General features: G+C 67.5%; 101 protein-coding genes and 2 pseudogenes (2 of these 103 cut by a window edge). 56 read left to right on the forward strand and 47 right to left on the reverse strand.

The genetic code is table 11. The features are described 5' to 3' along the window. On the forward strand, positions 1-1675 hold the 3' portion of the coding sequence (locus tag RTW82_RS01295) for a DEAD/DEAH box helicase (protein ID WP_316924032.1). Its footprint begins 194 nt before the window's first position; 1675 of the gene's 1869 nt are visible here — the last part of the coding sequence; its start codon lies beyond the left edge, outside the window; the stop codon is at positions 1673-1675. A gap of 160 nt (positions 1676-1835) precedes the next feature. Here RTW82_RS01295 and RTW82_RS01300 read toward each other — a convergent pair whose 3' ends face one another. The 3 genes and pseudogenes from RTW82_RS01300 to RTW82_RS01310 all read right to left on the reverse strand — a co-directional run. Continuing rightward, complete coding sequence (locus RTW82_RS01300) at positions 1836-2411, reverse strand: YceI family protein (protein WP_263401663.1); 576 nt, start codon at positions 2409-2411, stop codon at positions 1836-1838. 27 nt (positions 2412-2438) lie between these two features. Next, the gene (locus RTW82_RS01305) at positions 2439-2993 is read right to left on the reverse strand and encodes a cytochrome b (protein WP_316924033.1); all 555 of its coding nucleotides are present in this window, start codon (positions 2991-2993) and stop codon (positions 2439-2441) included. A 224-nt stretch (positions 2994-3217) separates the two neighbouring features. Next, positions 3218-4687, reverse strand: a pseudogene (locus tag RTW82_RS01310) (FAD-dependent oxidoreductase); the annotation flags it as partial. A gap of 169 nt (positions 4688-4856) precedes the next feature. On the opposite strand from RTW82_RS01310, the gene RTW82_RS01315 reads away from it, so the two are divergent. Next, positions 4857-6263, forward strand: a complete 1407-nt coding sequence (locus RTW82_RS01315) for an adenosylmethionine--8-amino-7-oxononanoate transaminase (RefSeq protein WP_184488423.1) — start codon at positions 4857-4859, stop codon at positions 6261-6263. A 77-nt stretch (positions 6264-6340) separates the two neighbouring features. Then, the gene (locus RTW82_RS01320; protein ID WP_316924034.1) at positions 6341-7060 is read left to right on the forward strand and encodes a 16S rRNA (uracil(1498)-N(3))-methyltransferase; all 720 of its coding nucleotides are present in this window, start codon (positions 6341-6343) and stop codon (positions 7058-7060) included. 96 nt (positions 7061-7156) lie between these two features. On the opposite strand, the gene RTW82_RS01325 is transcribed toward RTW82_RS01320, so the two are convergent. The 8 genes from RTW82_RS01325 to pilG all read right to left on the reverse strand — a co-directional run bounded on the left by RTW82_RS01325 (position 7157) and on the right by pilG (position 21214). After that, on the reverse strand, positions 7157-7627 hold the full coding sequence (locus RTW82_RS01325; protein WP_316924035.1) for a chemotaxis protein CheW: 471 nt from the start codon (positions 7625-7627) through the stop codon (positions 7157-7159). A gap of 56 nt (positions 7628-7683) precedes the next feature. Beyond that, the gene (locus RTW82_RS01330; protein WP_021218378.1) at positions 7684-8703 is read right to left on the reverse strand and encodes a chemotaxis protein CheB; all 1020 of its coding nucleotides are present in this window, start codon (positions 8701-8703) and stop codon (positions 7684-7686) included. After that, complete coding sequence (locus tag RTW82_RS01335) at positions 8696-16633, reverse strand: Hpt domain-containing protein (protein WP_316924036.1); 7938 nt, start codon at positions 16631-16633, stop codon at positions 8696-8698. Before RTW82_RS01335 ends, RTW82_RS01330 begins: the two co-directional genes overlap by 8 nt. Positions 16634-16642: 9 nt before the next feature. Next, positions 16643-17503 (reverse strand): CheR family methyltransferase, encoded by an 861-nt coding sequence (locus RTW82_RS01340; RefSeq protein WP_031287350.1) that lies wholly within the window; start codon positions 17501-17503, stop codon positions 16643-16645. A gap of 62 nt (positions 17504-17565) precedes the next feature. Further along, positions 17566-19614 (reverse strand): methyl-accepting chemotaxis protein, encoded by a 2049-nt coding sequence (locus RTW82_RS01345; protein ID WP_031287349.1) that lies wholly within the window; start codon positions 19612-19614, stop codon positions 17566-17568. A 193-nt stretch (positions 19615-19807) separates the two neighbouring features. Beyond that, on the reverse strand, positions 19808-20344 hold the full coding sequence (locus tag RTW82_RS01350) for a chemotaxis protein CheW (RefSeq protein WP_021218374.1): 537 nt from the start codon (positions 20342-20344) through the stop codon (positions 19808-19810). A 48-nt stretch (positions 20345-20392) separates the two neighbouring features. Next, positions 20393-20758, reverse strand: a complete 366-nt coding sequence (pilH, locus tag RTW82_RS01355) for a twitching motility response regulator PilH (protein ID WP_003458790.1) — start codon at positions 20756-20758, stop codon at positions 20393-20395. 48 nt (positions 20759-20806) lie between these two features. Continuing rightward, a complete protein-coding gene (gene pilG, locus RTW82_RS01360) occupies positions 20807-21214 on the reverse strand; it encodes a twitching motility response regulator PilG (protein ID WP_021218373.1) in 408 nt (135 codons plus the stop codon). A 270-nt stretch (positions 21215-21484) separates the two neighbouring features. Here pilG and gshB point away from each other — a divergent pair, with 270 nt between their 5' ends. The 7 genes from gshB (at position 21485) to RTW82_RS01395 (ending at position 27335) form a co-directional block, all read left to right on the forward strand. Then, positions 21485-22456: a glutathione synthase gene (gene gshB, locus RTW82_RS01365; RefSeq protein WP_316924037.1), complete on the forward strand. Its 972-nt coding sequence runs from the start codon at positions 21485-21487 to the stop codon at positions 22454-22456. 87 nt (positions 22457-22543) lie between these two features. Further along, on the forward strand, positions 22544-23437 hold the full coding sequence (locus RTW82_RS01370) for an energy transducer TonB (RefSeq protein WP_316924038.1): 894 nt from the start codon (positions 22544-22546) through the stop codon (positions 23435-23437). 61 nt (positions 23438-23498) lie between these two features. Further along, a complete protein-coding gene (locus RTW82_RS01375) occupies positions 23499-24068 on the forward strand; it encodes a YqgE/AlgH family protein (protein WP_316924039.1) in 570 nt (189 codons plus the stop codon). Then, on the forward strand, positions 24065-24505 hold the full coding sequence (ruvX, locus tag RTW82_RS01380) for a Holliday junction resolvase RuvX (protein ID WP_031287348.1): 441 nt from the start codon (positions 24065-24067) through the stop codon (positions 24503-24505). The genes RTW82_RS01375 and ruvX overlap by 4 nt, the downstream gene beginning before the upstream one ends. A 12-nt stretch (positions 24506-24517) precedes the next feature. Continuing rightward, positions 24518-25030 carry a bifunctional pyr operon transcriptional regulator/uracil phosphoribosyltransferase PyrR gene (gene pyrR, locus RTW82_RS01385; protein ID WP_021218368.1) on the forward strand — a complete coding sequence of 171 codons (513 nt, stop codon included), beginning with the start codon at positions 24518-24520 and terminating at the stop codon, positions 25028-25030. Positions 25031-25056: 26 nt separating this feature from the next. Beyond that, positions 25057-26064, forward strand: coding sequence for an aspartate carbamoyltransferase catalytic subunit (locus tag RTW82_RS01390; RefSeq protein WP_021218367.1), 1008 nt, complete (start codon positions 25057-25059; stop codon positions 26062-26064). Then, complete coding sequence (locus tag RTW82_RS01395) at positions 26064-27335, forward strand: dihydroorotase (RefSeq protein ID WP_316924040.1); 1272 nt, start codon at positions 26064-26066, stop codon at positions 27333-27335. Before RTW82_RS01390 ends, RTW82_RS01395 begins: the two co-directional genes overlap by 1 nt. 59 nt (positions 27336-27394) lie before the next feature. Here the strand turns inward: RTW82_RS01395 and RTW82_RS01400 are convergent, their stop codons facing one another. Next, a complete protein-coding gene (locus tag RTW82_RS01400; protein WP_263401654.1) occupies positions 27395-27790 on the reverse strand; it encodes an NINE protein in 396 nt (131 codons plus the stop codon). 101 nt (positions 27791-27891) lie between these two features. Here RTW82_RS01400 and RTW82_RS01405 point away from each other — a divergent pair, with 101 nt between their 5' ends. Beyond that, the gene (locus tag RTW82_RS01405; protein WP_316924041.1) at positions 27892-29106 is read left to right on the forward strand and encodes a putative DNA modification/repair radical SAM protein; all 1215 of its coding nucleotides are present in this window, start codon (positions 27892-27894) and stop codon (positions 29104-29106) included. Continuing rightward, entirely contained in the window at positions 29106-30599 is a 1494-nt protein-coding gene (locus RTW82_RS01410; RefSeq protein ID WP_316924042.1) for a UdgX family uracil-DNA binding protein, read from the forward strand. Before RTW82_RS01405 ends, RTW82_RS01410 begins: the two co-directional genes overlap by 1 nt. On the opposite strand, the gene RTW82_RS01415 is transcribed toward RTW82_RS01410, so the two are convergent. Then, positions 30532-31677: a PilT/PilU family type 4a pilus ATPase gene (locus RTW82_RS01415; protein WP_316924043.1), complete on the reverse strand. Its 1146-nt coding sequence runs from the start codon at positions 31675-31677 to the stop codon at positions 30532-30534. The two genes, RTW82_RS01410 and RTW82_RS01415, sit on opposite strands and share 68 nt — an antisense overlap. 129 nt (positions 31678-31806) lie before the next feature. Next, the gene (locus RTW82_RS01420; protein ID WP_021218361.1) at positions 31807-32841 is read right to left on the reverse strand and encodes a type IV pilus twitching motility protein PilT; all 1035 of its coding nucleotides are present in this window, start codon (positions 32839-32841) and stop codon (positions 31807-31809) included. A 68-nt stretch (positions 32842-32909) separates the two neighbouring features. On the opposite strand from RTW82_RS01420, the gene RTW82_RS01425 reads away from it, so the two are divergent. From RTW82_RS01425 to RTW82_RS01485, 13 genes are all read left to right on the forward strand, one after another. Continuing rightward, positions 32910-33605 (forward strand): YggS family pyridoxal phosphate-dependent enzyme, encoded by a 696-nt coding sequence (locus RTW82_RS01425; RefSeq protein ID WP_263401651.1) that lies wholly within the window; start codon positions 32910-32912, stop codon positions 33603-33605. A gap of 13 nt (positions 33606-33618) precedes the next feature. After that, positions 33619-34437: a pyrroline-5-carboxylate reductase gene (proC, locus tag RTW82_RS01430; protein WP_021218359.1), complete on the forward strand. Its 819-nt coding sequence runs from the start codon at positions 33619-33621 to the stop codon at positions 34435-34437. Between the two features lie 5 nt (positions 34438-34442). After that, the gene (locus RTW82_RS01435) at positions 34443-35657 is read left to right on the forward strand and encodes a hypothetical protein (RefSeq protein WP_316924044.1); all 1215 of its coding nucleotides are present in this window, start codon (positions 34443-34445) and stop codon (positions 35655-35657) included. A 162-nt stretch (positions 35658-35819) separates the two neighbouring features. Further along, on the forward strand, positions 35820-36413 hold the full coding sequence (locus tag RTW82_RS01440; protein WP_265170282.1) for a YggT family protein: 594 nt from the start codon (positions 35820-35822) through the stop codon (positions 36411-36413). Further along, positions 36413-36709 carry a DUF167 domain-containing protein gene (locus tag RTW82_RS01445; protein WP_021218356.1) on the forward strand — a complete coding sequence of 99 codons (297 nt, stop codon included), beginning with the start codon at positions 36413-36415 and terminating at the stop codon, positions 36707-36709. The genes RTW82_RS01440 and RTW82_RS01445 overlap by 1 nt, the downstream gene beginning before the upstream one ends. Positions 36710-36911: 202 nt before the next feature. Continuing rightward, positions 36912-38891 carry a dynamin-like GTPase family protein gene (locus RTW82_RS01450; protein ID WP_021218355.1) on the forward strand — a complete coding sequence of 660 codons (1980 nt, stop codon included), beginning with the start codon at positions 36912-36914 and terminating at the stop codon, positions 38889-38891. Between the two features lie 99 nt (positions 38892-38990). Further along, complete coding sequence (locus tag RTW82_RS01455; RefSeq protein ID WP_263401647.1) at positions 38991-40130, forward strand: homoserine O-succinyltransferase MetX; 1140 nt, start codon at positions 38991-38993, stop codon at positions 40128-40130. A gap of 10 nt (positions 40131-40140) precedes the next feature. Then, complete coding sequence (gene metW / locus RTW82_RS01460) at positions 40141-40761, forward strand: methionine biosynthesis protein MetW (RefSeq protein WP_263401646.1); 621 nt, start codon at positions 40141-40143, stop codon at positions 40759-40761. 17 nt (positions 40762-40778) lie between these two features. Then, on the forward strand, positions 40779-41198 hold the full coding sequence (locus RTW82_RS01465; protein ID WP_316924045.1) for a DUF4426 domain-containing protein: 420 nt from the start codon (positions 40779-40781) through the stop codon (positions 41196-41198). Next, positions 41195-41788 (forward strand): RdgB/HAM1 family non-canonical purine NTP pyrophosphatase, encoded by a 594-nt coding sequence (gene rdgB / locus RTW82_RS01470; protein ID WP_316924046.1) that lies wholly within the window; start codon positions 41195-41197, stop codon positions 41786-41788. Before RTW82_RS01465 ends, rdgB begins: the two co-directional genes overlap by 4 nt. Continuing rightward, positions 41785-42999, forward strand: coding sequence for a radical SAM family heme chaperone HemW (gene hemW, locus RTW82_RS01475; protein WP_316924047.1), 1215 nt, complete (start codon positions 41785-41787; stop codon positions 42997-42999). Before rdgB ends, hemW begins: the two co-directional genes overlap by 4 nt. 16 nt (positions 43000-43015) lie before the next feature. After that, positions 43016-43339: a DUF3392 domain-containing protein gene (locus RTW82_RS01480; protein ID WP_021218349.1), complete on the forward strand. Its 324-nt coding sequence runs from the start codon at positions 43016-43018 to the stop codon at positions 43337-43339. A 57-nt stretch (positions 43340-43396) separates the two neighbouring features. Continuing rightward, positions 43397-43651 carry a hypothetical protein gene (locus RTW82_RS01485; RefSeq protein ID WP_021218348.1) on the forward strand — a complete coding sequence of 85 codons (255 nt, stop codon included), beginning with the start codon at positions 43397-43399 and terminating at the stop codon, positions 43649-43651. A 126-nt stretch (positions 43652-43777) separates the two neighbouring features. Here the strand turns inward: RTW82_RS01485 and RTW82_RS01490 are convergent, their stop codons facing one another. The 5 genes from RTW82_RS01490 to RTW82_RS01510 form a co-directional block, all read right to left on the reverse strand. Then, positions 43778-45121 carry a DUF1329 domain-containing protein gene (locus RTW82_RS01490; RefSeq protein WP_316924048.1) on the reverse strand — a complete coding sequence of 448 codons (1344 nt, stop codon included), beginning with the start codon at positions 45119-45121 and terminating at the stop codon, positions 43778-43780. Positions 45122-45298: 177 nt separating this feature from the next. Then, a complete protein-coding gene (gene trmB, locus RTW82_RS01495; protein ID WP_316924049.1) occupies positions 45299-46015 on the reverse strand; it encodes a tRNA (guanosine(46)-N7)-methyltransferase TrmB in 717 nt (238 codons plus the stop codon). Positions 46016-46023: 8 nt separating this feature from the next. Then, positions 46024-46818, reverse strand: a complete 795-nt coding sequence (locus tag RTW82_RS01500; protein WP_043240872.1) for a thiazole synthase — start codon at positions 46816-46818, stop codon at positions 46024-46026. Positions 46819-46838: 20 nt separating this feature from the next. Continuing rightward, positions 46839-47039 carry a sulfur carrier protein ThiS gene (gene thiS, locus RTW82_RS01505; RefSeq protein WP_043240875.1) on the reverse strand — a complete coding sequence of 67 codons (201 nt, stop codon included), beginning with the start codon at positions 47037-47039 and terminating at the stop codon, positions 46839-46841. A gap of 114 nt (positions 47040-47153) precedes the next feature. Further along, the gene (locus tag RTW82_RS01510; RefSeq protein ID WP_316924050.1) at positions 47154-47531 is read right to left on the reverse strand and encodes a DUF423 domain-containing protein; all 378 of its coding nucleotides are present in this window, start codon (positions 47529-47531) and stop codon (positions 47154-47156) included. A 69-nt stretch (positions 47532-47600) separates the two neighbouring features. Here RTW82_RS01510 and mtgA point away from each other — a divergent pair, with 69 nt between their 5' ends. After that, on the forward strand, positions 47601-48311 hold the full coding sequence (gene mtgA / locus RTW82_RS01515; RefSeq protein ID WP_043240881.1) for a monofunctional biosynthetic peptidoglycan transglycosylase: 711 nt from the start codon (positions 47601-47603) through the stop codon (positions 48309-48311). 1 nt (position 48312) lies between these two features. On the opposite strand, the gene RTW82_RS01520 is transcribed toward mtgA, so the two are convergent. The 5 genes from RTW82_RS01520 to ftsY form a co-directional block, all read right to left on the reverse strand. After that, positions 48313-48918 carry a hypothetical protein gene (locus RTW82_RS01520; RefSeq protein ID WP_316924051.1) on the reverse strand — a complete coding sequence of 202 codons (606 nt, stop codon included), beginning with the start codon at positions 48916-48918 and terminating at the stop codon, positions 48313-48315. Between the two features lie 58 nt (positions 48919-48976). Continuing rightward, positions 48977-49831 (reverse strand): RNA polymerase sigma factor RpoH, encoded by an 855-nt coding sequence (rpoH, locus tag RTW82_RS01525; protein ID WP_021218340.1) that lies wholly within the window; start codon positions 49829-49831, stop codon positions 48977-48979. 112 nt (positions 49832-49943) lie between these two features. Then, on the reverse strand, positions 49944-50963 hold the full coding sequence (gene ftsX / locus RTW82_RS01530) for a permease-like cell division protein FtsX (protein ID WP_021218339.1): 1020 nt from the start codon (positions 50961-50963) through the stop codon (positions 49944-49946). Next, positions 50963-51631 (reverse strand): cell division ATP-binding protein FtsE, encoded by a 669-nt coding sequence (gene ftsE, locus RTW82_RS01535; RefSeq protein WP_021218338.1) that lies wholly within the window; start codon positions 51629-51631, stop codon positions 50963-50965. Before ftsE ends, ftsX begins: the two co-directional genes overlap by 1 nt. Next, the gene (gene ftsY, locus RTW82_RS01540; RefSeq protein WP_316924052.1) at positions 51628-53103 is read right to left on the reverse strand and encodes a signal recognition particle-docking protein FtsY; all 1476 of its coding nucleotides are present in this window, start codon (positions 53101-53103) and stop codon (positions 51628-51630) included. Before ftsY ends, ftsE begins: the two co-directional genes overlap by 4 nt. Before the next feature lie 68 nt (positions 53104-53171). Between ftsY and RTW82_RS01545 the strand changes: the two are divergent. The 4 genes and pseudogenes from RTW82_RS01545 (at position 53172) to RTW82_RS01560 (ending at position 57653) form a co-directional block, all read left to right on the forward strand. Continuing rightward, positions 53172-54600, forward strand: a pseudogene (locus RTW82_RS01545) (M16 family metallopeptidase). Then, a complete protein-coding gene (locus RTW82_RS01550) occupies positions 54593-56074 on the forward strand; it encodes a pitrilysin family protein (protein WP_316924053.1) in 1482 nt (493 codons plus the stop codon). Before RTW82_RS01545 ends, RTW82_RS01550 begins: the two are co-directional and overlap by 8 nt. Further along, complete coding sequence (gene rsmD / locus RTW82_RS01555) at positions 56074-56673, forward strand: 16S rRNA (guanine(966)-N(2))-methyltransferase RsmD (protein ID WP_021218334.1); 600 nt, start codon at positions 56074-56076, stop codon at positions 56671-56673. Before RTW82_RS01550 ends, rsmD begins: the two co-directional genes overlap by 1 nt. After that, entirely contained in the window at positions 56670-57653 is a 984-nt protein-coding gene (locus tag RTW82_RS01560; protein ID WP_316924054.1) for a hydrolase, read from the forward strand. Before rsmD ends, RTW82_RS01560 begins: the two co-directional genes overlap by 4 nt. On the opposite strand, the gene RTW82_RS01565 is transcribed toward RTW82_RS01560, so the two are convergent. Beyond that, positions 57650-58315 (reverse strand): TetR/AcrR family transcriptional regulator, encoded by a 666-nt coding sequence (locus RTW82_RS01565; RefSeq protein WP_021218332.1) that lies wholly within the window; start codon positions 58313-58315, stop codon positions 57650-57652. The two genes, RTW82_RS01560 and RTW82_RS01565, sit on opposite strands and share 4 nt — an antisense overlap. Positions 58316-58587: 272 nt before the next feature. Here RTW82_RS01565 and RTW82_RS01570 point away from each other — a divergent pair, with 272 nt between their 5' ends. From RTW82_RS01570 to ggt, 6 genes are all read left to right on the forward strand, one after another. Further along, positions 58588-60018: a coniferyl aldehyde dehydrogenase gene (locus RTW82_RS01570; protein WP_021218331.1), complete on the forward strand. Its 1431-nt coding sequence runs from the start codon at positions 58588-58590 to the stop codon at positions 60016-60018. A 35-nt stretch (positions 60019-60053) separates the two neighbouring features. After that, positions 60054-60599 (forward strand): hypothetical protein, encoded by a 546-nt coding sequence (locus RTW82_RS01575; RefSeq protein WP_021218330.1) that lies wholly within the window; start codon positions 60054-60056, stop codon positions 60597-60599. 86 nt (positions 60600-60685) lie between these two features. Further along, positions 60686-62281, forward strand: a complete 1596-nt coding sequence (locus tag RTW82_RS01580; RefSeq protein ID WP_316924055.1) for a GMC family oxidoreductase — start codon at positions 60686-60688, stop codon at positions 62279-62281. A gap of 92 nt (positions 62282-62373) precedes the next feature. Further along, positions 62374-62853 carry a pantetheine-phosphate adenylyltransferase gene (gene coaD, locus RTW82_RS01585; RefSeq protein WP_173175121.1) on the forward strand — a complete coding sequence of 160 codons (480 nt, stop codon included), beginning with the start codon at positions 62374-62376 and terminating at the stop codon, positions 62851-62853. Positions 62854-62969: 116 nt separating this feature from the next. Continuing rightward, the gene (locus RTW82_RS01590) at positions 62970-63221 is read left to right on the forward strand and encodes a YfhL family 4Fe-4S dicluster ferredoxin (protein WP_111264445.1); all 252 of its coding nucleotides are present in this window, start codon (positions 62970-62972) and stop codon (positions 63219-63221) included. Positions 63222-63225: 4 nt separating this feature from the next. Further along, positions 63226-64929: a gamma-glutamyltransferase gene (gene ggt, locus RTW82_RS01595; protein WP_316924056.1), complete on the forward strand. Its 1704-nt coding sequence runs from the start codon at positions 63226-63228 to the stop codon at positions 64927-64929. Between the two features lie 13 nt (positions 64930-64942). Here the strand turns inward: ggt and RTW82_RS01600 are convergent, their stop codons facing one another. From RTW82_RS01600 to RTW82_RS01620, 5 genes are all read right to left on the reverse strand, one after another. Further along, complete coding sequence (locus RTW82_RS01600; protein WP_316924057.1) at positions 64943-66769, reverse strand: Na/Pi symporter; 1827 nt, start codon at positions 66767-66769, stop codon at positions 64943-64945. 112 nt (positions 66770-66881) lie between these two features. Beyond that, positions 66882-67220, reverse strand: a complete 339-nt coding sequence (locus RTW82_RS01605; protein WP_271659685.1) for a multidrug transporter — start codon at positions 67218-67220, stop codon at positions 66882-66884. A gap of 77 nt (positions 67221-67297) precedes the next feature. After that, positions 67298-67876 carry a lysophospholipid acyltransferase family protein gene (locus tag RTW82_RS01610; RefSeq protein ID WP_043240895.1) on the reverse strand — a complete coding sequence of 193 codons (579 nt, stop codon included), beginning with the start codon at positions 67874-67876 and terminating at the stop codon, positions 67298-67300. Positions 67877-67947: 71 nt separating this feature from the next. Continuing rightward, positions 67948-68760, reverse strand: a complete 813-nt coding sequence (mutM, locus tag RTW82_RS01615) for a bifunctional DNA-formamidopyrimidine glycosylase/DNA-(apurinic or apyrimidinic site) lyase (protein WP_316924058.1) — start codon at positions 68758-68760, stop codon at positions 67948-67950. A gap of 30 nt (positions 68761-68790) precedes the next feature. Further along, a complete protein-coding gene (locus RTW82_RS01620; RefSeq protein ID WP_162164706.1) occupies positions 68791-69603 on the reverse strand; it encodes an HDOD domain-containing protein in 813 nt (270 codons plus the stop codon). Between the two features lie 299 nt (positions 69604-69902). On the opposite strand from RTW82_RS01620, the gene RTW82_RS01625 reads away from it, so the two are divergent. The 7 genes from RTW82_RS01625 (at position 69903) to RTW82_RS01655 (ending at position 82189) form a co-directional block, all read left to right on the forward strand. Next, positions 69903-71099, forward strand: coding sequence for a class I SAM-dependent rRNA methyltransferase (locus tag RTW82_RS01625; RefSeq protein ID WP_021218320.1), 1197 nt, complete (start codon positions 69903-69905; stop codon positions 71097-71099). Between the two features lie 188 nt (positions 71100-71287). After that, positions 71288-73318: a hemopexin repeat-containing protein gene (locus tag RTW82_RS01630; protein ID WP_316924059.1), complete on the forward strand. Its 2031-nt coding sequence runs from the start codon at positions 71288-71290 to the stop codon at positions 73316-73318. A gap of 245 nt (positions 73319-73563) precedes the next feature. Next, positions 73564-75405: a dihydroxy-acid dehydratase gene (gene ilvD, locus RTW82_RS01635; protein WP_316924060.1), complete on the forward strand. Its 1842-nt coding sequence runs from the start codon at positions 73564-73566 to the stop codon at positions 75403-75405. A 194-nt stretch (positions 75406-75599) separates the two neighbouring features. Beyond that, a complete protein-coding gene (locus tag RTW82_RS01640; RefSeq protein WP_316924061.1) occupies positions 75600-75938 on the forward strand; it encodes a hypothetical protein in 339 nt (112 codons plus the stop codon). 224 nt (positions 75939-76162) lie between these two features. Continuing rightward, positions 76163-77542, forward strand: a complete 1380-nt coding sequence (locus RTW82_RS01645; protein WP_316924062.1) for a uracil-xanthine permease family protein — start codon at positions 76163-76165, stop codon at positions 77540-77542. 37 nt (positions 77543-77579) lie between these two features. Then, positions 77580-78044, forward strand: a complete 465-nt coding sequence (locus tag RTW82_RS01650; RefSeq protein ID WP_271659679.1) for a metallophosphoesterase family protein — start codon at positions 77580-77582, stop codon at positions 78042-78044. Positions 78045-78100: 56 nt separating this feature from the next. After that, complete coding sequence (locus RTW82_RS01655; protein WP_316924063.1) at positions 78101-82189, forward strand: DEAD/DEAH box helicase; 4089 nt, start codon at positions 78101-78103, stop codon at positions 82187-82189. Between the two features lie 7 nt (positions 82190-82196). Here the strand turns inward: RTW82_RS01655 and RTW82_RS01660 are convergent, their stop codons facing one another. After that, positions 82197-82709 (reverse strand): dihydrofolate reductase, encoded by a 513-nt coding sequence (locus RTW82_RS01660; RefSeq protein WP_316924064.1) that lies wholly within the window; start codon positions 82707-82709, stop codon positions 82197-82199. A gap of 157 nt (positions 82710-82866) precedes the next feature. Here RTW82_RS01660 and RTW82_RS01665 point away from each other — a divergent pair, with 157 nt between their 5' ends. The 3 genes from RTW82_RS01665 to RTW82_RS01675 all read left to right on the forward strand — a co-directional run bounded on the left by RTW82_RS01665 (position 82867) and on the right by RTW82_RS01675 (position 86865). Continuing rightward, positions 82867-84018, forward strand: coding sequence for a glycerophosphodiester phosphodiesterase (locus tag RTW82_RS01665; protein ID WP_316924065.1), 1152 nt, complete (start codon positions 82867-82869; stop codon positions 84016-84018). A 98-nt stretch (positions 84019-84116) separates the two neighbouring features. After that, positions 84117-85505, forward strand: a complete 1389-nt coding sequence (locus RTW82_RS01670; protein ID WP_316924066.1) for a DUF2868 domain-containing protein — start codon at positions 84117-84119, stop codon at positions 85503-85505. Then, entirely contained in the window at positions 85498-86865 is a 1368-nt protein-coding gene (locus RTW82_RS01675) for a GTPase/DUF3482 domain-containing protein (protein ID WP_316924067.1), read from the forward strand. Before RTW82_RS01670 ends, RTW82_RS01675 begins: the two co-directional genes overlap by 8 nt. Positions 86866-87071: 206 nt before the next feature. Here the strand turns inward: RTW82_RS01675 and RTW82_RS01680 are convergent, their stop codons facing one another. From RTW82_RS01680 to RTW82_RS01690, 3 genes are read right to left on the reverse strand one after another with little or no spacing between them, the layout of a single operon-like run. After that, complete coding sequence (locus RTW82_RS01680) at positions 87072-87866, reverse strand: thymidylate synthase (RefSeq protein ID WP_316924068.1); 795 nt, start codon at positions 87864-87866, stop codon at positions 87072-87074. Continuing rightward, positions 87863-88663, reverse strand: a complete 801-nt coding sequence (gene lgt, locus RTW82_RS01685) for a prolipoprotein diacylglyceryl transferase (RefSeq protein ID WP_021218309.1) — start codon at positions 88661-88663, stop codon at positions 87863-87865. The genes RTW82_RS01680 and lgt overlap by 4 nt, the downstream gene beginning before the upstream one ends. Positions 88664-88672: 9 nt before the next feature. Then, a complete protein-coding gene (locus RTW82_RS01690; RefSeq protein WP_021218308.1) occupies positions 88673-89455 on the reverse strand; it encodes a sulfite exporter TauE/SafE family protein in 783 nt (260 codons plus the stop codon). Positions 89456-89573: 118 nt separating this feature from the next. On the opposite strand from RTW82_RS01690, the gene RTW82_RS01695 reads away from it, so the two are divergent. Continuing rightward, a complete protein-coding gene (locus RTW82_RS01695; RefSeq protein ID WP_271659673.1) occupies positions 89574-90320 on the forward strand; it encodes an NRDE family protein in 747 nt (248 codons plus the stop codon). Positions 90321-90443: 123 nt separating this feature from the next. Here RTW82_RS01695 and ptsP read toward each other — a convergent pair whose 3' ends face one another. Both ptsP and RTW82_RS01705 read right to left on the reverse strand, forming a co-directional pair. Beyond that, a complete protein-coding gene (ptsP, locus tag RTW82_RS01700) occupies positions 90444-92723 on the reverse strand; it encodes a phosphoenolpyruvate--protein phosphotransferase (protein ID WP_263401620.1) in 2280 nt (759 codons plus the stop codon). Positions 92724-92745: 22 nt separating this feature from the next. Beyond that, the gene (locus RTW82_RS01705; protein ID WP_081672122.1) at positions 92746-93225 is read right to left on the reverse strand and encodes an RNA pyrophosphohydrolase; all 480 of its coding nucleotides are present in this window, start codon (positions 93223-93225) and stop codon (positions 92746-92748) included. 144 nt (positions 93226-93369) lie between these two features. Between RTW82_RS01705 and RTW82_RS01710 the strand changes: the two genes are divergently transcribed. Then, positions 93370-94023 carry an HAD family hydrolase gene (locus RTW82_RS01710; RefSeq protein ID WP_316924069.1) on the forward strand — a complete coding sequence of 218 codons (654 nt, stop codon included), beginning with the start codon at positions 93370-93372 and terminating at the stop codon, positions 94021-94023. A gap of 6 nt (positions 94024-94029) precedes the next feature. Here the strand turns inward: RTW82_RS01710 and RTW82_RS01715 are convergent, their stop codons facing one another. The 4 genes from RTW82_RS01715 to ilvA form a co-directional block, all read right to left on the reverse strand. After that, on the reverse strand, positions 94030-94503 hold the full coding sequence (locus RTW82_RS01715; RefSeq protein WP_021218303.1) for a DUF2269 family protein: 474 nt from the start codon (positions 94501-94503) through the stop codon (positions 94030-94032). After that, a complete protein-coding gene (locus RTW82_RS01720) occupies positions 94500-95759 on the reverse strand; it encodes an SDR family oxidoreductase (protein WP_316924070.1) in 1260 nt (419 codons plus the stop codon). Before RTW82_RS01720 ends, RTW82_RS01715 begins: the two co-directional genes overlap by 4 nt. A gap of 2 nt (positions 95760-95761) precedes the next feature. Further along, positions 95762-96205, reverse strand: coding sequence for a DUF2269 family protein (locus RTW82_RS01725; RefSeq protein ID WP_316924071.1), 444 nt, complete (start codon positions 96203-96205; stop codon positions 95762-95764). Between the two features lie 66 nt (positions 96206-96271). Continuing rightward, the gene (gene ilvA / locus RTW82_RS01730; protein ID WP_316924337.1) at positions 96272-97816 is read right to left on the reverse strand and encodes a threonine ammonia-lyase, biosynthetic; all 1545 of its coding nucleotides are present in this window, start codon (positions 97814-97816) and stop codon (positions 96272-96274) included. Positions 97817-97929: 113 nt separating this feature from the next. Here ilvA and rpiA point away from each other — a divergent pair, with 113 nt between their 5' ends. Both rpiA and RTW82_RS01740 read left to right on the forward strand, forming a co-directional pair. Continuing rightward, complete coding sequence (gene rpiA, locus RTW82_RS01735) at positions 97930-98601, forward strand: ribose-5-phosphate isomerase RpiA (RefSeq protein WP_043245808.1); 672 nt, start codon at positions 97930-97932, stop codon at positions 98599-98601. Between the two features lie 145 nt (positions 98602-98746). Continuing rightward, positions 98747-99988, forward strand: a complete 1242-nt coding sequence (locus tag RTW82_RS01740) for a tetratricopeptide repeat protein (RefSeq protein ID WP_316924072.1) — start codon at positions 98747-98749, stop codon at positions 99986-99988. 52 nt (positions 99989-100040) lie between these two features. On the opposite strand, the gene RTW82_RS01745 is transcribed toward RTW82_RS01740, so the two are convergent. Continuing rightward, on the reverse strand, positions 100041-100964 hold the full coding sequence (locus RTW82_RS01745; RefSeq protein WP_316924073.1) for an SdiA-regulated domain-containing protein: 924 nt from the start codon (positions 100962-100964) through the stop codon (positions 100041-100043). 160 nt (positions 100965-101124) lie between these two features. On the opposite strand from RTW82_RS01745, the gene RTW82_RS01750 reads away from it, so the two are divergent. Next, a complete protein-coding gene (locus tag RTW82_RS01750; protein WP_021218297.1) occupies positions 101125-102105 on the forward strand; it encodes an AraC family transcriptional regulator in 981 nt (326 codons plus the stop codon). 10 nt (positions 102106-102115) lie between these two features. Here the strand turns inward: RTW82_RS01750 and RTW82_RS01755 are convergent, their stop codons facing one another. After that, the gene (locus tag RTW82_RS01755) at positions 102116-103492 is read right to left on the reverse strand and encodes an FAD-binding oxidoreductase (protein WP_316924074.1); all 1377 of its coding nucleotides are present in this window, start codon (positions 103490-103492) and stop codon (positions 102116-102118) included. Positions 103493-103554: 62 nt separating this feature from the next. Beyond that, positions 103555-105936 (reverse strand): penicillin acylase family protein, encoded by a 2382-nt coding sequence (locus tag RTW82_RS01760; protein WP_316924075.1) that lies wholly within the window; start codon positions 105934-105936, stop codon positions 103555-103557. A 111-nt stretch (positions 105937-106047) separates the two neighbouring features. Here RTW82_RS01760 and RTW82_RS01765 point away from each other — a divergent pair, with 111 nt between their 5' ends. Both RTW82_RS01765 and RTW82_RS01770 read left to right on the forward strand, forming a co-directional pair. Next, complete coding sequence (locus tag RTW82_RS01765) at positions 106048-107121, forward strand: AraC family transcriptional regulator (protein WP_316924076.1); 1074 nt, start codon at positions 106048-106050, stop codon at positions 107119-107121. A 29-nt stretch (positions 107122-107150) separates the two neighbouring features. Further along, positions 107151-107960 carry a transporter substrate-binding domain-containing protein gene (locus RTW82_RS01770; RefSeq protein ID WP_316924077.1) on the forward strand — a complete coding sequence of 270 codons (810 nt, stop codon included), beginning with the start codon at positions 107151-107153 and terminating at the stop codon, positions 107958-107960. Here the strand turns inward: RTW82_RS01770 and RTW82_RS01775 are convergent. Then, positions 107933-108508: a DUF6436 domain-containing protein gene (locus RTW82_RS01775; RefSeq protein WP_271659664.1), complete on the reverse strand. Its 576-nt coding sequence runs from the start codon at positions 108506-108508 to the stop codon at positions 107933-107935. The two genes, RTW82_RS01770 and RTW82_RS01775, sit on opposite strands and share 28 nt — an antisense overlap. A 121-nt stretch (positions 108509-108629) precedes the next feature. Here RTW82_RS01775 and RTW82_RS01780 point away from each other — a divergent pair, with 121 nt between their 5' ends. Further along, a complete protein-coding gene (locus tag RTW82_RS01780) occupies positions 108630-109574 on the forward strand; it encodes an alpha/beta hydrolase (protein ID WP_316924078.1) in 945 nt (314 codons plus the stop codon). Positions 109575-109594: 20 nt separating this feature from the next. Here the strand turns inward: RTW82_RS01780 and RTW82_RS01785 are convergent, their stop codons facing one another. Next, positions 109595-110362 carry a hypothetical protein gene (locus RTW82_RS01785; protein ID WP_263401608.1) on the reverse strand — a complete coding sequence of 256 codons (768 nt, stop codon included), beginning with the start codon at positions 110360-110362 and terminating at the stop codon, positions 109595-109597. Positions 110363-110599: 237 nt separating this feature from the next. Here RTW82_RS01785 and RTW82_RS01790 point away from each other — a divergent pair, with 237 nt between their 5' ends. Beyond that, positions 110600-111223 (forward strand): 2OG-Fe(II) oxygenase, encoded by a 624-nt coding sequence (locus tag RTW82_RS01790; RefSeq protein ID WP_263401607.1) that lies wholly within the window; start codon positions 110600-110602, stop codon positions 111221-111223. Positions 111224-111236: 13 nt separating this feature from the next. Here the strand turns inward: RTW82_RS01790 and RTW82_RS01795 are convergent, their stop codons facing one another. After that, positions 111237-111788: a DUF6160 family protein gene (locus RTW82_RS01795; protein WP_316924079.1), complete on the reverse strand. Its 552-nt coding sequence runs from the start codon at positions 111786-111788 to the stop codon at positions 111237-111239. 191 nt (positions 111789-111979) lie between these two features. Here RTW82_RS01795 and RTW82_RS01800 point away from each other — a divergent pair, with 191 nt between their 5' ends. Continuing rightward, a complete protein-coding gene (locus tag RTW82_RS01800) occupies positions 111980-112480 on the forward strand; it encodes a DUF523 domain-containing protein (protein ID WP_316924080.1) in 501 nt (166 codons plus the stop codon). On the opposite strand, the gene RTW82_RS01805 is transcribed toward RTW82_RS01800, so the two are convergent. After that, positions 112477-112582 carry the 3' end of a substrate-binding periplasmic protein gene (locus RTW82_RS01805; RefSeq protein ID WP_316924081.1) on the reverse strand. The gene runs 563 nt beyond the window's last position, so the window shows 106 of its 669 coding nt (coding positions 564-669); the start codon falls outside the window, past its right edge; the stop codon is at positions 112477-112479. The two genes, RTW82_RS01800 and RTW82_RS01805, sit on opposite strands and share 4 nt — an antisense overlap.

A 112582-nucleotide genomic window follows, 5' to 3' on the forward strand; every position in this document is an offset into this window, starting at 1 on the left:
CAATGGTCACCCGGACAAGTCGCATCGCCATGGCCCACGCCAAGCCCGCGTCCTGGTCCTGACCCCGACCCGCGAGCTCGCCGCCCAGGTCCACGACAGCTTCAAGGTCTATGCCCGTGACCTGCCGCTGGCCAGCGCCTGCATCTTCGGCGGTGTCGGCATGAACCCGCAGGTCCAGGCCATGTCCAAGGGCGTCGACGTCCTGGTCGCCTGCCCCGGTCGCCTGCTGGACCTGATAGGCCAGGGCAGCATCGACCTCTCCCACGTGGAGATCCTGGTACTCGACGAAGCCGACCGCATGCTCGACATGGGCTTCATCCACGATGTGAAGAAGGTCCTCGCCCGCCTCCCGGCGAAACGCCAGAACCTGCTGTTCTCGGCAACCTTCTCCAAAGACATCACCGACCTCGCCGGCAAGCTGCTGCACAACCCCGAACGCATCGAAGTGACGCCGCCGAACACCACGGTCGAGCGCATCGAGCAGCGGGTGTTCCGCCTCCCGGCCAACCACAAGCGCGCGCTGCTGGCCCACCTGGTCACCGTCGGCGCCTGGGAACAGGTCCTGGTGTTCACCCGCACCAAGCACGGCGCCAACCGCCTTGCCGAATACCTCGACAAGCATGGCCTGCCGGCCGCCGCGATCCACGGCAACAAGAGCCAGAACGCGCGCACCAAGGCCCTGGCCGACTTCAAGGCCAACAGCGTGCGCATCCTGGTCGCCACCGACATCGCCGCCCGCGGCCTGGACATCGACCAGTTGCCCCACGTGGTCAACTACGAGCTGCCCAACGTCGAGGAAGACTACGTGCACCGCATCGGCCGTACCGGTCGTGCCGGTCGTAGCGGCGAAGCCATCTCCCTGGTCGCCCCGGACGAAGAGAAGCTGCTCAAGGCCATCGAGCGCCTGACCAAGCAGCGCATTCCCGATGGCGACATGCAGGGCTTCGACGCCTCCGCCGTCGAGGCCGAGCGCCCCGAAGTACGCCCGCCGCAGCCGGCCCGCCAGCCCCGCGCCGACCGTCCGAAGCGCGAAGCGGCCACCCCGGCCGCCGCCGATGGCGAAGGCAAGCCGCGCAAGAGCCGCAACCGTCGCGGCAAGGGCAAAGGCAAGGACGGCGAGAACGCCCAAGCCACCGCCTCCGCCAATAACAACCAGCAGCAGGCTCGCCCGCAGCGTCCGCCGCAGCCCGCGCGTGATCGCGACCCGGAAGAGTTCCTCGACGACGACGTGGACAACTTCGGCAACCGCGCCGATTACGTCAGCCCCTACCCGGACAAGACCCAGAGCCGCAACCGCCGTGGCGGTCAGGGCCAAGGTCAAGGCCAGAACCAGGGCAGAAGCCAGGGCCAGGGCGCCGGTGCGCGTGGCCAGGGCGCCGGCCAGGGCAAGGCCCGCAGCGGTGGCGGTGGTTCCGGCCAGGGCGCCGGCAACGGCCAGCGCCGCAATGGCCAGGGCCAAGGCCGTGGTAACGGTGGCGGCCAGGGTCGTCGCGACGAGCAGCGCAGCTCCCGCTCCCGTGAAGAACCCGCCGTGCAGGAGCCGCGCAAGCCGCAGCCGAAGATCATCCACAAGGAATCCAAGGGTGATCGCTTCCCCACCGCGGAGCAGTTGGACCAGTTGTCCAACAGCCGCCCCCGTGGCGAGAAGCCGGCGCTGCTGACCCGCAACCGCTGATCTGCAACGCCATTGGAAACGCCGGCCCCAGGGCCGGCGTTTTCATTTGTGCCCCTGCCGCCCCGACTTCCGGGGCCTGGGCGGGTCCGACGCGGCGGGGCCTTGGGCCGGAAATGAAAAACGCCGGCATCAGCCGGCGTTCTTCGTCATCCGCGCACTCTTACTTGCGCACACCCTCGAAGGAGATGATCAGCTCGACTTCCTGGGAAGCCGGGCCGAGGTCCTTCTGGATGTCGAAGTCCTTCAGCTTCAGGGTGGTGGTGCCTTCGAAGCCGGCACGGTAGCCGCCCCACGGGTCGTCGCCTTCACCGATGAACTTGGCCTTGACCACGACCGGCTTGGTCACGCCGTTCAGGGTCAGGTTGCCGGTCACGTCGGCGGTACCGGTACCGGTGGATTTGACGCCGGTGGACTCGAAGGTCGCGGTGGGGTTCTTGCTCACGTTGAGGAAGTCGCCGCTCTTGATGTGCTTGTCGCGCTCGGCGTGGTTGGTGTCGACACTGGCGGTCTGCAGGGTGACCTTGATCTTGCTCGCTTCCGGCGCCTTGGCGTCGAAGCTGAAGGAGCCGTCGAAGTCCTTGAAGGTGCCGTACAGCCAGCTGTAGCCCAGGTGGCTGATCTTGAAGTTGACGAAGGCGTGCTGGCCTTCTTTGTCGATGGCGTAGTCGGCGGCCATGGCCTGGCCGGCGAACAGGGCGGCACCGAGGGTCAGCGCGGCGAGGGATTTCTTCAGCATCGGTATTTCTCCTTGTGAGGGTGCAGCTTATTTGGCGGCGCGCCCGAACATGCGGGACAGGGTGGCGTCGCGATCGATGAAGTGGTGTTTGAGCGCAGCGAGCGCATGGACGCCCGCGAAGATCACCAGGCCCCAGGCGAGGTATTCGTGAATGACGCCGGCAACGTCTTCCTGGTCGGGAATGCTGGTCAGGGTCGCCGGCACTTCGAACAGGCCAAACACGGCGATGCCGCGACCGTCGGCGGTGGAAATCAGGTAACCGGACACCATGATGGCGAACAGGCCCAGGTAGAGCGCCAGGTGACCCAGCTTGGAGCCCAGGCGGGTGAGCTGGCCGTGGTTGGGCAGGGCCGGCGGCGGCGGGCTGACGAATCGCCAGAGCACGCGGGCGAGCATCACTAGGAACAGCAGGATGCCGATGCCCTTGTGGATGTCAGGGGCGGTCTTGTACCAGCCGCTGTAGTAGTCGAGGCCGACCATCCACAGCCCCAGCCCGAACAGGCCGAAGACGACCAGGGCAACACCCCAGTGCAGGACGATGCTGACGAGGCCGAAGCGGTTGGGAGTATTGCGCCACTGCATCAGGAGGATTCCTTGAAAAACGGATGGGCCAAGCCTAGCGGCAAAAATATCGAAGAAAAGTAGAAAATGTCGCTTTGAAATATCGGGCAATACGATAGGTAGGACGAACTGGCCCGAGCGGGAATTAGGCGTGGGAAGGGGCTTTAAGTTCTGTCCGAGGTGCACGAACGGCACCCCGGAGGCGACTGGAGGTCACGGGCATTGCGCCCGTGGCGCCATCAGTTGAACAGGCGGGAGAAGAAGCCCTTCTTTTCTTCCTTGGCATCGGCCTTGGCCGGAGCCGGGGCGGCGGCAGCAACCTGCTCGACCGGTTCCAGGCTCTTGCCGGCGAACAGGTCACGGGCCTGGCTGGCTGCGCGCTGGCCACTGCGCAGGGCACCTTCCAGGGTGCCCGGGTAGAGTGCGTCGGTGTGCTCGCCGGCGAAGATCACCCGGCCCAGGGGCTTCTCCCACATGCGCCAGTAGAGGCTGATTTCGCCTGGGCCATAGGCCAGGTAGGCGCCGCCCACCAGGGAGTCCTTGCCGTAGCGGCGCAGCTCGTAGCCGGTGAACTGCTCGCGGGCGCCGGGGAACAGCTTGTCGAAGCGGATCAGCACCTGGTCGACCATCTGCCGGTCACCGAAGGCCTGAAGCAGGCGCGCGTTGTCGCCGGAGATATTCACCAGCAGGTTGGCACCGCCCTTGAGCGCGGGCTCGACCCACATCATGCCCAGGCCCTGGTCGCTGTAGACCTCGCCGGAGAGGCGCGACTTGCCCCACACGGGCTTCTTGAACTTGAGCAGCATCTGGTCGCGCCAACCGTAGTTGATGTCCTTCAGCGAGCGCAGCTGCAGGGCAGACAGCGACGGGGTGAGGCTGATCTTGTCCAGCGCCGGCAGCGGCACGGCGAGCACCACGTAGTCGGCGCTGTAGCCGGCGCCGCCCACTTTCACGGTGACGCTGTCCTTGTCCTGGACGATGGCGGAGACCCGCGCGTTGGTCTTGATGGTCTTGATCTTCTTGGCGAAGGCCTGGGCCAGCGCCGCGCTGCCACCTGGCAGGCGGGCGGCACGCAGGTCGCCTTCCGGCAGGCCGCGATAGACCCGGCCCTGCTGGGCGAGGTAGAGCAGCGACAGGCGCGAGGGCTCGTCGTAGCGCGAACGGATGCGCTGGTCCACCAGGGCGCGGGAGGTGGGCGGCAGCGCCAGCTTGTCGAGCCAGCGCGCCACGCTGATGGAATCCAGGGTCTGCAGGGTGTGGTTGACCAGCGGCTGCAGCGGATCCTCGATGGAGGCGGCGAGATCATCCAGGCTCTTGTCGAAGCGCTTCAGGCCTTCGACGGTGCTGGGCGCTTCCTTGAGCAGGTCCGCCTCGTTGAAGTAGCGCCCGGCGATCAGGTAGCCCGGGGTGCGCACGTACTCGGGCGCGGCCACGGTCGCCAGCTTGAACCCCTTGAGGTAGGCATTCAGGGTCGGCTGCAGCTTGTCGGAGCCGATCCACTCGGTGCTGGCCAGGCCGGAGCGCCCGCCGATGCTCGGCTTGGCCTCCAGCAGGGTCACCTGCCAGCCTTGTTGCTGCAGCTCATAGGCCGCCGTGAGGCCGGCCATGCCGCCGCCGACCACGATGGCGGCCGGTTGCTTTTCCTTGCCCTGCGCAACGGCACTGAGCACTCCCAACACAACAAACGCACAGGTGCGCAGCCAGGCAGCAGACATTGGATTCCCCCGAGGAACGGTCGTATTTCTTGAATGGCGCGCAGGATACGCCAGGCACCCGGCAGCCACCAGAGATGCCCGTCGGCGCCGGCCATTGTGCCGGCGCGGCGCGCTTGTCCATCTCACCCCTATTGCATAGTCTTCCCCGACCCTTTCCGGAGACCACCCCATGGGCCTCAACGCCGACTGGATGAAGCGCGATCTCGACGTGCTCTGGCATCCCTGCACCCAGATGAAAGACCACGAACGCCTGCCGGTGGTGCCCATCCGCCGTGGCGAAGGCGTCTGGCTGGAGGATTTCGAAGGCAAGCGCTACCTGGATGCCGTCAGCTCCTGGTGGGTCAACGTCTTCGGCCACGCCAACCCGCGCATCAACCAGCGCATCAAGGACCAGGTCGACCAGCTCGAGCACGTGATCCTCGCGGGCTTCAGCCACCAGCCGGTGATCGAACTCTCCGAGCGCCTGGTGAAGCTCACCCCCGCGGGGCTGGACCGCGTGTTCTACGCCGACAACGGCTCCTCGGGCATCGAGGTGGCGCTGAAGATGAGCTACCACTTCTGGCGCAACCAGGGCCGCGAGGGCAAGACCCGCTTCGTCACCCTGACCAACAGTTACCACGGCGAAACCATCGCGGCGATGTCGGTGGGCGACGTGGCGCTGTTCACCGAAACCTACAAGTCCCTGCTGATGGACACCCTCAAGGTGCCCAGCCCCGACTGCTACCTGCGCCCCGAAGGCATGTGCTGGGAGGAACACTCGCGCACCATGTTCGCCCACATGGAGCGCACCCTTGCCGAGCACCACAAGGAAGTCGCCGCCGTCATCGTCGAGCCGCTGATCCAGGGTGCCGGCGGCATGCGCATGTACCACCCGGTGTACCTCAAGCTGCTGCGCGAGGCCTGCGACCGCTACGGCGTGCACCTGATCCACGACGAGATCGCCGTCGGCTTCGGCCGCACCGGCACGATGTTCGCCTGCGAACAGGCCGGCATCGCACCGGACTTCCTCTGCCTGTCCAAGGCCCTCACCGGCGGCTACCTGCCGATGGCCGCGGTACTCACCAGCGAAGCTGTCTACCAGGGCTTCTACGACGACTACCAGACCCTGCGCGCCTTCCTCCACTCGCACACCTACACCGGCAACCCGCTGGCTTGCGCTGCCGCCCTGGCGACCCTGGACATCTTCGAGCAGGACAAGGTGATCGAGGCCAACCGCGCGCTGTCGGTGCGCATGGCGCAATCCACCGCCCACCTGGTGGATCACCCCCATGTCGCCGAAGTGCGCCAGACCGGCATGGTGCTGGCCATCGAGATGGTTCAGGACAAGGCCAGCCGCGCGCCCTACCCCTGGCAGGAGCGCCGTGGCCTCAAGGTCTTCCAGCACGCCCTGGAACGCGGCGCGCTGCTGCGCCCGCTGGGCAACGTGGTGTACTTCCTGCCGCCCTACGTGATCACCCCGGAGCAGATCGACTTCCTCGCCGAAGTGGCCAGCGAAGGCATCGACATCGCCACCCGCGACTCGGTGAGCGTCAGCGTCGCCAGCGACCTGCATCCCAATCACAGGGATCCGGGCTAGAGGAGCAGCCGGAAGCTGGAAGCTGGAAGCGCCGCACGGGTAGACTTCAGGCTTTCAGCTTCAGGCTTCCAGCTCCCATGCGCCTTTCCCGCTTCTTCATCGACGCCCTCCTTTCCATCGGCCAGCACGAGCTGCCGGAAACCCAGGCCCATTACATCGGTCGCGTGCTGCGCCTGGCCGTGGGCGATGCCGTGCAGCTGTTCGACGGCTCCGGCCAGGAGTACCTCGGCGAGCTGGTGGAGGTGGGCAAGAAGAACGTGCGCGTCGAGCTGCGCGAAGCTTTCGCCGGCCAGGCCGAGTCGCCGCTGCGGGTGCACCTGGGCCAGGGGCTGTCTCGGGGCGAGCGCATGGACTGGGCGATCCAGAAAGCCACCGAACTGGGTGCCGCCGAGATCACCCCCATCGTCAGCGAGCGCTGCGAAGTGCGGCTGAAGGACGAGCGCGCCGACAAGCGCCTGGCCCACTGGCGCCAGGTGGCGATCAGCGCCTGCGAGCAATGCGGCCGCTCGGTGCTGCCGGTGATCCACGCCCCCATCAGCCTCACCGACTGGCTGAAGGAAACTCAGGCCGACCTCAAGCTGGTGCTGCACCCGGTGGCCGAACCCCTGGCCAGCCACGCCAAGCCCGGCACCCTGGCCTTCCTCATCGGCCCTGAAGGCGGCCTCAGCGACGCCGAAGTCGCCCAGGCGCAAACCGCCGGCTTCCATTCGGCACGCCTGGGACCCAGGGTGTTGAGGACGGAGACAGCGCCGGTGGTGGCGCTCAGCGTGGCGCAGCAGTTATGGGGGGACTTCTAGCTGGAAGTGTTTTTAGCTTGAAGCTGGAAGCAAAAGCCAAGGCACCGGCCACCGCTTCCAGCTTCCAGCTTCCAGCTTCCAGCTTCCAGCTTCCAGCTAGATGATCCCCGCATCCTCGAGCATCTGCTCGAGTGCGATGAGGTCGGGGATGCGCGCGATGTCGTTGCCCAACTGTACGGCGTCCAGCTCCAGGGGAGCCAGTGGGACGGCGGCGCGGGGGAGGTCTGAGTCGACCTTGAGCGAGCGCGGGATGCCCTGCACCAGCAGGGCGATAAACTTGACGTGACCACGACCGCCCAGCGCGTTGAGCACCACCACGCGGGCGCCAGCGCCGGTCTGGGGCTGGCCGTCGGAGGCGGCTTCGAAAGACAGCAACGGCAGGCGCAGGTCACGCCAGGCCACCTGGCCGAGGAACCAGGCCGGCATGCCCGCCGATACCTGCGGCGCGCGATAGGGGATCAGCTCGGCCACCGCCACGTTGGGCACCAGCAGGGTGCGGTCGGACAGCGGCACCAGCAGGCCGGTGAGGCTGTTGGCGCTGTTCTGGTTGGCGACGGCTTGGCTCATGGTTCTTCCTTCAACGATTCTTCATTCCCGGCGTTGCCGCCCTGGGCACTCGGGCCTCAGGCGCACTGCTCCGCCAGGTGGTTCACCAGCGCCTGGGCCAGCTCGCGGGGATCGGCGCTGAAGGTGCTGTAGCCACCCTCGCGCAGGCTGTCGGGCATGCTGGCGCAGGCGCAGCTGTCGCCACGCTGGGTCCAGATCGGCGCGCCCTGGCGGCGTACATAGGCGGCGGCTGCACTGCCGTCGCTGCCCATGCCGCTGAAGGCGATGACCCCGCACTGGGCACCATAGTGCTGGGCGAGGTTGAGCATCACCTGGTCGATGGACGGGCTGTAGGGTTCCGGCCACGGGCGTTCGCCCACCAGCATGGCGCCGTCTTCGGCGAAGCTGAGTTCGTGGCTGATGGGCACCACCACCACTTCACCGGCACGCACCGCATCACCAGGGCGGGCCAGGTTGACCGGCCACTGGCTGTGACGGCCGACGGCCTGGGGCAGCGCCGTTTCGAAGGTCGGGTCGATGTGCTGGGCGTAGATGAAGCCGACGGGCAGGCCGCCGGGCAAGGCGTCGAGGAAGGCCTTGACCGCAGCCGGGCCACCCAGGGACGCCGCCAGCAGCCACACCTGGCGTGCCGGCTCACCGGCTACCAGCGGCGTGTCGGCCAGGGCGCGGGGCAGGTCCAGGCGCGCCGGGCGCTGCGCATCGCTGAGCAGGGCTTCGAGGCTGGGGCCGACGGCCACGGCCGGGTCGCCCACCAGGCGCTTGAGCTTGCCGAACAGGCGGCGCTCCCAACGCGGGTAATTCTCCGAATGCCGCTCGGGGGCATGGCCCTCGCCGAACAGCACCGGTGCGCTGGCGCGTTCCATCAGGTTGTCGACCAGGGGCGAGTCGTCCGACTGCGCCAGGTCCACCAACCACAGGTCCACTTCGCAGGCGCTCAGGGTTTCTTCATCCAGCCGTGCCGGATCGCTGTTGAGCACCACCTGGTAGCCGTTGCCCGCCAGCGCCTGCTGCAGCACATGGCGCTGCAGCGAGGTGTCGGCGATGACGGCGATACGCGCAGAGGTTTTCTCAGTCATTTCCCTTGACCAGTCGCTGGATGGTTTCAAGCAGCAGGGACTCCTGGTACGGCTTGCCCAGGTAGTCGTTGACGCCGATGGTCATGGCCCGCTCACGGTGTTTCTCACCGGTACGCGAGGTGATCATGATGATCGGCAGGTCTTTCAGTCGCTCATCGTGGCGCACCAGGGTTGCCACTTCGAAACCGTCCATGCGCGGCATCTCGATGTCCAGCAGCATGATGTCCGGGCGGTGTTCCTGCAGTTGCGAGATCGCGTCCACACCGTCCTTGGCGGTGAGCACGTTCATGCCGTTGCGTTCCAGCAGGCGGCTGGTGACCTTGCGCACGGTGACCGAGTCGTCCACCACCATCACCAGCGGCGGACGGTCGTGGTCGAGTTCCGCCGGCAGCGCGGCCTGGGTCGCGGAGCGCGGCAGCATCTGCACCAGATGCGCGTGCATGGCGCGGATGGTCGCCAGCAGGTCGAGAATCACCACCACGCGGCCGTCACCGAGGATGGTGGCGCCGGAGATGCCGTGCACCCCGGAGAACTGCGGGCCGAGGCTCTTCACCACGATCTCGCGGGAGCCCGCCAGGGAGTCCACCTGGACCGCCACGGCGTGCTCGGTGGAGCGCACCAGGATCACCGGCAGCGGCAGGCTCTGGCCCACCAGCTTGGGTTGCTGGCCGTTGTTCAGCAGGTCGCCCAGGTACTTCAGTTCGTAGGCCTGGCCGGCGTACTCGAAGCGCGGAGCGTCCGGCTGGTAGTAGGCCTCCAGCTCGTACGGGGAGACCCGCACGATACCTTCGATGGTGTTCAGCGGGATGGCGTAGAGGTCTTCGCCGGAGAGCACCATCAGCGCACGGTTCACCGATACGGTGAACGGCAGGCGGATGAGGAAGCGGGTGCCCTCGCCCGGCGTCGAGTCGATGCTCATGGAGCCGCCGAGCTGTTTCACCTCGGAGTGCACCACGTCCATGCCCACGCCACGGCCGGAGATCTGCGTGACCTTCTCGGCAGTGGAGAAGCCGGCTTCGAGGATGAACTGCAGCACCTCGTAGTCGGAGAGGTCGGATTCGCTGTCCATCATCCCGCGCTCGATGGCCTTGCGGCGCACGGCGTCGAGACGGATGCCACCGCCGTCGTCGGCCAGGGCGAGGACGATATCGCCCCCCTCGCGGCCCAGGGTCAGGCGGATGGTGCCGGTTTCCGACTTGCCGGCGGCGCGGCGTGCGTCGACGGATTCGATGCCATGGTCCACGGCGTTGCGCAGCATGTGCTCCAGCGGCGCGACGATGCGTTCGAGGACGGTACGGTCCATCTCGCCTTCGGCGTTGCCGACGACGAATTCCACCTGCTTGCCCAGCTCGCTCGCCACCTGGCGGACGATCCGGCGCAGGCGCGGCACCAGGCGGTCGAAGGGCACCATGCGCGTACGCATCAGGCCTTCCTGCAGCTCGGTGTTGACCCGTGCCTGTTGCAGCAGCAGGGTTTCGGCGTCGCGGTTACGCGCCGCCAGGGTTTCCTTGAGGTCCAGCAAGTCGGACGCGGACTCGAACAGCGCACGGGACAGCTGCTGCAGTTGCGAGTGGCGGTCCATTTCCAGCGGGTCGAAGTCCTCGTAGCCGGCACGCTCGGCCTCGGCCTGGTAGCGGCTGAGGATCTGCGCCTGGGTTTCGGTGTCGAGGCGGCGCAGCTGGTCGCGGACCCGTTCGATGGTGGCTTCCATCTCGCTCAGGGTGAAGCTGAAGTCGCTCACCTGCTGCTCGACGCGGCCACGGAAGATCGAGGTTTCACCGGCCAGGTTGACCAGGCCTTCGAGCAGGTCCGCCGGTACCTTGACCAGCTCCTGGGGTGCACGGCGGGAGGCGGCGTCCAGTGCGGCTTCCTGGGCCTTGCGGACGAAGGGCAGGACCTTGTTCTCGGCCACCACCTGCGGCACGGCGCTGGCAGCGACCATGGGCGCGGCCAGGGTGGGCACGGGGGCAGGGGCTGCCGGGGCCGGTTCGTGGGCTTCCGGTTCCTGGGTTTCTTCGGCGAGCACCGCGTTCAGGCGCTCGCGCAGCTGGTCGAGCTCGGCCTGCAGGCCCTCGAAACCGGATTGCACGTCGAGGAACAGGCTGTCCGGCCAGGGCGCGCCTTGTTGTTGCGCTTCGGTCAGGTGCTGCTCGAGGTCATGGCTGAGGTCGCCCAGGCGTTTCTGCCCGGCCAGGCGCGCACCACCCTTGAGGGTGTGCAGCAGGCGCAGCAGTTCGTCGATCTGGGCACCGTCCTCGCGCTGTTCTTCCCAACGACCGATGGTGCGCTCCATGGCTTCGAGCAGGTCGTCGGCCTCTTCGAGGAAGATGTCGAGGATGTCGTCGCTCTCGCTGGCATCGTCCTCGACCAGGTCGGCGGCGGGCTGCAGGTGCACGCTGGAGGGCATGCTCAGCTGCTCGTCCGGGTTGGCCCGGAAGCGCTTGATGGCATCGATCAGGGCGTCGCCGCTGGGCACGCCACGCTTGTCGCGCACCGCTTCAAGCATCTCGGCGAGGCGGTCATGGCAGGCTTGGAGCAGGGCGAACAAGCCCGGGCTGGCGCGCAGGCGCCCGCCGCAGAGGCCTTCATAAAGGAATTCAAGCTCGTGGGCGAGGTCGCCGATCTCACGGATCTCGGCCATGCGCGCACCACCCTTGAGGGTGTGCAGGTCACGTTGCAAGGCTTCGACTTCGAGGATGTTGTTGACGTCGTCCATCCAGCGCTGCAGCGAGGCGCCGGCGCTGTCGATGATGTCGAAACCTTCCTCGAGGAAGATTTCCACCAGTTCCGGATCACGGTCATCGAAAGCGCTGGAGACGGGCTCGGCGGCGCGGGGCGCGTCGATCACCGGTGCCGGCACGAACTCGGGCTCGGGCTCGGGCTCGGGCTCGGGCTCGATGGCAGCAGGCGCTTCGACCTCAGACAGGTCCAGCGCTTCCGGCTCGGCGTGCTGTTCGATCACGGGCTCAGCTTCAAGCTCGGCTTCGGCTTCGGCTTCGGCTTCGGCTTCGGCGACAGCCGGCGCGCTTTCCTGGGCCTCGTCAACCAGCCACTGGTCGAGCTCGGGCTCGTCGTCGCTCACCGGTTCGGCGTGCAGCACGTGCAGTTCGGGGTCGACGTCCGCAGGGGCATCAGGCAGCAGCTCGGCCACGGCTTCCGCCGGCAGCTCCTCTACCACCGCGTCGATGGTTTCGATGGCCACCTGGGTGTCCAGCGGGTCGGCTTCGTCGATCAGCGCCAGAGGCGGCTGTTCTTCGTCGATGACGATGCTCTCACCAAGCTCGGCGCTGGGGGCGTCGTCGGCCAGCTCGATCGCTTCGACCTCGGCGAGGTCTTCGATGTCGTCAAGCGGTAGCGCCACCGCTGCTGCGGAAAGGCTCAGCCCACCGTTCTGGCGAAAGGTGCGGATGGCATGGATCAGCGCCTGCGGGTCGTTCAGCGGCAGGCGTGCCTGCAGCTGGTCGAGCAGCACGGCAAGGCTGTCGTGGCTCTGCTGCAGCAGGCCACCGAGGGCCGGCGAGTAGCTGAAGCGGCGATCCACCAGGCCTTCGTAAAGGGATTCGAGCTCATGGGCGAGATCACCGATGGGGGCGATCTCGGCCATGCGCGCACCACCCTTGAGGGTGTGCAGGTCACGCTGCAGCGACAGCAGCGAGCCATGGTTGTCGGGCTCACCCAGCCAACGGTCGAGGGATTGCCCGGCGCTTTCCAGGATATCCACCGCCTCTTCGAGGAAGATGGCGACCATTTCCTCGTCGAGGGATTCATAGACGCTGGGCGTGTGGGCCACAGGGGCCTCGACCACCGGCTCCGGCTCGACGGTCGGCGAGGACAGGTCCTCCTCCAGGCCGGCAGCGGTCAGCTCGGGCAGGGTCACCTCGTCGAACTGCGCAGGCTCTTCCATCAGCTCCGCCAGGGGCGGCAGCTCGGCGTCGGTGGCGTTCCAGTCGATCAGGCCTTCCAGGTCCGTCTCATCGAGCTCCTCGATGGTCAGCCCGGTGGTCAGCTTGGGATCGAGCAGCGCCAGGGCAGCGGGGTCGACCGCTTCCTGCAGCAGCTCGCGCAGGGCCTGCACGCGCTCGGGCTGGGGCGTGACCTGAAGGGCCGCAGCCACCTGGTCCATCATGCCGATCAGCGCTTCGTGGGCACGCTCGGCTTCGGCGAAGAAGCGCTCGCTGACGGCGAGGCTGCCTTCTTCCACGGAACCGTAAGTGTCGAGCAGGGCTTCGCAGAGCTCTTCGATCTGCGGCAGCTCGGCCATCTCGGCACCACGGCCGAGGGTGTTCAGTTCTTCCAGCAGGGCACCCAGTTCCTGGCGCTCGGACGGGTGCTCGCGCCAGCGGCGCAGCAGGTCTTCGGCATCCAGCAGGATGTCCATGCCTTCAGCGAGGAAGATGGAGATCAGCTGCGGGTCGCGTACCGCCTCGCCCCGCTCACCCAGGCGCGCGGCTTCGGCGGCGCCGAGGCGATCCTGATGCAGCTGCTGCACACGCTCGAGGAACTCGGCGGTGCCGGGGATGCCCGCCAGCGGCGTGGTTTCCAGCTGTTCCAGCCCGGCGCGGAACAGGTGTTCGGCGTCGCGCAGCAGCTCGGCCTCGGCCAGGTCCATCTGCACCAGGTTGGTCTTGTATTCCTTGGCCAGCTTTTCCAGGGGCGTGGCGATCTCGGCAATCGGCAGGATGCCCGCCATGTGCGCACTGCCCTTGAGGGTGTGCAGGGCACGCTGGAGGCTGTCGGTGACCGGCTGCGGCAGGGACTGGGCGCAGTCGGCGAGGAAGCCCACCAGGCTGTCCAGGTGCGTCTCGGCCTCGTTGCGGAAGATTTCCAGCAACTGCGGGTCGAGCGGCTCCTCGTCGCTTTCGGCAACGCTTGGGGTTTCCGCCACGGACGGTGCTTCCGGCTCGCCCTCGGGCTCGACTGCCTGTGCTGAGTCCGGGGCTTCAGGTTTTGGGAGTCGCTGTCCCTTCGCCAGGGCATGCGCCTCGGCGGCCAGGTGGTCGACATCGTCGCGCTGGCGCTGGGCCTTGGCGGCGAATTCGTCGACCAGCTGCGGCAGCAGGGCGACCACGTCCTGGATCACGCCACGGACATCTTCATCGGGCTGGATGCTGCGATCCAGCACACGGTTGAGCAGGTTCTCGATGGACCAGGAGAGTTCGCCGATGACCAGCGCGCGCACCATGCGACCACTGCCCTTGAGGGTGTGGAAGGCGCGGCGGATTTCGGTCAGGGCCTCTTTGTTCTCGGTGTCGGCCAGCCACTGGGGCAGGAAGTCACCGATGGTTTCCAGGACTTCGCCGGCCTCTTCGATGAAGACTTCCAGCAGTTCGTCATCCACCGGTTCTTCGTCGGCAGGCGGCGGCAGCAGGCTGGGCGGCACGTCGCCGGCAGGCGGGTTGATGGCCTGGGTGGGCGCGGCCATGACATCGGCCATGGACAGCGGTTTGTGCTCTTCGACAACAGGTGCCTGCGGCTCGACGGGGGCAGCGGGCAGCTCGACCTCGGGGAGGTCGAGGCCGGTGAGCTCCATGTCGTCCCAGCTCATCGTGGACTCGGGTAGCGGTTCCAGGCTGAGGACTTCGCCTTCGAGCGGTTCGAGGCTTTCCAGCGGCGTGGCGTCCGCCAGCGGCTCCAAGTCGTCCAGATCGAAGCTCTGCAGAGGCTCCAGGCTCTCCAGGGGTTCCTGGGCGGCGTGCAGGTCCAGCGGCACGTCGAGGCTGAAGTCGATGACTTCGGGCGCTTCGGCCGGCAGTTCGCCGAGGTTCCAGTTGTCGTCGGAGACCAGCAGCTCGGCGCTGTCGGCAGCGGACGCTTCGAGGCTCAGTTCGTCCAGGGCCGGCAGGGCGTCCAGCTCGCCGAGGGCGGCGGGCTCGGTCAGCGCGTCCAGTTCGGGCAGCGGGTCGAGATTCGGCAGTTCGTCGAGGTTGGCGACGGGTTCGGCAACCCGCTCGGGCTCGGCGTCGATGGCCGGCTCCAGCTCGGCGAGGGGCTCGAACTCGGGCAGCGGTTCGAGTTCCGGCAGTGCGTCGAGGGCGGCCGGCGGTGTTTCCTCGGTGCTCTCGGCGGCGACCGGCTCGGCGAATTCGGCGGCGACCAGCAGGTCGTCACCCTCGCCCAGGGGCTCCAGGTCCAGCGGCTCGACCAGCTCCGATTCCTCGGCGGCCAGCACTTCGATTTCCTGTAGCGGGTCGGCCAGGGGCAGCGGTTCTTCTTCCGGCTCGATGCGGTCGAGGATCGAGGGCTTTTCCTTCAGCGGATAGCCCAGCGCTTCCAGGCTTTCCTCGGCCACGTCGAGAATCAGGTCGCCCTGGGTCGCGTGGTCTTCGGAGAGACGCTCGAGGTAGTACTCGACGCTGGTGATGGCGTCGGCGAGGGTGTCCAGGCTCTGCCAGTTGGGCACGGCCTTGCGCGCCAGGAGCTGCTCCTGGATATAACGGTTGCAGGCTTCCAGCAGGGTCGCGGCACGGCTCAGCGGGATCATCGCCAGGCCACCACGGACCTGGGTCAGCAGCTCGGGGACGCGAGCCAGGTGCTCGTGGTTCCACTGCGAGGCGATGAACTCGATGATCGCGTCCTTGGCCTGCTCCAGGCCATTGCGCGCTTCCTTGATCACCAGCTGGTGGATCTGCGCCACGTCGGTGGTGGGCAGGTGGCTTTCTTCGGCGCGGCGGTCATCGGCCGGGCCGACCATGCCATTGAGGGTGGCTTCGACATAGAGCAGCGCACCGGCGACGTCCATCAGCACGGCGTCATTGGGTTCGCGCTGGCCGAGGGACAGGCTGTGGACCACGTCGATCTGGTCGAGGATGACCCGACGCGGCTGGCCGAAGCCCAGCACGGCGAGGGTGTCGGCGATCTGCTTGAGGGGTGCCAGCAGGGAATCCAGCTCGGCGACGCCACGGCGATCGCTGCGTACGAAGATGTCCAGGCTGTCCTTGACCCGTACCAGCTCCTCGCAGAGGGCAGTGACCACCGAGCGCATGGCGTCGCGGTCGGGGCCGGCGAGGCGGGCACGCTCCTCGTCCACCACTTCGGTGTCGGGCAGTGCTTCGTCGAGGCGGTACTGTTCCTTCAGCGCGCGGATACGCGGCGACTGGGCAGGGGCCTTGGCGATGTAGAACAGCAGGTTCTTGACCAGCTCCTCGGGAGCCGGCTGGTTGATGCCGTCGGCGCCCTGGTCGAGCAGGCGCTTGAGTTCCTTGTCGATCTGTCGCAGCAGGGTGCGCACGGAAGTGCCGTTGACCACGCTGCCGTTGGCCAGGCCTTCGACCATGCCGGAGGCGATCGGCCAGAGCGTGCCGAGGGGCGCTTCCTTGCACAGGGATTCGAGGCGGGCGAAGACGCGCGCCATGTAGCCGAGGTTGGTGGCCAGGTCCTGGTTGCGGATGATCCCCACCAGGGCCAGTTGCAGCATCTGCCGCAGCTTGCGCAGCAGCACCGGCAGTTCGGCGGTGCGCATCTGCGCCAGGGCGTCCATGGACAGCGCAGGCAGGCGGCTGGAGAGGTCCGGGGAGAACAGGCTGGTTTCCGACAGCAGTTTCTCGCCCCGCGCCGCGCGCAGGTCGTTGAGCAGCGGCAGCACCACCATGGGCAGGTCGCGGCGCGCACTCTGGATGCGATCGAGGTAGACCGGCAGCTGCAGGATGGCCTGCATCAGCACTTCCAGGGCTTCGCCCTGGTTGGTCACGCGACCTTCCATCAGCGCCTGGGCAAGCTGTTCCATTTCTTCGGCGAGCAAAGCCGCGCCGTAGAATTCGACCATCTGCAGGGTGCCGTGGACCTGGTGCACGTAGGTCAGGCAGAAACGCATGCGCGTCGGGTCCTGGGTGTTCTCGACGAACGCCTCCAGAGCCTGTCGCGCCTGCTTCAGGGTTTCCGCGATCTCGCCCTTGACCCACTCAAGGGCGACATAATCGTGCCGATCACTCATAGCCGTCTGCTATCCCTTCCGGGTGAATGCCAGAACCTGATCGTTGGCCACCGGAACCAGGTCCGGATGGTGCCAACCCACTACTTCGCCCACGCCCACCACCATCAGGCCTCCCGGCGCCAGGCGCTCGGCCAGGCGGTTGAGGATTTCACGGCGACGCCAGCGGCGAAAATAGATCAACAGGTTCTGACAGAAGATTACGTCCATGCCGGACATTGGCGCCTTCGCCAGTTCCAGCACATTGAGCCGGGCGCAGCAAACGCGCGCGGCCAGGCTCTCAACAACTTTGAAGCGGCCATCGTCCATGACCTGGAAATAACGTTCGCCCTGGTCAGCATCCAGCTGTTCCAGGCGGCGTGCCCCGTACACCCCTTCCCGCGCCTTGTTCAGGGCGCTGAGGCTGATGTCGGTACCGGTCACACCGAAGAATTCCGGCCGGTCGCTGTCCTGCAGCGCCTCGGCGGCGGCGATCGCCAGCGAATAAGGCTCCTCGCCGCTGGAACAGCCGACGCTCCAGAGCGCCAAGGGGCTGTCCAGGCCCGCAGCGACCCGCTCACGCAAGTAGGCGTCGAGCAGGTCGAAGGAGGGGCGATGGCGAAAGAACCGGGTTTCCTGAACGGTGAGGCGGTCCAGCAGCGTGGACCATTCCACAGCACCACGCGGGCCGTCTGTGACCTGGCGGTAGTAGATGCTGTAGTCGTCAACGCCCAGTTCGCGCATCCGTGCAGTGAGATTGGTCTGCAGGAAGGCGCGACGCTGTTCGTTGATCACCACACCCGTGCGTTCCTCGAGCAGCGACTGCCAGTCGTGGAACTGCGCGGGCGTCATGTCGGCCAGGGGTTTCAAGGCCCACACGCCGCTTGGCTGCATGCTGTCGTGCCTCTCGCTCATGGCCGCTGCGCCGCGGCGTCAAGCCGCGGCATCTCCCTTGGTCAGGCCTGTTCCGGAGCGTCCGGCAGGTTGAAGCCGGATACCGATTTGCGCATCTCGCTGGCCATCTTGGCCAGGTTACCAATGCTCTTGGCGGTAGCAGTGGTACCTGCGGAGGTCTGCGAGGTGATCTCCTGGATCACGTTCATGGTGTTGGAGATGTGGCCCGCCGAGGACGCTTGCTGACGAGCGGCGTTGGAGATGTTCTGGATAAGGGCCGCGAGGGTCTTGGATACCTTCTCGATCTCTTCCAGTGCCACACCGGCGTCCTGTGCCAGACGCGCACCACGTACCACCTCGGAGGTGGTCTGTTCCATGGAGATAACCGCTTCGTTGGTGTCGGTCTGAATGGTTTTTACCAGGGCCTCGATCTGCTTGGTCGCGGCGGAGGAACGTTCCGCGAGTCGCTGGACCTCGTCCGCTACCACGGCGAAGCCGCGGCCCGCGTCACCGGCCATGGACGCCTGGATCGCGGCGTTCAGTGCGAGGATGTTGGTCTGGTCGGCAATGTCGTTAATCAGGCTAACGATGTCACCGATCTCCTGGGACGATTCACCGAGGCGTTTGATCCGCTTCGAGGTGTCCTGGATCTGCTCACGGATGTTATCCATGCCGGTGATGGTGTTGTGCACCACTTCGTTGCCCTTGTTGGCGATGGCTACGGAACGTTCCGCTACCGCGGAGGATTCCGAGGCGTTCGCCGATACCTGGTCAATCGACACCGCCATCTCGTTGATGGCCGCCGAGGCGCCGGCGATTTCCTGCGCCTGGTGCTCGGACGCTTCGGCGAGGTGCATTGCAGTGGCCTGGGTTTCCTGGGCCGCCGCCGCTACCTGCACGGCTGTCAGGTTGATGGTCTCTACGAGGTCGCGGAGCTGGTCGATCGAGTAGTTGATGGAGTCCGCGATCGCACCGGTGAAGTCCTCGGTTACGGTCGCGGCCACTGTCAGGTCACCGTCCGCAAGGTCGGCGATTTCGTCGAGCAGTCGCAGAATCGCCGCCTGGTTACGTTCGTTCTTCTCGGCGGTCTCGGCCAGTCGGCTGCGGGTGGTCTGAACCATGACCAGGCCGATCAGGATGATCGAACCCAGGGCCAGGGCGCCCAGCAGGTAACCGGCGAGGGTGTTGAAGCTACGGCCTTCGGCCTGCTTCTCGAAGCCGCCGGCCAGAGTGGAGGCCTTGTCCAGCAGGGTCTGCGAACCGGTGAAGATGGTGTTGGCGGATTCACGGACCTGGAACAGTTCGGGCGAGGTTTCGAGAATCTCGTCCACGGAACCGGAAACGAATTCGAACAGCTCGGAGATCTCTTGCAGACGCTCCAGGGCTTCGTTGTCGGTCACCTTGGAGATTTCCATCGCCGCGTTGCCTTCCAGCATCGCGTTCAGTACGCGGCCGAAGAGGCTGGCGTCGCGGCCGAACATGTCGGCGGCCTGTACGGAGTCTTCGTCACCGGCCAGTACCTTGTTCACCGAGCCGAGGATACGTTCGGCCAGCAGCGACTGGCGCTGGGCTACCGAGACCTGGTCGGCGGGCGCGCCGCTTTCCAGCAGGATGTCGACCACTTCCTCGTACTCGACCTGCAGCTGCGGAATGGTTTCCGCCAGGGTCGCGGCTACCTGGTGCAGGGAGAGAACGGTCTGTTCGCTGGCAAGGATGGCGTCGGAGTTCTGCCGCAGGCTGTTCCAGTCGGCCTGCACGGCATCCATCTCGGCCTTCACGCCTTCCGGAGCGGGCGGCAGACCGGTGTTCTCGTCGCCATTGACGAGGATGTTCCAGCGCTTCTCGAAGTCGTTACGGGCGTCTTTCAACAGGGCGAAGGCCTCGGCCTTGCCCGCCGCCGCTTCGGTGGCGTTCTTGGCGATACGCTGGGACAGTACGCGCAGCTCACCGGAGTGGCTGAGGTATTCCTTGTCGTAGTTCGCCTGGGTGTTCAGGTATGCGAAGTTGGCGAACAACAGCACGATGGACACGATCAGGACCACGAACAGCCCTGCGATCAACGTACTACTGCGCGTTCCCGCAAGTAGATTGCCTGCGTTAAGTTTTTTCATTATCGGGCCCCCGCCTGGACCAACAACACAACGATTTCCATGTAACGCCAAAGGGCCGGCATGAACCGGCCCAACCTTGAATCAACGGCACCACCGGCGCCGCGTGCGTACCGGGGAATCGCCCCGCCACGCTGAACCGCCCCTCCCGGAAACGGCCCGCCGCACCCGACCCTGAGGCCGGATGCGGATAAAGCTATACCGCCACGTCGAGGAACACCTGGTGCTGTGCCAGCACATGAGGGCTGAACACCAGCCAGGGTTGCTCGCGCTGGAACACGCCGTGGATGAACGGCTGGATCGCCGCCTCCAGGGGAGGCAGTTCCTCGGAGAACGAATCCACCGGGAAATGCTGCATGCCGTAGACCTCGTCGACGATCAGCCCAGCGAAGATTTCCTGGTGGTCCACCACCAGCACCCGGCGCTGCTTGCGCAGGGGCGACAGTTCACCACCGAAGAACCCGCACAGGTCCATGATCGGCAACAGCCGGCCACGCACGTTGGCCACCCCCTTGACCCAGGACTTCACGCCCGGCAGCAGCGTGTGCCGCGGCTCGTGAAGCACCTCGCCGACCTCGCCCATGGGCGCCACGAACAGACGCTCGCCCATGCGGAAGCCGATGCCGCTCCAGGTCTGTACGGTTTCCTGCTGCGCAGGGAGGCCCGCCGCCAGCGCACGGCAGCGCTGGTCGATCTCGAGGAGAAGCTGGAAAGGGGTCTGCGCGTCCGACATGCCGGCCAGGGCCTTCTTTCTTCTAGTTATCGACGGACTGTACCGGCATCAGCCGGCCAGTACTGCGTTGAGGGTTTTCAGCAGGGTGTCTTCGTCGATCGGCTTGGTCAGGTAGTCTTTCGCGCCCTGACGCTTGCCCCAGACCTTGTCGGTTTCCTGGTCCTTGGTGGTGACGATGATCACCGGAATGTGGCTGGTCTCGGCGTCCTTGGTCAGCTGACGCGTGGCCTGGAAGCCGTTCAGGCCGGGCATGACGATGTCCATCAGCACAGCGTCGGGTTTTTCCTGGCGAGCCAGGGCAACGCCATCGGCGCCATTCTCGGCCTTGAGCACCTGATGGCCGTGCTTCTCGAGCATGGCGGTCAGTTTGTACATCTCGGTCGGCGAGTCATCAACAATCAGAATACGAGCCATGTTTGTCCCCAAAACGGAAAGGCATCACCGGCCATGGGAGGCCGGACTTCAGGAGGCTTGTTCCACCGGGGTGAAATCAGGCACGTGAGTCTTGATCGCGCCGAGCAACTCTTCCTTGCTGAAAGGCTTGGTGAGGTATTGATCGGAACCAACGATGCGACCCTTGGCCTTATCGAACAGGCCGTCCTTCGAGGACAGCATGATCACCGGGGTGGACTTGAAAGCACTGTTGTTTTTGATCAGGGCGCAGGTCTGATAGCCATCGAGCCGCGGCATCATGATGTCGACGAAAATGATATTGGGGTGAGTATCGGCGATCTTGGCCAATGCGTCGAAGCCGTCGACGGCCGTAATGACCTCGCAACCCACCTTCTTCAGCAGAGTTTCAGCGGTGCGACGAATCGTTTTCGAATCGTCGATCACCATGACCTTCAAACCCTCGGAATGCTGTTCCATGTTCGCCCTACCATCGCCTCGGTGAGTCGTTATTTTGCTTAGTTCAGTGCGCCTGAGGCCCTGTCAGCGACGGGCTACGACCCAATCGTCGGGCCTTTTTAGCACACTCTCCGGACGCAAGCTACAAAGCGCCAGCCTCCGGGAATCCTAGTCCATGCGGCGAGGTTTCCCTTGACCGCGACAACCTCCAGCGCCAACCTGAGCGCCTCGTTACCGGGCCCGGAATTCTCCAGTGCCCCTCTTTATTAAACAGTCGCGGAGAACACACCCATGAGCGTTCGCCTCGGGATCGTCATGGACCCCATTGCGCACATCTCCTTCAAGAAGGACAGCTCCCTGGCCATGCTGCTGGCAGCCCAGGCCCGCGGATGGTCCCTCTACTATATGGAGCAGCAGGACCTGTACCAGAAGGCCGGCGAAGCCCGCGCCCGCATGCGGCCGCTGAAAGTGTTCGCCGATCCTCAACGCTGGTACGAGCTGGAAGACGAGAGCGACGCCCCGCTGGCCGAGCTGGATGTGATCCTGATGCGCAAGGACCCGCCCTTCGACAACGAGTTCGTCTATTCGACCTACCTGCTGGAACAGGCCGAACGCGCCGGCGTGCTGGTGGTGAACCGCCCGCAGAGCCTTCGCGACTGCAACGAGAAGTACTTCGCCACCCTGTTCCCTCAACTGACCCCACCGACACTGGTCAGTCGCAGGGCTGATATTCTGCGCGAGTTTGCGAAAGAGCAGCGTGACATCATTCTCAAACCCCTTGATGGCATGGGCGGATCGATGATTTTTCGCCACCGCGAGGGCGATCCGAACCTTTCCGTCATTCTCGAGACCCTGACCCGTCACGGCGCCGAGCAGATCATGGCTCAGCGTTACCTGCCCGCGATCAAGGACGGCGACAAGCGCATTCTGATGATAGACGGTGAACCGGTACCCTACTGCCTGGCGCGCATTCCCGCCGCCGGCGAGACCCGGGGCAACCTGGCGGCCGGCGGCCGTGGCGAGGCGCGACCGCTGTCCGAGCGCGACCGCGAGATCGCCGCCACCGTCGGCCCGACCCTGCGCGAGCGCGGCCTGCTGTTCGTCGGCCTGGACGTGATCGGCGACAGCCTCACCGAAATCAACGTCACCAGCCCGACCTGCATCCGCGAGATCGACGCCGCCTATGACACGCGCATCGGTGATCGCCTCATGGACGTCATCCAGACCAAGCTCGCCGAGAACGGACGCAAGCCCCAAGCTTGATGCAGCTAACAGCTTTGGACATGCAACTTGCAGCCTGCCGCCCCAGTTCGGCAGACTGCGCGCCATCCTGAGCAGACCCGATGTGCGATGAACGCAGCCGCTGACTTTTCCGACTTCCCCTCCTCCGGCGTACGCCCGGCGGACCGGCTGGGTTTCACCCTGTTCCTCGCGGCCGTGCTGCACGCTGCCTTCATCCTCGGGGTCGGCTTCACCTTTGCCGACCCCAGCCAGATCAGCAAGACCCTGGAAGTCACCCTCGCCAGCTTCAAGAGCGACAAGAAGCCCGAGAAGGCCGACTACCTGGCGCAGATGAACCAGCAGGGCAGCGGCACCCTGGAACACAAGGACACGCCCAAGACCACCGAGCAGGCGCCCTTCCAGGACCAGGAGATCAAGAAGGTCACGCCGCCGGCCGCGCCGCAGCAGGCCGCGCGCCAGGAAGCGCCCAAGGCCGCCGTCGCCACCACCGCGCCCAAGGTGCAGAAGACCACGGTCAAGCACGAGGAAGCCAAGCCCGAACCCGAAGCCCGCCCGGCACCGGTGTTCGACAGCACCCAGCTGTCCTCGGAGATCGCCAGCCTGGAGGCCGAGCTGTCCCAGGAGCGCCAGCTCTACGCCAAGCGCCCGCGCATCCACCGCCTCAACGCGGCCTCGACCATGCGCGACAAGGGCGCCTGGTACAAGGACGACTGGCGCAAGAAGATCGAGCGCGTCGGCAACCTCAACTACCCCGAGGAAGCCCGCCGCCAGCGCCTCTACGGCAGCCTGCGCCTGCTGGTGTCGATCAACCGTGACGGCACTCTCTATGAAGTGCAGCTCCTGGAATCCTCCGGCCAACCGGTGCTGGACCAAGCCGCCATGCGCATCGTCCGCCTCGCCGCCCCCTTCGCCCCCTTCACCGGCGACCTGGCCGACATCGACCGCCTGGAAATCATCCGCACCTGGCGTTTCGAGCGCGGCGACCGCCTGTCGAGCAATTGACCGGGCGGGCGCGGCGCAACCGCGCTTGAAGCTTACGGCGCGAAGGTCGAAACTAGCGCCCATGAAAAGCACCGTGCCCACCTACCTCAAGCACCACTTCCTGATCGCCATGCCGCACATGGACGATCCCAATTTCGCCCAGACCGTCACCTACCTCGTCGAACACAACGAGCAGGGCGCCATGGGCCTGGTGATCAACCGCCCCAACGGCCTCAACCTCAGCGATGTGCTCGAGCAGCTGCGCCCGGAGATCGACCCGCCCGCCCGCTGCCAGACCCTGCCGATCTACGCCGGCGGCCCGGTGCAGACCGACCGCGGCTTCGTCCTCCACCCCAGCGGCCTGACCTTCCAGGCCACCCTGGAGCTGGGCGACCTGGCGCTCTCCACCTCCCAGGACGTGCTCTTCGCCATCGCCGAAGGCCAGGGCCCGGAAAAAAGCCTGATCACCCTCGGCTATGCAGGCTGGGATGCCGGCCAGCTGGAAGCCGAGCTGGTGGACAACGCCTGGCTCACCTGCCCGGCCGACCCGGCCATCCTCTTCGACACCGCCGCCGACCAGCGCCTCGCCGCTGCCGCCGCGCGCCTCGGGATCAACCTCAACCTGCTCACCACCCAGGCCGGGCACGCCTGATGGCCGCCAAGCCACTGCGCCTGCTGCTGGGCTTCGACTACGGCACCAAGCAGATCGGCGTCGCCGTCGGCCAGGCCGTCACCGGCCAGGCCCGCGAACTCTGCGTGCTCAAGGCGCAGAACGGCGTACCGGACTGGCAGAAGGTCGAGGCCCTGCTCAAGGAATGGCAGCCGGACGCCATCGTCGTCGGCCTGCCCCTGAACATGGACGGCACCCCCAGCGACATGAGCGAGCGTGCGGAGAAGTTCGCGCGGCGCCTCAACGGTCGCTTCAACCTGCCGGTCTTCACCCATGACGAACGCCTGACCACCTTCGAAGCCAAGGGCCAGCGGCTCGCCCAGGGTCAGCGCGGCGGTTACCGCGACAACCCCGTCGACGCCCTGGCTGCCGCCCTCCTGCTGGAAGGCTGGCTGGCGGAACACCCCGGACACGAATAGCGAGGAACGCCCATGACCCTGCCCAACCCGGCCGAACTGCTGCCGCAGATGGCCAGCGCGCTGAACGCCCACCTGGCCGCGCGCGGCATCGCCAACCCCCGCTTCATCGGCATCCGCACCGGCGGTGTCTGGGTCGCCCAGGCCCTGCTGGCGGAACTGGGCAGCGAAGAGCCCCTGGGCACCCTGGACGTTTCCTTCTACCGCGACGACTTCACCCAGAACGGCCTGCACCCGCAGGTGCGCCCCTCCGAGCTGCCGTTCGAGATCGAAGGCCAGCACCTGATCCTCATCGACGACGTATTGATGAGCGGACGCACCGTGCGCGCGGCCATGAACGAGCTGTTCGACTACGGCCGCCCGGCCAGCGTGACCCTGGTCAGCCTGCTGGACCTCAACGCCCGCGAGCTGCCGATCCGCCCCGACGTGGTCGGCGCCACCCTGTCGCTCGCCGCCGATGAACGGGTAAAATTGCTCGGCCCCGCGCCGCTCGCCCTCGAGCGCCAGGTCCTCACCCCCGCTTCCTGAAACTCCCGACCCCCAGGGCCTGCCCCATGCCGACAGACGCCAAGCGCCCGCTGCAGCTCAACGATCAGGGCCAGCTGCGCCACTTCCTCTCGCTCGACGGCCTGCCCCGCGAGCTGCTGACGGAAATCCTCGACACCGCCGACTCCTTCCTCGAGGTCGGCGCCCGCGCCGTGAAGAAGGTCCCGCTGCTGCGCGGCAAGACCGTGTGCAACGTGTTCTTCGAGAACTCCACGCGCACCCGCACCACCTTCGAGCTGGCGGCCCAGCGGCTGTCCGCGGACGTGATCACCCTCAACGTCTCCACCTCCTCCACCAGCAAGGGCGAGACGCTGTTCGACACCCTGCGCAACCTGGAGGCGATGGCCGCCGACATGTTCGTGGTGCGCCACGCCGACTCCGGCGCCGCCCACTTCATCGCCGAGCACGTGTGCCCGGACGTGGCCATCATCAACGGCGGTGACGGGCGCCACGCGCACCCGACCCAGGGCATGCTCGACATGCTCACCATCCGCCGCCACAAGGGTGGCTTCGAGAACCTCTCGGTGGCCATCGTCGGCGACATCCTGCACTCCCGCGTGGCGCGCTCGAACATGCTCGCGCTGAAGGCGCTGGGCTGCCCGGACATCCGCGTGATCGCGCCCAAGACCCTGCTGCCCATCGGCATCGAGCAGTACGGCGTCAGCGTCTACACCGACCTGGCCGAAGGCCTCAAGGACGTCGACGTGGTGATCATGCTGCGCCTGCAGCGCGAGCGCATGCAGGGCGGCCTGCTGCCCAGCGAAGGCGAGTTCTACCGCCTCTACGGCCTCAGCACCCAGCGCCTGGCGCTGGCCAAGCCCGATGCCATCGTCATGCACCCCGGCCCGATCAACCGTGGCGTGGAGATCGAATCGGCGGTGGCCGACGGCGCCCACTCGGTGATCCTCAACCAGGTCACCTACGGCATCGCCATCCGCATGGCCGTGCTGTCCATGGCCATGAGCGGCCAGAACACCCAACGCCAGATCAACCAGGAAGCCGAGGTGCAGAACTGATGCGTACCCACATCATCGGCGCCCGCCTCATCGATCCCGCCAGCGGCACCGACCAGGTCACCGACCTGTACCTGGAAGCCGGCAAGGTGGCCGGCATCGGCCAGGCGCCCGCCGGCTACGAAGCCGAACACAGCATCGACGCCAAGGGCCTGGTGGCCGCGCCCGGCCTGGTGGACCTCAACGCCGCCCTGCGCGAGCCGGGCTACAGCCGCAAGGGCAGCATCGACAGCGAAACCCGTGCCGCCGCCGCCGGTGGCGTCACCAGCCTGTGCTGCCCGCCGCTGACCCGCCCGGTGCTGGACACCCCGGCCGTGGCCGAGCTGATCCTCGACCGCGCCCGCGAAGCCGGCCACACCAAGGTCTTCCCCGTCGGCGCCCTGAGCAAGGGCCTGGCCGGCGAGCAACTGGCCGAGCTGGTCGCCCTGCGCGACACCGGCTGCGTCGCCTTCTCCAACGGCCTGGCCAGTTTCGACAGCAACCGCACCCTGCGCCGCGCCATGGAATACGCGGCCACCTTCAACCTGACGCTGATCTTCCACGCCCAAGACGCTTCGCTCGCGGACGGCGGCATGGCCCACGAGGGTGCCACCGCCGGCTTCCTTGGCCTGGCCGGCATTCCCGAGAGCGCGGAAACCGTGGCCCTGGCCCGTGACCTGCTGCTGGTGGAGCAGAGCGGCGTGCGCGCGCACTTCAGCCAGCTCACCAGCGCCCGGGGCGCACAGATGATCGCCGAGGCCCAGGCCCGCGGCCTGCCGGTGACCGCCGACGTGGCGCTGTACCAGTTGCTGCTCACCGACGAGGCGCTGATCGGCTTCTCCAGCCTCTACCACGTGCAACCGCCGCTGCGCACCCGCGCTGACCGCGACGGCCTGCGTGAAGCGGTGAAAAGTGGCGTGATCGGCGCCATCGCCAGCCACCACCAGCCCCACGAAGCGGACGCCAAGCTGGCCCCCTTCGCCGCCACCGAGCCGGGCATCAGCAGCGTCGAGCTGTTGCTGCCGCTGGCCCTGAGCCTGGTGGAAGACGGCCTGCTCGACCTGCCGACCCTGCTCGCCCGCCTCACCGCCGGCCCGGCCCGCGCCCTGCGCCTGCCGGTGGGTCGCCTCGCCGTGGGCGCCCCGGCCGACCTGGTGCTGTTCGACCCGCAAGCCCGCACCCGCGCCGGTGAGCAATGGCTGTCCAAGGGGCGCAACAGCCCCTTCCTCGGCCAGGACCTGCCCGGCAAGGTGCACTACACCCTGATGGACGGGCACATCACCTATCGGGCCTGAGCCGCCCGGTCACGAAAAAGCCCGCCAGATGGCGGGCTTTTTCATGCCTGGCCGAAGACTCAGCGGCGGGCGTTGAGCACCGAGACCTGGGTGTTCAGGGTCCAGAAGTCGTAGAGCACGCCGAGCAGGAAGAACCCGCCGGTGAACAGGTAGAGGATGCCGGTGATCCACTTGCCCTGGTACATGCGGTGCACGCCGAAGACGCCGAGGAAGGTGAGCAGGATCCAGGCGACGGTGTAGTCGTGGGAGCCGGCGTTGAAGCGCAGCGAGGCTTCGCGGTCCATGGACGGGATGAGGAACAGGTCGATGATCCAGCCGATGAAGAACAGGCCGAAGGTGAAGAACCAGATAGTGCCGCTCACCGGCTTGCCGTAGTAGAAGCGGTGGGCGCCGAGGAAACCGAATATCCACAGCAGGTAGCCGATCAGCATGTTGTGGGTGTCAGGGCGTTGCATGCGTACTCCTTCAGATCGCGACCATCCGTCGACGACGGACTTGCGCAGGCTTCAGGGCCAGCAAATACTGTACGCACATACAGCTATCCACAGCCCTTTCCATGGAACTCATCGACAAACTAACCGTGCTGGCCGACGCCGCCAAGTATGACGTTTCCTGCGCCAGCAGCGCCGCCCCCAAGCGCAGCTCGGCGGGCAAGGCCGGAGTCGGCGCCACCAACGGCATGGGCATCTGCCACAGCTTCACGCCCGATGGCCGTTGCGTGGCACTGCTGAAGATCCTGCTGACCAACTTCTGCCTCTACGACTGCCAATACTGCGTCAACCGCCGCTCCAGCGACGTGCCCCGGGCCCGTTTCACCCCCGAGGAGGTGGTGACCCTGACCCTGGATTTCTACCGGCGCAACTGCATCAGCGGGCTGTTCCTCAGCTCCGGGATCATCCGCTCCTCCGACTACACCATGGAGCAGTTGATCCGCGTGGCCCGCCTGCTGCGTGAAGAGCACCAGTTCCGCGGCTACATCCACCTGAAGACCATCCCCGACGCAGCGCCGGAGCTGATCGCCGAGGCCGGGCGCTACGCCGACCGCCTCAGCGTCAACATCGAGCTGCCCACCGAGGACGGCCTCACCCGCCTGGCCCCGGAGAAGCGCGGCGCGCCGATCCGCCGCGCCATGGGGCGCATCCGCCTGGGCGTGGAAGAGGCCAGCACGGAGAAACGCGCGCCGGCCTTCGCCCCCGCCGGGCAGAGCACGCAGATGATCGTCGGCGCCGACGACACCGACGACCGCACCATCCTCGACACCGCGCAGACGCTGTACGGCGCCTATCGCCTCAAGCGCGTCTACTACTCCGCCTTCAGCCCCATCCCGCAGAGCCCGAAGACCGTGCCCTTCGAAGCGCCGCCGCTGCTGCGCGAACACCGCCTGTACCAGGCCGACTTCCTCCTGCGCGGCTACGGCTTCGCGGTGAGCGAGCTGATCGCCACCCCCGGCAACCTGCCCCTGGACATCGACCCCAAGCTGGCCTGGGCCCTGGCCAACCGCGCGCAATTCCCCCTCGACCTGAACCGCGCCGAGCCGGCGATGATCGCCCGCGTGCCCGGCATCGGCGTGCTCAGTGCCAACCGCCTGGTGGAGCTGCGCCGCCAGCGACGCATCCGCTACGCCGACGTGGCGCGCCTGCGCTGCGCCATGGAAAAGGCCAAGCCCTTCATCGTCACCCAGGACTACCGCCCCCGTGACGCCACCCTGGAATCCACCGTGCTGCGCCAGCGCCTGGGGGATGCCCCGGTCCAGCAGATGGCCCTCTGGTGATGCGCGCCATCCGCTTCGACGGCAGCTTCGCCGGCTGGCGTGACCAGGCCCGGCAGCTGCTGCTGGCGGGCATCGAGCCCCAGGCCGTGGACTGGACGCCCGGGCTGTTCGACGGCGACGACGCAGCGCCCTCCCCCGCCGGCGCCGCCAGCGTGTCCATTCCCCGGGAGCTGCCGGCGCTGTTGGCCGACGCCGCACGCTTCCGCGCCCACGACCGCTGGGCCTTGCTCTACCAGGTACTGTGGCGCGTGGCCCAGGGGGACCGCAGCGCCATGCTCGCCGGCGACCGCGACGGTTCCGAACTGCAGCGGCGGATCAAGGCGGTGCGCCGCGAAGCCCACCACATGCATGCTTTCCTGCGCTTCCGCCCTGGCGACAAGGCGCAGGGCGCCCCGGACTACCTGGCCTGGCACGAACCCGCCCACGACGTGCTGGACCTGGGCGCCGAGCACTTCGTGCCGCGCATGGGTCGCCACAGCTGGCTGATCGGCACGCCGGAAGGGCTCGCCCACTTCGACGGCGAGCACCTGGCCTACCAGTCGCCCTGCCCACATGGTCTGCGCGAGGCCATCGAAGGTCACGACGACCCGAGCGAGTCCCTGTGGACGGCCTATTACCGCAGCACCTTCAACCCGTCCCGCCTGAACCCCGAGGTGATGCGCAGCCATATGCCGGCACGTTTCTGGAAGCACCTGGCGGAAGGCGCGCTGATTCCCGAACTGGTGGCCGACGCCCGCACCGGCCGGCAGCGCCTGGCCCAGGCGCCGGAAGTGGGCGCCCGCCAGGGCAAGGAAGTGCTGATCGCCAGCGACGCCGCGCAGCCAGACAGGGCGCCCGACACCCGCCTGGACCAGTGCCGGCGCTGCGATATCTGGCGCAACGCGACCTGCGCCGTGCCGGGCGAAGGTCCGGCGCAGGCGCGGATCATGCTGGTGGGCGAGCAGCCGGGTGACCAGGAGGACCTGGCCGGGCGCCCCTTCCTCGGCCCCGCCGGGCAGGTGCTGCGGCGGGCCCTGGCCGACGCCGGGCTGTCACGCCAGGCGGTCTACCTGACCAACGCGGTGAAACACTTCAAGTGGGAGCCCCGGGGCGGCGCACTGGGCCGCGCGGCGACGCGCTGGCACGCCACACCCAAGCCGGCGGAGATCCGCGCCTGTCACCCCTGGCTGGCCCGTGAACTGGAGGAGCGCCAGCCGCAATGGGTGGTGGCCCTGGGGCGTACCGCGCTGGCTTCGCTGCTGGGCCTGCATGACCCACAGCGCATCCGCCTGGCCGACTACCTCGGCAAGCCGCTGCGTCATGAAGGCAGGTGGATTTCAGTGGCACCGCACCCGGCGGCGGTGCTGCGCAACCAAGACGGCGGCGAGCAGCTCTACCGGGAGCTGGTGGACGCCCTGCGGCAAGCGCAGCAGGGCGAAGGGGCGGTCAGCGGAAGCGACGGCCCGGGTCTTCCTCGGACACTTCCAGCGACAGGCCACCGCTCATGCTCGTGAGGTGGTCGCCATCGGTTTCGGAACCGAGCTTGATCATCAGGCGCAGGTCGTTCGCCGAGTCGGCGTAGAGCAGCGCGTCTTCGTAGGTGATCTCGCCCTGGGAATAGAGGGTGTACAGCGCCTGGTCGAAGGTCTGCATGCCCTGCTCGGTGGAGCGCTTCATCAGCGGCTTGAGCTCGTGGACCTCGCCCTTGCGGATCAGGTCGGCGGCCAGCGGGGTGTTGATCAGCACCTCGATCACCGCGCGGCGCCCCTTGCCGTCCGGGGTCGGTACCAGTTGCTGGGCGACGATGGCCTTAAGGTTGAGGGACAGGTCCATCCACACCTGCTGCTGACGGTCGGCGGGGAAGAAGTTGATGATCCGGTCCAGCGCCTGGTTGGCGTTGTTGGCGTGCAGGGTGGCCAGGCACAGGTGGCCGGTTTCGGCGAAGGCCACGGCATGGTCCATGGTTTCGCGGGTCCGCACCTCACCGATGAGGATCACGTCCGGCGCCTGGCGCAGGGTGTTCTTCAGCGCCACCTCGAAGGACTCGGTGTCGATGCCCACTTCGCGCTGGGTGACGATGCAGTTCTGGTGCTGGTGGATGTACTCGATCGGGTCCTCGATGGAGATGATGTGGCCGCTGCTGTTCTTGTTGCGGTAGCCGATCATCGCCGCCAGGGAAGTGGACTTGCCGGTGCCGGTGGCGCCGACGAAGAGCACCAGGCCGCGCTTGGTCAGTGCCAGCTTCTTGAGGACTTCCGGCAGCTTGAGGTCATCCAGGGTGGGGATGTTGGTCTCGATGCGGCGCAGCACCATGCCCACCAGGTTGCGCTGGTAGAAGGCACTGACGCGGAAGCGGCCGATGCCCCGGGCGCTGATGGCGAAGTTGCACTCGTGGTTCTCGGCGAAGTCGCGGCGCTGCTGCTCGTTCATCACCGCGAGGACGGTCTCGCGGGTCTGCTCCGGGGACATGGCGTTCTTGGTCACGGGCATGATCTTGCCGTTGACCTTCATCGACGGGGGGACGCCGGCGGTGATGAACAGGTCGGAGCCGCCCTTCTCGACCATCAGGCGCAACAGTTTCTCGAATTCCATGGTCTTTCTCGCAGTGAACGTGCCGGTCGCCTGGGGCGACGCCGAAAGCCCCGATGACCGGGGTTGCCGTCGCGGCATGGCGCCGCGCTACGGCGAAACGGGCACCCCGACCGGGGCACCCGCCGCTGGTTAGAAGTTTTCCGGGCTCTTGGCCTTTTCCCGCGCGCTTTCGCGGCTCACCAGGCCCTTGGCCACCAGCCCCTTGAGGCAGCTGTCCAGGGTCTGCATGCCGAGGCCGCCGCCGGTCTGGATGGCGGAATACATCTGCGCCACCTTGTCCTCGCGGATCAGGTTACGGATGGCCGGGGTGCCGATCATGATCTCGTGGGCCGCCACGCGGCCGCCGCCGATCTTCTTCAGCAGGGTCTGGGAAATGACCGACTGCAGGGATTCGGAGAGCATCGAACGGACCATGGACTTTTCCTCGGCCGGGAACACGTCGACCACGCGGTCGATGGTCTTGGCGGCGGAGGTGGTGTGCAGGGTGCCGAACACCAGGTGACCGGTTTCCGCGGCGGTCAGTGCCAGGCGGATGGTCTCCAGGTCGCGCATCTCACCCACCAGGATGATGTCCGGGTCTTCCCGCAGTGCCGAGCGCAGGGCTTCGTTGAAGCCGAGGGTGTCGCGGTGCACCTCGCGCTGGTTGATCAGGCACTTCTTCGATTCGTGAACGAATTCGATGGGGTCTTCGACCGTGAGGATGTGGTGGTACTTGGTGCCGTTGAGGTAGTCGAGCATCGCCGCCAGGGTGGTGGACTTGCCCGAGCCGGTGGGGCCGGTCACCAGCACCAGGCCGCGCGGCACGTCGGAGATCTTCTTGAAGATATCGCCCATGCCCAGGTCTTCCATGCTCAGTACCTTCGAGGGAATGGTACGGAACACGGCGCCGGCGCCACGGTTCTGGTTGAAGGCGTTGACCCGGAAACGCGCTACGCCAGGCACTTCGAAGGAGAAGTCGGTCTCGAGGAACTCCTCGTAGTCCTTGCGCTGCTTGTCGTTCATGATGTCGTAGATCAGCGCGTGCACCTGCTTGTGGTCCATGGCCGGCAGGTTGATGCGGCGCACGTCACCGTCGACGCGGATCATCGGCGGCAGGCCAGCAGAGAGATGCAGGTCCGACGCGCCCTGCTTCGCGCTGAAGGCAAGCAGCTCAGTAATATCCATGGGACTCCCCAATTCCAAGCGGTTAGAATGCCGCAGACCCACTCAGGCCGGGCTGTAGAGCGCAGGTAATGTCCACGATAGCAGAGAATATTGCAAAGGTTCGCGCGCGTATCCGTGAGGCGGCGCAAGCCTCGGAGCGTGATTTTTCCGCCATCGGCCTGCTGGCCGTGAGCAAGACCAAACCGGCGGCCGCGATCCGCGAGGCCCATGCCTGTGGCGTGGTCGACTTCGGCGAGAACTACCTGCAGGAGGCCCTGGCCAAGCAGCAGGAACTGGCCGACCTGCCGCTGACCTGGCATTTCATCGGCCCCATCCAGTCGAACAAGACCAAGCCCATCGCCGAGCACTTCCACTGGGTGCACTCGGTGGACCGCCTGAAGATCGCCGAACGCCTCTCCGCACAACGCCCGGCCGGCCTGGCGCCACTGAACGTCTGCCTGCAGGTGAACGTCAGCGGCGAGGCGAGCAAGTCCGGCTGCGCCCCCGAGGACCTTTCGGCCCTGGCCGCCGCCGTGGCGGCCCTGCCCAACCTGCACCTGCGCGGGCTGATGGCCATTCCCGAACCCACCGAGGACCGCGCCGAGCAGCACGCGGCCTTCGCCCGCCTCCAGCAACTGTCCCATTCACTGAACCTGCCGCTGGACACCCTGTCCATGGGCATGAGCCACGATCTCGAAGCGGCCATCGCCGAGGGCGCTACCTGGGTCCGCATCGGTACGGCCCTGTTCGGCGCCCGCGACTACGGCCAGCCCGCACAGCAATAAGAAGGAAGCATCCATGAGCACTACCCGCATCGCGTTCATCGGCGCCGGCAACATGGCCGCCAGCCTGATCGGCGGCCTGCGCGCCCAGGGCGTACCGGCCAGCCACATCCGCGCCAGCGACCCCGGCGCCGAGCAGCGCGCCAAGGTGGCCGCCGAGCACGGCATCGAAGTGGTGGAAAGCAACGCCGAGGCGGTACGTGACGCCGACGTGGTGGTGCTGGCCACCAAGCCCCAGGTGATGAAGGCCGTGTGCGAGGCACTGGCACCGAGCCTGTCCGCCGGCCAGCTGATCGTCTCCATTGCCGCCGGCATCCCCAGCGCCAGCCTCGCGCGCTGGCTGGGCGTCGACTCCATCGTGCGCTGCATGCCCAACACCCCGGCACTGTTGGGCGAAGGCGCCAGCGGTCTGTACGCCACCGCAGCGGTCAGCGCCGAGCAGCGCCAGCAGGCCGAGCAATTGCTCAGCGCTGTGGGCATCGCCCTGTGGTTGGACGAGGAAAAGCAGATCGACGCCGTGACCGCCGTTTCCGGCAGTGGCCCGGCCTACTTCTTCCTGCTCATGGAGGCCATGACCGCCGCCGGCGAGAAGCTCGGCCTGGCACCGGACGTCGCCGCCCGCCTGACCCTGCAGACCGCCCTCGGTGCGGCGCGCATGGCGGTGGCCAGCGATGTCGGCCCGGACGAGCTGCGCCGCCGCGTGACCTCGCCCAACGGCACCACCGAAGCGGCCATCAAGTCCTTCCAGGGCAACGCCTTCGAGTCCCTGGTGGAGCAGGCGCTACAAGCCGCCGACAACCGCTCCGCCGAACTGGCGGAACAGCTGGGCCAGTGACCGCCATGCGCCCGTCGCCGACGCGTTGCCCGCGCTCCCCGCTGGAGCGCGTCGTTGCGGGTGCCACCCTGCTTGCCCTCATCCTCGCCGGCAGCGCCGCCCGGGCGGCCGAATGCCCCGCTCCGGTGACGCTGGAGCACGCGGTGACCAACGCAAAGCAGGAACTGCAGCGCCGCCTCGACGAGCGCACCGGCGAGATGGACGACAGCCTCGCCCCGCCCCTGGTGGCCGCGCTGGACGCCTATAAGGAAAGCCTCGCCGCCGCCATCGACGCACAGCTGGCATGCAGCGACGAAACCGTCGCTGCCGACGCGCTGCAGGCAACGCTGGCCGCGCACCTGGCGCCGAGCAATGGCGCCCGCGAAGCCGGCGATGACAGCCTCCGCCTGGTGGTGCGCCGCGAGGACACGCTCGATCCCATGTTGCTGGTCAACGCCGGCTTCGACATCCCCTGCGGCGACGACAACCTGCTGCTCGGCTACAGCCGCGAGAACGGCCACTGGGTGCGCAGCCTGGATTGGCGCAGCAAGGGCTATACGGAGATTTCCGGGGCCAACGGCGACTTCTTCCGTCACCTGCGCCTGCCCGGTGGCCAACTGGTGATCGCCCACGGCACCCCCTGGTGCACCTCGCGCTGGAGCCGCCTGAGCATCGACATCGTGCAGCCGCGCCAGGGCGACACGCCCCAGCGCGTACTCGACCATGTCGAGCACGGCTATGTGCGTGACGAAGTGGAAACCCGCCTCAAGCCCAGCCCGGACGGTTTCGAGCTGCGCACCGAAGTCGGCATGCTGGATGTGGACATCCTCACCCGCCCCGGCATCCTCCGTTACCGCCTGGATGGCGAGGCGCTGCACCGCGTGCAGCCCGCCGCCAAGAGCGGCCGCGACTTCGTCGACGAGTGGTTGCAGGTCGGCGCCGACACCGCCCGCGAATGGAGCGAGCCGGACAACGCCAGCGAATCCCTGCTCGCCCGCGAGCACCTGCTGGCCCTCGAAGCCCGCCGCGACGTGACCCTGAACTACGGCGCCGTGCGCGGCTGCCAGGCCGAGCCGGAGCGCTTCCAGGTGGAACTGGAGCTGACCAGCGAACAGCCCCTGGAAGGCGGCGCCCAACGCTACCTGGCGATCCGCCAGGAGCCCGGTGGCTTCACCCTGCTCTCGGTAAGCGATGCCGCCGACCCGGCCTGCCAGGGCCCGGACCTGATGGCCAGGCGCTGAGGAAACCACCGTGCATACAGCCCGCAACAGATTTCCGCGACCGCGCGCCCCGAATTCCCTACATTATCTCCACGCAACGCCGTCGCCCGCCGACCGCGCCAAGCGCCCCGTAGCGAGCCCCGACCTCGCGCCCGGGGTCCCAACGCCCACAAGGAACGCCTAATGACCGGACTTTCCACCGCCGCCATCTACGTCATCCAGACCCTTGGCAGCCTCTACCTGCTGATCGTGCTGCTGCGCTTCATCCTGCAGCTGGTGCGCGCCGACTTCTACAACCCGCTCAGCCAGTTCATCGTGCGCGCCACCAAGCCGCTGCTGAACCCGCTGCGCAAGGTCATCCCCGGCTTCGCCGGGCTGGACGTGGCGTCCCTGGTGCTGGCCATCCTCATTCAGCTGCTGCTGATGATCGTCACCCTGGTCCTCATGGGCTACGGCGTCGGTGGCTACCTGCTGCAACTGCTGGTGTGGGCGCTGATCGCCGTGACCTCGCTGTTCATCAAGGTGTTCTTCTTCGCCATGATCATCAGCGTGATCCTCTCCTGGGTCGCCCCCAACAGCTACAACCCCGGCGCCCAGCTGGTGAACCAGATCTGCGAGCCGCTGCTGGCGCCCTTCCGCAAGCTGCTGCCCAACCTCGGCGGCCTGGATATCTCGCCGATCTTCGCCTTCATCGCCCTGCGCCTGATCGACATGCTGGTGATCGGCAACCTGGCGGTGATGACCGGGATGCCGAAGATCCTCAGCCCCTTCATGTAATGAGCTTCTTCCGCTGGGACGGCGAGGACCTGATCCTCGACGTCCACCTGCAGCCCAAGGCGAGCCGCGACGAGTTCGCCGGGCTGCATGGCGAGCGCCTGAAGATCCGCCTCACCGCGCCCCCGGTGGAGGGCAAGGCCAATGCGCACCTGCTGGCCTTCCTCGGCCAGGCCTTCGGCGTCGCCAAAAGCCTGGTGAGCCTGGAGAGCGGCGAGCTGAACCGGCAGAAACGCGTGCGCATCCGCGCCCCGCAGAAGCTCCCGGAGCTCCCCGGACTGACCGCTCGGTCGCCCTGACAGACCTTAAGGCGGGACCGCCGAGCGGGCCGATTGACGGCGCCGTTGGGCCCCGGATAATGCGAGCCATTCCTCCGCTCGCGCCACCACAGGCGGCGGGCCCGCCCGGCCAGGGCAAACGGCAGCCGCCAGGTCGCCGTCGCATCGATGTCGAGTTCCCACATTTCTGTACGCAGGACGCGCTACCGGAAGGAGAGCCAGGATGAGCATGGAACGTCTCAGTCAACAGGTTGACGCCTACGTCGCCTGGAAACGCGAGCTGATGCGCGAGATCACCCGCTATCGCAGCTGGCTGGAACACAACCGCCTCAATTCCGATGCGGTGCAGGACAAGCTCGAGCGCACCCTGCGCCTGCTGCGCACCGACCACATCACCCTGGCCTTCGTCGGCGAGTTCTCACGGGGCAAGACCGAGCTGATCAACAGCCTGTTCTTCTCCGAGTTCGGCCAGCGCATGCTGCCGTCCCACGCCGGCCGCACCACCATGTGCCCCACCGAGCTGTTCTTCGACCCGCGCTCGGAGCGTTCCTACATCCGCCTGCTGCCGATCGAAACGCGCACCGCCTCGGCCAGCGTCGCGCAGTTCAAGCGCATCCCCCGGCACTGGGTGAACATCCCGCTGGATATCAGCGACCCGGACAACATGGTCCAGGCCTTCACCCAGGTGGCCAAGACCAAGCCGATGCCGGTGGAGCAGGCCATCCAGCTCGGCTTCCACCCCGACACCCTGGAATCCGCCGGCCGCCCCGGCATGGTGTTGGTGCCGGCCTGGCGCCACGCCATGGTCAACTTCGACCACCCGCTGCTGCGCCAGGGCCTGCGCATCCTCGACACCCCGGGCCTGAACGCCCTGGGTAGCGAGCCGGAACTGACCCTGTCGATGCTGCCCAGCGCCCAGGCGATCATCTTCCTGCTGGCCGCCGACACCGGCGTCACCGCCAGCGACATGGACATCTGGCAGCAGCACATCCGCCAGCTCGACGAAGACACCCAGACCAGCCTGTTCGCCGTACTGAACAAGGTCGACGTGCTCTGGGACGACCTCGCCGGCGAGACCTTCGTGCAGAACGCCATCCGCCAGATCCAGGAATCCACCGCCCGCCAGCTCGGCATCCGCCGCGAAGACGTGCTGCCGCTGTCGGCCAAGCAGGCCCTGCTGGCCAAGGTGCGCAAGGACCACGAGCTGCTGGAACGCAGCCAGATGGCCAACCTCGAGACCCTGCTCTGCGAGCGCATCGTCGCGCAGAAGGAACGCCTGCTGCAGACCCGCGTGGTCAACCAGGTGTTGGCCCTGCTGCAGAACAGCCAGCACGTGCTCAACCTGCGCCTGGAGAAGGTGCGCGAGCAGCAGGAACTGCTCAGCAACCACCAGCAGGACAACGGCCAGATGCTCTTCGAGCTGACCGCCCGCACCAAGGAAGACCACGCCCGCCACCATCGCCGGCTGCTCGGCCTGAAAACCAACCAGCGCCTGCTCAAGCGCCAGGGCGACATGCTCCGCGCCGCCGCCCGCCCCGAACGCCTGGAAGAACACCTGGCCCGGGTGCGCCGCAACCTCACCAGCAGCTGGACCACGGTGGGCATCAACCAGGCCATCCTGCACTTCTTCCGCTCGGTGGAAGCGGACCTGCACAGCCTCGAACACGAGGCGGACACGGCCAACAAGATGGTCTCGGCCGTCTACCGCCGGCACAACGAGGAAAACCCGCTGCAGGGCGTCGACGCCCCGCAGTTCGATGTCACCCGCTACCAGCGCGAGCTGCGCCAGCTGCGGGGCAAGGCCGACCAGTTCCGCCTGCACCTGAAGACCCTGCTCACCGAGCAGCGCCTGCTGACCCGCCGCTTCTTCGCCACCCTGGTGCAGGAAGTGATCGGCATGCACCAGCGCCTGCGCCAGGATGCCGCACAGTGGGCCAACGAAGCACTGATGCCGCTGATGCAGAACACCCTGGAGCACAAGCAGCTGCTGGAAACCCACATGCTGCGCCTCAAGGCCCTGGCCCAGGACACCCAGCAGGCGCGTCAGCGCGTGCTGCAGCTGTCGCGCTACACCGGCGAGCTGGAAAAGCAGCTGGCCCAGGCCAACGACATGCTCCGCGTGCTGCGTCGCCCGGCGCCCATCCAGCGCCAGGGCAAGGTGGTCAGCCTGCCCGGGCTGGTACGTCAGCAACACGAAGCCTGAGCCTTTCCATTCAAGGGTTTGGCCACCGTTCCGCCTGTTGCCGGGGGGGACGGTGCTCTTTAGACTGGCGCCCTTCCCAGATAAAGAGCAGCGGCCGCGATGCCCACCGTCATCCCCGAAGATTCCGTCGGCCTGATCACGCCTCAGGTGCAGCGCTTCAGCGAGCCGCTGCCGCTGGCCTGCGGCCGCAGCCTGGCCGAGTACGACCTGGTCTATGAGACCTACGGCGAGCTGAACGCCGACCACAGCAACGCCGTGCTGATCTGCCACGCCCTGTCCGGCCACCACCACGCCGCCGGCTTCCACAGCATGGAAGACCGCAAGCCCGGCTGGTGGGACAGCTGCATCGGCCCCGGCAAGGCCATCGACACCCGCCGCTTCTTCGTCGTCAGCCTCAACAACCTCGGTGGCTGCAACGGCTCCACCGGTCCCTCCAGCATCAACCCGGCCACCGGCAAGCCCTTTGGCGCCGACTTCCCGGTGATGACGGTGGAAGACTGGGTGCACAGCCAGGCCCGCCTGGCCGATGTCCTGGGCATCAGCCAATGGGCCGCCGTGGTCGGCGGCAGCCTCGGCGGCATGCAGGCGCTGCAGTGGACCATCAGCTACCCCGAGCGCGTGCGCCACTGCCTGGCCATCGCCTCGGCGCCCAAACTCTCGGCCCAGAACATCGCCTTCAACGAAGTGGCGCGCCAGGCCATCCTCACCGACCCGGAATTCCACGGCGGCCACTTCCAGGACCAGGGCGTGATCCCCAAGCGCGGCCTGATGCTGGCGCGCATGGTCGGCCACATCACCTACCTCTCCGATGACGCCATGGGCGAGAAATTCGGCCGCGGCCTGAAGAGCGAGAAGCTCAACTACGACTTCCACAGCGTCGAGTTCCAGGTGGAGAGCTACCTGCGCTACCAGGGCGAGGAATTCTCCGGCCGCTTCGACGCCAACACCTACCTGCTGATGACCAAGGCGCTGGACTACTACGACCCGGCGGCCGCCCACGACGGCGACCTGGCCAAGACCCTGGCCGGTGCCACGGCGGACTTCTGCGTGATGTCCTTCACCACCGACTGGCGCTTCTCCCCGGCCCGCTCGCGGGAGATCGTCGACGCCCTCACCGCCGCGCGGAAGAACGTCTGCTACCTGGAAATCGACGCGCCCCAGGGCCACGACGCCTTCCTCATGCCGATCCCGCGTTACCTGCAAGCCTTCAGCGGTTATATGAACCGCATCGCCGTCTAAGGGAGCCACCGTGCGCGCCGACCTCGAAATCATCCAGGACTGGATCCCCGCCGGCAGCCGCGTGCTCGACCTCGGCTGCGGCGACGGCGAACTGCTGGCCTGGCTGCGTGACAACAAGCAGGTCACCGGCTACGGCCTGGAGATCGACCCGGACAACATCGCCCAATGCGTCAGCAAGGGCGTCAACGTCATCGAGCAGGACCTGGACAAGGGCCTGGGCAACTTCGCCAGCAACAGCTTCGACGTGGTGGTGATGACCCAGGCGCTGCAGGCCGTGCACTACCCCGACCGCATCCTCGAAGAGATGCTGCGCGTCGGCCGCCAGTGCATCATCACCTTCCCCAACTTCGGCCACTGGCGCTGCCGCTGGTACCTCGCGCGCAACGGCCGCATGCCGGTGTCCGAGTTCCTGCCCTACACCTGGTACAACACGCCGAACATCCACTTCTGCACCTTCAAGGACTTCGAAGCCCTGTGCCGGGAGATGAAGATGAAGGTGCTCGACCGCCTGGCGGTCGACCACGAGCACCGCCACAACCTGGGTAGCCGCGTATGGCCTAATCTTCTAGGAGAGATCGGCATCTATCGCGTCAGCGGCCCCAGCGTGCTGGAAAGCCGTATCGCGATCTGAACCGGAGGACCTTCACCATGCGCCGCCTGACCCTTTTCCTCTTCGCCCTGTGCCTGGCCCTGCCGGCCGTGGCCGAACGCAAGCAGACCTTCGGTGACCTCGACGTGCACTACAGCGCGTTCAACTCCGGCTTCCTGCAGCCGGACGTCGCCGCCGCCGTCGGCCTGGTGCGCAGCAAGACCCAGGGCGTGGTCAACGTCGCCGTGCTCAAGGCCGGCAAGGCCAGCACCGCCCAGGTCAGCGGCCAGGTGAAGGACCTGCTCGGCAAGGTCACCCCGCTGGCCTTCAAGCAGATCAACGAAGGTGGCGCCATCTACTACCTGGCGCAGTTCCCCTTCAGCCAGCGCGAAATGCTCAACTTCACCCTCACGGTGCAGCAGGGCGACAACGCGCCCAATACCTTCAACTTCGACCAGGAATTCTTCCCAGACGAATGATGCCCTTCAAAGAACTGGTGCTGGCCAGCCACAACGCCGGCAAGCTCAAGGAACTCCAGGCCATGCTCGGCGACAGCGTGCGTGTGCGCTCGATCGGCGAGTTCAGCGACGTCGAGCCCGAGGAAACCGGCCTGACCTTCGTCGAGAACGCCATCCTCAAGGCCCGCAACGCCGCCCGCGTGTCCGGCCTGCCGGCCCTGGCGGACGACTCCGGCCTGGCGGTGGACTTCCTCGGCGGCGCCCCCGGCATCTACTCGGCGCGCTATGCCGACGGCCAGGGTGACGCGGCCAACAACGCCAAGCTGCTGGCCGCCCTCAAGGACGTGCCGGAAGCCCAGCGCGGCGCGCAGTTCATCTGCTCCCTGGCGCTGATGCGCCACGCCGACGACCCGCTGCCGGTCCTCTGCGAAGGCGCCTGGCGCGGCCGCATCCTCTTCGAGGCCCGTGGCGAGCACGGCTTCGGCTACGACCCGCTGTTCTGGGTGCCCGAAGGCGACTGCTCCAGCGCCGAGATGCCGCCCGCCGAGAAGAACCGCTTCAGCCATCGCGCCCGCGCTATGGCCCTGCTGAAGCAGCGGTTGGGGATATGAAGAAGGAAGCTGCAAGCCACGAGCTGCAAGCCACAAGCAAAGAAGCTCCGAACTTGCCGCTTGCAGCTTCAAGCTTCCAGCTGCCGCCTCTGGCGGCTTACATCCACATTCCGTGGTGCGTGCGCAAATGCCCGTACTGCGACTTCAACTCCCACGCTGCCGGCCCCGAGCTGCCTGAAGAGGCCTATGTCGATGCCTTGCTGGCGGACCTGGACGCCGACCTGCACCACGTCCATGGCCGCGAGCTGACCTCGATCTTCTTCGGTGGAGGCACCCCCAGCCTGTTCAGCGCCAAGGCCCTCGGCCGCCTGCTGGAAGGCGTCGAGCGGCGCGTGCCCTTCGCCCGTGACATCGAGATCACCCTGGAAGCCAACCCGGGCACCTTCGAGCAGGCCAAGTTCTCCGCCTACCGGCAGCTGGGTATCAACCGCCTGTCCATCGGCGTGCAGAGCTTCCAGGAGGCCAAGCTCAAGGCTCTGGGGCGTATCCACGACGGTGGCGAAGCGATTCGCGCCGCCGACATGGCCCGCCAGGCCGGCTTCGACAATTTCAACCTGGACCTGATGCACGGCCTGCCGGACCAGTCCATCGAGGACGCCCTGGGCGACCTGCGCATCGCCATCGACCAGGGGCCGACGCACCTGTCCTGGTACCAGCTGACCATGGAGCCGAACACGGTGTTCTGGACCCAGCCGCCGGAGCTGCCCGAGGACGACATCCTCTGGGACATCCAGGAAGCCGGGCAGGCACTGCTGGCCGAGCACGGCTACGCCCAGTACGAGGTCTCTGCCTATGCCCGCGAGGGCCGGCGTGCGCGGCACAACCTCAACTACTGGACCTTCGGCGACTTCCTCGGCATCGGTGCCGGCGCCCATGCCAAGCTCAGCGATCCGGCCGGGCACATCGTGCGCACCTGGAAGACCCGCCTGCCCAAGGACTACCTGGACCCGGCCAAGGCCTTCCAGGCCGGCGAGCGGGTGCTGGACACAGACGAGCTGCCCTTCGAATTCCTCATGAACGTGCTGCGCCTCACCGATGGCGTGCAGGCCGAGCTGTTCACCTCGCGCACCGGCATGCCGCTTTCCGGCCTCGCCGAGGCACGCAACGAGGCCCAGGCCCGCGGCCTGCTCGATACCGACCCAGCGCGCCTGGTGGCGACCCGGGAAGGCCAGCTGTTCCTCAACGACCTGCTGCAACACTTCCTGCCCTGAGGGCTAAGGACAACGGATGGACCTGCTTCTGGACCTGGTCGCGACCCTCTCCCGCTGGAGCCGCAGCCACCTCTACGACATCTCCCTGGCGATCATGGCAACCCTGCTGGTTTTGCTCGGCCCCGGCATCAACGCCTGGGTCCAGCAGCGCATCGGCGGCCTCAACTTCCTCTTCCGCACCCTGCTGTTCGTCGCCCTCTGCGCCCTGGGCTACGGCCTGGCGATGATCTTCCTCACCCCCTGGCTGGCCAAGGGCCTGGGCTACTTCAACAACTACACCCTGGCCCCGGTCCTGCTACTAGTCTTCTTCCTGATCGGCGTCCTCGCCGACCGCAACTGAGGCTCAGGGCGCGCTCCGGCGGCCACTGGCCGCCACGTCATCGACAAGGAGCACGCCATGAAGCCGATCAAGCACCTCTACCTGCACTTCCAGGACGGCCAGCGCCTGGCGCTGCGCTTTCCCCAGCAGTCCAGCGACCCGGTGGAGGTCGCGCGCGGCCTGCGCAAGCAGATGGAATCGGCCTTCGTCAGCATCGAGGTGGACGGCGACCTGCTGCTCATCCCCCGCGAAAGCATCAAGTACATGCAGATCAGCCCCGCGCCGCCGGCCCTGCCGGAGCAGACCATCCTCGGCGCGGAAATGATCAACTAGCGACAGGCACGCAGGCCCTCCCCCGTAGCCCGGGCTTCAGCCCGGGACGCTCTCTATCACAACGTTCCCGCGTCCAATAAAAAGCCGCCCCGAAGGGCGGCTGGAGTGGCCAGGCAGGCCGGAATATCAGTTGCCTTCGCGGCGCAGCGCCTGCGGCGTGAAGTCACGCGGGCCCAGCGGGGCGTTGAAGTCGTACATGGGCTCGTTGTTGTCGAGGCCATCGGCGAAGTAGCGGCCGCCCTTGAAGTCGTAGATGGTTTCCAGGGTGCTGCCGAACATCGGTACATCGTAGTAGCTGATCGGGTGGCTTTCCTGCAGGCCGATCAACTGACCGTCCTTGTCGTACAGGTCCACCGCGAGGATCTGCCAGCTGTCTTCGTCGATGTAGAAGCGGCGCTTGGCGTACGGGTGGGAGAAGCCCTTGCGCAGATTCGCCTCGACCACCCAGGTGCGGTGCAGCTCGTAGCGCAGCAGGTCCGGGTTGACGAACTTGGTCTTGAGGATCTGATCGTAGGGGATGCCTTTCTGGTGCACGGCATAGCTGTTGTAGGGGACCAGGGTCTCCTGCTTGCCCACCAGCTTCCACTCGTAGCGTTCCGGCGCACCGTTGTAGGAGTCGACGACGTCGGCGGTGGCCATGCCGTTGGTATCCGGCTGCAGGGTGTCATAGGCCAGCATCGGCAGGCGGCGCACGCGGCGTTCGCCACGGTTGAAGCGCCAGGCCTTGCGGATCGACAGCACCTGGTCGAGGGTCTCCTGCACCACCAGCGCGGAGCCGGCCAGCTTGGCCGGGGCCACGACCGCGTACTTGTAGTAGAAGATGGTGTTTTCCAGGTCCTTCGGCTGCACGCCATCACGGCCGTAGACGAAGTAGATGTTGCGATCCAGCTTCTGCAGGTTGTAGCTGCCGTTGGCCAGTACCGCCGCCTGGTTGGTGACGAAATGGATCTGGTCGCCACGGTAACGCAGGATGTGGTTCCAGATGACTTCCAGGCCGCTGGAGGGGATCGGGAACGGAATGCCCGCCGCTACGCCCTGTACGCCGTTGCCGCCGGCGATCAGCTCGCCGTTGACGGCATTGGCACGGGTCGCCTCATAGATGCGCTGCGGAGCGGCGGCGCTGCGGTGGGTGGGGAAGACGCGCACGGAGTAATCCGGGTAAGTCTCCACCAGCGCCTTGAGGCCTGCCGGCATCTGCGCCGCATACTGGCCGGCGTTCTTGCTGGTGATGATGTACTTGGGCGCTTCGCCAGCGAAGGGATCGGGGTGGTGCATGCCGGGCTGGTAGCTGGCCGACGGAGTCGCCAGGCCGCCGTCCCAGGCCGGAATCGAACCCTCGGCATTGCCCGCACGCTCGCCGCCCAGCGGCGTGAGCTCCCCGCCCAGGCGCGCAGCATCGTCAGCACCGACCTTGGCCTGCGCCTGCAGGGCACAGGAGGCCAGAAGCAGAATTGCAAACTTTCTCAACACAGCCTTCTCCTCGCGGCGCGCTCGGGTCGCGCCGCTATTGTTCTTGTGCCACCACCACTATAGGCGGGGCTCTTTATTTCCGTCGGATCAGGTGAGGGTGCCGTCCTGGCGCCGGGTGGTCCCGGTCTATGGTTGTGCTCGTCCGTGGCATTCGCGGCCAGGGCCGCGAAGGGTGGATCAGTCGACGCGTTGGAACTTCAGGTCCCACACGCCATGGCCGAGACGCTCGCCACGACGTTCGAACTTGGTGATCGGGCGCTCTTCAGGGCGTGGCACGTAACGCCCATCCTCCGCCAGATTGCGGTAGCCGGGGGCAACGTTCATCACCTCCAGCATGTGTTCAGCATAGTGCTCCCAATCGGTGGCCATGTGCAGCACGCCACCGATACGCAGCTTGCTGCGCACCAGCTCGGCGAATGCCGGCTGGACGATACGGCGCTTGTGGTGACGCGACTTGTGCCAGGGGTCCGGGAAGAACAGCAGCACGCGTTCGAGGCTGGCGTCGGCCACGCAGTCGCGCAGCACTTCCAGGGCGTCGCAGCTGTAGACGCGGATGTTGCTCAGGTTCTGGGTCATGGCACCGTTGAGCAGCGCGCCGACGCCGGGGCGATGCACCTCGACGCCGATGAAATCCTGCTCCGGCGCGGCTGCGGCCATCTCCAGGGTGGCGTGGCCCATGCCGAAGCCGATCTCGAAGGTGCGCGGCGCACTGCGGCCGAACAGGGCATCGAAATCACGGGGGCCGTCGGCCAGCTCGAGGCCGAATTTCGGCCAGCCCTGGTCGAGCCCGCGTTGCTGGCCTTCGGTCATGCGCCCGGCGCGCATCACGAAACTCTTGATGGTGCGGTGACGCACTTCGCCGGCTTCTGCCGGCGAGTCCTGCTGTTCAGTCATGGTTTATCTCAGCGGATCAGACCATCCAGCGGCGACGAGGCGCTGGCGTAGAGCTTGCGCGGCATGCGCCCTGCCAGGTAGGCGAGGCGGCCGGCGACGATAGCGTGCTTCATCGCCTCGCCCATCATCACCGGGTCCTGGGCATGGGCGATGGCGGTGTTCATCAACACGGCCTCGCAACCCAGTTCCATGGCGATGGTGGCATCGGAGGCGGTGCCCACACCGGCATCCACCAGCACGGGAACCTTGGCTTCCTCGAGGATGATGCGCAGGTTGTAGGGGTTGCAGATGCCCAGGCCCGAACCGATCAGGCCGGCCAGGGGCATCACCGCGATGCAGCCGATTTCGGCCAGCTGGCGGGCGATGATGGGGTCATCGCTGGTGTAGACCATCACGTCGAAGCCTTCCTTGACCAGCACTTCGGCGGCCTTGAGGGTTTCGATCACGTTGGGGAAGAGGGTCTTTTGGTCAGCCAGTACTTCCAGCTTCACCAGGTTGTGGCCATCGAGCAGCTCACGGGCCAGGCGGCAGGTGCGCACGGCTTCCACGGCGTCATAGCAGCCGGCGGTGTTCGGCAGGATGGTGTAGCGGCTCGGCGGGATCACGTCGAGCAGGTTGGGCTCGCCGGGGTTCTGGCCGATGTTGGTGCGGCGCACCGCCACGGTGACGATCTCGGCGCCCGAGGCTTCGATGGCGCGGCGGGTCTCGTCGAGGTCCTTGTACTTGCCGGTGCCGACCAGCAGGCGCGACTCATAGGTACGACCCGCCAGGGTGAAAGGCTTGTCGATCGGCGTTTGGCTCATGAGGACTCCTAGCGGGCGGCCTAGCCGCCACCGATGGCGTGTACCACTTCGACCTGGTCGCCTTCGCTGAGCGCGGTGGCGGCATGCTGGCTGCGCGGCACGATATCGAGGTTGAGTTCGACCGCGACGCGGCGGCCAGTCAGGTCCAGGCGCACGATCAGGTCCGCGACGGTCTGGCCGTCGGGCAGCTCGAAGGGTTCGCCGTTCAACTGAATGTGCATGACGATGCGGTCACAACTTGAGGGGTCGGCATTCTAGCCCGATCCATGCCGATGACCAAGGCTGAATGGCGCCATTCGTCCTCATTTTTGACGCCAGGGTCAGACTTGGGACGATCAGCGTGCCGACAGTTGCCAAGCTGCCAGACCCAGGCACAGCCAGCCGCCGAGGAAGGCCACGCCGCCGAAGGGCGTGATGATGCCGAGCTTGCTGACACCGGTGAGGGTGAGCACGTAGAGGCTGCCGGAGAACAGCAGGATACCGAGGGCGAACAGCCCGCCGGCGGCGTTGACCAGGCGCCCCGGCAGGTGCAGGGACAGCAGCCCGACGCCCAACAGCGCAAGGGCGTGGATCAGCTGGTAATGGGTACCGGTCTGGAATACCGCCAGGTGCTCGGGGCTGAGGCGGGCCTTTAGGCCATGGGCGGCGAAAGCGCCGAGGGCGACGCCAGTGAACCCGGCGAAGGCGGAAAACAGCAGGTACAAGCGGGCCATCGAAGACTCCAGACAAGTAGGAAGCGGCCGCTATAATGGCGCGCAAACCAGTCCCCGGCCAGCCCACGCATGTTCCGATCCCTCAGCCGTCGCCTATTCAAACTGCTGCTCTGGTTCGCCGCCGGCTCGGTGCTGCTGGTGCTGGTTTTCCGCTGGGTGCCGCCACCGGGCACCATGCTGATGGTGGAGCGCAAGATCGAGTCCTGGGTCGACGGCGAGCCCATCGACCTGCAGCGCACCTGGCGCCCCTGGAAGGAACTGCCGGACGACCTGAAGATCGCGGTGATCGCCGCCGAGGACCAGAAGTTCGCCGAGCACTGGGGCTTCGACGTCCCGGCCATCCGCGCCGCCCTCGCCCATAACGAGCGCGGTGGCTCGCTGCGCGGTGCCAGCACCCTGAGCCAGCAGGTGGCCAAGAACGTGTTCCTCTGGTCCGGCCGCAGCTGGCTGCGCAAGGGCCTGGAAGCCTGGTTCACCGGGCTGATCGAACTGCTCTGGTCGAAGCAGCGGATTCTCGAGGTCTATCTCAACAGTGCGGAATGGGGCAACGGCGTGTTCGGCGCCGAAGCCGCGGCCAAGCACCACTTCGGCATCGCTGCACCCTACCTGTCACGCCAGCAGTCGAGCCTGCTGGCCGCCGTGCTGCCCAACCCCCGCGAATGGAATGCCGGGCGCCCGGGGGGCTATGTCGCCCGCCGTGCCGGCTGGATCCGCCGGCAGATGGCCCAGCTGGGCGGCACTCACTACCTAGAGCAGCTCAAGCCGGCCACGCCGATCTGAGTCAGTGTTTCATCGTGCTGCGGGGCACCACGCGGACCAGATGCAGCTGTTCGTCCAGCACATGGGCGGTCAGCCCCTCGGTCGGATAGACCCACGCTTCCCCCTCCCCCAACTGCAGGCGCAGGCGCGGCTGGCCGATGCTGGCGGCGAGACGCTCCGCCGCCGGAGGCTGTTGCGGGCGTAGCTCCAGGGCGGCGATGCGATGGTCGGCCAGCTGCTCCAGCAGCTTCGGGCTCAGGGGCTGCTCGCCCTGGTTGCCGCCATCACCCAGCGCCTTGAGCAGGCTTTCCCGCTCGCCCTCATCCAACGCCAGCTCGGCTTCCAGGTTGCAGGCATCGGCACCCACCCCCGTGCTGCGGAACAGCAGGCGCGGCCCGGCACTGGCCGACTGCAGCCACAGCTCACCCGGAGCCTGGCCGTTCAGGGCGCCCAGGGTCAGGTTGCCCTCGGCCATGGGCTCCAGCAGCGGTTGCTGCCAGGCCGCGACCCAGCCCAGGGGCTCCGCCGGGCCGGTGCTGCGCTGCAACCACAGCGCCAGGGAGAAGAACAGCAGCGCCACGGCGGTGAACAGCAGCCAGTGTTTCGGGCGGAAGGCGGGCATCGGCATGGTTTGCTCCGGGCAGAAAAAAGCCGCCCGGGGGGGCGGCTTCGGATGGGTCGCTGGCTTACGCCTGGATGAAGCCCTTGAGCTTGTTCATCGCATTCTTCTCCAACTGGCGGATACGCTCGGCGGAGACGTTGTACTTGGCGGCCAGGTCATGCAGCGTCGCCTTGTCCTCGGCCAGCCAACGCTGCTGGAGGATGTCACGGCTGCGCTCGTCCAGGCCTTCCAGCGCTTCGTGCAGGCTGGCGGTGGAGCTGTCGCTCCAGTCCGCTTCCTCCAGCTGGCGAGCCGGGTCGTAGCGATGGTCTTCCAGGTAATGGGCCGGCGACTGGTAGGCCGCGTCATCGTCGGCATCCGCCGCCGGGTCGAACGCCATGTCATGGCCGGTCAGCCTGCTTTCCATCTCCCGCACTTCACGCGGTTCCACACCCAGGCTCTCGGCCACGGCATGGACTTCGTCATTGTTCAGCCAGGCCAGACGCTTCTTCTGGCTGCGCAGGTTGAAGAACAGCTTGCGCTGCGCCTTGGTGGTGGCGACCTTGACGATGCGCCAGTTGCGCAGGATGAACTCGTGGATCTCGGCCTTGATCCAGTGCACCGCGAAGGACACCAGACGAACGCCCATTTCCGGATTGAAGCGTTTCACGGCCTTCATCAGGCCGACGTTGCCTTCCTGGATAAGGTCGGCCTGTGCCAGACCATAGCCGGAATAGCTCTTGGCGATATGTACAACGAAGCGCAGGTGCGCCAACACCATTTGCCGCGCCGCTTCCAGATCCTGTTGGTAGAAGAGGCGTTCGGCCAATTCGCGCTCCTGCTCTGGGGTCAGCAGCGGAATGCCGTTGACCGCATGCACGTAGGCATCCAGGTTCGCACCGGGAGCCAGGGCATAGACAGGTTGCAGGGAAGTGGTCATGCGAATCCTCCGATTCACTAAGCTCGCGCAGTTTAGCACTGGCTTTTATGACTGCAAGGGGGCGTAAAAGTTTCGTTACACCCCATTTGGGAGCGCCCGCTCCCAGGGTGTTTCAGCGCGGTGCCAACTCGCTCAAATGACGCGCCACGGCCAGCCAGGCGCCAATGTATCCCAGCAGCACGGCCCCCAGAAGCAGGGATAGACCATCGGCTAATGGCACGCCGCCCAAGGCGAAGTCACTGCCGTACAGGCCGGCCAGGCGGACCACCGCATCGTTCAGCCAGTTCAGGCCGAAGGCCAGCACCAGCCAGGACAGCAGCCCGGCGCCTATGCCATAGAGCGCGCCCATATAAAGGAAGGGACGCCGCACATAGGCATCGGTTCCACCGACCAGCTTGATGACTTCGATCTCGGTGCGGCGGTTCTCGATGTGCAGGCGGATGGTGTTGCCGATCACCAGCAGCAGCGCCGACACCAGCAGCAGGGTCAGGCCGAAGACGAAACGCTCGCCCAGCTTGAGGATCGCCGACAGGCGCTCCACCCAGACCAGGTCGAGCTGGGCCTGCTGCACCTTGGGCAGCTCGGCCAGGCGCAGGCGCAGGGCTTCGAGGGTGGTCTTGTCGACTTCCTTGGGCGTCACCAGGATCACCCCGGGCAGCGGGTTCTCCGGCAACTCCTTGAGCGCCTGGCCCAGGCCGGACTGCTGCTGGAACTCGTCCAGCGCCTGTTCACGGCTGATCCACTCGACCTCGGCGACATCCGCCATGCCGGTGATTTCCTCGCGCAGCCTCTGGCCGTCGGCTTCGCCGGCGTCCATCTGCAGGAACAGTGAGATCTGCGCGGCGCGCTGCCAGGAGCCACCCAGGCGCTCGACATTGTTGAGCAACAGCGACAGGCCCATGGGCAGGCTCAGAGCGATGGCCATCACCAGGCTGGTAAAGAAACTGCCGATGGGCTGGCGGCCCAGGCGGCGCAGGCTGTCCACCAGGCTGGCACGGTGCGCTTCCAGCCAGGCGTGCAGCAGGGCACTGAAGTCCGGGCCTTCTTCGCCGTCTTTCTGCGGTTCGGTCGGCTTGGCGGTGGCGCCCACGCGCTCGGCGGGTTTGGGCGGCGGCATGCGGGTAGCGCTCATCAGCCGGCCTCCCCGTCGCCGATCAGGCGGCCACGTTGCAGGGTGAGCATGCGGTGGCGCATGCGCGCGATCAGCGCCAGGTCGTGGCTGGCGATCAGAACCGTGGTGCCCAAGCGGTTGATGTCCTCGAAGACGCCCATGATCTCGGCCGCCAGGCGCGGGTCGAGGTTGCCGGTGGGTTCGTCCGCCAGCAACAGGGCCGGGCGGTGCACCACCGCGCGGGCGATACCGACGCGTTGCTGCTGGCCAGTGGAAAGGTCGGCCGGGTACAGCTCGGCCTTGTCGGCCAGGGACACCCGCTCCAGCGCCACGCCGACGCGCTTGGCGATCTCGGGCTTGGCCAGGCCGAGAATCTGCAGTGGCAAGGCGACGTTGTCGAACACGGTGCGGTCGAACAGCAGCTGGTGGTTCTGGAACACCACGCCGATCTGCCGGCGCAGGAAGGGGATCTGCGAGGTGGTGATCTGCGACAGGTCCTGGCCGGCCAGCAGCAGCTTGCCGGTGGTCGGGCGCTCCATGGCCAGCAGCAGGCGCAGCAGGGTGCTCTTGCCGGCGCCGGAGTGGCCGGTGACGAAGAGGAACTCGCCGCGACGCACGCGGAAGCTCAGTTCATGCAGGCCGACGTGGCCATTGGGATAGCGCTTGCCCACCTGCTCGAAACGGATCATGCGCGCTCCCGCTCCGCGAACAGCGCACGCACGAAGGACTCGGCTTCGAAGTCGCGCAGGTCGTCGATGCCCTCGCCAACGCCGATATAGCGGATCGGCAAGGCGAACTGCTTGGCCAGGGCGAAGATCACTCCGCCCTTGGCGGTGCCGTCGAGCTTGGTCAGCGCCAGGCCGGAGAGGTTGACCGCCTGGTGGAACTGCTTGGCCTGGTTGATGGCGTTCTGGCCGGTGCCGGCGTCCAGCACCAGCAGCACCTCGTGGGGAGCGCTTTCGTCCAGCTTGCCGATCACGCGGCGCACCTTCTTCAGCTCCTCCATCAGGTTGTCCTTGGTGTGCAGGCGGCCGGCGGTGTCGGCGATGAGCACGTCGATGCCACGGGCCTTGGCGGCCTGCACGGCATCGAAGATCACGGAGGCGGAATCGGCACCGGTGTGCTGGGCGATCACGGAGATATTATTGCGCTCACCCCAGACCTGCAGCTGCTCCACGGCAGCGGCACGGAAGGTGTCGCCCGCAGCGAGCATGACCTTCTTGCCCTCCAGCTGCAGCTTCTTGGCCAGCTTGCCGATGGTGGTGGTCTTGCCGACGCCGTTCACGCCGACCACGAGGATCACGTAGGGGCGCTTCTCGGCCTCGATGCGCAGGGGCTGCTCCACCGGCTTGAGCAGCGCGGCGAGTTCGTCCTGCAGGGCTTTGTACAGGGCATCGCTGTCGGCCAGCTGCTTGCGCGCGACCTTCTGGGTCAGGCTCTGGACGATGGCGGTGGTGGCCTCGACGCCGACGTCGGCGGTGAGCAGGCGGGTTTCGATCTCGTCCAGCAGGTCGTCATCGATGGCCTTGCGCCCGAGGAACAGGCTGGCCATGCCTTCGCCGAGGCTGGCGCTGGTCTTCGACAGGCCCTGCTTGAGGCGGGCGAAGAAGCCGGCCTTGGCGGCCTCGGTCACCGGCTGCGGCTGAGCCGGCGCGGCGACGGGGGCTTCGACTACGGGCTCAGGAATGAGCTCAGGAGTGGGTTCGGCAACCGCAGCAGGAACAGGCACTTCGACCACCGGTGCCGGAGCGGGCGCTTCGACGATGGGTGCGGGTGCGCTGGCGACCGCCTCGACCGGCGCCGCAGGTGCAGGTGCAGGTGCAGGTGCAGGTGCAGGTGCAGGTGCAGGTGCAGGTGCAGGTGCAGGTGCAGCAGGCTCGGCGAGAGCCGGCACAACGTCAACCGGCGCTTGCGGCGCAGCGGGTGTCGGCTGGGGCTGCGGCTCTGCCACTGGGGCAGCGACCGGCGCGACCTCGGCAACGGGCTCGACCACCGGTGCAGGCGCAACCGGCTGCGCCTCGGCAGCGGGCAGCTCGGGCTGGGTGGGTTCTGCGGGCGGCACGGGGGCCGCTTCCTGCGGTTTCTTGCGCAGCCAGCCGAACAGGGATTTTTTCTCAGCGGCCTCGGCCGGCGTCTTCTTGTCGTCGTTGGAACCAAACATGGGTAGCTTGTATCTCAAGGAGCGGCCGCTCTGGGCCTGGCCCGGTAGCGTCGCCGTGCCGGAAAGGGATGGAGTATCCTAGCACCTCTTCGCCCGCAGGCGGTACGTCCGCCGGGGCCGTCCGAAAGGTCAAAATCATCGATGAAAGCGATTGCCCGCCACGCCGCCGGCCTGCTGTTCGGCGCCCTTTGTCTGCCGATGGCTGTCCATGCCGCAGAAGCTCAACCCACCCATGAATACACCCTCGAAAACGGCCTGAAAATTGTCGTCAGAGAAGACCACAGAGCCCCGGTGGTAGTTTCCCAGCTCTGGTACAAGGTCGGCTCCAGCTACGAGACGCCCGGCCAGACCGGCCTCTCCCACGCCCTCGAACACATGATGTTCAAGGGCAGCCGCAAGCTCGGCCCGGGCGAGGCTTCCCTGGTGCTGCGCGACCTCGGCGCCGAGGAAAACGCCTTCACCAGCGACGACTACACCGCCTATTACCAGGTCCTGGCCCGTGACCGCCTGAACGTCGCCTTCGAACTGGAAGCCGACCGCATGGCCAGCCTGCGCCTGCCGCCGGAAGAGTTCGAGCGCGAGATCGAGGTGATCAAGGAAGAGCGCCGCCTGCGCACCGACGACCGCCCCACCGCCAAGGCCTTCGAACGCTTCAAGGCCATGGCCTATCCCGCCAGCGGCTACCACACCCCCACCATCGGCTGGATGGCCGACCTGGACCGCATGAAGGTCGAGGAGCTGCGCCACTGGTACGAATCCTGGTACGTGCCCAACAACGCCACCCTGGTGGTGGTCGGCGACGTCAAGGGCGAAGAGGTCAAGGCCCTGGCCCAGCGCTGGTTCGGTGGCATCCCCAGCCGCGCCGTTCCGCCCTCCAAGAAGCCCCTGGAACTGGCCGCCCCCGGCGAGCGCCGCATCGTCCTGCACGTGAAGACCCAACTGCCGAGCCTGATCATGGGCTTCAACGTTCCCGGCCTCGCCACCGCCAAGGAGCCGCGCCAGGTGCATGCCCTGCGCCTGATCTCCGCGCTGCTCGACGGCGGCTACAGCGCTCGCCTGCCCAGCCGCCTGGAGCGTGGCGAGGAGCTGGTAAGCGGCGCCTCCGCCAACTACGACGGCTACCCGCGCGGCGACAGCCTGTTCATGCTCAGTGCCATGCCCAACGTGCAGAAGGGCAAGACCCTGGAGCAGACCGAAGCCGGCCTGTGGAAGGAGCTGGACGACCTGAAGAACAACCCGCCGAGCGACGAGGAACTCAAGCGCGTGCGTGCCCAGGTGATCGCCGGGCTGGTCTACGAACGCGACTCCATCACCAGCCAGGCCACCACCATCGGCCAGCTGGAAACCGTCGGCCTGTCCTGGAAGCTGATCGACCAGGACCTTGCCGCCCTGGAAGCCGTCACCCCGGCCGACATCCAGGCCGCCGCCAAGACCTTCTTCACCCGCGACCGCCTCAGCGTCGCCCACGTCCTGCCCGAGGAGGCTAGCCATGAGTGAGCGCAACGGCCTGCGATACGGCCTGCTCGGCCTGGCCCTGATCGCCCTGCTGGGCGTCCTGCTGTTCATCGTCGTCGACCGCACCCCGCCGGCCCTGGCCGCCGAGGCCGATGAGCCGCCGAAGCTCGAATCCATCACCGAGCTGGATGGCAAGACCCCGGCCCGCCGTGACCTGGACATCCAGACCTGGAAAACCGCCGAAGGCGCCAAGGTGCTCTTCGTCGCCGCCCCCGAGCTGCCGATGTTCGACCTGCGCCTGACCTTCGCCGCCGGCAGCAGCCAGGACGGAGACACCCCCGGCCTCGCCACCCTGACCAACGCCATGCTCAACGAAGGCGTGAAGGGCAAGGACGTCACCGCCATCGCCGAGGGCTTCGAAGGCCTCGGTGCCGACTTCAGCAATGGTGCCTACCGCGACATGGCCGTGACCGGCCTGCGCAGCCTGACCGACCCGAAACTGCGTGACCCGGCCCTGGAACTGTTCACCCAGGTCATCGGCGCGCCGACCTTCCCCGAGGACTCCCTCGCGCGGATCAAGAACCAGATGCTCGCCGGCTTCGAGTACCAGAAGCAGAACCCTGGCAAGCTCGCGGGCCTGGCGCTGTTCGACAAGCTCTACGGCAAGCACCCCTACGCCCACTCCAGCGAGGGTGACGAGAAGTCCATCCCCGGCATCGGCGTCGCCCAGTTGCAGGCCTTCCACAAGAAGGCCTACGCCGCCGGCAACGTGGTGATCGCCCTGGTCGGCGACCTCTCCCGCGAGGAAGCCGAAGCCATCGCCAAGCGTGTGTCCGAAGCCCTGCCGAAAGGGCCGAAGCTGGCCAAGGTGGCCACGCCAGAAACGCCCAAGCCGGGCACCACGCACATCGAGTTCCCCTCGGCGCAGACCCACCTGATGCTGGCCCAGCTCGGCATCGACCGTAACGAGCCCGACTACGCCGCGCTCTACCTGGGCAACCAGATCCTCGGCGGCGGCGGCTTCGGCACCCGGCTGATGGAAGAGGTACGCGAGAAGCGCGGCCTGACCTACGGCGTCAGCTCCGGCTTCACCGCCATGCAGGTCGCCGGCCCCTTCATGATCGGCCTGCAGACCCGCGCCGAGCTGAGCGACGGCACCCTCAAGTTGGTCAAGGACATCGTCCGCGATTACCTGGCCAAGGGCCCGACGCAGAAGGAACTGGACGACGCCAAGCGCGAACTGGCCGGCAGCTTCCCGCTGTCCACCGCGAGCAACGCCGACATCGTCGGCCAGCTCGGCGCCATCGGCTTCTACGGCCTGCCGCTGACCTACCTGGAAGACTTCATGAAACAGGTGCAGGGGCTCGATGTCGAACAGGTCAAGGCCGCCATGGACAAGCACCTGAACCCGGACAGCTTCGTCATCGTCACCGCCGGCCCGACCGTTCCCCAGAAGGAACTGCCGGCACCGACCGAGAAGCGTTTCAAACCCAGCTTTGGCATCCCGGAGCACTGATGGCCGCACGTTCGCCGAAGAAAGCCCCAGCCCCCCACGGGGGCCAGGGCCAGTTGCGCATTATCGGTGGCGAGTGGCGTTCGCGCCGCTTCGCCTTCCCCGACGGCCCGGGCCTGCGCCCAACGCCGGACCGGGTGCGCGAAACCCTGTTCAACTGGCTCGCCCCCTATGTGGAAGGTGCGCGGGTGCTCGACCCCTTCACCGGCAGCGGCGCGCTGTACCTGGAGGCGCTGTCCCGTGGTGCCCAGGAAGCCCTGGCGCTGGACCTCAACCCCGACTCGGTCGCTGCCCTGCGCACCACCCTGGACACCCTCGGTTGCGGTGCCGGCCAACTGCTGCAGGCCGACGCCCTGCGCTACCTGGCCACCCAGACGCCGCGCCCCTATGACCTGGTGTTTCTCGACCCGCCCTTCAACCTCAACCTGCTGCAGCCGGCCTGCGCGCTGCTGGAGGAGAACGGCTGGCTGGCCGCCGACGCCTGGATCTACACCGAGAGCGAGAGCGCCCCGTCCAGCCTGGGCCTGCCCGGCAACTGGCGCCTGCACCGGGAGAAGAAGGCCAGCACCGTGCACTACGCCCTGTGGCATCGCCAGGCGTGAGCGACTTCAACCCCGCCTGGTGGCTGCCGGGCCCGCACCTGCAGACCCTCTGGTCGCCCTTCTGCCGCAAGCCCCCGCAGCTGGAACGCCGGCGCGAGCGCCTGTGGCTGGAGGATGGCGACTTCCTCGACCTCGACTGGCACGGTCCCCACGACGCCGAGGCACCGCTGGTGCTGGTGCTCCACGGCCTCACCGGCTCGTCCAGCTCGCTCTACGTGCTCGGCCTGCAGCAGCAGCTCGCCGCGCGCGGCTGGTCCAGCGTGGCGATCAACTGGCGGGGCTGCTCGGGCGAGCCCAACCTGCTGCCCCGGGGCTACCACTCCGGGGCCAGCGAAGACCTCGCCGCCACCGTCGAACACCTGCGCCGCGTGCGGCCGCTGGCTCCGCTGTACGCCGTCGGCTACTCGCTGGGCGGCAACGTGCTGCTCAAGTACCTGGGTGAAAGTGGCGAAGGCTGCACCCTGAGCGGTGCCGTCGCGGTCTCGGTGCCCTTCCGCCTGGACCAGTGCGCCGACCGCATCGGCGCCGGTTTCTCGCGGGTCTACCAGCGCCACTTCATGCGCGAGATGGTCGCCTACGTGCGCGACAAGCAGCGCCTGTTCGCCCACCAGGGCCAGGCCGACCGCCTCTCGGTGCTGGAGAAGCTCGGCCCGCTGGACGGCATGCGCACCTTCTGGGATTTCGACGGCCGCATCACCGCCCCCCTGCACGGCTACGCCGACGCCGACGACTACTATCGCCGCGCCTCCAGCCGCTACTTCCTCGGTGAGATCCGCGTGCCGGCGCTGCTGATCCAGGCCGCCGACGACCCCTTCGTGTTCCGCCACAGCATCCCCGAGGCCCACGAGCTGTCCGCCAGCACGCGCCTGGAGCTGCATGAGAAAGGGGGCCATGTCGGCTTCATCGGTGGTACGCCGGGCACGCCCGACTACTACCTGGAACGGCGCATCCCGCAGTGGCTGTCGGGGCTGGCCCGCTAGCCCTGCACCACCAGGTCGAGGGGCACGTAGAGCTTCTCGTAGAGCGCCGCCACCGCCTCCTGCGCCTCGGCGGCGATATAGCCCCCCTCCAGCGCCAGCACCTGGTAGATGCCACGGCGCAACATCTCTTCGTTGAGGTCACCCGGGTCGCCGCGCGTGGTGCAGAGGAAGCGCACCCAGGAGGTCATGATGATCCAGCTGTTCAGGGCCAGGGCCTCGATCTGCGCGTCGTTCATCAGCAGGATGCCGACCTCGACGAAGCCCCGGTAGATGGCCTGGGCGTGCCCCAGGCAGCGCTGGGCGAAGACCCGGTAGCGCGCCGCCAGCTCGGCATCGGACTCCAGCAGGTGCTCGAGGTCGCGGTGCAGGAAGCGGTAATGCCACATCGCCGCCAGCAGCGCCTCCAGGTAGAAGGTCTTGTCCTCCACCGTCAGGGCGCGGTCCTGGGGCAGGCGCAGGAAGGCGTCGACCCGTGATTCGTACTCGGCGAACAGCTCGGCGATGATCACCTGCTTGTTGCGGAAGTGGTAATAGAGGTTGCCCGGCGACATCCCCAGGTGCGCGGCGATGTGGTTGGTGGTGACGTTGCGCTCCCCCTGGGCGTTGAACAGCTCCAGGCTGGATTGCACGATTCGCTCGCGGGTCTTGATACGTGGGGCCATGCGCGGATCGGTCTCACTGCTGCCGGAAGTCGGCGAGGGTAACAAAACTACACAGAGTCCCGGAACAGACAGTACTCCTGCAGCGTTCCGCGTGCCGTTTCGCGCCCTGTTTGTGTGGTCTCCGCGCCCCGTGCCCAGGCCGTCTGGAGGTCAGCCCAACTTTTCGTTTGGTAGGCAGGCCGGCCATGTCGCGGCATGCTATTTGACACACTAGAGCAATTACTCTAAAAATCCAGCACCGGTTCTCAACAATAACTAGAGAGGTGTCGCTCATGGTCGCCGACGTAGCTTATCTGCAGCAGGCCCAGCAGCAGATCAACCAGCTCGAAGAGCTGTTCGCCCGCCAACGTGCCGCCTATGGCGACAATCCGATGCCCAGCGCCGACCAGCGCATCCAGTGGCTCAAATCCCTGCGTGACCTGATCTTCAACGAGCAGGACGCGCTGATCCGTGCCATCAGCCAGGACTTCAGCAACCGCTCGGCGGACGAAACCCTGCTGGCCGAGATCATGCCCAGCCTGCACGGCATCCATTACGCCAAGAACCGCGTGCGCCGCTGGATGAAGCCCTCGCGCCGCTCCGTCGGCATGGCCTTCCAGCCGGCCTCCGCCAAGGTCATCTACCAGCCCCTGGGCGTGGTCGGCGTCATCGTCCCCTGGAACTACCCGCTGTTCCTCGCCCTCGGCCCCCTGGTGGGCGCGCTGGCCGCCGGCAACCGGGTGATGGTGAAGATGAGCGAATCCACTCCCGCCACCTCCCAGCTGTTCAAGGAGCTGATGGCGCGCATCTTCCCCGAGGACCTGGTCGCCGTGTGTCTGGGCGAGGCCGATGTCGGCGTCGCCTTCTCCAAGCTGCCCTTCGATCACCTGCTGTTCACCGGCGCCACCAGCATCGGCCGCCATGTGATGAGGGCCGCCGCCGAGAACCTCACCCCGGTGACCCTGGAGCTGGGCGGCAAGTCGCCGGCCATCGTCTCCCAGGACGTGCCCCTGGACCACGCCGCCGAGCGCATCGCCTTCGGCAAGACCATGAACGCCGGGCAGACCTGCGTCGCCCCCGACTACGTGCTGGTGCCCAAGGACCGCGTCGAGGGCTTCGTCGAGGCCTATCGCGCCGCGGTGAAATCCTTCTACCCGCAGTTGCAGAACAACCCGGACTACACCGCCATCATCAACGAGCGCCAGGTGCAGCGCCTCAACGGCTACCTGCAGGACGCCGAAGCCAAGGGCGCGCGCCTGGTCCCGCTGTTCCCCGAAGCCCAGGGCCGGCGCCTGCCGCACACCGTGGTGCTCAACGTGAAGGACGACATGAAGCTGATGCAGGACGAGATCTTCGGCCCGCTGCTGCCCATCGTCCCCTACGAGCGCCTCGACCAGGCCTTCGCCTACATCAACCAGCGCCCCCGCCCGCTGGCGCTCTACTACTTCGGCTACGACAAGCGCGAGCAGCAGCGCGTGCTGCACGAAACCCACTCCGGCGGCGTGTGCCTCAACGACACCCTGCTGCACGTGGCCCAGGACGACATGCCCTTCGGCGGCGTAGGCCCCTCGGGCATGGGCCACTACCACGGGCATGAAGGGTTCCTCACCTTCAGCAAGGCCAAGGGCGTGTTCATCAAGCAGCGCTTCAACGCCGCCCGGATGATCTACCCGCCCTACGGCAAATCGATCCAGAAACTGGTCTACAAGCTTTTCGTGCGCTAAAGCCCCCCTAAGGATTAGACGGGTACATAACAACAATGACCGAGACCACCCTGAACGCGCCGGGACTTTCCCGGCGCAGCCTGCTGAAAGTCGGCCTGTTCGGCTCTGCCTTCCTCGCCACGGCCGGCGTCACCGCCACCCTCTCCGGCTGCTCCGCCAGCGTCCCGGCCAACGGCCTGGCGATCCTGCGGGACTCCGACCTGCCGTTCCTGCGCGCCCTGATCCCGGTGATGCTCGATGGCGCGGTCAGTGCCGAACAGATGCCGCAAGCCGTGGCCGGCACCATCCAGAGCCTGGACTACGCCCTCGATCGGCTGTCCCCGGAGATGCTCAAGCTCACCGTGCAGCTCTTCGACGTGCTTGCCCTGCCCATCACCCGGGGGCCGCTCACCGGCGTCTGGGGCAGCTGGGAGAACGCCAGCGCCGAGGACGTGAGCAACTTCCTCCACCGCTGGCAGAACAGCTTCATCGGCCTGCTGAAGATGGGGCACGCCTCCCTGCTGCAGCTGGTGATGATGGCCTGGTACAGCAGGCAGGAAGCCTGGGCGCATTGCGGCTACCCCGGTCCGCCGACCGTCTGACCGCGCGCCCCCACAACGACAAGAAACACCACTCGACCCGGCGCCGGCCATCACCGGCAGCTGTCGGCGAGACCGAGGATTGACTGATGCCCGTACCCGATCTGTTCGCCGAAGGCATGGCCCGCGGCTGGAAAACCCACAATGGCTCGCGACTCGAGCAGGACCTGACCCTGGAGGCCGACGTCGCCATCGTCGGCTCCGGCGCGGGCGGCGGCACCACCGCCGAGATACTCAGCGCCGCCGGCTACAAGGTGCTGATCATCGAGGAAGGCCCGCTGAAGACCAGCAGCGACTTCAAGATGCAGGAAGCCGAGGCCTACCCGAGCCTCTACCAGGAAGGCATCGGCCGCATGACCAAGGACGGCGCGGTGACCGTCCTCCAGGGCCGCGCCGTGGGCGGCACCACCCTGATCAACTGGACCTCCAGCTTCCGCACCCCCGACCCGACCCTGGAACACTGGGCCAGGGAGCACGGCGTCAAGGGGCACAGCCCGGCCGAGATGGCCCCCTGGTTCGAGAAGATGGAACAGCGTCTCGGCGTCGCGCCCTGGGCCATTCCGCCGAACCCCAACAACGACGTGCTGCGCAGCGGTTGCGAGAAGCTCGGCCTGCACTGGAAGGTCATCCCGCGCAACGTGCGCGGCTGCTGGAACCTCGGCTACTGCGGCATGGGCTGCCCGACCAACGCCAAGCAGTCGATGCTGGTCACCACCATCCCGGCGACCCTCGACAAGGGCGGCGAGCTGCTCTACCTGGCCCGCGCCCATCGCCTGCTGATCGACGGCGACAAGGTCACCGGCATCGAATGCCAGGGCATGGACGAGCGCTGCGTGGCGCCCACCGGCCGCACCATCACCGTCAAGGCGCGGCACTACGTGCTCTCCGGTGGCGGCATCAATACCCCCGGCCTGCTGCTGCGCTCCGACGCGCCCGACCCGCACGGCCGCACCGGCAAGCGCACCTTCCTGCACCTGGTGAACTTCTCCGCGGCGCAGTTCGAGCAGGTGATCAACCCCTTCTATGGCGCGCCGCAGTCCATCTATTCCGACCACTACCAGTGGGACGACGGCACCACCGGGCGCATGTCCTACAAGCTCGAAGTGCCGCCGCTGCAACCCGCGCTCACCGCCACCCTGCTCGGCCGCTTCGGCATCGACAACGCCCTGCGCATGGAGCAGCTGCCGCACACCAACGTGATGCTCGCCCTGCTGCGCGACGGCTTCCACCCGGACAGCGCCGAAGGCACGGTGGAGCTGCGCGGCGACGGCAGCCCGGTGCTCGACTACCGCATGACCGACTACACCTGGGACGGCGTGCGCCGCGCCTTCCAGGTGATGGCCGAGATCCAGTTCGCCGCCGGCGCCAAGGCCGTGCTGCCGCTGCATGCCGACGCCGGTTACGTGAAGACCGCCGCCGAGGCGCGCACGCTGATCGACGGCCTGTCGCTCGAGCTGTACCGCACCCGCCTGGGCAGCGCCCACGTGATGGGCGGTTGCGCCATGGGCGAGGACCCCAAGCAGGCGGTCACCGACAGCCTCGGCCGTCACCACCAGCTGGCCAACCTGTCGATCCACGACGGCTCGCTGTTCCCCACCAGCATCGGCGCCAACCCGCAGCTGTCGGTCTACGGGCTGACCGCGCAGCTCTCCACCGCCCTCGCCGAGCGCCTCAAGAGCGCCTGAGCGGGATAAACCGGCATGCTCCGGCGTCTTGGCCGCCGGGGCATGCTGCGCTACCATCCGATTCCCTTACGGACCCCTGCCAGGACGTAGCGATGAACCGAGTGTTGTATCCGGGCACCTTCGACCCGATCACCAAAGGCCACGGCGATCTGATCGAACGTGCCTCCCGACTGTTCGACACCGTGATCATCGCGGTGGCCGCCAGCCCCAAGAAGAACCCGCTGTTCTCCCTGGAGCAACGCGTCGAGCTGGCCAGGGAAGTCACCAAGCACCTGCCCAACGTCGAGGTGGTGGGCTTCTCCACCCTGCTGGCGCACTTCGTCAAGGAGCAGAAGGCCAATGTCTTCCTCCGTGGCCTGCGCGCGGTCTCCGACTTCGAATACGAGTTCCAGCTGGCCAACATGAACCGCCAGCTGGCACCGGACGTGGAGAGCATGTTCCTCACCCCGTCGGAGCGGTACTCCTTCATCTCCTCCACCCTGGTGCGCGAAATAGCGGCCCTGGGCGGGGACATCACCAAGTTCGTCCACCCCGCGGTGGCCGACGCCCTGGCCGAGCGCTTCAAGCGCTGAGCCCCGCGATACGGCGGTCGGCGCGCGCAAAAGGTGCGCCGACCGCGCCATTCCGGCACAATTCCGCCATTGTCTGCTGAGCACCGCCGCCGCACGGCGACGGTAGGAGTTGTTCCATGTCCCTCAAGATCACCGACGACTGCATCAACTGCGACGTCTGCGAACCCGAGTGCCCCAACGGCGCCATCTCCCAGGGCGAGGAGATCTATGTCATCGACCCGAACCTGTGCACCGAGTGCGTCGGCCACTACGACGAGCCGCAGTGCCAGCAGGTCTGCCCGGTGGACTGCATCCCCCTCGACGACGCCCGTGTCGAAACCCGCGAGCAGTTGATGGACAAGTACCTGAAGCTCACGGGCAAGGCCTGACGCCATGGGCCGCCAGCTCCGTGACACGGCCTGGCGCCCCGCCCTGCTCGCGGCGCTGCTGCTGTTCAGCGTCGCACTGCGGGCGGCGCCCCCCGACCAGGCGGCCGTGGCCAGCGCCCAGCCCTCGGCCACCGTGGCCGGCCTGGAAACCCTGGCCATGGGCGGCAACGCCTTCGACGCCGCGGTGGCCATCAGCGCCGCCCTGGCGGTAGCCGAGCCCCACGGCTCCGGCCTCGGCGGCGGCGGTTTCTTCCTCCTGCGCAAGGCCGGCGACAAGCAACCCACCTACCTGTTCCTCGACGCCCGCGAACGCGCGCCCCTCGCCGCGCGCCCCGATCTCTACATGCGCGACGGCAAGGTACAGCCGCAGCTGTCCATCAACGGCCCGCTGGCCGCCGCCATTCCCGGGCTGCCCGCCGCGCTGGTGGACCTGGCCCAGCACCACGGCCGCCTGCCCCTGGGCGACTCCCTGGCCCCGGCCATCCGCCTGGCCCGCGACGGCATCTCGGTCGACCGCGTGTACATCGAGCGCGCCGGCTTCCGCATCGCCGCCATGCGCGACGACCCCGAAACCGCGCGCATCTTCCTCGACGACAAGGGCGAAGTGCCCGACGAATTCAGCCTGCTGCGCCAGCCCGACCTGGCGCGCACCCTGGAACGCATCGCCCGCTACGGCAAGGCCGGCTTCTATGCCGGCGAGACCGCCGACAAGCTGGTCAAGGGCGTACGCGCCGCCGGCGGCATCTGGACCCAGCAGGACCTGGACAGCTACCGGGTGGTGGAACGCCAGCCGCTGCGCTACGCCCTGGCCGATGGCCGCGAGCTGATCGGCGCACCGCCGCCCTCCGCCGGTGGCGTGGCCCTGGCCCAGAGCCTGGCGATGCTGCAGCAGCTGCCCTGGCGCGAGGGCGACAAACTGCAGCGCACCCACTATGTGGTGGAAGTACTGCGCCGCGCCTACCGTGACCGCGGCCTGCTGGGCGACCCCGACTTCATCGCCAACCCGGTGAGCCAGTTGCTGGCGCCCGACTACCTGAAGGGCCTGGCCGCCGGCATCGACCCCCAGCGCGCCACCCCAAGCGCCAGCCTGCCGCCCGCCCCCGCCTGGCGCGAAGGCGACCACACCACCCATTTCGCGGTGATCGACAAGGACGGCAACGCCGTCGCCGCCACCCTCTCGGTGAACCTGCCCTTCGGCGCCGCCTTCGTCGCCCCGGGCACCGGCGTGCTGCTCAACGACGAGATGGACGACTTCGCCGCCGACACCCACGGCGCCAACGCCTACGGCCTGGCCGGCAGCCAGGCCAACGCGGTGGCCGCCGGCAAGCGCCCGCTGTCGAGCATGAGCCCCACCTTCATCGAAAGCGCCAAGGAATTCACCGCCTTCGGCACCCCGGGCGGCAGCCGCATCCCCAGCATGGTGCTGCTGTCGATCCTCGAATACCTCGATGGCCAGCCCGTGGCCCGCTGGCCGGCGGTGCCGCGCTACCACCACCAGTACCTGCCCGACGTCATCGAGCACGAGCCGAGCACCTTCAGCGATGCCGAGATCGCCGCGCTGCAGGCCCGTGGCTACGCCCTGAAGCGCGTCGAACGCGGCTACGGCAACCAGCAGGTGCTGTTCTGGGACAAGGACGGCGGCCGCATCGAAGCCGCCAGCGACCCGCGCGGCGTGGGCCTGGCCAAGACCCTGCCGGAGCAGCGCTGAGCCTCGCCGAGGCTCAGAGCAGCTCGATCAGCCCCTCGTCCTCGTCCGCCCCGGCACGCAGCAACCCCTGGCCCTGGCCGATCATCAGCACATTGCGCAGGCTCTGGATGATGCGGCTGGCATAGCCCAGGTCGTTCATCAGCGAACTCATCTGCAAGCCATCCAGCTGGCCGTTGCGCACGGCCGCGAACAGGCGGTTGCGGAAGTCGCCATCGAAGTTCGCCGCCTTCTCGTCCAGCCATTGCAGGTGCTGCGACCAGACTTCATCCGGCAGCTCCGAACGGCTCAGCTCGCGCACCTGGTGCAGGGTCGCCAGCAGATGCCGGCGCAGCTCCACATAGGCATCCCGCGTTGCCGAAGGCCCGCCCTCCAGGTAGTGACCGAGGTTCTTCTGCAGGTGCTTGGCATCCTTCACCGCATCCACCAGTTGCAGCGCCGCCACCTGGCAGTTGACCCAGAACTGCTGGTGCGCCTCGTCCAGCGTCACCTCCAGCCGACCCATGAAGCTCAGCAGGTCGCCGTAAACACCCTTGATGTGGCGTTGGTAGAGCGCCTCGGCATTCAGGTGGTGGCGCACCGGCGGCGCCTGCAAGGCGGCCTCGTCGGGGCGGTCCTTGCTCAGCAGGTCCACCGGCAGGAACAGCGCGTGGCAGATCACCTCCAGGCTCAGGCGCCCCAGGTGGCGCAGCTCCTGCACCACCGCGCTGGCCGCGGCATCGGCGGAATCCAGGGCACGCTCGCTGAGGTAGCGCGCACGCACCCGCTCCGGCTCCGCCGGCCCCGCCGCCAGCTCGGTGATCAGGACCTGGGGCTCGCTGCGTTCGGGCAGCCAGCGCACCAGCAGGGTCGCCAGGCGCCCCTGCCAGGGCCAGAACAGCGCCACGCCAAAGGCGTTGAACAGGGTGTGGAACATCGCCAGCTGGATCAGCGGGTTGCCGCCCAGGCCCATCGGCTCCGCCAGGGCATGCACCAGCCAGGTCAAGGGCCCGAGCAGGATGAAGGCGAGCACCCCGGTGACGACGTTGAACAGCACATGGGCCAAGGCCAGGCGCTGGCCGCTGCGGTTACCGCCGAGGGAGCCGACGAAGGCCGTAGTGACGCTACTGCCGACGTTGGAGCCGATGGCGATCGCCAGGCTCTGGCCCAGCTCCAGCTGGCCGCTGGCCAGGGCCGCGAGGGTCAGCATCAGGGCAGCGTGGCTGGACTGCAGCACCACGGTCACCACCATCCCCACCGCCACGAACAGCAGGCTGCCGAGCAGGCCATCGACCTGCAGCCCGGTCATGTCGAAGCCATCGTCAAAGGTCGAAAAGCCGTCCTTGATCTGGTCGATGCCAAGGAACACGAAGGCAATGCCCAGCACGATGCGCCCGGCGGCCTTGCTGCGCGGACCGACGAAGCCGGCGAGCACGCCGAACACCAGCAGCGGCAGGGCCAAAGGCGAGAGGCTGAGGTTCTGCCCGGCCATGGCCAGCAGCCAGATACCGCTGGTGGCGCCCAGGTTGGCGCCGAACAGAATGGCGATGCCACCGGCCAGCTGGATCAGCCCGGTGCTGATGAAGGCGATGGTGAGCAGGGACACCAGAGTGCTGGATTGCAGCAGCAGAGTGCCGCACACGCCAAACATCAGGCCCTTGAACGGCGTCGCGGTGCTGCGCCCCAGCAGTTGCTCCAGCTTGCCGCCGGCCAGGTCGCGCAGCCCTTCCTCCAGGCACTGCATGCCAAAGAGGAACAGCGCCAGCCCCGCGCAGAGCTGCAACCAGCCCGCGCTCATCCAGAAGCTCCCGGCCAACCCGGCCGCCGCCAGCGCCACCAGCGCGATCAATGGAAAGCCTTTCACGTCATCCCCCTTCCCTGGCGGGCACAAAAAAGGGCGCCCCAAATGCAAACGGCCCCTTGCTCATCACTGGGCAAGGGGCCGTTTCCGGCTCGAGGAGTCGAGAATAGCGCGATCAGTCTTTCTGGTAACCGCTGGTGGTGCAGCCCAGGCAACGCACGAAGGCTTCTTTGCCCGGATCGACCACCAGGGCCTTGCCGGCGGCGCCGACATTGCCGCCCAGGGCGCTGAAGGGCAGGCTCACCACGAACAGGCCGGCACCGACGACGGTGGCGCCGATCAGCAGCGGGCGGGCGATCAGCAGGTCGCCGACCATGGAGTACGCAGGCGGCGCATCGGCGGTGTACATCGGGTCGCCACTGGAGTTCTGCTGCACAACCTCAGCCTGCGTCGGCAGCGCCATGAGGCCAGAGGTCAGCGCCAAGACAGCAGCGGAAGTGCGGAACAGGTTCATGATGCAATCCTTCGGCTATTAGAGGAGTAATGCGGCTAACTATAACAGTGCTCGTGCGCTTTTCAGCGTGACGGCCTTCAATCGCCGTTAAAAGCGTAGTCGGGTTTTTTCGGCTCGTACGGCAGGTAGAACGCCAGCAGCCGGCGCAGGTCGGCCTCGGCATCGCCGGTGGTGTGGAACGGCTCGCCGATGACGATGCGCCGATTGCGGTAATCCAGCGCCGCCGGCACCACCGGAACGCCCGCGCCCCGGGCGATGTGATAGAAGCCCATCTTCCAGCGCTCCACCCGCTTGCGCGTGCCCTCCGGCGACAGCACCAGGATGAACTCGCGGTTCTCGGCGAAGGCCTGCACGGCCTGCTCCACCTGGTTGAGCGTGAGGTGGCGCTGGATGGGAATGCCGCCCCAGCGCCGCATCAGCCCGGCGAAGGGCCAGCGGAAGATGCTGTGCTTGCCGAACCAGCGGGCATTCAGGCGGAGGATGAACTTGGCGGCGATGAACAGCACGAAATCCCAGTTGGAGGTGTGGTGGGCGCCGATCACCACGAACTTGTCGAGGGGCGGCAGCTGCCCCTCGATGCGCCAGCCCATGAGCCGGAAGACCCCATGGCCGATCGCCTCCGCAACCGCGTTGCGGGGCAGGTAGTTGCCGGACATCCTTCACCTCTTCTTATTGTTCTCGGCATTTCTCGACGTTCGCGACCGCAGGCCGGCAGGGCCTCGCCGGCTTAGCGCTGGCAGCGCGGGCAGTAGACGCTGGCCCGCTGCCCCAGCTTAACCTCGCGCAGGGTGGAGCCACAGGCCTTGCAGAACTCGCCGCCGCGCCCATAGGCGAACAGCTCCTGCTGGAAGTAGCCCGGCTGGCCGTCGCCGCCGACGAAGTCGCGCAGGGTGGTGCCGCCACGCTCGATGGCGTGGGCGAGGATGCGCTTGATCTCCTCGGCGAGCTTCAGGTAGCGCGCCCGCGACACCGTGCCCGCCTCGCGGCGCGGGTCGATGCCGGCAGCGAACAGCGCCTCGGTGGCGTAGATGTTGCCCACGCCCACCACCACGGCGTTATCCATGATGAAGGGCTTCACCGCCATGCTGCGCCCGCGGGACAGCTGGTACAGGCGCTCGCCATCGAACAGCCCGGTCAGCGGCTCGGGGCCCAGGTTGCGCAGCAGTTCGTGGTTGTGCGGGTCCTGGCTCCAGAGCATGGCACCGAAGCGGCGCGGGTCGGTGTAGCGCAGCGAAAGGCCCGACTCCAGCTCGATATCCACATGCTCGTGCTTGGCCGCCGCCGTACCCGTTTCCACCAGGCGCAGGTTGCCGGACATCCCCAGGTGGCTGATCAGCGTGCCCGCCTCGGCCTGCAGCAGCAGGTACTTGGCGCGGCGTTCGACGACCACGAAACGCTGGCCGGAGAGGCGCACGTCGAGGTCTTCGGGGATGGGCCAGCGCAGGCGGCGCTCACGCACCACCACGCGGCTCACGCGCTGGCCTTCGAGGTAGGGCGCGATGCCCCGCCGCGTGGTTTCGACTTCAGGTAATTCAGGCATGGGTGTCTCGGCGTGAAGCGCTGCGGGCGATCAGTGGGCGCCCAGTTCGCGGATGCTTTCCTTGAGGTTCTCGAAGTCGTACTCCGACAGACCGACATAGTCGAGCACCAGCGCGCGGATGCTGTTCCACTCGTGGTCGTCGGCCTGGTTGCCCAGCACCAGGTGCGAGGCGCAGACGTGCTCGGCCATCTTCAGGATCGCCAGCAGCGTCTTCAACGGCGCATCGCGGCCGGAGTCGTCGCTGAAGATCGACAGCGCGTTGTGGTGGTTGGCGATGGCCTCGCAGAGGTGCTCCGGCAGGCGCCAGGAGCGCGCGGTGAAGTAGCCCACCACAGCATGGTTGGTGTTGAGCAGGCGGTTCTCGGTGTCGACGATGCGGCGCTCGACGCTGGCGCTGGCATAGGCCTCCTCCAGCACCGTCATGTAGTCGGGGAAGCGCTTGAGCATCAGCGGGATGCCGCAGTTGTGGAACAACCCCAGCGCATAGGCCTCGTCGGCCTGCTGGTGGCCGATGCGCTTGGCCAGGGTCAGGCAGGTCATGGCCACGTCCTGGGCGGTGTCCCAGAAGCGGTTCAGGGTGACGATGGTCTCGTCGGTCATCTCGCCCTTGATCGACTGCGCGTTGATCAGGTTGATCACCGTGTTGCAGCCCAGCAGGTTGACCGCCTGCTGGATCGAGGCGATGCGGTTGGTTAGCCCGTAGAACGGCGAGTTGACGATCTTCAGCAGCGCGCCCGACAGGCCCGGATCCTGGCTGATGAGCTTGGCGATGGTGCGCAGGTCAGGGCTGGGCATGACCTGCTCCATCTGCAGGTCGACCATGATCTGCGGCTGGGGCGGCACGCTGATGCCCTGGAGGAAATGACGGATCTGTTCAGCAGAGAGTTCTTGGGCCATGACAGCGAGACTGGGACGGAAAATAAGGCTGACAGTCTAACCCCAGGCAGCGGCGAACTGGCCAGCGTTTTAGCTGAACTTTCGCCTAACGGTCGGCTCGGAAAGCGACCGATTCGCGACTGCGTCGGCACTGCTGTGCCAGCACCGGGAAAAGCACTCGCGGGTGGTGCGGAGAACGCCCGCCGGTAGCAGGTTCGGTGGGCGCCTTCGGTTATAATCCCGCTCTTTTTTCCGGAGAGCGACCCATGTCCCTGCCCAGCCTGCGCCTCAAAGCCAACGCCGATCGACGCCTGCGCGCCGGCCACCTGTGGGTCTACAGCAACGAGATCGACGTGGTCGCCACTCCGCTGAACGCCTTCCAGCCCGGCGACCAGGCCATCCTCGAAGCCGCTGGCGGCAAGGCCCTGGGCGTGGTCGCGCTGAGCCCGAACAACCTCATCTGCGCGCGCCTGGTGTCCCGCGACGTCAAGCACAGCCTCGACAAGTCGCTGCTGGTGCACCGCATCAACGTGGCCCTGAGCCTGCGCGAGCGCCTGTTCGACAAGCCCTACTACCGCCTGGTCTACGGCGACTCCGACCTGCTCCCGGGCCTGGTGGTGGACCGTTTCGGCGACCATATCGTGGTGCAACTGGCCTCCGCCGCCATGGAGCGCAACAAGGACGCCGTGCTCGAAGCCCTGGTGCAGGTGCTCAAGCCCCGTGGCGTGCTGTGGAAGAACGACTCCGCCGCCCGTGACGCCGAAGGCCTGGAGCGTTACGTGGACACCGCCTTCGGCGTGGTGCCCGAGTGGGTCGCCCTGGAAGAGAACGGCGTGAAGTTCGAAGCCCCGGTACTGGAAGGCCAGAAGACCGGCTGGTTCTACGACCACCGCATGAACCGCGCGCGCCTGGCGCCCTACGTCAAGGGCAAGCGCGTGCTCGACCTGTTCAGCTACATCGGCGGCTGGGGCGTGCAGGCCGCGGCCTTCGGCGCCAGTGAAGTGTTCTGCGTCGATGCCAGCGGCTTCGCCCTCGACGGCGTCGAGCGCAACGCCACCCTCAACGGCGTGGCCGAACAGGTCACCTGCGTCGAAGGCGACGTCTTCGAAGCCCTCAAGGAACTGAAAGCCTCCGAGGAGCGCTTCGACGTGGTGGTGGCCGACCCGCCCGCCTTCATCAAGCGCAAGAAGGACCTTAAGAACGGCGAAGCCGCCTACCGCCGCCTCAACGAACAGGCCATGCGCCTGCTCAACAAGGACGGCATCCTGGTCAGCGCCTCCTGCTCCATGCACCTGCCCGAGGACGACCTGCAGAACATCCTGCTCGGCAGCGCCCGCCACCTGGACCGCAACATCCAGCTGCTGGAACGCGGCGGCCAGGGCCCGGACCACCCGGTGCACCCGGCGATCCCGGAAACCCGCTACATCAAGAGCATCACCTGCCGCCTGCTGCCCAACAGCTGATCCGACGGCGCCCCGGCCCCGGTGCCGGGGCGCCCGTCATCCGCCTGCCGCAAACCTTTCACCAAAACTTCATCCCCTCCCGACCCGCTGTCATTCCCCCGCAACTCGGCCACGCTGGTATAGACCACCGCGAGGCAAGCCCGTCGTCTGCATCGCATCGCTGCAACCACAACAATCAAGGATGCGTCATGACAACAATGAAACGCGCGGGGCGCCTGCTGGCCCTCGCTACCGCCTCGCTGCTCGCCTTGCAGGCCCAGGCCGGCACCAACAAGGTGCTGTTCTTCGGTATCGACGGCTTCAAGGCCGATGCCATTCCCGCCGGCAACATGGTCAACCTCGAGCAACTGATCGCCAGCGGCGTCTACACCGACGGCGGCTGGTCACCGGACACCTCCATGAGCGGCCCCGGCTGGTCGACCCTGTTCATGGGCGTCGAGCGCGACAAGCACGGCGTGCGCGACAACAACTTCACCGGGCAGAACTACGCCCAGTACCCGCACTTCCTCACCCTGCTGGAACAGCGCAAGCCCCAGCTGGTGACCGCCTATGCCTACAACTGGTCGCCGCTCTACGCGCAGATGAAGCCCCAGGCCGACCTCAAGTTCGACGGCCCCGAAGCCAATGACCCGGTGCTGATCGCCCAGGCCGAGGACTGGCTGCGCAACCGCGCCGACCTCGACGTGCTCAGCGCCTACTACTACGGCGTCGACGAAGCCGGCCACAGCCACGGCTTCCACTCCGACACCCCGCAATACGTCCAGGCCATGGGCCAGGCCGACGCCGCCCTCGGCCGCCTGCTGCAGGCGATCAAGTCGCGCCCCACCTACGCCCAGGAGAACTGGCTGATCGTGGTGAGCACCGACCACGGCGGCAGCAGCACCGGCCACGGCGCCAACCGCCCCGAACACCGCAAGGTGGCGGTGGTGCTCAGCGGCGCCGGCATTCCCGCCCTCGGCCGCAACCGCCTGGCCACCCCGCTGCGCCAGGTGGACGTGGTGCCCACCCTGTTCGAGCACCTGGGCGTATCCACCCAGGGCCTGGCCCTGGACGGCCGCTCGCGCCTGCACCCCGTGGCCCGCACCTTCGCCTTCGGCCAGAACCTGCTGGCCAACCCCGGCGCCGAGTACGGTGCGGCCCACACAGACATGGCCTACGACCCGGACATCGCCGGCTGGACCAAGGGCGGCCTGCAGACGGTGATGCGCTACGGCGCCCGCAGCGAACTGCCCGCCGGCCAGGGCCAGCTCTTCGTCGGCCAGGGCAAGGGTTCCCTGACCCAGCGCATCGAGCTGCCGCCGGAGGCCGCCGGCCGCCCCTTCCAGCTCGACGCCCTGCTCGGCGCCAGCGCCGGCAGCAGCCATGACGCCCGCGTGCTGGTGCGCTTCCACACCGCCGAGAAGCGCAGTTCTGTGTACTGGAACGACGACACCGGCTACTTCTTCGCCGGCGATCGCTACTACCGCTACAACTACCGCGACGACAAGGTCGACGCCGGTTATCCACAGCCCATCGCCGGCAACTGGATCGGCTTCGAAGGCTTCGAGGGCGGCGCACGGGACATCGACGCCGGCTTCAACGCCGGCAACGGCAAGGTGTACTTCTTCAAGGGCACCCAGTACGTGCGCTTCGACATCGCCAGCAACCGCGTCGACCCCGGTTATCCCAAGCCCATCGCCGGCAACTGGTCGGGCCTGGAGCGCTTCACCGGCGGCGCCCGCGACATCGACGACGTGCTCGAGGTCAGCGGCTCCAAGCTGTACTTCTTCAAGGGCAGCCAGTACATCCGCTACAACCTGGCCACCGGCGACAAGGCGGACAAGAACTACCCGCTGGACGTCTCCGGCGCCACCTGGTCCGGCGTGCAGCAGTGGCCCCTGGGCCTGGATGCGGCGGTCAAGCGCAACAGCTCCATCGCCTACCTGTTCAACGGCGGCGAGTACGTGCGCTACAACCTGATCACCGACAAGGCCGAGAGCGGCTACCCGCGCCCCGTGGACGGCGCCACCTGGCCGGGCCTAACCGGCTTCGTCGAAACGGGCACCGCCTTCGCCACGCCCGCCCTGACCGCCGCCGAGCGCAACGGCCAGCCGCTGGCCCGCAACCTCTACGGCACGGTGCCGGCCGGCGCCACCTCGGTGGAAGTGGAACTGCGCTTCGAGAAGGGCAGCGGCGCCGGCTTCCCCTTCGCCGATGAGCTGAACTTCCGCGTCGACTGACCCCCGGTCACCCAGGTGCGCGCCGACCGCTCGGCCCCCGGCCTTCCGCCCGGAGCGCACCTGGGATTAGAATCCCCTCTTCCCTGCCACACCCTCAGGCGGGCCAGTGAGCCCCGGCCGAGCGCGCGGTGATCCCGCGATGCCCTCACGCCACCCCCGGACGCAACGACCACATCCGTTTGCCAACGGCACCCACCGCGCTCACGATACGACCTATAACCTGATCAGCCTGCAGGACAGAAGACATGCCTGATTACCGCTCGAAGACCTCCACCCACGGCCGCAACATGGCCGGCGCCCGCGCCCTCTGGCGCGCCACCGGGATGAAGGACGAAGACTTCAAGAAACCGATCATCGCCATCGCCAACTCCTTCACCCAGTTCGTGCCCGGCCACGTGCACCTGAAGGACCTGGGCCAGCTGGTCGCCCGCGAGATCGAAAAGAACGGTGGCGTGGCCAAGGAATTCAACACCATCGCGGTCGACGACGGCATCGCCATGGGCCATGACGGCATGCTCTATTCCCTGCCGAGCCGCGAGATCATCGCCGACTCCGTGGAATACATGGTCAATGCCCACTGCGCCGACGCCATCGTCTGCATCTCCAACTGCGACAAGATCACCCCCGGCATGCTGATGGCCGCCCTGCGCCTGAACATCCCGGTGGTGTTCGTCTCCGGCGGCCCGATGGAGGCCGGCAAGACCAAGCTCGCCAACCACGGCCTGGACCTGGTGGACGCCATGGTGGTCGCCGCCGACGATTCCTGCTCCGACGAGAAGGTCGCCGAGTACGAGCGCAGCGCCTGCCCCACCTGCGGCTCCTGCTCCGGCATGTTCACCGCCAACTCGATGAACTGCCTGGTCGAAGCCCTGGGCCTCGGCCTGCCGGGCAACGGCTCCACCCTGGCCACCCACTCGGACCGCGAGCAGCTGTTCCTGCGCGCCGGCCGCCTGGCCGTCGAGCTGTGCCAGCGCTACTACGGCGAAGGCGACGATTCCGTGCTGCCGCGCAACGTCGCCAGCTTCAAGGCGTTCGAGAACGCCATGACCCTGGACATCGCCATGGGCGGTTCCACCAACACCATCCTGCACCTGCTGGCCGCCGCCCAGGAGGCGGAGATCGCCTTCGACCTGCGCGACATCGATCGCCTGTCGCGCAAGGTGCCGCAGCTGTGCAAGGTGGCGCCGAACATCCAGAAGTACCACATGGAAGACGTGCACCGCGCCGGCGGCATCTTCAGCATCCTCGGCGAGCTGGCCCGTGGCGGCCTGCTGCACACCGACGTGCCCACCGTGCACAGCCCGAGCATGAGCGACGCCATCGCCCAGTGGGACATCACCCAGACCGCTGACGAAGCCGTGCACACCTTCTTCAAGGCGGGCCCGGCCGGCATCCCGACCCAGGTCGCCTTCAGCCAGAGCACCCGTTGGGACACCCTCGACGACGACCGCGCCGAAGGCTGCATCCGCAGCGTCGAGCACGCCTACTCCCAGGAGGGCGGCCTGGCCGTGCTCTACGGCAACATCGCCCTGGACGGCTGCGTGGTGAAGACCGCGGGCGTGGATGAATCCATCCACGTGTTCGAAGGCACCGCGAAGATCTTCGAAAGCCAGGACAGCGCCGTGAAGGGCATCCTCGCCGACGAAGTGAAGGCCGGCGACATCGTCATCATCCGCTACGAAGGCCCGAAAGGCGGCCCGGGCATGCAGGAAATGCTGTACCCCACCAGCTACCTGAAGTCCAAGGGCCTGGGCAAGCAATGCGCCCTGCTCACCGACGGCCGCTTCTCCGGCGGCACCTCGGGCCTGTCCATCGGCCACGCTTCCCCGGAAGCCGCCGCCGGTGGCGCCATCGGCCTGGTGCAGGACGGCGACAAGGTGTTGATCGACATCCCCAACCGCAGCATCAACCTGCTGGTGTCCGATGAAGAGCTGGCCAGCCGCCGCGCCGCGCAGGACAAGAAAGGCTGGAAGCCCGCCGCCCCGCGTACCCGCAAGGTGACCACCGCCCTCAAGGCCTACGCCCTGCTCGCCACCAGCGCCGACAAGGGCGCCGTGCGCAACAAGGCGATGCTGGAAGACCTGTAAGCGCTACCCGCGAACGAAAAAGCCCGGCCATGTGCCGGGCTTTTTATTGGGTGCCCTGTCAGCTCAGCGGCTTCACCCGCACGCACCGTAGGATGGCGTAGAGCGCAGCGAAACCCATCACCGCCCCACGCAGACACCGCAAACGTCGGGTTGCACCCGACCTACACGCTGCTCATAGGAGCTCGCCAGACTTCATGCAAAGCCTGAAGCTCGAATTCGAAGAGAGTGCCGCCGAGTTCTACATCGCCTCGCTTGCGAGGGGAATTCTCGAAGGCATCAAGAGCGGCGCCCTGACTGCCGAGACCGGCATCTGGTCCCTGGGCCGCCCCGTATTCCGCAACACCCTCACGACCCTACCCATCAGCGCAGAGTTGAAAGAGGTTCTGGAAAGCTTCGACGAGCTCGATGCCCTCACAGAACTCGGTATCGACCTGCAACCCAGGCTACAACGCATGATCGACACGCTGGACCGCTGTCAGCGCTCGATCAATGTCGACACGAGCCTGATTATTCGCGCCATCAGTGCTCCTTAGGGTGCACCTGTCATGTAGGGGCGACTTCAGTCGCCAAGGGCCGCGTAGCGGCCCCATGCGCGGCCAGAAGCGGGCGAATGAATTCGCCCCTACACAAACGCGTCCAAAGCAGGCACTTCGCGAGCAAAGCTCGCTCCTACCCATGCGCTCCAGCACCCGCCAAACATCTGACCGGCGCCCCCAGCCATTCAGGTAGAATCGCCGCTTTTTTGCGGACCATCGCCATGAGTTCACTGGAAAACCCGGCCACTTCCACCTCCCGCAACGAGCTGGTCTACGGCCTCGACGACAAGCCGCGCCCGCTGGTGGCGCTGCTCGCCGCACTGCAGCACCTGCTGGCGATCATCGTGCCCATCGTCACCCCCGGCCTGCTGATCTGCCAGGCCATCGGCGTCTCGGCGCGCGACACCAACCTGATCGTCTCCATGTCACTGGTGATCTCCGGCATCGCCACCTTCGTCCAGTGCAAGCGCTTCGGCCCGTTCGGCGCCGGGCTGCTGATCGTCCAGGGCACCAGCTTCAACTTCGTCGGCCCGCTGATCGCCGGCGGCGCGCTGATGGTCAAGCAAGGCACCCCGGTGGAAGCGGTGATGGCCGCCATCTTCGGCGTGGTGATCGCCGGCTCCTTCGTGGAGATGGGCATCTCGCGCATCCTGCCCTTCGTCAAACGCCTGATCACCCCGCTGGTGACCGGCATCGTGGTGCTGATGATCGGCCTGACCCTGATCAGGGTCGGCCTGATCAGCATGGGCGGCGGCTTCGGCGCCATGGCCAACGGCACCTTCGCCAATGGCGAGAACCTGCTGCTGTCCGGCACCGTGCTGGCGATCATCGTCGTGCTCAACCGCATCCCCGTGGTGTGGATGCGCAGCTGCGCCATCGTCATCGCCCTGGCCGTGGGCTATGCCCTGGCCGGCTACCTGGGCCGCCTGGACTTCACCGGCATGCACCAGGCCGAGCTGTTCCAGGTGCCGATGCCGCTGCACTTCGGCCTGGGCTTCTCCTGGAGCCTGTTCATCCCGATGCTGGTGATCTACCTGGTCACCTCGCTGGAAGCCATCGGCGACGTCACCGCCACCAGCAAGGTCTCGCGCCAGCCGGTGGAAGGCCCGCTGTGGATGCAGCGCATCAAGGGCGGCGTGCTGGTGAACGGCGCCAACTCGCTGCTGGCCGGCGTGTTCAACACCTTCCCCAGCTCGGTGTTCGCGCAGAACAACGGCGTGATCCAGCTCACCGGCATCGCCAGCCGCCACGTCGGCCTGTGGATCGCCGTGGTGCTGGTGATCCTCGGCCTGTTCCCGGCGGTGGCCGGCGTGATCCAGGCGGTGCCCGAGCCGGTGCTCGGCGGCGCGGCCATGGTGATGTTCGGCGCGGTGGCCGCCTCGGGCATCAACATCCTCGCCGGCATCGAGCTGGACCGCCGCGCGCTGCTGATCATCGCCGTGTCCCTGGCCCTGGGCCTGGGCGTTTCGCAGGTGCCGGAGTTCCTCGCGCACATGCCGGCGGCGCTGCGCAACGTGCTGGAATCCGGAGTCGCCACCGGCGGCATCTGCGCGCTGCTGCTGAACTGGTTCCTGCCGGAATCCCCGCGCCCCGCCGAGTGATGCAGAATGGGCCTCGCATTCCAACGAGGCCCCTTCCATGACCCTGCGCATCGGCCTGATCGCCGACACCCACGGCCTCCTGCGGCCCCAGGCGCTGGCCGCCCTGCAAGGCTGTGACCACATTCTCCACGCCGGCGACATCGGCAAGCCCGAGATCCTCGACGCCTTGCGCCGCCTGGCACCCCTGACCGTGGTACGCGGCAACAACGACACCGAGCACTGGGCGCAACGCATCCCTCACGACGCCACCCTGCGCTCCGGCGGCACCTGCCTCTATCTGGTCCACGACCAGGCGGACATCCCCGCCGACCTCGCCACGCGCGGCATCGACGCCATCATCACCGGCCACTCCCACAAGCCGCTGATCACCCACCGCGACGGCATCCTCCACATCAACCCGGGCAGCGCCGGGCCTCGGCGCTTCAAGCTGCCGATATCGGTGGGGTTGCTGTTGATAGGGGACGATGGGGTGCGGGCGGAGCTGCGAACCCTGAGTACCTGAGGCCACGTACTGATGCAGAATAACGCCGTCACCCACCCACCACCGATACGACGCCCATGAATCCTGCCGTGCCCCTGGAGGACCTGCCCGCCACTGCCCGGGCGATTCTCTACCAGTTGGCGCTGTGCCCCGAAGGCCGGGGTCGGACCGCTTTGCATAAGCACCTGCAACAGTGCCCTTTCGCCCGCACCGAATCCCGGGCCCTCTCGGTCGATGAAGTGGACGCCTGGCTGGATAGCCTCGAACGATCACATTGGCTGACGCGCGAGCAGACCTCACGCGGGCGGACCAACCGGCTTGAGCTCACCCGGCGCAACAACGTGCTGTTGCACCTGTTCAATGCGCCGGAAGCGCCCCTCTGCCTCGGCCTGACCCAACACCACCTCGCAACGCTTAACATCTGGTATGACCCGAAACCGGAGTTCATTCTGCAAGCCCTGTGGTGCACCCTGCTCGACGGCAACCCGGATGAACTCAAGCGCCTCTTCACCCGTTACCCGCACCACACCTATTCGTCCGGCATGCTGCACATGCATCCGACCCACCAGTTGCTGGAAACCGACGAAGCCGGCAAGCAACTGTTCCAGCTGCTACCCGACCCCATACAGCGCTGCTTGCTGACCCACTATCTGCAGCAGACCAATCTCCGCCTCGCCCCGGCCACGACAGCCTATGAGCAGGGCCTGGCTCTGGCCCGCCAGCAGCGCGACGACGAACTGGCCCTGGAACTCCTGCTGCAAGCCCTCTGGCGCGGTCACTGGTCCAGCCTGGCTCACCTCCGCCAGCCCACGCTCGTGATGTTCGAGAAGGTCATCACCCACTGCATCAAGGGAGAGACGCCCGCAGCGCTGAGTCATCTGGAAACCTGGCGCGCCCAACTGCGCAAACAGACCGGCCAGCGCAACCCGTTGTGGCACCCGGTGTTGAATGGTCTCTACAGCCTCGCACTGATCAGCAACTATGAGCCGTCCCGGCGCACCGCCCTCAAGCAGGCGCTAGTCCAGAACGAGAAGGAAGATTGCGGCCAGGCCTACCTGGTGCTCCGGGTGCTCCACGAACGCCTGCAAGGCACAACCCCCAAGCACAGCATCTACCGTCCCGCCGCCCCCGAGGGCCTGGACGGCCTGATGCTGGCGCTGGGGCTCTACTGGTTGGATGAATCCAACACCTCCACATGGCGGCAGACACTGAGCGACTACCGTCAGTCCCTCACCGAGGCGGGCTATCTGTGGCTGGCGGCTGAGTTCGATGCCCTGTTGGAAAAGCAGTTCGGACAAATCCGCCAGCTCACCTGGGTCCACCAGGAGGCGGGGCTACGCCCCCTGGTGGAGTCTTATCAGCGCCAGGAATCCTGGCAACTGGCCCTGCAGGCACTGCTGCAACTGAAGACCCCCAATGGGCAAGGCAAGCCCTCGCCAAGAACAACTCGCCTGGCCTGGTTGATCAGCCTGGGCGGCTACTACGACCAGGTCGAGCCACGGGAGCAGAAGCTCAACGCCAAGGGCCAGTGGAGCAAGGGGCGAGCCGTCGCCCTGCAGCGCCTGGTGACCGAGCTTGGCAGCCTGGACTTCCTCAATGATCAGGACCGTCAGGCCATAGGCCATATCCAGATCACGACCGACTACTACGGCCGTGAACGCTATGAGTTGCCGGTGCACGAAGCGCTGCCTGCCCTGGTCGGCCACCCGGCCCTGTACCGCGCCGAGCAGCCCGACCTGCGCCTCGACCTGGTCCTCGGCCAGCCCGCCCTGCACCTGGACGTCGGCAACGACGGGCGCCTGCATCTGCGCCTCAGCCCCTGGGAGGTGGATACCCACAACCGCGTGGTGATCGAGGAGGAAACGCCGACCCGGGTGGTGGTGTATCCGATCAGCCCGGGTATCCGCCAGGTGGCCGCGATCATCAGCACGGGCCTCGTCATGCCGATGACGGCCAAGACACAGTTGCTGGACGCCATCGGCAATCTCGCGCCGCTGCTACCGATCCACTCCGACCTGCCGGAGCTGACCGCGCAGATCCCTGCGGTGGAGGCGGATGGCACGCTCTACGCACACCTGGTGCCGCTGGAACAGGGGCTGCGCCTGCAACTGCTGGTACGCCCGCTGCCGGATGGCAGTTGGCTGCGCCCCGGGCAGGGCAGCGCCAACATCCTGGGCGAGCAGTCCGGACAGACGATCCAGGCCCGGCGGGACCTCGACGCCGAGCGCAAGGCCCAGCAACGGGTGCTGGACGGCTGCCCCGGACTGGCCCAGGGCGACACCGATGGCATGGAGTGGAGCCTGGTCGACCCACAGGATGCGCTGCAGGTACTCGATGAATTAAAGGCGCTGGAAGGGCAAGGCCTACAGTGCGTCTGGCCCGAAGGCGGGCACATCCACCACAAGGGCCGCGTCGGCTTCGGGCAAATGCGCCTGGGGCTCAAGCAGCAGGGCGATTGGCTGCTCCTGCAGGGCCAGCTCACGCTGGACGATGGCAAGGTCGTGGAACTGCGCCGCCTGCTCGACCTGCAGCAGGCCTCGCCAGGCCGTTTCGTCCACCTGGGCGAGCGCGACTGGCTGGTCCTGGACGAGCGCCTGCGGCGTCAGTTGGAAGAACTGCAGCACCTGGCCGAGCGTTCCTCCGACACAGGCCTGCAGCTCACATCCCTCAGCGCCCCCCTGCTGGAAGCGCTGGCCGAGGAGGTCGCCGACTTCAAGGCCGATCACCACTGGCAAGGCCACCTTGAGCGACTCGCGAGCATGCGGGCCCACCAGCCGACGCCCCCCAGGACCCTGCTCGCGCAGCTGCGCGACTATCAGCACGAGGGGTTCTGCTGGCTGTCCCGCCTCGCACACTGGGGCGTAGGGGCCTGCCTGGCCGACGACATGGGCCTGGGCAAAACGGTGCAGTTGCTCGCGCTGTTGCTTGAGAGAGCCGGGCAGGGACCACAACTGGTGGTCGCACCCACGACGGTCACCCTGAACTGGCAGGCCGAATGCGCCCGCTTCGCCCCCAGCCTGAAGACCCGCCTCTACCATGAAGATCGCCGTCTGGACGCGCTTGGCCCCTGCGATCTGGTGATCGTCAGCTACGGCCTCCTGCACCAGGACAGCGAGGCCTTCGCGGCCCAGCGCTGGACCAGCGCGGTGCTGGACGAGGCACAAGCCATCAAGAATGCCCAGACCAAGCGCTCCCAGGCTGCAATGGCCCTGCAGGCCGACTTCCGCGCCGTGGCCACCGGCACCCCGCTGGAAAACCACCTGGGCGAGTTATGGAACCTGTTCCGCTTCATCAACCCCGGCCTGCTCGGCGGCCAGGAGAGCTTCAACGCGCGCTTCGCCATCCCCATCGAACGGGGCGACGGTGCTGCCCGCCGCACCTTGCGCAAACTGATCCAGCCCTTCCTGCTGCGCCGCCTGAAAAGCCAGGTGCTGGAGGAGCTGCCGCCGCGCACCGAGATCACCTACCGCGTGCCCCTGTCCTCGGAAGAAGCCCACCTCTACGAAGCCTTGCGCCAGCAGGCGCTGAGCAATCTCGAGCCTTCGGCAAGCGGCAACGCCAACCCCGTCCAGGTACTGGCGGAAATCACCCGCCTGCGGCGCTTCTGCTGCCACCCCTCACTGTCGGTACCGGGCAGCACGCTGGAGGGCAGCAAGCTACAGGCCTTCGCCGAGATCACCGAGGAGCTGCTGGCCAACGGGCACCGCGCGCTGGTGTTCAGCCAGTTCGTCGATCACCTGCAGATCGTCCGGGCATGGGTCGAGCAGAACGGCATCGGCTACCAGTATCTGGATGGCTCAACCCCGGCCAAGGATCGTCGTACCCGGGTCGATGCGTTCCAGGCCGGAGAGGGTGAACTCTTCCTCATCAGCCTGAAGGCGGGGGGCACTGGCCTCAATCTGACGGCGGCCGACTACGTGATCCACCTCGACCCCTGGTGGAACCCGGCCGTAGAGGACCAGGCCAGCGATCGGGCACACCGTATGGGGCAGCAACGGCCCGTCACCGTCTACCGGTTGATGACGGAACAGACCATCGAGGAACAGATCGTCGCCCTGCACCAGAAGAAGCGCGCCCTGGCGGACAGCCTGCTGGAAGGCGGCGAGATGAGTGCCCGGCTGGACGCCGAAGCGCTCCTCAAGCTATTGCGCGGAGAAGAGCGCTGAAGCGGCCTTAGCGCCGCTCCCACACCTGGAAGGCATAGGCGGGGGTGGCATCGCCGGCTTCATGCTCGATGCTGGAGGCCAGGTGCCAATCGGCATCCGGCACTTCGGGGAAGAAGGCATCGCCTTCCGGGGCCAGTTCGACGCGGGTCAGGTAGAGGCGGTCGCCGTGCTCCAGGCCCTGGGTGTAGAGCTGGGCACCGCCGATCAGCATCACTTCCTCGGCATCTTCCTCACGGGCCCAGGCTTCGGCACGCACCACGGCCTCTTCCAGGCTGGCGAACACCTCGGCGCCCTCCAGCTGCAGGCCGGCCTGGCGGCTGACCACCAGGTTGAGGCGCCCCGGCAGCGGGCGGCCCAGGGAATCCCAGGTCTTGCGGCCCATGATGATGGGCTTGCCCAGGGTCAGGGCCTTGAAGTGCTTGAGGTCCGCCGGCAGGTGCCAGGGCAGTTGGTTGTCACGGCCGATCACGCGGTTCTGCGCGAGGGCGGCGATCAGGGAGAGGGGCAGGGTCTTTTTCATGGCGGCGAGAATACCAGAGCGAAGCGGCCAGGCCAGCCGGCCTTTCTTTCTGTCCGTCGGGCCGGTCACGCCTCGCAACACTTGCCGCGCGGCGCACCATAAACCGTCATCTATCCTGCGGCAGGCTTGCGCTTCCCCTACCGCAAGGAGACGCCCCATGGCATCCATTTCCACCCTGCGGCATTGGCTGGCGGTCTGCAGCCTGACGTTGCCCCTCTGTTCATTCGCCGCGCCGGACCCGGTGCAATCCGCCATCGACTGGGCCGCCCAGCAGCCCCGCGCCGCCAAGGGCCATGCCCAGGGCGAGGGCAAGCCGCTGGTGGTCGGCCATCGCGGCGCCAGCGGCTATGTGCCGGAGCACACCCTGGCCTCCTACGCCCTGGCCGCCCTGCAAGGCGCCGACTTCGTCGAACCGGACCTGGTGATGACCCGCGACGGCCAGTTGGTGGCCCGCCACGACAACGAACTGGGGCTGACCACCGACGTCGGCAAGCACCCCGAGTTCGCCGACCGCAAGCGCACCCAGACCATCGACGGCGTGGCGCTCACCGGCTGGTTCAGCGAAGACTTCACCCTGGCCGAGCTGAAGACCCTCAAGGCCATCGAGCGCATCCCCCAGGTGCGCCCGGGCAACGCACGGCTGGACGGCGCCTTCGAGATCCCCACCCTGCAGGAGATCATCGACCTGGTGAAGAGCCTGCAGCTCAGCCAGCAGCGGCGCATCGGCCTGTACATCGAGACCAAGCACCCCACCCACTTCCAGCAGCTCGGCCTGGCCATGGAGAAACCGCTGCTGCGCACCCTGCAGCGCAACGGCTACACCGACCGCCGCTCGGCGGTGTACATCCAGTCCTTCGAGGTGGACAACCTGCAGCGCATCGCCCGGCAGAGCAGCATCCGCCTGATCCAGCTCTACGGCGCCGGCCAGCCCTATGACCAGCAGGTGCTGGGCACCGGCCTGACCTACGCCAAGATGGCCAGCGCCGCCGGCCTCAAGACCGTCGCCCGCTATGCCGCCGGGGTCGGCCCGGACAAGGCCTACGTGATCCCCCGCGACGCCGCCGGCAACCTGGGCCAGCCCACCCGCTTCGTCGCCGACGCCCACGCCGCCGGGCTCAAGGTGCACCCCTACACCTTCCGCGCGGAGAACGCCTTCCTCCCCACCAACCTGCGCAACGGTGCCGACCCGCAGGTGCGCGGCGATATCGAGGCGGAGATCAATGCCTTCCTCGACACCGGCATCGACGGCCTGTTCATCGACCAGCCGGACATCGCCGTGCGCGTGAGGGCGCAACGGGCCGCCCACTGACCCGCACGCCGCGACACCCCGGCCCAGACGGCCGGGGTTCCACCTTCCCGCCGTTCAGCGGTTATGCTTCTGCCTCGTCCCACCGGAAGAGAACCCGCGTGACCGAGAGCCCGCCGCCGAACCTCACCCCCCTGCAGCGCCTCTGGCTGACCGAAGCCGTGCGCCTGCGCGAAGAACACGCCGGCCCGCTGGAAGACGGCGAAGCCAACCGCCGCGCCAATGCCGCTGGCGGTGACCTCCCGCAGCGCATCCAGACCCGTGCCCTGTGGCTCGCCGAACGCGACGGCCAACTGGCCGCCCTGCTGCACTGGTTGCAGGGTGCGCGCCTGGCATTCGCCGCGCTGTTGCTGGTGGCCCTGGCCACCGGCGCCACGCTGGCGGTAGCCGCCCTGGGCGACGGCCAGCGCCCGGTCAACGTGTTCTGGGCCATGGGCAGCCTGCTCGGCCTGCACCTGCTGATGCTGCTCGGCTGGCTGCTGGGGCTCGCTTTCGGTGGCCACGCCAGCGTCCTCGGCCGCCTCTGGTGGTGGCTCAGCGGCAAGCTCGCCCGGGACGCCGCCGCCGCGCAGCTGGGCCCGGCGCTGCTGGTGCTGCTGCAACGCCGCCGCCTCGCCCGCTGGGGCCTGGGCGCACTGGTCAACGGGCTCTGGAGCCTCAGCCTGGGCACCGCGCTGCTATGCCTGCTGGCGCTGCTGGCCACCCGGCGCTACGGCTTCGTCTGGGAAACCACCATCCTCGGCAGCGACACCTTCGTCGCCCTGACCCAGGCCCTGGGCGCCCTGCCCGCCCTGCTCGGCTTCGCCCTGCCGGACGCCGACACCATCCGCGCCAGCAGCGACGTAGTGGCCGCCGCCGATGCGCGCCAGGCCTGGTCCGGCTGGCTGCTGGGGGTGACCCTGGTCTATGGCCTGCTGCCGCGCCTGCTGCTGACGGCGCTGTGCCTGTGGCGCTGGCGCAGCGGCCGCGAACGGCTCGACCTGGACCTCGCCCTGCCCGGCTACGGCCTGCTGCGCGAGCGCCTGCAACCGGCCAGCGAACGCCTCGGCGTGCTGGACGCCGACCCCGGCCTGGCGCTGACCGACGCTACTCACGCCCACCCCGACAGCGGCAGCGGTGCCTTGCTGGTGGCCATCGAACTGGACGACAGCCGTCCCTGGCCACCGACCCTGCCACGCGGCGTGGGCGATGCCGGTATCCTCGACAGCCGCGAGCAGCGCCAGCGCCTGCTGGAGCAGCTCACCCGCTTCCCGCCGCAACGCCTGGCGATTGCCTGCGACCCACGCCGCTCGCCGGACCGCGGCACCCTGGCGCTGATCGGCGAACTGGCGCGCTGCGCCGCCGCCACGCGCATCTGGCTGCTGCCCGCCCCACCGGGCGCGGCGCTGGACAGCCTGCGCCTGGGCGAATGGCACCAGGCCCTGTCGCGCCTGGAGCTGGAACACGCCGACAGCTCGCCCCTCGCCTGGCTGGAGAAGGGCCATGACTGACGCACTGAAACTGGCCGTGGTAGGCCACACCAACGTCGGCAAGACCTCGCTGCTGCGCACCCTGCTGCGTGATCGCGGCTTTGGCGAGGTGTCCCACCGCCCCAGCACCACCCGCCATGTCGAGGGCGCGCGCCTGTCGGTGGACGGCCAGCCGCTGCTGGAGCTCTACGACACCCCCGGCCTGGAAGACGCCATCGCGCTGCTCGACTACCTGGAGCGCCTCGAACGCCCCGGCGAGCGCCTGGACGGCCCGGCACGGCTGGCGCGCTTCCTCGACGGCAGCGAGGCGCGCCAGCGCTTCGAGCAGGAGGCCAAGGTGCTGCGCCAGTTGCTGGCCTCCGATGCCGGCCTCTATGTGATCGACGCCCGCGAGCCGGTGCTGGCCAAGTACCGCGACGAGCTGGCGGTGCTGGCCATGTGCGGCCGGCCGCTGCTGCCGGTGCTGAACTTCGTCGCGGTCAACGACCACCGCGAGGCCGAATGGCGCGAGGCCCTGGCACGCCTGGGCCTGCACGCGCTGGTGCGCTTCGACAGCGTGGCGCCGCCGCTGGATGGCGAGCGCCGCCTCTACGAGAGCCTGGCCCTGCTGCTGGAACGGGCACGCCCGCAACTGCAACGGCTGATCGAGGACCACGAGGCCCAGCGCGGCCTGCGCCGGCGGGCCGGGGCGCGACTGATCGCCGAGCTGCTGCTGGATGTCGCCGCCTGCCGCCGCAGCGTGCCGGCCGACGAAGCCAGCCTGGCCCGGGCCACCGAGGCCCTGCGCCAGCAGGTGCGCGCCCGCGAACAGGCCTGCGTGGATGCCCTGCTGCGCCTGCACGCCTTCCGCCCGGAAGATGCCGCCGCCGGTGACCTGCCTTTGCTGGACGGGCGCTGGGGCGATGACCTGTTCAACCCCGAAACCCTCAAGCAGCTCGGCGTGCGCCTGGGCAGCGGCATGGCGGCCGGTGCCGCCGCCGGGGCCGGCGTCGACCTGCTGGTGGGCGGCCTGACCCTGGGCGCCGCGGCGGCCCTGGGCGCCATCGCCGGCGGCGCCTGGCAGACCGTCGGCCACTACGGCGAACGCCTGCTGGGCAAGATCCGTGGCCAGCGCGAGCTGACCGTGGACGACGCCATCCTGCGCCTGCTCGCCCTGCGCCAGCGCCAGCTGCTGCAGGCCCTGGATGCACGCGGGCACGCCGCCGTCGACGCCATCCGCATGACGGCGCCGGACGAGAAGCAATGGCGCCAGGGCAAGTTGCCCCCGGCATTAGGCAAGGCGCGGGCGCACCCGGAATGGTCGTCGCTCAACCCCGGCGCGGAGCTGGAACAGGCGGAGCGGCAGGAGCAGGTGAAGGCGCTGGCGGCGGAGTTGGGGTGATTTGGGCAGGCATGGCGAAGAATGCCTGAGGCTCCGCGTTATGGGTTTCGCGTCGCTCTACCCATCCTACGAAAGTGGCCGCCACGCAGGGCGTAGCCCGGGCTTCAGCCCGGGGATCGGGGCAGATTCTTCGCGAATGAGTTCGCCCCACCCGGCGGGCGACCACAGGTGGGTCCTGGGGCCGCGCCTGTGGGAGCCCGAGCGGGTCAGACCGCGACCGGTGCCTTGATGTGCGGGTGCGCCTGGTAGCCCACCAGCTCGAAGTCCTCGAACTTGAAGGCCAGCAGGTCCTTCACTTCGGGGTTGAGCTTCATGGTCGGCAGGGGCAGCGGCTCGCGGGTGAGCTGCAGGTCGGTCTGCTCGATGTGGTTGGCGTAGAGGTGGCAGTCGCCGCCGGTCCAGACGAAGTCGCCGGGCTCCAGGCCGCAGACCTGCGCCACCATCAGCGTCAGCAGGGCGTAGCTGGCGATGTTGAAGGGCACGCCGAGGAAGATGTCCGCCGAACGCTGGTACAGCTGGCAGCTGAGCTTGCCGTCGGCCACGTAGAACTGGAACAGCGCGTGGCAGGGCGGCAGGGCCATCTGGTCCACCAGGGCCGGGTTCCAGGCGGAGACGATCAGGCGGCGCGAATCCGGGTTCTTGCGGATCATCTCGATCAGCTTGCTGATCTGGTCGATCGACTCGCCATTGGGCGCCGGCCAGCTGCGCCACTGGTAGCCGTAGACCGGGCCCAGGTCGCCGTTCTCGTCGGCCCATTCGTCCCAGATGGAGACACCGTTTTCCTTCAGGTAACGGATGTTGGTGTCGCCCTGGAGGAACCACAGCAGCTCGTGAACGATGGACTTCAGGTGGCACTTCTTGGTGGTCACCAAGGGGAAGCCATCGGCCAGGTTGAAGCGCATCTGGTGGCCGAACACGCTGTAGGTGCCGGTGCCGGTGCGGTCGCTCTTGAAGGTGCCGGTCTCGCGCACCAGGCGCATCAGGTCGAGGTACTGTTTCACGAGGCGACTCCTTGGACGGGCTGGCGACGGTAGGCCCAGACGATCAAGCCGATGCCGCCGAGGATCATCGGCACGCAGAGCACCTGGCCCATGGTCAGCCAGCCGAAGGCCAGGTAACCGAGCTGGGCATCCGGTACGCGGACGAACTCGACGATGAAGCGGAAGATGCCGTAGCACAGCGCGAACATGCCGGAGACGGCCATGGTCGGGCGCGGCTTGCGCGAGTAGAACCAGAGGATGGCGAACAGCGCCACGCCTTCGAGAGCGAACTGGTACAGCTGCGACGGGTGACGCGGCAGCGGGCCGCCATTGGGGAAGATCATCGCCCAGGGCACGTCGGTGACCTTGCCCCAGAGCTCGGAGTTGATGAAGTTGCCGATGCGCCCGGCGCCCAGGCCGATGGGCACCAGCGGGGCGATGAAGTCCATCAGCTGGAAGAAGCTCTTGCCGTTGCGCCGGCCGAACCATAGGGTCGCCAGCATCACGCCGATCAGGCCGCCGTGGAACGACATGCCGCCCTTCCACACCTCGAGGATCAGCAGCGGGTTGGCGAGGTAGGCCGACAGGTCATAGAACAGCACGTAGCCGAGGCGGCCACCGGCGATCACGCCCAGGGCGACCCAGAACACCAGGTCGGAAAGCTTCTCGCGGCTCCAGGTCGGGTCGAAGGCCTTGAGGCGGCGCGAGGCCAGCCACCAGGCACCGCCGATGCCGATCAGGTACATCAGGCCGTACCAGTGGATTTTCAGGGGTCCGAGGCTCAGGGCCACCGGATCGATCTGGGGATAAGCCAGCATCACGACTCCTTAGATCAGAAAACTCAGCCCGACCGAGAACAGCAGCAGGGCGAACAGGCGCTTGAGCAGACGCGGCGACAGGCGGTGGGCCAGGCGGGCGCCGAAGCGGGCGAAGAACATGCTGGTCAGCGCGATGCCGGCCAGCGCGGGCAGATAGACGAAACCGAAGCTCCACTGTGGCAGGTGCGGCTCGTTCCAGCCCAGCACCATGAACGACAGGGCGCTGGCCAGGGCGATGGGCAGCCCGCAGGCGGAGGACGTGGCCACCGCCTGCTGCATGGGCACGCTGCGCCAGGTGAGGAAGGGCACGGTCAGCGAACCACCGCCGATGCCGAAGATCGCCGAGGCCCAGCCGATGAAGGCGCCGGCGACGGTCAGCCCCGGCTTGCCGGGCACGTCACGGCTGGCCTTGGGCTTGAGGTCCAGGGCCATCTGCAGGGAAACGAAGATGGCGAAGCAGCCGATGATCTTCTGCAGCATGGGGCCCTGGATCGCCTTGGCGGTCAGCGAACCCAGCGCCGCGCCGAGGAGGATGCCGAGGGTCATCCAGGCGAAGATGTGCCAACGCACCGCACCCTTGCGATGGTGCTCGCGTACGGCGTTGATCGAGGTGAAGATGATGGTCGCCAGGGAGGTACCGACGGCGAGGTGGGTCAGGATGCTGGGGTCGAATCCCTGGGCAGTGAAACTGAAAACCAGCACCGGCACGATGATCATGCCGCCACCCACACCGAACAGACCGGCGAGCACGCCGGCGCAGGCGCCGAGTACCAGGTAGAGCAGGAATTCCATCGACACCCCCGAAAACAAAGCGGCATGTTAACGGAAGCCCGCCCGAGGCTCCAACGACTCGATGGCGAGCCGCCGAGCGGCTGCTAGACTCGCGACAACAAAAAGGAGACGACTCCAGATGTGCCTCATCGCATTCGCCTGGCAACCCGGACAGGAAGTCCCGCTGGTACTGGCTGCCAACCGTGACGAGTTCTACGCCCGCCCCACCCAACCCCTGGCCCACTGGCCAGACGCCCCCGGCCTCTACGCCGGCCGCGACCTCGAAGCCGGCGGCACCTGGCTGGGCCTCGGCCCCGACGGCCGCTTCGCCGCCCTGACCAATATCCGCGACCCGCGCCTGCCCCCGGTGGGGCGCTCCCGTGGCGAGCTGTGCGTGCAGTTCCTCAACGGCACGCTGGGCCCGGCCGAGTTCCTCGCCGACGCCCAGCGCCGCGCCGCCGACTACGCCGGCTTCAACCTGCTGGTGGGCGACAGCCGCGAGCTGTGCTTCCTCAACCCCCGCAGCGGCGGGCCGAGAACGCTGGCCGCCGGCATCTACGGGCTGTCCAACGCCGACCTCGACACGCCCTGGCCGAAGGTCGAGCGGGCCAAGGCGGCCCTGGCGGAGTGCCTGCAAGGCGTCACCACCGACACCCTGCTCAACCTGATGCACGACCCCGAGGCGGCGCCGGACGCGATCCTTCCCGATACCGGCGTGGGCCTGAACACCGAGCGCATGCTGTCCCCGGTGTTCATCGCCACCCGCACCTACGGCACCCGCGCCAGCACGGCGCTGATCGTCCATGCCAACGGCCGCCGCGAACTGGTGGAGCGCAGCTACGGCCCCCACGGTGAGCAACTGGGGCAGGTGGAGATGGTGCTCTAGGGCAGACCCCTGCCGTGCGCCGGGGATGCCCACGGCACAGCAAGGCACCCGCGCGGGTTGATCGCGGGTGCTGCCATGGGAAGGAAAACGAGATGCAGCGTGGCCAAGCCCCGGAAGCGGGGCTCAGGCCTGGATGGTCGCGGCCGGGTTGATCACGCGGCCCAGGCCCAGGTTGCGCAGGGCCAGGTGCAGGGAGCTGTGGATAACCTGCGGGTTGTCGATGCCCATCAGCTGCTCCAGCAGCTCGCGCGCCTTGCTGATGCTGACCTGGCGCAGCAGCCACTTCACCTTGGGCAGGTTGGTGGCGTTCATCGACAGGCTGTCGAAGCCCATGGCCAGCAGCAGGACGGCCGCGGCGGGATCACCGGCCATCTCGCCGCAGATGCTCACCGGCTTGCCTTCGGCGTGGGCGTCGTTGACCACCTTGACCAGCGCTTGCAGCACCGCCGGGTGCAGGTAGTCGTAGAGGTCGGCGACGCGCGGGTTGTTGCGGTCCACCGCCAGCAGGTACTGGGTGAGGTCGTTGGAGCCCACCGAGAGGAAGTCCACCTGGCGCGCCAGCTCGCGGGTCTGGTACACGGCCGCGGGAATCTCGATCATCACGCCCACCGGGGGCATGGGGATGTCGACGCCTTCGTCACGCACCTCGCCCCAGGCGCGGTGGATCAGGTGCAGGGATTCTTCCAGCTCCTGCACGCCGGAGATCATCGGCAGGAGGATGCGCAGGTTGTTCAGGCCTTCGCTGGCCTTGAGCATGGCGCGCACCTGCACCAGGAAGATTTCCGGGTGGTCGAGGGTGACGCGGATGCCGCGCCAGCCGAGGAAGGGGTTGCTTTCCTTGATCGGGAAATACGACAGCGCCTTGTCGCCACCGATGTCCAGGGTGCGCATGGTCACCGGCAGCGGATGGAAGGCGGCGAGCTGCTCGCGGTAGATGGCGAGCTGCTCCTTTTCGCTGGGGAAGCGCTCGTTGATCATGAACGGCACTTCGGTGCGGTACAGGCCGACGCCTTCGGCGCCGCGCTCCTGGGCACGGGTCACGTCGGCCAGCAGGCCGGTGTTGACCCACAGCGGCATGCGGTGGCCGTCCAGGGTTTCGCAGGGCAGGCTGCGCAGGGCGTCGAGGCCCTTGACCAGCTGGCGCTCCTCCTCGACCACTTCGCTGTACTGCTTGCGCAGCTCGGCGGAGGGGTTGGTGAAGACTTCACCGTGGTAGCCGTCGACGATCAGCTCGATGCCGTCGACCTTGGAGTACGGCAGGTCGACCACGCCCATGACCGTGGGCACACCCATGGCGCGAGCGAGGATGGCGACGTGGGAGTTGCCGGAGCCGAGAACCGAAATCAGGCCCACCAGCTTGCCTTCGGGCACTTCGCCGAGCATGGCCGGGGACAGTTCTTCACTGACCAGGATGGTGTTGTCCTGGTACACCAGGTTCTGCTTGCGCTCTTCCTGCAGGTAGGCGAGCAGGCGGCGACCGAGGTCCTTGACGTCGGAGGCGCGCTCGCGCAGGTAGGCGTCGTCCATCAGTTCGAAGCGCTTGACGTGCTCCATCACCACCTGGCGCAGGGCACCCTGGGCCCACTGGCCGGAGCGAATGACCTTCTTCACTTCCAGGCCGATGGAGGCGTCGTCGAGCATCATCAGGTAGACGTCGAACAGCGCCCGCTCCTCGGGGCGCAACTGGCTGGCCAGCTTGCTGGACAGGCGGCGCATGTCTTCGCGCACCGCTTCCAGGGCCTGCTTGAAGCGCTCGACCTCGGCCTCGATGTCATCGACGGCGCGGTCGGGTACCACTTCCAGGTCGGCCGGCGGCAGCACCACCACGGCGGTGCCCACGGCAGCGCCCGGCGCACCGGGCACGCCGACGAACTTGGCTTCCTGGATGCCCTTGCCCTGGCGGCCCAGGCCCCGGATCGAACCGGTGGCCTCGGCATGGGCGATAACGCCCGCGAGCTGGGCGCTCATGGTGACGAGGAAGGCTTCCTCGCCCTCGTCGAACTGGCGGCGCTCCTTCTGCTGCACCACCAGAACGCCCATCACCCGGCGGTGGTGGATGATCGGTGCGCCGAGGAAGGAGGCGTAGCGTTCCTCGCCGGTTTCGGCGAAATAGCGATAGCGGGGGTGGTCGGCGGCGTGTTCGAGGTTGAGCGGCTCCTCGCGGGTGCCGACCAGACCGACCAGGCCCTCGTTGGGGGCCATGCTGACCTTGCCGATGGAGCGCTTGTTCAGGCCCTCGGTGGCCATCAGCACGAACCGGTTGGACTCGGGGTCCAGCAGGTAGACGGAGCAGACCTGGCTGCCCATGGCTTCCTTGACCCGCAGCACGATGATCGCCAACGCCGCCTTCAGATCCTTGGCGGCGTTCACTTCCTGGACGATCTTGCGCAGCGTATTGAGCATGGCCTTGTAGCCTTTCTCCGGGTCAGTCTTGCGCCAGCAGGCGCGGGGCTAATTCCTTGAGGGCACGGCGGTAGACTTCTCGCTTGAAGGTCACGACCTGTCCCAGCGGGTACCAGTAGCTGACCCAGCGCCAGCCGTCGAACTCAGGCTTGCCGGTCAGGTCCATGCGAACCCGGTTCTCGTCCGATTGCAGGCGCAGCAGGAACCACTTCTGCTTCTGCCCGATGCACAGGGGTTGGCTATGGGTCCGCACCAGACGCTGCGGCAGACGATAGCGCAACCAGCCCCGGGTGCATGCAAGTATTTTCACATCCCGTTCCTCGAGCCCGACCTCTTCGTTCAGCTCGCGGTACAGCGCCTCTTCCGGCGTCTCACGGGGGTTGATGCCCCCCTGGGGGAACTGCCAGGCGTCCTGATTGATACGCCGAGCCCACAGCACCTGCCCGACCTCATTGGCGAGAATGATGCCGACATTGGGGCGAAAACCATCGGGATCGATCACGGCGAACAACCTCGCATACGCATGTTCCGGCATTGTTCCATAAAGCCTGTAAACGCGGCAATGCGGGCTTTTAGCGCAATGGGCAGGCCGGGGAAAAGTGGTTATTCTGGCCGCCCTCCGTAGTTTCGATTCAAGGTAAAAGACGTGCGCCTGGCCCTTTTCGATCTCGACAATACCCTCCTTGGCGGCGACAGCGATCACGCCTGGGGCGACTACCTGTGCGAACGCGGCATTCTCGACGGCGATGCCTACAAGAGCCGCAACGACGAGTTCTACCAGGATTACCTCGCCGGCCGCCTGAACATCACCGACTACCTGAACTTCAGCCTGGAAATCCTCGGCCGCACCGAGATGGCCCAGCTGGAGCAGTGGCACCGCGAGTTCATGCGTGATTGCGTCGAGCCGATCATCCTGGCCAAGGGCGAGACCCTGCTGGCCGAGCATCGCGCCGCAGGCGACAAGCTGGTGATCATCACCGCCACCAACCGCTTCGTCACCGGCCCCATCGCCGCGCGCCTGGGGGTCGAGACCCTGCTGGCCACCGAATGCGAGATGGAGAACGGCCGCTACACCGGGCGCACCACCGACGTGCCCTGCTTCCGCGACGGCAAGGTCACCCGCCTGGAGCGCTGGCTCGCCGAAACCGGCCTGAGCCTGGAAGGCGCCAGCTTCTACAGCGATTCGCTGAATGACCTGCCACTGCTGGAGCGGGTGACCCGCCCGGTGGCGGTCGACCCCGACCCCAAGCTGCGCGCCGAGGCCGAGCGTCGCGGCTGGCCGGTGATCTCCCTGCGCTGAGCCGCCTCAGAGCGAGAGCGGCTTGGCCACCATCAGGAAGAAGATGCCGACGAAGGCGATGAAGGCCGGCCAGCCCAGGATGAACCAGACCTTCATATAAAGGTGCGCCCTGGCCGGCAGTTCCCCGCCGTCGGCCAGCGCATCGCGCGCCATGTCGCGCACGCGGATCTGCAGCCAGACCACCGGCAACCAGCAGAGCCCGGCGAACACGTACAGGCCCACGCTCCACAGCAACCACACCTGGTTCAACGGCCAGCCCGCCAGCTTGGCCAGGGCCAGGCCGCTGAACGGCTGGAACACCGCCGTGGTGGCGATGAACAGCCAGTCGGCGGTGACCAGGTGGCGGAAGGTCACGGCGATCACCTCCAGCCGCTGGCTGCGCCAGGCGCGCAGGGCGTAGTAGGCCGAGCCCAGCCCGGTGCCGAACAGCAGGGTGGAGGACATGATGTGCAGGGTCTTCAGCAGCAGGTATAGGCTCATCCGGTTTTCCGTTGCGAGGGCTCCAGCCACAGCACCCAGAGGGTGGCGACCATGAGCACGAGGTTCTTGCCGACCGCAGCATAAGGGTCGGCCCAGTAGTGCGGAAGCAGCAGGCTGATCAGCAGCGTATAGGCCAGCATCAGGCCCAGTTGCGCGAGCAGCGCGTGGCGCCTCCAACGCCTTAGCAGCAAGCCGATGCCCAGCAGCGCATCCAGCAAGGCGCCGCCCACCACCGCCAGCGTGGCCAGCAGGCCGGAAACACCCATCTCCGCCATGATCCGCAGCCCCCAGTCGAACCCGGGGCCGAGGCAGACCAGTGCGGTGCCCAGCCAGATCAGCACCAGGGCCGCCAGCATCAGAGGATGCAGCCAGCCGTTTACCGCCCGGGCCTTCTGCGGCCAGGTGGAATCCAGGCGCTGGCCGAGCGCTGCCGGGCGATGGCCACTGAGCTGTTCCAACGGTGCGGCATCGCCCAGGTTGTCTTGCCGCGCCAGGGCCGGCAGTTGCGGGTCCAGCAGATGCAGGCGAGTGGCGACACCCACCAGTGGTCGTGGCAGCTGGATATAACGCGCCGGGGTCCAGCCCATGTGGGCGCGCAGGCGGTCGAGCAACTCGCTCTGGGTCAGCGCTTCGGGGCCGACCAGCTCCAGCACCCCAGGCTGTTCGGGCCAGTGCCGCAGCAGGGCCGCAACCGCGCCGACCAGGTCATCCACATGCAGCGGCATGCTCCGCGCCCGGGTATCCAGCAGGGGTGCCAAGGGCAGCGCGGCGAGGCGCTCCAGCCAGGCGCTGCTGACGCCACCCTCGCCCAGCACCAGGGACGGGCGCAGCACCACGGCGGGAATCCCCAGGGCCAGCAGGTGCTCGTCCGCCCGGGCCTTGCTGGCGAGGAAGGGCAACCCGCCCGCCTCACCCGCGCCCAGGGCGGAAAGCTGCAACACCGCTGCGCCGTGGCAGGCGGCGAGGTCGAACAGGGCGCAGGCGCCATCGGCCTGCACACGGGCCTGGCGCGCCAGGTCGCTGTCCAGCACACCGGCGGCGTTGATCACCAGGTCGATGCCATCGGGCCAGGGGAAGTGCTCGGGTTTTTCAGCCAGATGCTCCAGATCCAGCGGCTGCCAGACGACGCCGGGCAACTGCGGCCCAGTGCCCGAGCGGGAGGTGGCGACCAGGCTGTGGCCGCCGGCAGACAGGGCGCGCAGAAGGTGACGACCGATAAAGCCGCTGGCACCGACCAGCAGGATGCGCCTGGCCAAGCTCAGGCCGGCTTGGCCAGGGTCAGCACGAGGATGATCAGCAGCAACAGGAAGCCGACCGCGCCATAACCCAGGCTGAAACCAAGGAAGCGGCTGCGCGGGGCGGCGCTGGGCGCCTCCCCGGCATGCAGCACCAGCAGGCGCCGGGTGAAGGCCAGCCAGGCGATGCCGGCCAGCAGGTAGAGGATGGAGCTGCCCAGCACCCAGGTCAGGCCGAAGGGGATTTCCGCCAGGGCCAGCAGCCACCAGCCGGTGATCGGCAGGGCCACGCCCAGGGTCAGCAGCGCCGGCACGCCGAACAGCACGGATTGGCGCAGGCTCGGCGCCCAGCCACGCAGGCCGCCGTGCCAGGCACGCAGCACGAACCACAGCAGGCCGCCGGCAACGACGAACAGGAGGAAGGTCAGCAAGCCGTGAAGTATCTGCAGCATCAGGTAGTCATCCATTCCTTATCACTCCATCCGGGCGACGAGCAGAGTGTAGATGGCCGCCATCGCGGGCGGCCGCCGCCGTCAACCGAGGAACAGCCGATAGGCCGGGTTGTCGCTCTCGTCCCAATAGGGGTAGCCGATCTCTTCCAGCGCCGCGGGGATCAGGTGGCGCTCGTCCGCCGGCACCTGCAGCCCGGCCACCACGCGGCCGTCGGCGGCGCCGTGGTTGCGGTAGTGGAACAGGGTGATGTTCCAGCGCCCGCCCAGCTTGTTGAGGAAGTTGAACAGCGCGCCGGGGCGCTCGGGGAATTCGAAGCGGAAGACCGACTCGTCCTCCACCCGCGCCGCGTGGCCGCCGACCATGTGGCGGATGTGCAGTTTGGCCAGCTCGTTGTCGGTCAGGTCCAGCACCGGGAAGCCCTGGTCGCGCAGGCTCTGCACCAGCACCTCGCGTGGGTCGTTCTCCGGGTGGGTCTGCACGCCGACGAAGATGTGCGCCTCGGCATCGGTGTTGTAGCGGTAGTTGAATTCGGTGATCTGGCGCTTGCCGATGGCCTCGCAGAAGGCCTTGAAGCTACCCGGGCGCTCGGGGATGGTCACGGCGATGATCGCCTCGCGCTTCTCGCCCAGTTCGGCGCGCTCGGCCACATGGCGCAGGCGGTCGAAGTTGATGTTGGCGCCGGAATCGATGGCCACCAGGGTCTGCCCACTGCTGCCTTCGCGCTCCACGTACTTCTTGATCCCGGCCACGGCCAGGGCGCCGGCGGGTTCGGTGATGGAGCGGGTGTCGTCGTAGATGTCCTTGATCGCCGCGCAGATCTCGTCGGTGCTGACGGTGATCACCTCGTCCACGTGATCGCGGCAGATGTCGAAGGTGTGCTGGCCGATCTGCGCCACGGCCACGCCGTCGGCGAACAGCCCGACCTGGCCCAGCACCACGCGCTCGCCGGCGGCCATGGCGGCCTGCAGGCAGTTGGAGTCGTCCGGCTCGACGCCGATCACCTTCACCTCGGGGCGCAGGTACTTCACGTAGGCGGCGATGCCGGCGATCAGGCCGCCGCCGCCCACCGGCACGAAGATGGCGTCCAGGCGCCCCGGGTGCTGGCGGAGGATCTCCATCGCCACGGTGCCCTGGCCGGCGATCACGTGCGGGTCATCGTAGGGGTGGATGTAGACGAAGCCCTTCTCGTCCACCAGCTTCAGCGAATAGGCCAGCGCCTCGGGGAAGGCGTCGCCGTGCAGCACCACCTTGCCGCCCCGGGCGCGCACGCCCTGGACCTTGAGCTCGGGGGTGGTGCGCGGCATCACGATGGTCGCCTTGATGCCCAGCTCGCGGGCCGCCAGGGCCAGGCCCTGGGCGTGGTTGCCGGCCGAGGCGGTAACCACGCCGCGCGCCAGCTCCTCGGCGCTGAGCTGCGCCAGCTTGTTGTAGGCGCCGCGAATCTTGAAGGAGAACACCGGCTGCAGGTCCTCGCGCTTGAGCAGCACCTGGTTGCCAAGGCGTTCGGACAGGCGCAGCGCGGGTTGCAAGGGGGTTTCCACCGCCACGTCATAAACGCGCGAGGTGAGGGTCTTCTTCACGTAGTCTTCGAGCATCACGGCTTCACTGGCGGGGCTTGCGGGGATGGGCGAGTCTACCCCAGGGCTTCGTCGCCCGACCACAGAGAATGCGGGGTTTTGCCGCGCTGAACGGCTATAATCCGCGCCCTCGCATTTCCTTTCATACGTGGACCACCAGCATGACCCAGGACCAGCTCAAGCAGGCAGTCGCCCAGGCCGCAGTCGACCATATCCTCCCGCTGCTCGACAGCAAGAGCGTCGTCGGCGTCGGCACCGGCTCGACCGCCAACTTCTTCATCGACGCCCTGGCTCAGCACAAGATGGCCTTCGACGGCGCGGTCGCCAGCTCCGAAGCCACCGCCCAGCGCCTCAAGGGCCACGGCATTCCGGTCTATGACCTGAACGCGGTGGACGCCCTGGAGTTCTACGTCGACGGCGCCGACGAGAGCGACGCGCACCTGAACCTGATCAAGGGCGGCGGCGCTGCCCTGACCCGCGAGAAGATCGTCGCCGCCGTGGCACGTACCTTCATCTGCATCGCCGACGGCAGCAAGCTGGTGCCGGTGCTCGGCGCCTTCCCGCTGCCGGTGGAAGTCATCCCCATGGCCCGCAGCCACGTGGCGCGCCAGCTGGTGAAGCTGGGCGGCGACCCGGTCTACCGCGAAGGCGTGGTCACCGACAACGGCAACATCATCCTCGATGTGTACAACCTCTCGATCACCGACCCGGTGACCCTGGAAGCACAGATCAACGCCATCGTCGGCGTGGTCACCAACGGCCTGTTCGCCGCCCGCCCCGCCGACCTGCTGCTGCTCGGCACCGCGGAAGGCGTGAAGACGCTGAAGGCGTAAGAAACCGAGCCCGGCATGCAAGGTGCCGGGCTCCTGTCCTGCGACAACCCACCGCTCTCCGACGCCTAAACATCAAAATGCCATCAGGCATTCGCCTCTGATAGGCTCTGCGCCGCGAAATACCCTCCCCCCATCAAGGAATGCCATGAAGAAGGAAGCCTTCATCACGCTGTCGCTGTGCCTGCTGCTCAGTGGCTGCTTCGAAACCCCCGTCGAGAAGACCGACAAGGCCATCGGCCTGTACCGCCCCGAAACCACCGCACCGCAGCAGATGCAGGAAGCCCACGAACTGCTGGAAAGCGCTGCCGAGGACAAGGAGCCCCGCGCCCAGTACATGCTGGCCAAGATGTACGAACGCGGCGACGGCGTCGCACAGGACTTCAACAAGGCCTTCGAGCTCTACACCCAGTCGTCCCTCAACGGCAACGGTGATGCCTCCTACATGCTGAGCCGTTACCTGGAAGACGAGCAGTTCGGCCAGAAGGTCGACCTGCAGCAGTCGAAGGGCTTCCTGGAGAAAGGCGCCGCCCAAGGCTCCTACACCGCCAAGCTGCTGCTGGGCCTGGCCCTGCTCAACGGCAATGCCCCCTTCCAGCAGGACCTCGACAAGGCGGAGAGCCTGCTGCAGGAAGTCGCCGAGAAAGCCACCGTCGAAGGCCATTGCCTGCATGCCCAGCAGGGCCTGGCCACCCTGTATGGCGATGCCACCCTGGGCAAGCTCGACCAGGAAAAGGTCGTGAAAGCCTACGAATACCTGGCGCAGCACGGCCCTTCCGGCTACCCGTCGGTGCTGATGGGGCTGTTCGACGGCCACATCCCCACACTGGAGGATCCGGCCCGGCGCAAGGCGGTCTACGAGCAATACGGCCAGAGCAACGCCCAGGTGAAGATGCTTTATCTCGCCGGGGCCTTTGGCGAGGGTGAGGGTGCGCTCATCAGCGAGGCGGACTACCGCAAGCTGCTCGCTGACGCGTCCGCCAAGGGCGATCGCCTGGCATCGAGCCTGGGTTGCCGCATCTTCGCGCCGGGCCTGAAGCGCAGGAATGGTGGCGGGGACCCCGCACAGGCCGCGCAGGTACTGGCCTGGTGCGAAGCCGAAGCCCGGACAGGCGCCCCCTTCGGCCAGAGCAATACCGCCGCCCTCTACCTGCTCAAGGGCGAGCACAAGCAGGCGTTCATCTGGGCATCCATCGCCTTGGCAGAAGGCAACCGGGAGGGCGCGGCGATAGCCGTCCTGCTCGCCACTGCCGGATTCAAACCCACCCAGGCAGAAGTGAACGACCTGGTGCTAGAAGCGAAGGCACTGCATACGGACATCAAGACCGCCCAGGCCAACTACCGCGACAAGACCCTCAGCCTGCCCCTGGTCGAGCGTCCCTGGTACTGATCCCGGGCCACGGGGCGCTTCGACCACGAAGCGCCCCGTGGAGCACCGAGCGTCACTCCCCCGCCGGCTTGCTGAACCTGTAGAACAGGTTCGGCTCGCTGACCAAATACAGATTCCCTTCGTTATCCATCGCCACGCCCTCCGCCTGCGGCACGCCGCGGGTCAGGCCGTGCATGCCGCGCAGCAGCGACAGGCTGCTGATGGGCTTGCCGTCGGCGTTGATCTCCAGCACCAGCCGCGACTCGTCGGACAGCGCCAGCAGGTGGCCGCTGCGGTCGTCGTATTGCAGGCTGGAGAGGTCGCGGACGAAGAGCCCGGCATCGCGCTCGGGGTCGTCCACCACGTGCACCGCGAAGGGCTTGTCCGGGTTGCTGTGGGGGAAGCCGTGGATCTCGTAGATGCGCACCGGGTCGCGCTCCTTGGCCACGAACAGGCGCTGGCCGGCGGGGTCGTAGGCCAAGCCCTCGAAACCCTTGTTGCCGTTCAGACCGATGCCCAGGGACAGTTGCTGCGACTCGCTGGCGTCCAGCTGCGTGGTGTCCTCTTCCAGGCGCACCTTGACCAGGCGCTGCAGGCGCTCGTCGGTGATCACGTAGACGCCCTTGCTGATGTACTCGATGGCTTCCGGGTCGCCGAAGCCATGCAGGTCGATGCGCCGGACTATATGGCCGTCCAGGGACATCTCGATGATCTGCGGGCGCTGGTTGGTGACCGTCAGCAGGCTGTGGCGATCCGGGTCATAGGTGAGGGCCGAGACATCGTCGTCCAGCCCCTCGATGGGCTGTGCCTCGAGGGTCACCCGGTAGTCCGGCAGCCAGATCGAACGTTCGCGCCATTCCGAGGCGTGGCGCCATTCTTGCACGATGAACCAGCCACGCTCGAACAGGCGGAACTCCTGTGCGGCGATGCCAAGCACCAGCAGCACACAGAACAACAGGCCGGAAACCAGCCAACGGGGAGTCAGGAAGGATCGCATCGGGTCAAACTCTGGGATTCAGGGGCGCGCCGAGAATACAAGAGTGCGCCATTCTGATGCCTGAATCGAAACTTAATGCACAGGCCCATGCATTCTCCCGGCACCCCACCGTTACCAAAGGGGACGAACCATGGCGGCGCCATTGCTACCCGAACGGGTCATGACCACCCTGCACACCATTGCCCTGGCGGTGGAGAGCCTGGCCGAGGAAGTGCCGCGCCCGCGCCTGCTCGACGGCAGCGGCGTGGCCTGCAGCGACCTCGACACCCCCGACAAGCTCATCAGCCACGCCCAGGAGCTGCGGGTGTTCGCCAACGCCCTGAGCTGCACCCGCGACCCGGCGCTGGGCCTGTCCCTGGGCCTGCGCATGCACGTCTCGGCCTACGGCATCCTCGGCTACACCATGCTCGCCAGCCGCACCCTGCGCGATGCACTGAACATCGCCCTGGCCAACGCCTCGCTGCTGGGCAGCTACTTCACCCTGACCCTGGAAGAGGACGGCGCCGAGGCCCGCCTGGTCGCCACCGGCTACCGCTACGCGCCGGAGCTGATGGTGTTCAACAGCGAGCTGTGCCTGACCTCGCTGCTCACCGTGATCCAGGACCTGCTCGGCGAAGCAGTGCGCCCGCGCCGGGTGCGCCTGCCCTACCGACCGCCCCTGCACGCGGCGGCCTACACCGAGAAGCTGGGCTGTCCGGTGGATTTCGGCGATTCGCGCACGGCCCTCTGCTTCAACGCCGCACTGCTCGACCGCCCCCTGCCCCTGGCCGACCCGGTGACCTGCCACCACGGCCTGCAGCAGTGCCAGAAGCTCGATGCCCAGCTGACCAGCCGCCACGACGTGCTCGACCAGATCCGCGAGCACCTGGCCGGGCACCTGAGCGAGGCCAGCAACCTCGACCGCGTGGCCCGCAGCCTGCACCGCTCCGAGCGCACCCTGCGCCGCCACCTGCAGCGCCTCAACACCAGCTACCAGCGCCTGCTGGACGAGGTGCGCTACGACAAGGCGCGCCAGTTGCTGCTGCAGACCGACCTGCCCATCTACCTGATCGCCGAGCAGCTCGGCTATGCCGAGACCGCCAGCTTCCGCCACGCCTTCCAGCGCTGGAGCGGCCAGCCGCCGAGCCAGTACCGGCGCTGAACCGAGCGCCTCAGCGGTAGTAGGCGTCCCACAGCTTGTTGCGGAACTTGCCGCTCGGGTCCACCCGCTGCTTGAGGGCGAAATACTCCGGCGCCCGCGGGTAGGCGGCGAGGAACTGCTCGCGGGTGGCGTGGATCTGGTACGGCAGGTAGTAGGTGCCGTCGCTGGCCAGGGCCGCGTCGATCAGCTCCCGCGTCCAGGTGCCCACTGCCGCGCGCGCCTCCTCCGAGGTGCCCTGGCGGTAATAGAGCACCAGGGCGAAGGTGTCCCCCCGGGACCAGGCCAGCAGCGTGCCCGGGTCCGCCTTGGCGTGGCGGATGGAAATGTTCGCTACCTTCACCCGGTGCTTCTGCAGCACGTCGCGCATCCGGGCGATGAACACCTCCAACTGCGCCTCGGGCACGAAGTATTCCTGCAGCACGTAGCTGTAGTCGGCCCCGGAGATGGGTTGCAGCTCGCGCACATCCAGGCTGGCCTCGTGGTTGCGCCACTGCACCTGCTCGCCCCGGAAGTTCAGCGGGTCGAGCACCGCCTCGCGCAAGACGGCGCCGCTCTTGCTGGAGGCCGCACCGAGCGCGGCACGCATGACCTTGTAGTTGCGCTCCGCATCCACCAGCCGTTCTTCCACCGTGAGCGGCGCATCGGTGCGCAGGTAGGAAACGGCACGCACCGTCCTGTAGTCGTCGGTGTAGAGGATGCCGTTGTGCATGACCATGTCCGGGTTGCCCCGCACCTGCTCGGCGAAGAAGCGCCGGTATTGCTCCACCGGCATCACCTCGGTCTTGCGCGCCAGGCGGGTGTTCTCGGTCAGCGCCAGGGTCGCCTCGGCGATCACGCCGATACCGCCATAGCCACCGATGGCGCCATAGAAAAGCTCGCTGTTCTGCGTGGGGCTGGCCTCCACCATGCTGCCGTCGGCCAGCACCAGCAGGATGGACTTCACCGCCAGCACCAGCGGCCCCTGGCCGACATAGCGGCCATGGGCATTCACGCTCAGGGAGCCGCCCACGGTGAAGTTGGCATAGGACTGCATGATCTGCGGCGACAGGCCGTGGGGGTCGATGTACTCGAGCACCTGCCGCCAGGTGATGCCCGCCTGCACGCGAAGGGTCTTCTGCTGGGGATCGAAGGCGAGCACCCGGTTGAAGCTGCGCATGTCCAGTTGCAGCGCACGTTCGGTGGCGGTCTGCCCGCCCATGCTGAAGCGCCCGCCGCCAATGGCGATGGGGCCATCGTGCTCACGCACGGCGCGGCTGATCTCGTCCAGGGTGGTGGGCGCCAGCACCCGCTCCACCTCGATGGGGTTGAGGCCGGTGACGTCGTTGACGGTTTCGCCGGCCAGGGCGGGCCCCGCCGCCAGCAACAGGAGCAGCAACAGTCTGTACATGGGGAAATCCTTCTCCGTGGTTCGGTTGCACCGTGCCGACCCGGGGGCCGGCACGGTTTCCATCAAGGCCTGGGGACCAGCTTCAGCGTGCCCTGGGTGTTGGCTTTCACATCCTCTTCGCTCATGTGCATGGGCACGTACTCGCCCTCGACGTAGCGCTTGGCCTGGTCGTCGTAGTGGCGGTCGAAGACCACGCCGCTCTGCCCCACCGGGTTGATGCCGATGCCGTGGGCCGGGTCGGCCATGTCGATCAGGCGGCGGGTGGAGGGGCCATAGGCCACTTCCCAGGGTGCCGGGCCGACACGGTTGGACAGGTTGTTGGGCACCTCGTGGCCACCGGGGGCGGCGAAGGGGCCGACGTTGAACAGCTTGTCCAGGGGTTTCTGCATGCCCAGCGGGTGACCGTGGGTCAGCGTGTGGGCACGGCCCCAGGCCCATTTGGCGCTGTCGTCGCCGAGGGTCTTCTTCAGGTGGGCGAGGCTCGCCTGCCAGGCAGCCTTGACGGTATCGGCGCGGGTTTCGCGGGCGTCGGTGCTGCGGTCGTCCCACCAGGGCGAGTCGGCATCGGCGGCCAGGCGCGGCAGGGCCACGTCGAGCACGCGGGTGGACAGCAGGCTGTCGAAGAAGGCATCGCCCAGCTCGTCATGGAAGGCGCCACGGGCCAGCTCGTAGACCAGCTGTTCGGCGACGGTGGCGGCGGTGGAATCCAGCGGGTGGTCACCCTGCCAGGCGGCGAGCTGGTCCACCAGGGCACGCTCGGCATCGTCCGCCGCGGCGGCCCGCAGGTCGCCCAGCAGCGGGGCGAGCAGGCGCGGGCCGTAGCCGGTGGCGGTTTCCAGCTGCAGCGCGCGGCTGTTGTCCTGGTCCCACTTCACGTCCTTCTGCGCCAGCAACTGGTCCAGACGCTGGCCGCGGTCCGGCAGGTTGTAGTAGCCGGGGATGGCTACGCCTGTGGGCGACAGCGGCTGGAAGTTGGCCGAGACGATGTAGCCGCGCTCGGGGTTCTCCTCCTGGGGGTTGGCGCTGAAGGGCAGGTAGCCGGGCTTGTCCGCCTCGGCGCTGCTGCCGTCGAGGATGAAGGCGGGGTTAACCCCGTCCGGGCGCTGCGGCAGCTTGGCCGAGGCCCACCAGCCGATGTCGCCGGCGGCGTTGGCCCAGACCACGTTGAGGCCGGGGGCGTGGATCTTCTCGGCGGCGCTGCGGGCCTTGTCCAGGGTGTCGGCGCGGTTCAGCTGGTAGAAGGCGTCGAGGATCGGGTTCTCGGTTTCGAGGAAGGCCCACCACATGGCGATGGGCGTCTTGCCGGGGGTGGCACCGAGGGCGTCGTTGACGATGGGGCCATGGGGCGAGCGGCGCAGGGTCAGCTTCACCGGCTCGGCGTCCTTGACCTGGATGGTCTCCTCGCGGCTCTGCATGTCGACCCACTGGCCCTGGTACCAGACCTGGTTGGGGTTGTCCGGGTTGACCTTCTCGGCGACCAGGTCGAGGTCGTCGTTCTGGAACATGGTCAGGCTCCAGGCGAACTGCCCGTTGTGCCCCAGGGACGCGGTGGGGTTGAGCGCCTGGTAGTGGCCGTAGAGCTCGAAGCCGGGGTAGGAGGCCTGGGCCTCGTACCACACCGCCGGCACGGCGAAGCGGATGTGCGGGTCGCCGGCCAGCAGGGGCTTGCCGCTGGCGGTGCGGCTGCCGGACACGGCCCAGGCGTTGCTGCCCTCGAACTGCGGCAGGCCGGCTTCCACCAGGGCCTGGTGACTGAGGCGGGCGAGGCCGTTGAGGGCCTGCCAATCGCTGGCGGCGAGCTTCTGCCCGACCACGCCCTCGGGGTGCCAGTCGAGGTCGAAGACCTTGAGGTAATCGGCGCCCAGTTCGTCACGCACATAGGTCAGCACCGGCTCGGTGCGGAAGGCAGCGGCAAAGCTGTAGGCCATGTAGCCGGCGACCGAGAGGGTGTCTTCCACCGTGAAGGGGCGCTTGGGGATGCCCAGCAGGTCGAACTCCACCGGCGCCGGGCGGCTGTCCTGGTACTGGTTGATGCCATCCAGGTAGGCGGCCAGCGCCTTGGCGGAGGGGCTGTCCATGTCCATCTTCTTCGCGTAGACGGCGGCGTGCTGGCGCAGCTCCAGGGTGCGGAACATGCGGTCGGTGTCCACCAGGCGGGCACCCAGCACCTCGGCCAGCTCGCCACGGGCCAGGCGGCGCAGCATTTCCATCTGGAACAGGCGGTCCTGGGCATGCACGAAACCCAGGGCGCGGTACATGTCGGCCTCGTTGGCGGCCTGGATGTGGGGCACGCCACGCTCGTCGTAGCGGACGCTGACCGGGGCCTGCAGGTGGGCGATGGCCAGTTCGCCGTCGCGCAGGGGTTTCTTGCTCTGGGCGTACCAGGCGCCACCGGCGGCCACGGCGGCAACCACCACGGCAAGGACAGTCAGGGTGCGTTTCATGAAGGGATTCTCCTTGTTCTAGTGCCTGGCATTTTCCTCAGTGCCATGGAGCTCGGCATTGACCAAATACCGCAGAGCTGAAAGTCTTCGGTCAATTCAGAGAAACTCCCGATGCCCACGCCCGACGCCGACTCCGCCACCGCGCTGCCCCTGACCCATTCCCCCACCCTGCGCCGCCTGCTCTACGAGGCGCTGGGCGATCTCGGGCTGGACCCCGCCGATATCTACCGCCGCGTATTCCAGCACCGCCGGCATCTGTTCATGCCCGCCGACGGGCGCCTCAAGCACGACGATGCACCGCTGTTCTGGGAGGCCGCCGAAGTGATTACCGGCGACCGCGACATCGGCCTGCACCTGGGCGAGCAGATGAAACCACGCATGCTCGACGTGGTCGGCTACCTGCTGCTGGCCAGCCGCGACCTGCGCGAGGCACTGGACAGCTTCGTGCGCTTCCAGCACATCCTCTCCGGCGGTTTCGTCGCCCAGCTGGACGTGCGAGGCGAGCAGGCGCGCCTGGTGATCGACCTCAACTACACCGGCGTCGCGCCGCTGCGCCAGCAGATGGAGTGCCTGGCGCTGCTGTTCATCAAGCTGATGAAGTCGATCACCGACGACGAGTTCAAGGTCGACGCCCTGGAGTTCCGCCACGCCCAGCCGCGCCGGCTGGTGGAGCACCGCCGCCTGTTCGGGCTGCAACCCACCTTCGGCTGCCCGCACGATGCCCTGCTGTTCCCCAGCAGCCTGTTGCGACGCCCCTCGCGCACCGCCAACCCGCAGATGCATGCGCTGCTCTGGCAGCACGCCGAGGCGCAGCTGGGCGAGCTGGCGGAAAACCAGCTGCTCAACCGCCTGCACTACCTGCTGGGCGTGCGCCTGGGCCAGGCGGACTGCTCCCTGGCCGCCTGCGCGGCGGAGCTGGGGCTGGCCCCCAGCGCCCTGCAGCGGGCCCTGGCCGAACAGGGCAGCAGCCTGCGCAAGGCGCGCGATGCGGTGCGCCAGTCCCGCTCGCTGGAACTCCTGGCCGGGGGCATGCCGATCCGCGAGGTGGCACGGGCCTGCGGCTTCGCCGAGCTGTCGCCCTTCTACCGGGCCTTCCGCCGCTGGCACGAGATGACGCCGGAAGCCTATCGGCAGCGGCTGCAGGGCACGACCGGCACCGGAACCCGTGCGATTCGCCACGGCTGATCTAGCCTTGGGGAGGGCCTGGAGGTGCGATGAACAGAATCATTGCGGGGTGCCTGCTGGCAGGATGCTGCGGGGTGGAAGCGGCGGAGCCCGTGAAGATTTGTCTCGGCGATGGCAACGAGTGGCCGCCCTATACCTACTGGGAGCGCCATGACGGCAAAATCGACCACACCCGCCTCAGCGGCTCGGCGACCACCCTGGTGCTGACGGCGCTGCAACGCCTCGATCTTCCCTATGAGCTGCACTACCTGCCCTGGGCGCGTGTGCAGCAGGAGCTGGCCGACTTCGCCCGCTCCGGTCACTGCGAGGTGACCTGGGACGCCAGCTACACCGAGGAGCGCGCAACCTTCGCCCACTACAGCGAGCCGCTCTACCGCACGCGCCTGGGCCTGTTCTATTCCACCCGGCGCTTCGCCGAGGCACCGGCGGTCACCGACGCCACCAGCCTGGCCAACTATCGGGTGTGCGGGGTCATCGGCTACAACTACGCGCCCTACGGCATCACCCAGGACGTCCTGCGGGTGAAAAGCGTGCAACAGAACCTGGGGTTGCTGCAGCTGCAACGCTGCGACTTCTTCCCCAGCGAGATCGAACCGCTCTACGGCGGGCTGTCCCTGGGGGCCTACCAGGGCGACGAAACGCTGCGCCATCTCGAGCTGCCGGCGAGCAAGGCCTTCTACCTGCTGGTGAGCAAGGGTTCGCCACGGGGGGCGTCGTTGAGCCAGGCGCTCGACCGGGAGTTGCAGACCCTGCGTAACAGCGGCGAGGCCGAGGCCATCTTCCGCCGCTTCCAACCGTCCGCGCTAAGCGCTCAGCCCGCCGGTGCCCAGTCGCAGTAGCAACCCACCGCCAGGGTGTGGGTGGCGTCCACCGGGCGGCCATCCTGCAGCGCCTCGAGGATGGGTTCGATGAAGCTGTTGGCCGAGTTGCACACCGCCCCTTCGCTGTAGGGGCCGAAGTAGGCCAGGCGGCCTTCGCGGTCCCAGATGCCGACGGCGGGGGTGGCTGGGATGGCCGCGGCACCGGGCAGCTCGGCGAGCAGGGTCATGCGTTGCAGGTTCTGCGGCAGCTGGCCCTTGCTCCCCGGTTTCTGCACGGCATAGAAGGCCACGCCCCGGTCGGCGAAGCGCTCGATCAGCTCGCCCAGGTGCTGCTGGTTGCCGACGTTGCAGGGGCAGGCGGGGTCGAAGAAATGCACCAGGCGGATCGGCCCCGGCCCGGCCAGTTCGGCGGGCAGTTGCAGGCCATCGCCGGAGAACAATGTGGTGCGCTCGCTGAACGGGCGGACGAAGCGCGCGTCGTACCAGCGGTAGGCGGCGACCATGGCGATGATCCAGGCGATGACGAGCAGACTGGCGAACAGGGTTCTACGGGAAGGCGAGCGCATGGGGAGAGACCTTTTGCAGGACGCGTAGCTTGCCACGACGCGCCCCGCAGCTGAATATCGGCAACCTTCATCGCCGGCCGCCCTGCACCCGGCCACTGCCCCGTTCGAATGGATACCCCCGATGCCAGACGCCTTCCAGCCCGATCAACTGCGCTCGCTCCTGCGACCCTTGGCCGCAGCGGCACCCGACCTGCAGTTGGCCGGCCTCTACCGGGCCTTCTACGGGCTGGACTTCTCGGCGCGGATTCCCGGCGTGCAGACGCGCCTGGGGGTGATGCAGGTGGAGTCCTACACCCTGGCCACCCAGGCCTGGTGGCCGGTGCAGCCGCGCGCGACCCTGGTGCTGCTGCACGGCTACTACGACCACATGGGCCTGTACCGCCACGTGATCGAGTGGGCGCTGGGACTGGGCCTGGCGGTGATCGCCTGCGACCTGCCGGGGCATGGGCTGTCCAGCGGCGCCCGCGCCAGCATCCTCGACTTCGCCGAATACCAGGCGACCCTGCGCGGCCTGCTGGCCGAGGCGCGGACGCTGGACCTGCCGCAGCCCTGGCACCTGGCCGGGCAGAGCACCGGCGGCGCGATCATCCTCGACTACCTGCTGACCGGCGCCCCCGAGGCCTGCATCGGCGAGACCCTGCTGTTCGCGCCCCTGGTACGCCCGCGCGCCTGGGGCTGGTCGAAATTCAGCTACCGCATGCTCAAGCCCTTCGTCGAAAGCATCCCGAGGCGCTTCAGCGTCAACTCCAGCGATGCCGAGTTCATCGACTTCGTCCACCACCACGACCCGCTGCAGCCGCAGAACCTGCCCACCGCCTGGGTTGGCGCGCTGTCGCGCTGGGTGCCGCATATCGAGGCGGCGCCACGCTCATCGCGCCGCCCGCTGGTGATCCAGGGCGATGGCGACATGACGGTGGACTGGCGGCACAACCTCAAGGTGCTGGACGACAAGTTCGCCCAACCCGAGGTGCTGATGCTGGAGGGGGCCGGGCACCACCTGGTGAACGAGGCGCCGGCCTATCGGGAGCGTTACTTCGCCTTCCTGCGGGAACGCCTGGGGTACTGAGCCAGGCCCGCAGCGGCGGGCTAGTAGCTCTGCTGCGCGGGCGCCAGGCTCGCGGCATCCTGGCCCACAGCCAGGCCGGCGCGCACGGCGGCCAAGGCGGCCTGGTAATAGGCCTTGCCCTCGCCGGACTCGGCGAAAGTGACGAACTCTTCCAATTCCGGATCGGACAGGTCGCGATAGACGTAGAGCAGGGTGTTGTCGAGGTCGTTGCTGATCTGCTCCATCACCCGCTGGCGCTGGCTGTCGAGCAGGCCCTGGGCCTGGCCGCCACCGAGCAGGCCGGGGAGCATCTGGCTGAGGCTGTCGGCTGCCACGCCCGCCAGGGCCAGGCTGACCTCGGCACCGGCTTCCTTGGCCGGCAGCGCCTGGGCCAGGTGGCGCACCTGCAGCCGGCGGGTGGCGCTGGCGTCGATACGCGGCAGGCCGTTGGCGTTCTTCGCCAACTGGTCGCGGCGGGTGGCGAGCACTTCGGCGGCGATGATCTTGCGCCCCAGCGGCGACTGGAAGAAGCCCAGGGCCGGGCGCGGGTCGTTCAGTGCGTTACGCAGGGCGGCCTGGGCGCGCTGGTCGATGGCCTGGGCCTGGAAACGCTGGTTGCTGTTGTTCACCAGGGCCTGGTAGACGGCCGGCGGCAGGGTCTTCTGGTAGCGCTGCTGGGCCGCCGTCAGGGCATCGTTGAAGTGCGCCCGCTGTTCCGGCCAGCCCGCCGCCTGGTACAGGCTGGCGTGGTCGTCGGCCAGCGCCGGCAGACCGATGAGCAGGAAGGTGACGGCAAGAAGCAGGCGCATGGTGACTCCTGGAGGGCGCGATCCGGTGTTGTTCTAGACCCGGGGCTGCAGGTTCGGTTCGGTCGGGGTGCGGGCTGCATGGGCGGAGGGCACGGCGGCTGGGGCTCCGGCCATGGTGGCGCGGGGGCTATTCTCCGTGCTGGCGGGCGGGCTTGTCGAGGAGCTGAGAAGGCCTCGTCATAAATTTATCCGAACGCTGTAGGCGGCCTTCTGCGGCCTGATTAGAATGCGCCGACCATGCCGAATCCCGACGCTTTCATCCCCTTCGAGCCCATCAGCGACGACGTTGCCCAGCGAGGCTGGTCGTTGCAGCCCGGCGCCATCGCGGCCGACCTGGTCGCCGCCCTGGCGCGGGAATGCCGCGCCCGTTCGGCGGCCGGCGAGCTGAGCCCGGCGGGCATCGGCCGGGGCGATGGCCAGCAGGTGCGCGAAGGCATCCGTGGCGACCGCATCGATTGGCTGGAACCCGGCCAGGCCGCGCCCTGCGACCACTACCTGGAGCTGATGGACGCGCTGCGCCTGCGGCTGAACCGCGAGCTGTTCCTAGGGCTGGAGGATTTCGAGGCGCATTTCGCCCTCTATCCGCCGGGGGCGTTCTATCAGAAGCACCTGGACCGCTTCCGCGACGACGATCGCCGTGCGGTCTCGGCGGTGCTCTACCTCAACCCCGACTGGCAGCCCGGCGAAGGCGGCGAACTGCGCCTGTACCTGGCCGACGGCGCCACCCACGACGTGCTCCCCGAAGCCGGCACCCTGGTGGTGTTCCTCTCCGGCGACCTGCCCCACGAGGTGCTGCCGGCCAGCCGCGAGCGCCTCTCCCTCACCGGCTGGTTCCGCCGCCGCGGTGACGGCCCGCTCTGAGCCGCCCGGGGCCTTAGTGGCCCCAGACCTTGAAGGTGCCGCGCAGGTCGACGATGTCGCGGATCTCGATATTGCCCAGGCTGCTGTCGCCCACGTACATGTCGCTGCTCACCCGCATGCGGATGCGCTGGGCGGGCAGGCCCGACTGGATCAGCTGGTTGTTGATGGTGGTCAGGTCCGGCAGGGTGAGAACCATCTGGTCCTTGCCGCTGGCGTTCTTCACCACATCGACCATCAGGGTCGGCTGGTCGATGTTGAAGATCGGCAAGGTCAGGCCGAGCTGCGCCGGGCCCAGGGCGAAACTGCCACCGGCGCCATTGGGGCAGGCGCTGGGGCTGTCGCAGCCGTTGTCGATGCGGATGTTGCGCAGCGAGACGCTGTTGCCGCTGTCGGTCCAGCTGAGCTTGTCGATGCGCGCCATCACGTCCAGGCGGATGCTGATGCCGGCCTGGCCGGTGACGTCGGAAAGCTGCTGGTTATCGAGTGTTTCCATGGCTGCCTGGCTGGAGGCGCAGAACAGCAGGGCGGTGCAGGCGAGGAGCGGGATCGTTCTTGTTATGGGCATGGCGGCTGTCCTTCGCGGGTTGGCCGCCGCAGTCTGGGGAGCCCCTTGCCGCTGCGCCAGTGCCCCTCGCCGCTTCCCGCCTAAGGATGGGCCAGCCAAAGACTGGTGCGGCGCCAGGAACTTCACGGGTGTTACGCGCGGTGACCCTGGCAGCGACGCGGAGTAGGCTGGCAGCCTTCGAGGAGTGATTCATGCAGAAGATTCTGGTCAGCCGCTGCCTGCTGGGGCAACGGGTGAGATACGACGGCGGCGCCCACGGCCCCTATGACCTGCTGCAACGCTGGCAGGACGAAGGCCGGGTGGTACCGGTCTGCCCCGAAGTGGCGGGCGGCCTTCCCACGCCCAGGGCGCCGGCGGAGATTCCGGGCGGCCAGGGCACGCAGGTGCTGGAGGGGCTGATCCCGGTCGTCACCGACACGGGCGAGGACGTTACCGGGGCCTTCGTCGCCGGGGCCCGTATCGCCCTGGAGCTGGTGCGTCGCCATGGCATCGGCGTGGCGCTGTTGAAGTCACGCAGCCCTTCCTGTGGCAACGAAGAGGCCTACGACGGCACCTTCAGCGGCACCCGCGTGCCCGGCGAAGGCGTGACGGCGGCGCTGCTGCGCGCCGAAGGCGTGCGGGTGTTCAACGAAACGCAGCTTGAGGCCGCAGCCGCCTGGCTGGCGGCGCGGGAAGCCGCAGCAGACGGTTAGGGCTGCTCGGGGTCTGCTTCGGGCTTGGATTCGGGCTGGGGCGATGGCTGCGGCTTCTCGCTCTCCGACGCCGCCTGGGAAGGCGCCTGGCCCTCCAGCCAC

The sequence above is a fragment of the Pseudomonas sp. zfem005 genome (assembly GCF_032621735.1).
Lineage (GTDB): Bacteria > Pseudomonadota > Gammaproteobacteria > Pseudomonadales > Pseudomonadaceae > Metapseudomonas > Metapseudomonas solani.

Coding starts and splice junctions, on each gene's coding strand:
- RTW82_RS01415 (WP_316924043.1), bottom strand. CDS start 31,677: ATGGAATTCGAGAAACTGTTGCGCCTGATGGTCGAGAAGGGCGGCTCC.
- ptsP (WP_263401620.1), bottom strand. CDS start 92,723: ATGCTCAATACGCTGCGCAAGATCGTCCAGGAAGTGAACGCCGCCAAG.
- RTW82_RS01410 (WP_316924042.1), top strand. CDS start 29,106: ATGCGCGCCATCCGCTTCGACGGCAGCTTCGCCGGCTGGCGTGACCAG.
- RTW82_RS01605 (WP_271659685.1), bottom strand. CDS start 67,220: ATGAACCTGTTCCGCACTTCCGCTGCTGTCTTGGCGCTGACCTCTGGC.
- RTW82_RS01660 (WP_316924064.1), bottom strand. CDS start 82,709: ATGAAAAAGACCCTGCCCCTCTCCCTGATCGCCGCCCTCGCGCAGAAC.
- RTW82_RS01455 (WP_263401647.1), top strand. CDS start 38,991: ATGCCCACCGTCATCCCCGAAGATTCCGTCGGCCTGATCACGCCTCAG.
- rpiA (WP_043245808.1), top strand. CDS start 97,930: ATGACCCAGGACCAGCTCAAGCAGGCAGTCGCCCAGGCCGCAGTCGAC.
- rpoH (WP_021218340.1), bottom strand. CDS start 49,831: ATGACCACTTCCCTGCAACCTGTCTATGCCCTGGCTCCCGGTGCGAAC.
- mtgA (WP_043240881.1), top strand. CDS start 47,601: ATGTTCCGATCCCTCAGCCGTCGCCTATTCAAACTGCTGCTCTGGTTC.
- RTW82_RS01405 (WP_316924041.1), top strand. CDS start 27,892: ATGGAACTCATCGACAAACTAACCGTGCTGGCCGACGCCGCCAAGTAT.
- RTW82_RS01370 (WP_316924038.1), top strand. CDS start 22,544: ATGAACGCAGCCGCTGACTTTTCCGACTTCCCCTCCTCCGGCGTACGC.
- RTW82_RS01465 (WP_316924045.1), top strand. CDS start 40,779: ATGCGCCGCCTGACCCTTTTCCTCTTCGCCCTGTGCCTGGCCCTGCCG.
- RTW82_RS01785 (WP_263401608.1), bottom strand. CDS start 110,362: ATGCGCCTGCTTCTTGCCGTCACCTTCCTGCTCATCGGTCTGCCGGCG.
- RTW82_RS01315 (WP_184488423.1), top strand. CDS start 4,857: ATGGGCCTCAACGCCGACTGGATGAAGCGCGATCTCGACGTGCTCTGG.
- rdgB (WP_316924046.1), top strand. CDS start 41,195: ATGATGCCCTTCAAAGAACTGGTGCTGGCCAGCCACAACGCCGGCAAG.
- RTW82_RS01390 (WP_021218367.1), top strand. CDS start 25,057: ATGCCGACAGACGCCAAGCGCCCGCTGCAGCTCAACGATCAGGGCCAG.
- RTW82_RS01580 (WP_316924055.1), top strand. CDS start 60,686: ATGCCCGTACCCGATCTGTTCGCCGAAGGCATGGCCCGCGGCTGGAAA.
- ftsX (WP_021218339.1), bottom strand. CDS start 50,963: ATGAGCGCTACCCGCATGCCGCCGCCCAAACCCGCCGAGCGCGTGGGC.
- RTW82_RS01440 (WP_265170282.1), top strand. CDS start 35,820: ATGACCGGACTTTCCACCGCCGCCATCTACGTCATCCAGACCCTTGGC.
- RTW82_RS01790 (WP_263401607.1), top strand. CDS start 110,600: ATGCCGAATCCCGACGCTTTCATCCCCTTCGAGCCCATCAGCGACGAC.
- RTW82_RS01650 (WP_271659679.1), top strand. CDS start 77,580: ATGACCCTGCGCATCGGCCTGATCGCCGACACCCACGGCCTCCTGCGG.
- RTW82_RS01480 (WP_021218349.1), top strand. CDS start 43,016: ATGGACCTGCTTCTGGACCTGGTCGCGACCCTCTCCCGCTGGAGCCGC.
- RTW82_RS01500 (WP_043240872.1), bottom strand. CDS start 46,818: ATGAGCCAAACGCCGATCGACAAGCCTTTCACCCTGGCGGGTCGTACC.
- mutM (WP_316924058.1), bottom strand. CDS start 68,760: ATGCCTGAATTACCTGAAGTCGAAACCACGCGGCGGGGCATCGCGCCC.
- RTW82_RS01755 (WP_316924074.1), bottom strand. CDS start 103,492: ATGTACAGACTGTTGCTGCTCCTGTTGCTGGCGGCGGGGCCCGCCCTG.
- RTW82_RS01510 (WP_316924050.1), bottom strand. CDS start 47,531: ATGGCCCGCTTGTACCTGCTGTTTTCCGCCTTCGCCGGGTTCACTGGC.
- RTW82_RS01420 (WP_021218361.1), bottom strand. CDS start 32,841: ATGGATATTACTGAGCTGCTTGCCTTCAGCGCGAAGCAGGGCGCGTCG.
- RTW82_RS01640 (WP_316924061.1), top strand. CDS start 75,600: ATGCAAAGCCTGAAGCTCGAATTCGAAGAGAGTGCCGCCGAGTTCTAC.
- RTW82_RS01565 (WP_021218332.1), bottom strand. CDS start 58,315: ATGGCCCCACGTATCAAGACCCGCGAGCGAATCGTGCAATCCAGCCTG.
- trmB (WP_316924049.1), bottom strand. CDS start 46,015: ATGACTGAACAGCAGGACTCGCCGGCAGAAGCCGGCGAAGTGCGTCAC.
- RTW82_RS01445 (WP_021218356.1), top strand. CDS start 36,413: ATGAGCTTCTTCCGCTGGGACGGCGAGGACCTGATCCTCGACGTCCAC.
- RTW82_RS01630 (WP_316924059.1), top strand. CDS start 71,288: ATGACAACAATGAAACGCGCGGGGCGCCTGCTGGCCCTCGCTACCGCC.
- RTW82_RS01610 (WP_043240895.1), bottom strand. CDS start 67,876: ATGTCCGGCAACTACCTGCCCCGCAACGCGGTTGCGGAGGCGATCGGC.
- RTW82_RS01760 (WP_316924075.1), bottom strand. CDS start 105,936: ATGAAACGCACCCTGACTGTCCTTGCCGTGGTGGTTGCCGCCGTGGCC.
- RTW82_RS01800 (WP_316924080.1), top strand. CDS start 111,980: ATGCAGAAGATTCTGGTCAGCCGCTGCCTGCTGGGGCAACGGGTGAGA.
- RTW82_RS01655 (WP_316924063.1), top strand. CDS start 78,101: ATGAATCCTGCCGTGCCCCTGGAGGACCTGCCCGCCACTGCCCGGGCG.
- RTW82_RS01765 (WP_316924076.1), top strand. CDS start 106,048: ATGCCCACGCCCGACGCCGACTCCGCCACCGCGCTGCCCCTGACCCAT.
- RTW82_RS01345 (WP_031287349.1), bottom strand. CDS start 19,614: ATGAAAAAACTTAACGCAGGCAATCTACTTGCGGGAACGCGCAGTAGT.
- RTW82_RS01745 (WP_316924073.1), bottom strand. CDS start 100,964: ATGCGATCCTTCCTGACTCCCCGTTGGCTGGTTTCCGGCCTGTTGTTC.
- RTW82_RS01400 (WP_263401654.1), bottom strand. CDS start 27,790: ATGCAACGCCCTGACACCCACAACATGCTGATCGGCTACCTGCTGTGG.
- RTW82_RS01625 (WP_021218320.1), top strand. CDS start 69,903: ATGTCCCTGCCCAGCCTGCGCCTCAAAGCCAACGCCGATCGACGCCTG.
- pilH (WP_003458790.1), bottom strand. CDS start 20,758: ATGGCTCGTATTCTGATTGTTGATGACTCGCCGACCGAGATGTACAAA.
- RTW82_RS01435 (WP_316924044.1), top strand. CDS start 34,443: ATGCGCCCGTCGCCGACGCGTTGCCCGCGCTCCCCGCTGGAGCGCGTC.
- hemW (WP_316924047.1), top strand. CDS start 41,785: ATGAAGAAGGAAGCTGCAAGCCACGAGCTGCAAGCCACAAGCAAAGAA.
- coaD (WP_173175121.1), top strand. CDS start 62,374: ATGAACCGAGTGTTGTATCCGGGCACCTTCGACCCGATCACCAAAGGC.
- ggt (WP_316924056.1), top strand. CDS start 63,226: ATGGGCCGCCAGCTCCGTGACACGGCCTGGCGCCCCGCCCTGCTCGCG.
- RTW82_RS01715 (WP_021218303.1), bottom strand. CDS start 94,503: ATGAGCCTATACCTGCTGCTGAAGACCCTGCACATCATGTCCTCCACC.
- RTW82_RS01340 (WP_031287350.1), bottom strand. CDS start 17,503: ATGCAGCCAAGCGGCGTGTGGGCCTTGAAACCCCTGGCCGACATGACG.
- RTW82_RS01300 (WP_263401663.1), bottom strand. CDS start 2,411: ATGCTGAAGAAATCCCTCGCCGCGCTGACCCTCGGTGCCGCCCTGTTC.
- RTW82_RS01795 (WP_316924079.1), bottom strand. CDS start 111,788: ATGCCCATAACAAGAACGATCCCGCTCCTCGCCTGCACCGCCCTGCTG.
- RTW82_RS01590 (WP_111264445.1), top strand. CDS start 62,970: ATGTCCCTCAAGATCACCGACGACTGCATCAACTGCGACGTCTGCGAA.
- RTW82_RS01375 (WP_316924039.1), top strand. CDS start 23,499: ATGAAAAGCACCGTGCCCACCTACCTCAAGCACCACTTCCTGATCGCC.
- pilG (WP_021218373.1), bottom strand. CDS start 21,214: ATGGAACAGCATTCCGAGGGTTTGAAGGTCATGGTGATCGACGATTCG.
- RTW82_RS01695 (WP_271659673.1), top strand. CDS start 89,574: ATGTGCCTCATCGCATTCGCCTGGCAACCCGGACAGGAAGTCCCGCTG.
- RTW82_RS01335 (WP_316924036.1), bottom strand. CDS start 16,633: ATGAGTGATCGGCACGATTATGTCGCCCTTGAGTGGGTCAAGGGCGAG.
- RTW82_RS01305 (WP_316924033.1), bottom strand. CDS start 2,993: ATGCAGTGGCGCAATACTCCCAACCGCTTCGGCCTCGTCAGCATCGTC.
- RTW82_RS01550 (WP_316924053.1), top strand. CDS start 54,593: ATGAGTGAGCGCAACGGCCTGCGATACGGCCTGCTCGGCCTGGCCCTG.
- RTW82_RS01575 (WP_021218330.1), top strand. CDS start 60,054: ATGACCGAGACCACCCTGAACGCGCCGGGACTTTCCCGGCGCAGCCTG.
- RTW82_RS01350 (WP_021218374.1), bottom strand. CDS start 20,344: ATGTCGGACGCGCAGACCCCTTTCCAGCTTCTCCTCGAGATCGACCAG.
- RTW82_RS01450 (WP_021218355.1), top strand. CDS start 36,912: ATGAGCATGGAACGTCTCAGTCAACAGGTTGACGCCTACGTCGCCTGG.
- RTW82_RS01325 (WP_316924035.1), bottom strand. CDS start 7,627: ATGAGCCAAGCCGTCGCCAACCAGAACAGCGCCAACAGCCTCACCGGC.
- RTW82_RS01775 (WP_271659664.1), bottom strand. CDS start 108,508: ATGCGCTCGCCTTCCCGTAGAACCCTGTTCGCCAGTCTGCTCGTCATC.
- lgt (WP_021218309.1), bottom strand. CDS start 88,663: ATGCTGGCTTATCCCCAGATCGATCCGGTGGCCCTGAGCCTCGGACCC.
- RTW82_RS01780 (WP_316924078.1), top strand. CDS start 108,630: ATGCCAGACGCCTTCCAGCCCGATCAACTGCGCTCGCTCCTGCGACCC.
- thiS (WP_043240875.1), bottom strand. CDS start 47,039: ATGCACATTCAGTTGAACGGCGAACCCTTCGAGCTGCCCGACGGCCAG.
- RTW82_RS01690 (WP_021218308.1), bottom strand. CDS start 89,455: ATGGAATTCCTGCTCTACCTGGTACTCGGCGCCTGCGCCGGCGTGCTC.
- rsmD (WP_021218334.1), top strand. CDS start 56,074: ATGGCCGCACGTTCGCCGAAGAAAGCCCCAGCCCCCCACGGGGGCCAG.
- ftsE (WP_021218338.1), bottom strand. CDS start 51,631: ATGATCCGTTTCGAGCAGGTGGGCAAGCGCTATCCCAATGGCCACGTC.
- RTW82_RS01425 (WP_263401651.1), top strand. CDS start 32,910: ATGTCCACGATAGCAGAGAATATTGCAAAGGTTCGCGCGCGTATCCGT.
- RTW82_RS01330 (WP_021218378.1), bottom strand. CDS start 8,703: ATGACTGAGAAAACCTCTGCGCGTATCGCCGTCATCGCCGACACCTCG.
- RTW82_RS01740 (WP_316924072.1), top strand. CDS start 98,747: ATGAAGAAGGAAGCCTTCATCACGCTGTCGCTGTGCCTGCTGCTCAGT.
- RTW82_RS01320 (WP_316924034.1), top strand. CDS start 6,341: ATGCGCCTTTCCCGCTTCTTCATCGACGCCCTCCTTTCCATCGGCCAG.
- RTW82_RS01750 (WP_021218297.1), top strand. CDS start 101,125: ATGACCACCCTGCACACCATTGCCCTGGCGGTGGAGAGCCTGGCCGAG.
- RTW82_RS01770 (WP_316924077.1), top strand. CDS start 107,151: ATGAACAGAATCATTGCGGGGTGCCTGCTGGCAGGATGCTGCGGGGTG.
- RTW82_RS01485 (WP_021218348.1), top strand. CDS start 43,397: ATGAAGCCGATCAAGCACCTCTACCTGCACTTCCAGGACGGCCAGCGC.
- RTW82_RS01725 (WP_316924071.1), bottom strand. CDS start 96,205: ATGGATGACTACCTGATGCTGCAGATACTTCACGGCTTGCTGACCTTC.
- RTW82_RS01570 (WP_021218331.1), top strand. CDS start 58,588: ATGGTCGCCGACGTAGCTTATCTGCAGCAGGCCCAGCAGCAGATCAAC.
- RTW82_RS01645 (WP_316924062.1), top strand. CDS start 76,163: ATGAGTTCACTGGAAAACCCGGCCACTTCCACCTCCCGCAACGAGCTG.
- RTW82_RS01395 (WP_316924040.1), top strand. CDS start 26,064: ATGCGTACCCACATCATCGGCGCCCGCCTCATCGATCCCGCCAGCGGC.
- RTW82_RS01520 (WP_316924051.1), bottom strand. CDS start 48,918: ATGCCGATGCCCGCCTTCCGCCCGAAACACTGGCTGCTGTTCACCGCC.
- gshB (WP_316924037.1), top strand. CDS start 21,485: ATGAGCGTTCGCCTCGGGATCGTCATGGACCCCATTGCGCACATCTCC.
- ilvD (WP_316924060.1), top strand. CDS start 73,564: ATGCCTGATTACCGCTCGAAGACCTCCACCCACGGCCGCAACATGGCC.
- RTW82_RS01675 (WP_316924067.1), top strand. CDS start 85,498: ATGACTGACGCACTGAAACTGGCCGTGGTAGGCCACACCAACGTCGGC.
- ftsY (WP_316924052.1), bottom strand. CDS start 53,103: ATGTTTGGTTCCAACGACGACAAGAAGACGCCGGCCGAGGCCGCTGAG.
- proC (WP_021218359.1), top strand. CDS start 33,619: ATGAGCACTACCCGCATCGCGTTCATCGGCGCCGGCAACATGGCCGCC.
- pyrR (WP_021218368.1), top strand. CDS start 24,518: ATGACCCTGCCCAACCCGGCCGAACTGCTGCCGCAGATGGCCAGCGCG.
- RTW82_RS01665 (WP_316924065.1), top strand. CDS start 82,867: ATGGCATCCATTTCCACCCTGCGGCATTGGCTGGCGGTCTGCAGCCTG.